Raw genomic sequence first — 115343 nt, forward strand, 5'->3', positions numbered from 1 at the left:
GGCCACCGGGCAGCTGATGAACCAGCTGCGCTGGCGGCCCTGGACCGACCCGCACGCCTGGCAGCCGTACCCCACCGTCTTCCAGCTCGCCGACGCCGCCGGGGTCGCCACCTGCCAGGTGAGCGCCCCCGACTTCGAGCACACGCCCCTGACCAGGATCGCCCTCAGCGGCGGCACCTTCCACGGCCGCCTCTCCGGCGAGGACCGCATGGACTTCGCCGCCGAGCGGCTCGGCGCCGCCGACCGCTCGCTGGTCTACACGTACTACAGCGAGGTGGACGGCAAGGGCCACCGCTTCGGCGTCGACTCCGAGGAGTGGCGCGGCCAGCTGATGTACGTGGACCTGCTCGCCCAGCGCCTGGCCGAGCAGCTGCCGCCGCGCTCCGCGCTGTACGTCACCGCCGACCACGGCATGATCGACATCCCGTTCGACCCGGAGTCGCGCATCGACTTCGACGAGGACTGGGAGCTGCGCGCCGGCGTCGCCCTGCTGGGCGGCGAGGCCCGCGCCCGGCACGTCTACGCAGTGCCCGGCGCCGCCGCCGACGTGCTGGCCGTCTGGCGCGAGGTGCTCGGCGACCGGATGTGGGTCGCCGGCCGCGACGAGGCCATCGAGGCGGGCTGGTTCGGCCCGCCCGGCGCGGGCGTCGACGACCGCGTCCACGCCCGGATCGGCGACGTGGTCGCCGCGGCCCGCGACGACATCGCGATCGTCGCCACCGAGACCGAGCCGAACGAATCGGCGATGGTCGGGCTGCACGGCTCCATGACCCCCGTCGAGCAGCTCGTACCGCTGCTCGAAGTACGCACCTGACGGCGCGCGCCCCCGGGTCCGCGCCGCCCGCCGGCGCCGACCCGCCTCCGTGCGCCCCACCGCCCCGCTGTCCCCGATAACCCACCGATGACTCCCCGATGACGAAAGGCCCCGGCCTCCCCATGCCCGAGCTGGTGTTCTTCTCCGGAACGATGGACTGCGGAAAGAGCACACTGGCTCTGCAGATCGAGCACAACCGCTCGGCCCGCGGCCTGCAAGGGCTCATCTTCAGCCGCAACGACCGCGCCGGCGAGGGCCGGCTCTCCTCCCGGCTGGGCCTGGTCACCGAGTCCATCGAGGCGGGGGAGGGCTTCGACTTCTACGCGCACGTCGTCGGCCACCTCTCGGCCGGCGGCCGCGCCGACTACGTCATATGCGACGAGGCGCAGTTCCTGACGCCCGAGCAGATCGACCAGCTCGCCCGCATCGTCGACGACCTCGAACTCGACGTCTTCGCCTTCGGCATCACCACCGACTTCCGCACCAAGCTCTTCCCCGGCTCCCAGCGCCTGGTCGAACTCGCCGACCGCGTGGAGGTGCTCCAGGTCGAGGCGCTGTGCTGGTGCGGGGCGCGGGCCACGCACAATGCCCGGACGGTCGGCGGCCGCATGGTCGTCGAGGGCGAGCAGGTGGTGGTCGGCGACGTCAACCAGCCGGAGACGGTGGTGGGTTACGAGGTGCTGTGCCGCCGGCACCACCGCAGGCGGCTGACCTCCGCCGCCGCGCGGGCCGCCGCGCTCTCGCCGGACGTGCTGCCGGTCGACCCCGTCGACCAGGACGCGTAACCCCTAGGGCACGGCCCGGACGAGGGAGAACAGCGCGCCCTCGCGGTCCATGACCGTCGTCGCCGGGCCGGCGGCGGTGGGCGCGGCCCCCGCGACGACCCGGCCGCCCAGCTCCTGGACGCGGACCGCCGCCGCCTCGGGGTCGGCCACCGCGAAGTACGGCACCCAGTACGACTGGCGCAGCCCGGCGCCCGCGCCGCGGATGGACGCGACCGGCCGGCCGTCGACGTGCAGCAGCACGGTGTCGGAGTCCACCGCGCCGGTCGTCTTGGCCTCGTAGCCGAACAGCGCCCGGTAGAACTTCAGCACCACCGCGGCCTCGTGGGTGACCAGTTCGTGCCAGACGGCGCTCCCGGGGCCGCCGCCGTACGGCGCGGGGCCCTGCCACACGCCGAAGGACGCGCCTGCCGGGTCGCCGGCCAGCACCATCCGGCCGCCGTCCGCCGCGGCGAGCGGGCCCACCCCGACCGTGCCGCCGGAGCAGTGGATCCACTCGGCGGTGGCGTCGGCGTCGTCGCTCGCCAGATAGGTGGTCCACGCGGCGGGGGATTGACGGTCCGGCGGCAGCCCGGCCAGCCCGGCGACGTCGCGCCCGCCGAGGACGGCCCGGGCGCAGGGGCCCGGCCGGCCCGGCCGTCCGGGCCGGGTGTCGCGGTACGTCCAGCCGAACAGCCCGCCGTAGAAGTCCTTCGCCGCCTCCAGGTCGCGCGCCAGGAGACTGGTCCAGCAGGGAGTGCCCGGCGGCTGCCGCCGGGCGGACTCCTCGGCGCCGTGCGCCCAGGAGGGTTCCCACACCTCGGTCATCGTGAGTCTCTCCTCGGACCATCGTGGTGGCCGCGCGGTCGCGCTCCGGTCGCGCGGGTGTACGGGACGGTGCCCGGCCGGTCTCTGCACGCCGGGCTTCAGGGGGTCCCGCAGGAGAATGCCCCAATTCAACGCCGCCAAGTATCGATCAGCAGGACGCGGTCTGGCCAGGGGGCCATTCGGGGGAAGGTCCGTACGCCAGGATGGTGCGCATGAACGCCATCATCACCGCAGAGGAACTCGCGGACGCGCTGGCCGGTGACCGGCCGCCGGTCCTGCTGGACGTGCGCTACCAGATGGGCGGGCCGCCCGGCCGGCCCGCCTACGAGGCCGGGCACCTGCCCGGCGCGGTCTACGTCGACCTCGAATCGGAGCTGGCGGGCCCGCCCGGCCCGAAGGGCCGTCACCCCCTGCCGGACGTCGCGGTGTTCGGCGCCGCGATGCGCCGGGCCGGGGTGGAGCCCGGGCGCGGGGTCGTCGTGTACGACGGCGGCCAGGGCTGGGCCGCGTCCCGGGCGTGGTGGATGCTGCGCTGGGCCGGGCACGAGGACGTACGGGTGCTGGACGGCGGGCTGCCGGCCTGGACGGGCGCGCTGTCGACGGAGGTCCCGGCGGTGCAGGAGGGCACCTTCGAGCCCCGCCCCGGCGCCCTGCCGGTGCTGGACGCGGACGGCGCGGCGGCGCTGGCGCGCCGGGGCCTGCTGCTGGATGCACGGGCCGGCGAGCGCTACCGCGGCGAGGTGGAGCCCATCGACCCGGTCGCGGGCCACATCCCGGGCGCGGTCAGCGCCCCCACCATGGAGAACGTGCGCCCGGACGGCCGTCTGCTGCCCGCCGCCGAACTGGCGTCCCGTTTCGCGGCGCTGGGCGCGGACGGCACCAAGGAGGTGGGTGTGTACTGCGGTTCGGGCGTGTCGGCCGCTCAGCAGCTGCTGGCGCTCGCGGTGGCCGGCATCCCGGCAGCCCTCTACGTGGGGTCGTGGAGCGAATGGGTGGCCCGGAGCCCGGCCCGCCCCGTGGCGACAGGGCCGCAGCCGGGCTGAGGCCGGGCTGCGGCCCGACGGGAGGCCGGGGCCTACTCCGGTTTCTTGCGCCTCGTCCCGAAGACGATCTCGTCCCAGCTCGGGACCGCCGCGCGGCGGCCCGGGCGGACGCCGTCCGCCTCGGCCTGGCGGTCCGTCGTGCCGATCAGGCGGTCGCGGTGGCCCGCCACCGTGCGGGGCATGAGGACGTCCGCGTACGCCGAGCCCGCGCTGGCCGCGGGGGCCGGCGGCTCGACCTCGGCGGCCTCCACCGGAGGCTCGGGGGGTGCCGTCGTCGTCGCCGTCTCGGGCACCACCATGTCGCCGCGGAAGCTGGGCACCGCCTCCAGGAGGCTGGTCAGGGAGTCGCGCTCCTTGACCGGCTCCTCGGCGGGGGCCTCCGCGGAGATCTCCGCCGGCTCGGCCGCGGCGGACGGCGGCGGCGCCGGCCGCTCCCGCGGCAGGCGGGCGATGCGCGGCACGAACGGGAAGCTCGGCTCGGGCGTCTCGTCCGTCTCGCCGATGAGCGCGCGGGCCTCGTCGTCCAGCGCCTGAACGATCCGGCGCGGCGGGTCGTACGTCCAGCTCGCGGCGCGCGGCTCGCCGGCCGCCCGGTAGACGAGCAGGACCTCCCACGTGCCGTCGTCGCGCCGCCAGGAGTCCCACTGCGCGCTGTCCTTGTCCGCGCCGCGCAGCAGCAGCCGCTCGGCCACGGCCTCGCCCAGCGGCGGCCCGCCCGTGCTCTCGCCGGGGCGGCGCACCGGGGTCTTGCGGGCGCGCTCCGCCATGAAGGCACGCTCGGCCAGGACCGGTCCCTCGAAGCGCCGGACGCGCTCCACGGGGATGCCGGCGAGCTGTGCGACCTCCTCCGCCGAGGCGCCGGCGCGGATGCGCGCCTGGATGTCGCGGGGGCGGAGGTGGCTCTCCACCTCGATCTCGATCTGCCCGAGGCGCGCGCGGTCGTTGCGCACGGCGGCGCGCAGGCGCTCGTCGATGGGCAGCGTGTACTCCGTGCTGTCCGCAGCCTTGAGCACCAGCCGTGTGCCGTCGTTGGAGACTGCCACGACACGCAGTTCGGGCATGGGGACCTCCCGGGTGGTGCCTGCCGACGTCACCTGCGTCGCTGCTTCCGCTAGTCGAGTGTGGCCTGCCCGGGTAGCAGCCTGCCACAACCTTGCCGAGTTGACGGGGCGAGAGCCGCCCGGGCCCCTCCCGCGGTTCCGGCCGGCGGTCACCGGGGCGACGACGACCGGACGGGATATTGGGGCCAGGGCTCGTCACAGTACTCCATTCGGGCCACTGGACGTGGATCGGCGCGCCAGCGAAGTTCACCCGGGTCAAGGGAGTTGGTGCGTGTTCATGCGCACCCCCTGTCCTTCCCCGGGTGGCGAGGTTCACACAATCGCCGGATTCGGAACTGTTCGTTACCCTCGAATGTCTCTTCTGGCTGCAAGAGGGACTGAAAGGACCAACAGGGGCCGGAGATGGACGACAAACCCGAAACCGGGGCAAAGACCAAGGTCAGGCGCCTGGAGCTGAGCATCGCGCAGGTGGCCGGAAGTGCGCTGGCGGCGGTGGTCGCCGCCCTGCTCGCCGGCAAGCTCGGCGTGTACGGCACCGTTCTGGGCGCCGGCGTCGTCAGCGTGGTCGCCACCACGGGGGGAACGGTCTTCCAACACCTGTTCAGGCGTACGGGTGAACAGATCCGCGAGGTGACGGTGCAGGCCCCGCCCCGCCTGCGCCGCGTGCCGGTGCGCGACGCGGGCCGCGCGGTGGGCCGTACCCCCGATTCCGGGGCGTACGCCGGTGCGCGCCCCGGCGCGGAAGGTGATCCGCACTTCGAGGGGTACCCGCACGGCTACTCCGAGGAGTACTCGCCCGCCACCACGCACGGCACCCGGATGCGCGGCTGGAAGCGCCCGCTGATCGGGGCGGCCGCCGTCTTCCTGCTGGCCATGGGCACGGTCACCGCCGTGGAGCTGGTCTCCGGCTCCAGCGCGGACGGCGACAAGGGCGGCACGACCGTCAGCCGGCTCTTCCAGCCGGAGAAGCGCCAGGACCCGCAGGAGGACAACGACCGGTCGCCCGGCCCGGACCACTCCCCGGGCTCCGGCCAGGAGGGCGGCGACCGCGGCGCGACCCCCGGCCCGGACGCCTCGCAGGGCGGCGGTACGGGCAAGCCGTCGCCGGACCCGCACACGTCCCCGTCCTCCGGCGGCGGCAAGCCCTCCCCGGGCCCCACGCCCGCGCCGAGCAGCTCGCCGGACGCCGGCAAGGGCGGCACGGACGGCAAGGCCGACGGCAGCGGCGGCACCACCGGGCAGGGCTCCGGCGGGACCACCGGCCAGTCGGCCCCGCCGGCCGCGGGCCAGAACGTCGCCGCCGGAACGGGCACCGGCCCCACGGCCGGCACCCGTTCCTGAGCGGCCCGACCGGCCGCCCCGCCGCCGGCCCGGCCCTCACTCGCCCAGCACGCGCCGCAGGTAGTCGTTGCCGAAGACGCGGTGCGGGTCCAGCCGGTCCCGCACCGCCGTGAACTCCCCGAACCGCGGATAGACGCCGGCCAGGTACGCCGCGTCACGGCTGTGCAGCTTCCCCCAGTGCGGCCGGCCGCCGTGCGCCGTCATGATCTGCTCGGCGGCCGTGAAGTACTCCCGGTGCGGCGCGCCCCGGTAGACGTGCACCGCGAGGTAGGCCGTGTCCCGTCCGTACGCCGTGGACAGGGGGATACCGTCCGAGGGGGCGGTCCGCACCTCCACCGGGAACGCGATCCGCAGCCGTCTGCGCTCGATCACGGCCCGCAGCTCCCGCAGGGCCGGCAGGGCCGCCTCGCGCGGCAGCGCGTACTCCATCTCCAGGAACCGCACCCGGCGCGGGCTGGTGAAGACGCGGTAGGGCACGTCCGTGTACGTACGGGCCGACAGGGCGCGGCCCGAGAGCCGGGCCAGCGGCGGCACGGTCGCGGGCACGGCACGGCCCAGCGCGCACACCGCGCCGAACACGCCGTTGGACACCAGTTCGTCGGACACCCATGCCTGCGCCGGGTGGAGCGGCGCCGGCGGGCCGGCGCTGCGGTTGTTGCGCTTGGTGAGGCAGGTTTCCGTGTGGGGGAACCAGAAGAACTCGAAGTGTTCGTTCTCCGCCACCAGCGCGTCGAACTCGGCCGTGACCCGGCCGTAGGACATCGGCTCCTCGCGCGCCGTGAGCAGGAACTCCGGCTCCACCGCGAAGGTGATCGCGCTGATCACGCCCAGCGCCCCCAGCCCCACCCGGGCGGCGTCGAAGACCTCCGGGTGCTCGGCGGGCGAGCAGGTCAGCACCGAGCCGTCGGCCGTGACCAGCTCCAGGCCGCGGATCTGGGCGGAGATCGCGGCCGAGTCGCGGCCGGTGCCGTGCGTGCCGGTGCTCACCGCGCCGGAGACGGTCTGCTCCATGACGTCGCCCATGTTCGTCAGCGACAGGCAGCGGGCCGACAGCGCCCGGTTGAGCTGCCGGAGCGTGGTGCCGGCGGCGACGGTGACCGTGCCCGCCGCACGGTCGGCCGAGCGTATGCCGGTCAGCCGCTCCGGCCGTATCAGCAGCCCGTCGGTGGCGGCCGCGGCGGTGAAGGAGTGGCCCGTGCCCACCGCCTTCACCTTCAGCCCGTCGGCGGCCGCCCGGGCCACCAGGGCGGCCAGTTCCTCCGTCGAGGCCGGTGCGGCCGTGGCCGACGGGCGGGCGGTGACGTTCCCCGCCCAGTTACGCCATGCACTGCTCGCCTTCGTCGTCGCTGTCATCGACGGCAACCCCCAACCCCTTGGCCGCCGGCCCGAGCCGGCGGTATCCGAGGAACGCGCCGACGGCCGCGAGCACCCCCGCCGCGCCGGGCACCGTGTACCCCGCCGTGGCCCCGGCCGCGTCCACCACCCATCCGGCGACGGACGAACCGAGCGCCACGCCGACCGCGAGCCCGGTGCTCGTCCAGGTCATGCCCTCGGTCAGCTTCGCGCGCGGTACGTACTGCTCGACGAGGGCCATGGTGGTGACCATCGTCGGCGCGATGGCGAGGCCCGCGACAAAGAGCGCCACGGCCAGGAACGGCAGGTTCCCGACCAGTTGGAGGGGGATCATACTCACGGCCATCGCGCAGACACCGAGAATCCAGCGACGTGCCGGGTCGCCCTTCAGGTGCAGCAGCCCGAAGACGGCGCCCGCCAGACACGAGCCGAGCGCGTACACCGCCAGCACCAGGCTGGCCGCCGCCTTGTGGCCCTGCTCCTCGGCGAACGCCACCGTCACCACCTCCATCGCGCCGAACACGGCACCGGTGGCGACGAAGACCAGCACCAGCACCTGGAGGCCGGGCACCCGCATCGCCGACCCGCCGTCGCCCGCGCCCCGCGGGTGCGGCGCGGGCTCGGTGCCGCGCTGCGCGGTCAGCCACGCCACGCCCGCCAGCAGGAAACAGACGGCCAGAAGCGGCCCCGCCTCGGGGAACCAGGCGGTGGACAGCCCGATCGACAGGATCGGGCCCACGATGAAGACGATCTCGTCGATGACGGACTCGGCCGAGTACGCGGTGTGCAGCTCACGCGGCGAGTCGCCGTAGATGGCCGCCCAGCGGGCCCGCACCATCGAGCCCACGCTCGGTACGCAGCCGGCGCCCGCCGCGCAGACGAACAGCGTCCAGTCGGGCCAGCCCCGGTGCGCACTCAGCAACAGCAGGCCCAGGGCCAGCCCCGACATCACCGTGGCCGGCCGCATCACCCGCCGCTGCCCGTACTGGTCGACCAGCCGGGACACCTGCGGCCCCAGCACGGCCTGCGACACGGCGAGCGTCGCCGCCAGGGCGCCGGCCAGCCCGTACCGGCCGGTCAGTTCGGAGATCATCGTGACGATGCCGATGCCGACCATGGACAGGGGCATCCGGCCGACGAAACCCGCCGCCGAGAAGCCCTTGGTGCCGGGGGCGGCGAATATGGCGCTGTACGGACTGGACACGGACGGCTCCGCCGGGACGAGACGAGGTGGGACGGTGGACCCGCCCAGGGTGACCCCGTGCAGGGTGGGTCCGGCATACACGTAAGGGACGTACGGGGCCGATACAGCTTACGGCGCCGGATCCGTGCCGCGCAGGGCATTTCCGCCCAGGCTGGTTTCGCCGGTGTCCGGGCCGGGTGGCAGGATCGGACCCATGCCGTACCAGCCAGCCCACGCCCCCTACGACGCCCTGCTGTTGCTCTCCTTCGGCGGGCCGGAGGGCCCCGACGACGTCGTTCCGTTCCTGGAGAACGTCACCCGCGGCCGGGGCATCCCGCGCGAGCGGCTGAAAGAGGTCGGGCAGCACTACTTCCTCTTCGGCGGCGTCAGCCCCATCAACGACCAGAACCGTGCACTGCTGGCGGCCCTGCGCGAGGATTTCGCCGCGCACGGCCTGGACCTGCCGGTGTACTGGGGCAACCGCAACTGGGCGCCGTACCTCACCGACACTCTGCGGGAGATGGCCCGCGCCGGGCACCGCCGCGTGCTGACGCTCACCACCAGCGCGTACGCCTCCTACTCCGGCTGCCGCCAGTACCGCGAGAACCTCGCCGACGCGCTCGCCGCCCTCGCGGACGAAGGGCTCCCGCTGCCGCGCGTCGACAAGCTGCGGCACTACTTCAACCACCCCGGCTTCGTCCGGCCCATGGTGGACGCGACGCTGGAGGCCCTCGCCCGGCTGCCCGAGGACGTCCGGGCCGGCGCCCACCTCGCCTTCACCACGCACTCCATCCCCACCGCCGCCGCCGACACCTCCGGCACCCCGCAGGATCACGGCGACGGCGGCGCGTACGTGGCCGAGCACCTGGACGTCGCCCGCACCGTGGCGGACGCGGTGCGCGCGGAGACCGGCGTCGACCACCCCTGGCAGCTCGTCTACCAGTCCCGCAGCGGCGCCCCGCACATCCCCTGGCTGGAGCCCGACATCTGCGACCACCTGGAGGAGCAGCACGGCAAGGGCGTGCCCGCGGTCGTCATGGTGCCCATCGGTTTCGTCTCCGACCACATGGAGGTCAAGTACGACCTCGACACGGAGGCCGCCGCCAAGGCCGCGGAGCTGGGCCTGCCCGTGACCCGCGCCGCCACCGTCGGCGCCGACCCGCGCTTCGCCGCCGCCGTGCGCGAGCTGGTGCTCGAACGCGCCGCCAGCGAACGCGGCGAGCGCCCCGAGCGGTGCGCGCTGGGCGCCCTCGGCCCCAGCCACGACCTCTGCCCGGTCGGCTGCTGCCCCGCCCGGGCCCCCCGGCCCGCGGCGGCCGGCGCCGACAGCCCGTACGCGTAAGGAGAACCGTGACCCACCCCGTGACCGACGCCCTCAAGGCCGAACTGCTGGCCGTCGCCCTGGAGGCCGCGGACCGCGCCGGCACGCTCCTGCGGGAGGGCCGCCCGGCCGCCCTGGGCGTCGCCGCCACCAAGACCAGCCCCATCGACGTCGTCACCGAGATGGACATCGCCGCCGAGAAGCTGATCACCGGCTTCCTGGCCGAGCGCCGCCCGCACGACGGGCTGCTGGGCGAGGAGGGCGCCAGCACGGAGGGCACCAGCGGCATCCGGTGGGTCGTGGACCCCATCGACGGCACCGTGAACTACCTCTACGGCCTGCCCTCCTGGGCCGTCTCCATCGCCGCCGAGGCCGACGGCGAGGCCGTCGTCGGCGTGGTCGCCGCCCCGGCCCGCGGCGAGACCTACCGGGCCGTCCTCGGCCAGGGCGCCTGGCTGGGCGAGCAGCGCCTGTCCGCCCGCCCGGCCCCGCCGCTGTCCCAGGCACTCATCGGCACCGGCTTCGGCTACGTGGCCGCACGGCGCGCCGCACAGGCCGAAGTGCTGCGTACCCTCCTGCCGGAGGTCCGCGACATCCGCCGCGGCGGCGCCGCCGCCATCGACCTCTGCGACGTGGCCTGCGGCCGCCTCGACGGCTACTACGAGCGCGGCCTCAACCCCTGGGACCTGGCCGCCGGCGCCCTCATCGCCCGCGAGGCGGGCGCCCTGACGGGCGGCCGGCCGGGCGAGCCCGCCTCGGGCGAACTGACGATCGCGGCCTCCCCGGGCGTCTTCGAGCCGCTCCAGGCCCGCCTGGAGGACCTGGGCGCCTGGCACGACTGACGGGCCTCCGCCCCCACGGACAGACGACGTGCCCCGGTACCGCAAGGCGGTACCGGGGCACGCGCGGTCCGGGTCAGGCGACCGTCACGCCGTGCTCGGCGGCCAGGCGGTGCAGGTCCTCCAGCTCCGCCTGTTCCACATCGGCGAGGAACTCGTCGCCCGAGCGGCGTGCACGGTCCAGGTCGGACCGGGTGGTCTCTATGCGCTGCAGAATGCCGGCGGTGAACGCGTCCATGGTGCTGCGCCCCCTTCGTCGTGGGTCGGCGGCACGGGGGTGTGCCACGGCGAATCGATCACGTGCGTGGTGTGGTGCGCGTACGCGTCAGGCGTACGGCCAACGTGATCGGGGTGTGCTCAACGTCCTCCCCATCGCCCGCGACGCGGAAACCTTCCCCGGGGGAGTAATCCGGAATGCCTTCCCCGTCCCCGGCGCCCCAACCCCTTACAGCCGGTTTATCGACATCCGAGGCAGGATGGAGGAACCCAGCCACCCACCCCACCCGCCCATCGGGGCCCAGAAGGAAGGACCAGCGCCGTGCGCGTACTCGTCGTCGAGGACGAGCAGCTGCTCGCAGACGCCGTCGCCACCGGACTGCGCCGGGAGGCCATGGCCGTCGACGTCGTGTACGACGGAGCCGCCGCCCTGGAACGCATCGCCGTCAACGACTACGACGTCATCGTCCTGGACCGGGACCTGCCCCTCGTCCACGGCGACGACGTGTGCCGGAAGGTCGTCGAGCTGGGCGTGCCCACCCGCATCCTCATGCTCACCGCCTCCGGCGACGTCAGCGACCGCGTCGCGGGCCTGGAGATCGGCGCGGACGACTACCTGCCCAAGCCGTTCGCCTTCAGCGAGCTGACCGCCCGCGTCCGGGCCCTGGGCCGGCGCACCACCGTGGCGCTGCCGCCCGTCCTGGAGCGGGCCGGCATCAAGCTCGACCCCAACCGCCGCGAGGTCTTCCGCGACGGCCGCGAGGTGCAGCTGGCGCCCAAGGAGTTCGCCGTCCTGGAGGTGCTCATGCGCAGCGAGGGCGCCGTGGTCTCGGCCGAGCAGCTGCTCGAGAAGGCCTGGGACGAGAACACCGACCCGTTCACCAACGTCGTCCGGGTCACCGTCATGACCCTGCGCCGCAAGCTCGGCGAGCCGCCGGTGATCGTCACCGTGCCCGGCTCGGGATACCGGATCTGATCCCCATGGCCCCCGCCCCCACCCACGCCCCCACCCCGCCGGGCGCCCCGCCCAAGCCCATGTGGGACCCGCGGCAACCGGTCGTACGCCCCTTCCCGTGGTTCCGCCCGACCATCCGCATACGGCTCACCCTGCTGTACGGCGGCATGTTCCTGATGGCCGGCGTGCTGCTGCTGACGATCATCTACCTGCTGGCCGCCGACGCCCTGAACGCCGGCAGCCAGCCCATGGTCAGAGTGGTCGAGGGCCAGGTCAGCGTCACCGGTGCGGCCTGCCCGGGCCTCCAGACGCCGGGCCTCACCTCCGGCCAGGCCAACAGCATCCTCGACGCCTGCACCAGCGCGCGCCGTGCCGCCGCCCTCGACGCCCTCCTGCGGCGTTCCCTCCTCGCCCTCCTCGGCCTCGCCGTGATCGCCTTCGCCTTCGGCTACGCCATGGCCGGCCGGGTCCTCTCGCCGCTGGGCAAGATCACGCGTACCGCCCGCCGGGTGGCCGGCACGGACCTGACGCGGCGGATCGAGCTGGGCGGGCCGGACGACGAGCTCAAGGAGCTGTCGGACACCTTCGACGAGATGCTGGACCGGCTGGAGCGGGCCTTCACCGCGCAGCAGCGGTTCGTCGCCAATGCCTCGCACGAGCTGCGGACGCCGCTGGCGATCAACCGGACGCTGCTGGAGGTCAGCCTCTCCGACCCCGGGGCGTCGCCGGAGCTCCAGCAGCTGGGGAAGACGCTGCTGGCCACCAACGAGCGCAGCGAGCAGCTCGTGGAGGGCCTGCTGCTGCTCGCCCGCAGCGAGAACGAGATCGTCGACCGCAAGCCCGTCGACCTCGCCGAGGTGGCCTCCCAGGCGCTGGACCAGACCCGCGCCGAGGCCCAGGCCAAGGGTGTGGAGCTGCGCGGCACGCGCGAGCCGGCCGTGGTGCAGGGCAACGGCGTGCTGCTGGAGCGGATCGCGCTGAACCTGGTGCAGAACGCCGTGCGGTACAACACCGAGGGCGGCTGGGTGGAGGTCACCACGCGTGCCCTGCCGGGGCTGGCCCTGCTGGTCGTGGAGAACACCGGGCCGGTCGTGCCCGCGTACGAGGTGGACAACATCTTCGAGCCGTTCCGCCGGCTGCGGACGGAGCGCACGGGCAGTGACAAGGGCGTGGGCCTGGGCCTGTCCATCGTGCGCTCGGTGGCGCGGGCGCACGGCGGCCGGATCACCGCGGAGCCCCGGGAGGGGGGTGGCCTGGTGATGCGGGTCGTCCTGCCCATGTGAGCGATCATGGACCCGGTGGTGCGGCGTCCGGTATCCGGACCCGGGTGCCGGATCGCCGATGATCTGTGACAATGGCCGCCCGGGGGTTCGCTTTGGGCGGAATCCTCCCGCTCGGGCGGACCGGCGGAGCTGTGGAATCGCTCACATGCACCGACTTCCGGCCATCTACGCAGGGTGACCGGAACCGGCCGTGGGGCGCCGGGAAAATGGGGGTTTCCGGTGGTCCTGATCACGGGAAGTACACGGAATGGCGTTGCCGCGCGCGGCGTTCGTACCGTGTACGGTCCCCTTCGCCACCCGTGCCGATCACCTCTTCAGGTGTGCGGTTGGGTGTCGATTGAGTAACAGACCTTGATGTGAGGCAAAATCTCCGCCTCGGGTCGGGCACAAGTCCGGCCTCCCACGCGTTACGTGCGCTGGAGATACCGCAGACACCCAGAGGGGGAGAGCGACATGGCAACGGACTACGACACCCCACGCAAGACCGACGAGGACGTCGACAGCGACAGCCTGGAAGAGCTGAAGGCCCGGCGGAACGACAAGTCCGCCTCGAGCGTCGACGTCGACGACTTCGAGGCGGCCGAGGGCATGGAGCTGCCCGGCGCGGACCTCTCCAACGAGGAGCTGTCCGTGCGGGTGCTGCCCCGCCAGGCCGACGAGTTCACCTGCATGAGCTGCTTCCTGGTCCACCACCGCAGCCAGCTGGCCGGTGAGAAGAACGGGCAGCCCATCTGCCGCGACTGCGAGTGAGGCGGGGTCTGCGATGGCAGGCTCGACCCCGTTCCGGAAGCGCCGTGCCCGGCGGTCCGGGGTGACCACCGGGCCGGAGGGGCAGGTCTCCGGCGCCCCGTCCGGGGACGCCGGCGGCCCGGCCGCGGACGAGCACGGTCACGCCGCCCCGCCGGCCACCCGTGCCGCCCGCGGCGCGGAGGCCCTGCGCAGGGGCGGCCGGGGCGCGCGGGCGGGCCTGACCGCCATCGCCGACCGCATCATCGCGAACGCCCCGCGCATCCCCGTGCGCGACCTGGCGACGCTGCGCGCCCAGTTCCCCGGCCTGGGGCCCGAGGAACTGGCCGACAAGCTCGTGGCCGGCGCCCTCAACGGCTCGTCCACCGTGGGCGCCGGAGTGGGGGCCACGGCCATGCTGCCGGTGCCGCCCGCCCTGCCGGCCGAGCTGGCGGCGCAGATGATCGGCGTCGCCGCCGTCGAGTTCAAACTGATCGCCGAGCTCCACGAGGTCTACGGCGTACGGGCGAGCGGCACACCGCGCCAGCGGGCCGTCGCCTACCTGGGCGCGTGGGCCGAGGAGCGCGGCATCGACGTGACGGCGCCGTTCACGGTGAACGCCGCCCTCGGCGGCCAGCTGCGGCGCGAGCTGCGCCAGCAGATCCTCCGGCGCTCCATGCGCAAACTTCCCACGCTCGCCCCCTTCATGATCGGCGCGGCCGTGGGCGCGGTCATGAACCGCCGCGACACCCAGCGCCTCGCCGCCAAGGTCCGCAAGGACCTGCGCACCAAACAGGTGCCCTGGGAGGAGCTCCCGGGACCGCCGCCGCCCAAGGCTCTGGACGACGGCCTGGGCCTCGCCTAGGCCCTGCGGGGCCCCTTCGCCCCCTTCCGGCCCTCCGGGCCGCGGCGCCCCGCCACAGGGCCGTGACGCCGCCCGTACGGGGGACCGGCGCCCGCCGGCTCAGGCCCGTACGGCCGACAGCGCCGCCACCAGACGCTCGGGGGAGCGGGTGGACACATAGATATAAGGCGTCGGGTCCGCCGGGTCGGTGACCTCGACCCGCACCGCCGTCGGCACGTACCCCCGCAGCAGCATGAACGCCCGCGGGTCCGCCTTGTGGGTGCGCCAGGCCCGGGCCTCCTCGGCGTCCAGCGCGTACGCCGTGCCGAGCGCCTCCAGGGGGACGCGGGCCTCGCCCGCGATCAGCACGCCGCCGGTGCCGCCGACGACACGAACGCGCACCGAGCCGTACGAGCTCACCGCGACGGCGGCCAGGGCCGTGCCGCCCACCAGACCGGCCAGCAGCGGCAGGGTGCCCAGCGGCAGCAGGATCAGCCCCAGGGCGACCCCGGTGAGGACCGCGACGAACCACCAGGAGCGGGGCGCGGTGAGGCGTTCTTCGTAAGGCTGCATACCCACAAGCTTGGCACGGAGGGGACCCGGCGCCGCCGTCGCGGGTAAGGTCAGCCCCTGTGAGTGGACGAACGACAGCGCTGACACCGCCGGCCGACGCCCGGCCGCCGGTGCGGCACCCCGAGGCACCCGCCCCCGGAGAGACCATCGGGTCGCACTACGAGCACTGCTTCGGCTGTGGCGGCGGGGTGGCCCACGGCCTCCAGCTCCAGACGCGGGCGGGCGAGGGCGTGAGCGTCACCGCCGAGTTCCAGGTCAAGGAGGCCCACCAGGGCGCCCCGGGCCTGGCGCACGGCGGGGTGCTGGCGACGGCCCTGGACGAGACGCTGGGCAGCCTGGGCTGGCTGCTGCGGACGATCGCGGTGACCGGCCGGCTGGAGACCGACTTCGTCCGCCCGGTGCCGGTCGGCACGGTGCTGCACCTCCAGGCCGAGGTCGTGGCGGTGCACGGCCGCAAGATCTACTGCACGGCCACCGGCCGCATCGGCGGCCCGGACGGCCCCGAGGCGGTGCACGCCGACGCGGTGTTCGTCGAGGTCAAGATCGACCACTTCATCGAGAACGGCCGGAAGGAAGAGATCCAGGCCGCGCTCTCCGACCCCGACCAGGTGAAGGTCGCCCGGGCGTTCGAGGTGAACCCCTGATCGTGAGCGTCGAACAAGGAGACAAGGTGCGACAGCCCGTTGACGTCCTGATCCGCCGGGTCGACCCCGACGTGCCGCTGCCCTCGTACGCCCACCCCGGGGACGCCGGCTGCGACCTGGTGACCACCGAGGCCGCCGAGCTGGCCCCGGGCGAGCGGATGGTGCTGCCCACCGGCGTGGCCGTCGCGCTGCCCGACGGGTACGCCGCCTTCGTCCACCCCCGGTCCGGGCTCGCCGCCCGGTGCGGGGTCTCCATGGTCAATGCCCCGGGCACCATCGATGCCGGGTACCGTGGAGAGATCAAGGTGATTGTGGTCAATCTGGACCCGCGCGAGAGCGTGCGGTTCGAGAAGTACGACCGCGTCGCCCAGTTGGTCGTCCAGCAGGTCGAGAAGGTCCGCTTCCACGAGGTGGCGGAGCTTCCCGGGTCGGCCCGGGCCGAAGGCGGCTTCGGGTCCACCGGTGGCCACGCTGCTGTGGGGAATGGATTCGCTTCGGTCGCCTGCGACCGGGAAGGACAGTGACGTGTTCGGTCGTCGCCGCAAGCGCAGCGAGGACGTCGTCGAGCGAGCCGATCGCATCGATGACGTGACCTCCGAGGTTTCGCCCGAGGGCGAGGTGTCGGCGGAGGACGCCGAGGAGACCCGCGTCCGGCTGGAGCCGGGCCCGCGCCCCGACGGGCCGTGGGACGTCTCCGAGGTCCACGACCCGGCGGACGGGCGCGTCGACCTCGGCGGCCTGTTCGTGCCGGGGGTCGACGGGATGGAGCTGCGGGTCGAGGTCGCCGGGGACGCGATCGTGGCCGCCACGGTCGTCCTGCGCGACAGCGCCGTCCAGCTCCAGGCGTTCGCCGCGCCCAAGCGCGAGGGCATCTGGCCCGAGGTGCGCGAGGAGATCGCGTCCGGCATCACCCAGCAGGGCGGTGTCGTGGACGAGGTCGAGGGACCGCTCGGCTGGGAGCTGCGCGCCCAGGTGCCGGTGGCCCTGCCCGACGGCACCAACGGCGTGCAGGTGGTGCGGTTCGTCGGCTGCGACGGCCCGCGCTGGTTCCTGCGTGGTGTGATCTCCGGCCAGGGCGCGGTGCAGCCGCAGACCGCGGGCCTGCTGGAGCAGATCTTCCGCGACACGGTCGTGGTGCGCGGCGAGGGCCCGATGGCCCCGCGCGACCCGATCGTCCTGAAGCTGCCCGACGACGCCCAGATGGTCGCCGAGGGCACGCCGCAGGAGCCCGGTTCGCGCTTCGCGGGCGGTGTGGACCGCCTCCAGCGCGGACCGGAGATCAGCGAGGTCCGCTGACCGCCACCGCGGCCGGAAGATGTCGTTTCGCTGGGCCGGAACCCGTACAACGGGTTCCGGCCCAGCGGCGTTTCCGCAGGTCGGGGGCGGGCGCGTATGAATGCCGTCAAGGGCGCGCCAATGGCCGTAAGGGAGGCGTCAACGCCACCGACGAGGGCGTGCGCGGGAGGTTTCCTCTAGGGGTCCGTTCAACCGAACCTCTCTAGGAGCAACGATGGCCGACGTGGCCTTCGTCGTCACCACTCTCGCGGTCTTCGCGCTGGTGGCTCTCGTCGCCAAGGGGGTGACGAGGCTGTGACCGCCGAGAACATCGTCGGCCTGGTCGTGGCCGTCTCCCTGCTGGGCTACCTGATCCTCGCCCTCGTCTTCCCGGAGAGGTTCTGACCGCCGCCATGAGCCCCGTCCTCTCCGGAATCCTCCAGCTCGTCGCGGTCGTCGCGGCGCTCGCCCTGGTGTACCGCCCGCTCGGCGACCACATGGCGAGGGTCTACGGCTCCCGCAAGCACCTGCGCGCCGAGAAGTGGATCTACCGCCTCATAGGCGCCGACCCCGACGCCGAGATGCGCTGGCCCGCCTATCTGCGCGGCGTCCTCGCGTTCTCCGCCGCCGGCGTGCTCTTCCTGTACCTGCTCCAGCGCGTCCAGGGCGCCCTGCCGAAGTCCCTCTCGCTCGGCTTCACCGCCATCAGCCCCGACCAGGCGTTCAACACCGCCGCCTCGTTCGTCGCCAACACCAACTGGCAGTCGTACTCCGGCGAGCAGGCCATGGGCCACGCCGTGCAGACGCTGGGCCTGGCGGTGCAGAACTTCGTGTCCGCCGCCGTCGGCATGGCCGTCGCCGTCGCCCTGGTCCGCGGCTTCGCCCGGTCCCGCACCGGCGAACTGGGCAACTTCTGGACCGACCTGGTGCGCGGCACCGTCCGCATCCTCCTGCCGCTGTCCGTCGTCGGCGCCCTGGTCCTGGTGGCCTGCGGCGCGATCCAGAACTTCGCCGGCATTCACGACATCGGGCAGCTGGCCGGCGGCACCCAGCAGGTGAACGGCGGCGCGGTGGCCTCGCAGGAGGTCATCAAGGAGCTCGGCACCAACGGCGGCGGCTACTTCAACGCCAACTCCGCCCACCCGTTCGAGAACCCGAACGCCTTCACCAACCTCTTCGAGATCTTCCTGATCCTCGTCATCCCCTTCGCGCTGACCCGCACCTTCGGCCGCATGGTCGGCAACGTCAAGCAGGGCTACGCGATCCTCGCCGCCATGGGCGTCATCTGGCTCGGCTTCACCGCGCTGATGATGTGGACGGAGTACGCGCACCACGGCGCCGCGCTCCAGGCCGCCGGCGGCGCGATGGAGGGCAAGGAGCAGCGCTTCGGCGTGGGTGCCTCGGCCGTCTTCGCCACGACCACGACGCTCACCTCGACCGGCGCGGTGGACTCGTTCCACTCCTCGTACACCGGTCTGGGCGGCGGCCTGACGCTGCTGAGCATGATGCTCGGCGAGATCGCGCCGGGCGGCGTCGGCTCCGGCCTGTACGGCATGCTCGTGATGGCGGTCATCGCCGTCTTCATCGCGGGCCTGATGGTCGGCCGCACGCCCGAGTACCTCGGCAAGAAGATCGGTACCCGCGAGATCAAGCTCGCCGCCTGCTACATCCTCGTCACGCCGACGCTGGTGCTGGGCTTCACCGCCCTGTCCATGGCGCTGTCCGGCCCGCCGCAGTCGATCCTCAACGCCGCCGGCAACTCCGTGCACGACAGCGGCGCCCACGGCTTCTCCGAGGTGCTGTACGCCTTCACCTCCGGCGCCAACAACAACGGCTCCGCGTTCGCCGGACTGAACGCCAATACGCCCTGGTACAACACCACGATCGGCCTGGCCATGCTGCTCGGCCGCTTCCTGCCGATGGTCTTCGTCCTGGCGCTGGCCGGCTCGCTCGCCGAGCAGCAGCCCGTGCCCGGGACCGCGGGCACCCTGCGCACCGAGAAGCCGCTCTTCGCGGGCCTGCTCGTCGGCGCGATCATCGTCATCACCGGCTTGACCTACTTCCCGGCCCTGGCCCTTGGCCCGATGGCGGAGGGACTCTCATGAGCACGACCACCCCTGTCCGTACCGCCTCCGAGGACTCCGGCGACACCGCCGGGCACGGCGGCGGGCACGAGCCCGGCCGGGTCTCCGGCGGCCTGTTCGACCCCGCGCAGCTGGTCAAGTCGCTGCCGGACGCGTTCCGCAAGCTCGACCCGCGGGTGATGGTCAAGTCCCCGGTGATGTTCGTGGTCGAGGTGGGCTCGGTGATCACCACCGGGCTGGCCGTCGCCCACCCCGGCGACTGGTTCGGCTGGGCCATCACGGTGTGGCTGTGGCTGACCGTCGTCTTCGCCAACCTCGCCGAGGCCGTCGCCGAGGGCCGCGGCAAGGCCCAGGCCGACACGCTGCGCAAGGCCAAGACCGACACCGTGGCCCGCCGGCTGACCGGTGACGGCTCCGAGGAGTCCGTGCCCGGCACCGACCTGCGCGTCGGCGACCTCGTCGTGTGCGAGGCCGGTGACGTCATCCCCGGCGACGGCGACGTCGTCGAGGGGGTGGCCTCCGTCGACGAGTCGGCCATCACGGGCGAGTCGGCGCCGGTCATCCGCGAGTCCGGCGGCGACCGCAGCGCCGTCACCGGCGGCACCAAGGTGCTCTCCGACCGCATCGTCATCAAGATCACGACGAAGCCCGGCGAGACCTTCATCGACCGCATGATCAACCTGGTCGAGGGCGCCGCCCGGCAGAAGACGCCCAACGAGATCGCCCTCAACATCCTGCTGGCCTCGCTCACCATCGTCTTCCTGCTGGCCGTCGTCACGCTCCAGCCCTTCGCCGTGTACGCGAAGGCCGAGCAGACGATGATCGTGCTGGCCGCGCTGCTGGTCTGCCTCATCCCGACCACCATCGGCGCGCTGCTGTCCGCGATCGGCATCGCCGGCATGGACCGGCTCGTCCAGCGCAACGTGCTCGCCATGTCGGGCCGCGCGGTCGAGGCCGCCGGCGACGTCTCCACGCTGCTGCTCGACAAGACCGGCACCATCACCTACGGCAACCGCCGCGCCGCCGAGTTCGTGCCCGTCAAGGGCACCACGGCCGCCGAGGTCGCCGACGCCGCCCAGCTCTCCTCGCTCGCCGACGAGACGCCCGAGGGCCGCTCGGTCGTCGTCCTGGCCAAGGAGAAGTACGGCCTGCGCGAGCGCCACCAGGGCGAGCTCGTGGGCGCCGAGTGGGTGCCCTTCACCGCCCAGACCCGCATGTCGGGCGTGGACGTGGACGGGCGCAAGGTCCGCAAGGGCGCGACCGGTTCGGTCGTCGCCTGGGTGCGGGAGCAGGGCGGCACCGTCCCGGACGACGCGCAGCGGCTCACCGACGAGATCTCGCAGGCCGGCGGCACGCCGCTGCTCGTCGCGGTCGAGGACGCGCAGGGCGCCCGGGTCCTGGGCGTCATCCACCTCAAGGACGTCGTCAAGGAGGGCATGCGCGAGCGGTTCGACGAACTGCGCGCCATGGGCATCAAGACCGTCATGATCACGGGTGACAACCCGCTGACGGCCAAGGCCATCGCCGAGGAGGCCGGCGTCGACGACTTCCTCGCCGAGGCCACCCCCGAGGACAAGATGGCCCTCATCAAGCGCGAGCAGGCCGGCGGCAAGCTCGTGGCGATGACGGGCGACGGCACCAACGACGCGCCCGCCCTGGCCCAGGCCGACGTGGGCGTGGCCATGAACACCGGCACCTCCGCCGCCAAGGAGGCCGGGAACATGGTCGACCTGGACTCCGACCCGACCAAGCTCATCGAGATCGTGGAGATCGGCAAGCAGCTGCTCATCACGCGCGGCGCGCTGACGACCTTCTCCATCGCCAACGACGTCGCCAAGTACTTCGCCATCATCCCGGCCATGTTCGCGGTGGCCTACCCGGGCCTGGACAAGCTCAACATCATGGGCCTGGCCTCGCCGCAGTCGGCGATCCTCTCGGCCGTGATCTTCAACGCGCTGATCATCATCGCGCTCGTGCCGCTCGCCCTGAAGGGCGTGCGCTACCGCCCGATGAGCGCCGACGCCATGCTCCGCCGCAACCTCGGCATCTACGGACTCGGCGGCCTGATCGCCCCGTTCATCGGCATCAAGCTCATCGACCTGCTCCTCTCCCTCATCCCTGGCATCGGGTGACGTCACCATGAACAACTCGGCAACCAACACGATCCGCCTGCTGGCGGCCGGGCTCCGCGCCCTGCTCGTCCTCACGGTGGTCTGCGGGGTGGTCTACCCGCTCGTCGTCACCGGCATCGCCCAGGCCGCCTTCCACGACAAGGCCAACGGGTCGGAGCTGACCTCCGGCGGGAAGTCCGTGGGCTCCGCACTGCTGGGCCAGACCTACACGCTGGAGCAGAAGGACAAGGACGGCAACCCGCTGCCCGACCCGGAGTACTTCCAGCCGCGCCCCTCGGCCGCCGGTGCCAACACCGAGAACACGCAGTACAAGCTGCTGGTCTCCGGCGCCTCCAACCTGGCCGCCGACTCCAGGGTGCTGCTGGAGAGCGTGGAGAAGCGGCGCGCGGACGTCGCCGCGTTCAACGGCGTGCCGGCCTCCTCGGTGCCGGTGGACGCCCTCACGGCGTCCGCGTCGGGCGTCGACCCCGACATCTCGCCGGCCTACGCCCGCCTCCAGGCGGACCGCGTCGCCAAGGCCAACGGCCTGCCGCGGGACAAGGTCCGCGCGCTGGTCGAGGACCATGTCGAGGGCCGTCAGCTGGGTTTCATGGGCGAGGAGCACGTCAACGTCCTGAAGCTGAACGTGGCGCTGCGTGAACTGGCGGGCCGCGCCTGACCGTTGTACCCGTACGGGGTGGTGCCGCCGGTGATGCGCCGGCGGGCACCACCCCGTCGGCGTACCGCGGCCCGGCTCAGCTGCCGCCCGGCTCAGGTGCCGTCGGGGGCGAGGGAGCGCCAGATGCGTTCCGGGAGCAGGCGCATCGCCCGGTCCAGGTCGAAGTCGTGCGCGCCGGACAGGTGGCGGCGCGCGGCCTCGGCGACCGGGCCCATGATGAGGGTCTCCACCAGGGAGGCGGGCAGGGGCGCGATCTCGCCGCGCTCGGCGTACTCCCGCAGGCGGCCGGTGAGCGGCGCCAGCTTGTCGAGCTTGGCCGAGTGGACCTGCGCGGCGTGCGCGGCCAGGTAGCCGGAGTACGCGGAGGCGTGCAGGAAGAGTGCGGCGTCCCGGTGCTCCTCGGTGAAGCGCAGATAGGCGCGGACCATGGCCTGCACGCCGGTGCGCGCGGTCCGGGTGCGCCGCACGGCGTCGGCCATCGCGTCGAACAGCCGGTCCATGCAGCGGGTGTAGAGCGCCGCGGCCAGCCCGTCGAAGCTGCCGAAGTGGTGGTAGAGACTGCCGAGACTCACGCCGCCGGCCGCCGTGACGGCGTTGACGGTGAAGCCCTGTTGGCCTGCCGAGGCGTACACCTTCAGCGCGGTCGTGAGGAGGTGTTCGGCCGTCGCCTCGCCGCGCGGTTGTTTGGGAGTCATCGCCGAAAGCGTACTGCCGACAGCGTATCTGGAACTTTTTTCTAGAAAACCGCTCGAGGAAATACGCCGCGTCGTCCACACTCGTGTCCAGCGGCGGGCGTGGGCCGCCAGGACCGGACGGGGGTCGGTCCCGGCCTGCCCGCGCGCCGCCCCTCACGGGCCCGGGACGTCACGGGGGCGTACGTCACCAGACGTCGCCGGGCCGCCAGTCGCAGACGAGCTCGCCGTCGAGGTCCAGGGGCGTGCCGTGCAGCGGGAAGACGTAGAGGAAGCCGTCCTCGTCCGGGGTGCGCTCGATGCCCGTGGGGGCCAGCACGCCGGAGGGGCCGCGCCACAGCCGCCAGCCGCGGCCCTCGTACAGCGGCACCGCCTCGTCCGCGGCGCCGAGCGCGCCGAGTTGGTAGCCGCCGCGGCGCAGCGCGCCCTCCAGGGCGGCCATCACGGCGGAGCCATGGCCCGCGCGGCGCCGGTCCGCCCGTACGGCCACGCCCTCGACGTACCCCGTGCGCAGTGGGTGGCCCCCGTGCAGCAGGCGGCGCTGCACCAGCGAGCCGTGCGCTATGAGCTCGGTGCCGTCGAGGACCAGGGCGTGCAGGCCGCCGATGGTGTGGTCCCAGTCCTCGTCGGTGAACTCGCCGTCGAAGGCGTCGTCGAGGAGGGCGCGCAGGGCGGCCAGTTCGGCGGGGGAGAGGGCGGACGTGTGGGCGAGGCGGAGGTCCGTCATGCGGCCATCCTCGTCCCCGGCCGCCCGGCGCTCAAGGCCGCAGGTCACCGCGTGTGCGGGCAGCGGGGTCCGGACGGGTGCGGGGCGGGGCGCGCACGGCGTCAGAGCTGCGTCAATACCCGCCGTTCACCAGCCCGGTGTCCGTAATGTCCGCATCCTGCGACGTAAGGTCGTGCCGTGCGGCAGTGCGCCCCCTCGGGCCCGGCAGAAACGGTCCGGGCGCGGCCGCGGCAGTGGAAGACAATGGGGCCATGGGACGCGGCAACCTTCGGATCTACCTCGGCGCGGCGCCGGGCGTCGGCAAGACCTACGCCATGCTCTCCGAGGCGCACCGCCGGGCGGAGCGCGGCACGGACGTCGTCGTGGGCTTCGTGGAGCACCACGGCCGGCCGCGCACCGAGGTGATGCTGCACGGCCTGGAGCAGGTGTCCCGGCGCGAGCTCACCTACCGTGACTCCGCCTTCACGGAGATGGACGTCGACGCGGTCCTGGCCCGCCGCCCCGCCGTCGTCTGCGTCGACGAGCTGGCCCACACCAACGTCCCCGGCTCGCGCAACACCAAGCGCTGGCAGGACGTCGAGGAGCTGCTGCAGGCCGGCATCGACGTGATCTCCACCGTCAACATCCAGCACCTGGAGTCGCTGGGCGACGTCGTGGAGTCGATAACGGGCGTCCGGCAGCGCGAGACCGTGCCCGACGAGGTGGTGCGCCGCGCCGGCCAGATCGAGCTGGTCGACATGTCGCCGCAGGCCCTGCGCCGCCGCATGGCGCACGGCAACATCTACCAGCCCGACAAGGTCGACGCGGCCCTCTCCAACTACTTCCGCCCCGGCAACCTCACCGCGCTGCGCGAGCTGGCGCTGCTGTGGACCGCCGACCGGGTCGACGAGTACCTGCGCCAGTACCGCGCCGAGCACGACGTCTCCACCATCTGGCACGCCCGCGAGCGCATCGTCGTCGGCCTCACCGGCGGCCCCGAGGGCCGTACGCTCATCCGCCGCGCCGCCCGGCTGGCCGCCAAGGGCTCCGGCAGCGAGATCCTCGCCGTCTACATCGCCCGCAGCGACGGCCTCACCTCCGCCTCGCCCAAGGAGCTGGCCGTCCAGCGCACCCTGGTCGAGGACCTCGGCGGCACGTTCCACCACGTCATAGGGGACGACATCCCCGCGTCGCTGCTGGAGTTCGCGCGCGGCGTCAACGCCACGCAGATCGTGCTCGGCTCCAGCCGCCGCAAGACCTGGCAGTACGTCTTCGGGCCCGGCGTGGGCGCCACCGTCGCCCGCGACTCCGGGCCCGACCTCGACGTGCACATCGTCACGCACGAGGAGGTCGCCAAGGGCCGCGGGCTGCCCATCGCGCGCGGCGCCCGGCTGGGCCGGGGCCGGCTGCTGGCCGGCTGGCTCACCGGCCTGATCGGCCCCGCACTGATGAGCCTGCTGCTCACGCACATCGGCCCGGACCTCGGCCTGGCCAACGACATGCTGCTGTTCCTGTCGCTGACGGTGGCGGCGGCCCTGATCGGCGGCCTGCTGCCGGCCCTGGCGTCGGCGGCGTTCGGCTCGCTGCTGCTCAACTACTACTTCGTCGAACCGGTCCACCAGTGGACCATCACCGACTCCAAGAACATCATCGCCATCGCGATCTTCGTCTTCGTGGCGGTCTCGGTGGCCTCCGTCGTGGACCTGGCGGCCCGCCGCACCCAGCAGGCGGCCCGGCTGCGGGCCGAGTCGGAGATCCTCTCCTTCCTCGCCGGCAGCGTCCTGCGCGGCGAGGACAGCCTGGAGGCGCTGCTGGAGCGGGTCCGCGAGACCTTCGCCATGGACTCCGTCGCCCTGCTGGAGCGCTCCAGCGACGTCGACCCGTGGACCTGCGCCGGCAGCGTCACCGGCGCCGGCGGCGGGCCGCTGCTGCGGCCCGAGGACGCCGACGTCGACATGCCGGTCGGCGACAACATGGCGCTGGCCCTGTCCGGCCGCGTACTGCCCGCCGAGGACCGCCGCGTGCTCGCCGCGTTCGCCGCACAGGCCGCGGTCGTCGTCGACCGCCAGCGGCTCGTCGGCGAGGCCGAACGGGCCCGCCGCCTCGACGAGGGCAACCGCATCCGCACCGCCCTCCTGGCCGCCGTCAGCCACGACCTGCGCACCCCGCTGGCCGGCATCAAGGCGGCGGTGACCTCCCTGCGCTCGGACGACGTGGCCTGGTCGCCGGAGGACGAGGCCGAGCTGCTGGCCGGCATCGAGGAGGGCGCCGACCGGCTGGACCACCTCGTCGGCAACCTGCTCGACATGTCCCGGCTCCAGACCGGCACCGTCACCCCGCTCATCCGCGAGATCGACCTCGACGAGGTCGTGCCGATGGCCCTGGGCGGCGTGCCCGAGGGCAGCGTCACCCTCGACGTCCCCGAGTCCCTGCCGATGGTCGCCGTCGACCCCGGCCTGCTGGAGCGCTGCGTCGCCAACGTGGTCGAGAACGCCGTGAAGTACAGCCCCGGCGACACGCCCGTCCTCGTCTCCGCCAGCGCCCTGGGCGACCGCGTCGAACTGCGCGTCGCCGACCGCGGCCCCGGCGTGCCCGACAGCGCCAAGGACCGCATCTTCGAACCCTTCCAGCGGTACGGCGACGCGCCGCGCGGCGCCGGCGTCGGCCTGGGCCTGGCCGTCGCCCGCGGCTTCGCCGAGGCCATGGGCGGCACGCTCGCCGCCGAGGACACGCCCGGCGGCGGCATGACCATGGTGCTCACGCTGCGGGCCGCGCCGGGCCGCCCGCCGGTCCGTGCCGACCTGCCGGCGCAGGTCACCTCGTGAGCCGTGCCCCGGCCCGTACCGCCGGTCAGGACCCCGCCGATCAGGACCCCGGGCCCCCAGAGGGGACCCGCACGAACAGCAGAGGTGGTTCAGCATGAACCGGGTGCTCGTGGTGGACGACGAGCCGCAGATCGTCCGCGCCCTCGTGATCAACCTCAAGGCGCGGAAGTACGAGGTGGACGCCGCCCCCGACGGCGCCACCGCGCTCCAGCTCGCCGCCGCCCGCCACCCGGACGTGGTCATCCTCGACCTGGGCCTGCCGGACATGGACGGCGTCGAGGTGATCAAGGGCCTGCGGGGCTGGACCCGGGTGCCCATCCTCGTGCTGTCCGCGCGCCAGACCTCCGACGAGAAGGTCGAGGCGCTGGACGCCGGCGCCGACGACTACGTGACGAAACCGTTCGGCATGGACGAGCTGCTGGCCCGGCTGCGGGCCGCCGTCCGCCGCGCCGAGCCCACCGGCCCCTCCGGCACCGTCGACGACGCCGTCGTCGAGACCGACGCCTTCACCGTCGACCTCGCCGCGAAGAAGGTCAACCGGGGCGGCAAGGACGTCCGCCTCACCCCCACCGAGTGGCACCTCCTGGAGGTCCTGGTCCGCAATACGGGCCGTCTTGTCAGCCAGAAGCAGCTGCTCCAGGAGGTGTGGGGGCCCTCGTACGGCACGGAGACCAACTACCTGCGGGTCTACATGGCCCAGCTGCGCCGCAAGCTCGAACAGGACCCCTCGCACCCCCGGCACTTCATCACCGAGCCGGGGATGGGGTACCGCTTCGAGACCTGAGTTCCCGGGGCTCCGCGGGCCCTCGGGGGCGGCGCCGGAGCGCCCGTACGGCGTGTGCTGCCCCGGTAGGCTGGGGGTATGAGCGCCGTATCCCGTTCCGAGAAGCCGACCGGCAGGTTCCGCCGCATGCTCGACCGGCTGTCCTCCTCCCAGGAGGAGCTGCACTCCGCCGAGCTCCAGCAGGACGCCGAGGCCCGCGGCTGCCAGCGGATATGCGACTGCGGCGACCGGGACGTCGTCAAGGTCACCGGTACGCTCCGGACCGTCACGCTGCGCCCGCGCGCCGGCGTGCCCGCGCTCGAGGCCGAGCTGTTCGACGGTTCGGCCGCGCTCGACGTGGTCTGGCTGGGGCGCCGCTCCATCGCCGGCATAGAGCCCGGCCGTAAGCTGATCGCCACCGGCCGGGTCTCCATGAGCCGCGGCCGGCGGGTGCTGTTCAACCCCCGATACGAACTCCGACCGCTCGGACAGGAGTAGCTCTTGCCGTCCATCGACAAGCCGGCGGAACAGCGACCGGCGGATCACGAGGCGCGCCGTGCGCCCCGGCACGCGGCCCGTGGCGGCGCGCAGGGGACCGCCCCGGAGGGCGCGGATTCCCGGGCGGTCACCGAGGCCGCCCTGTTCGAGGCGTTCGGCGGCGTGCGGGGCATGGTGGAGACCACCGTCCCCGGCCTGGTCTTCGTGGCCTTCTACACCGCCAAGCGCGACATCCACCTCGCCGCGCTGGCGGCCCTGGGCCTCTCCCTGCTCCTGGGCATCGCCCGGCTGGTGCGCCGGGACACCCTCAAGCACGCCTTCAGCGGCGTCTTCGGCGTGGCCATCGGCGCCGTGTTCGCGATGATGTCCGGCGACGCGAAGAACTTCTACCTGCCGGGCATGCTCTACACGCTCGGCCTGGCCGTCGCCTACATCGTCTCGGCGCTCGCGGGTTTCCCGCTGATGGGCCTCATCCTCGGCCCCGTCTTCAAGGAGAACCTCTCCTGGCGGACCCGCAACCCCGGCCGCAAGGTCGCGTACACCAAGGCCAGCTGGGCCTGGGGCCTGATCCTGCTGGCCAAGTCGGCGATCCTGTTCCCCCTCTACTGGTGGGGCGACGTCACGCACCTGGGCTGGGTGAAGGTGGCCCTGGGCATCCCGCCGATGCTGCTGTCGGTCTACCTGACCTGGATCTTCCTGTCGAAGGCGCCGCCGCCGATCGACGTCTTCGCGGAGATGGAGGCCGAGGAGGCCGCGCAGCGCGCGGCGGAGACCGAGGCGAAGGCCACGGCGCGCTGAGCTCTGCATGGCGGAGGGCCCCGGGACGACGTCCCGGGGCCCTCCGCCATATCGGCACCGCCGTCAGCCGGCCGTGTCCTCGCGGCGCACCGACAGCAGGTCCTCCAGCTGCTCCTCGCGCGCCGGCGCGGCCACGAACAGCAGCTCGTCGCCCGCCTCCAGCGCGTCCTCCCGGTTGGGGGTGAGCACCCGGTTGCCACGGATGATCGTGACCAGCGAGGTGTCCTCGGGCCACTCGACGTCACCCACACGGGTGCCGGCCAGGCCGGACTCCGGCGGCAGCGTGAGCTCCACGAGGTTGGCGTCGCCCTGGCTGAAGCGCAGCAGGCGCACCAGGTCGCCGACGCTCACGGCCTCCTCGACCAGCGCCGACATCAGGCGCGGGGTGGAGACGGCGACGTCCACGCCCCAGGACTCGTTGAAGAGCCACTCGTTCTTGGGGTTGTTCACCCGGGCCACGACCCGCGGCACCCCGTACTCGGTCTTGGCCAGCAGCGACACCACCAGGTTGACCTTGTCGTCACCGGTGGCAGCGATGACCACGTTGCAGCGCTGGAGCGCGGCCTCGTCCAGCGAGGTGATCTCGCAGGCGTCCGCCAGCAGCCACTCCGCCAGCGGCACCCGCTCGACGGAGATGGCCGAGGGCGCCTTGTCGATGAGGAGGACCTCGTGCCCGTTCTCCAGCAGCTCGCCCGCGATCGAGCGGCCGACGGCACCGGCACCCGCGATAGCGACCCTCACAGTTCCACTCCGTTCGTCCCGGCCACCACGGCCGTACCGGTCGCCCCGGTCGTCGGCGCGCTCATCAGTGACCCTCCTCGGGGCCCTGGGCGAAGGCCGCCTCGACCTTCTCGACCTCGTCGGTGCGCATCATCACGTGCACCAGGTCGCCCTCCTGGAGGACCGTGGCGGACGTCGGCAGCATGGCCTCGCCCAGACGGGTGAGGAACGCCACCCGCACCCCGGTCTCCTCCTGGAGCTTGCTGATCCTGTGGCCGACCCAGGCCGCCGAGGCGGGCACCTCGGCCAGCTGGACCCCGCCGCTCGGGTCGCGCCACAGCGGCTCGGCGCCGGACGGCAGCAGCCGGCGCAGCATCTGGTCGGCGGTCCAGCGCACCGTGGCGACGGTCGGGATGCCGAGCCGCTGGTAGACCTCGGCACGGCGGGGGTCGTAGATGCGCGCGGCGACGTTCTCGACGCCGAACATCTCGCGGGCCACCCGGGCGGCGATGATGTTGGAGTTGTCACCGCTGCTCACCGCGGCGAAGGCGCCGGCCTCCTCGATGCCCGCCTCGCGCAGGGTGTCCTGATCGAAGCCGACGCCGGTGACGCGGCGGCCGCCGAAGCCGGAGCCCAGGCGGCGGAAGGCCGTGGGGTCCTGGTCGATCACGGCCACCGTGTGGCCTTGCTGCTCCAGGGTCTGTGCGAGGGCCGCGCCCACGCGCCCGCACCCCATGATCACGATGTGCACTACGACCGCCCCAGGCTCCGGAGTACCGCGCTGACCTGCACCATCACCCTGCTCACATCTTCCTTCTTCGGTTCGGCGCCCCCGGGCGAGCGCCCGTGGGTACGACGCGACATGCGCCCATGGGAGCTTTGTCCCCATCGGCGCATGGCACCACCGTATCCGCATCCCCGTGCGGTCCGGGCGGCGGACCGCCGATACCGGCAGCGAGGGGTGATCGTCAAGGGTTGTCCGGGCCACGCCGCGCGTGTCATCGCACACCGTGACGAAGATCGGACACACGGCCTCTTGCGTGGTTAGGATGATCAGCGTATTCCGCTTCTGGACGGGACGTCAGGACGCCGACCTGTCCGGCTGACCGCATGCCCTTTCGTCCAAGAGGAATTGATGTCGCATCACATACCGGAGGTGGTGATCTGGTGCCTGGTAGCAGCGCTGACCGCCGTCGCGGTGCTGCTGGCCCGGCAGCGGACGATCACCACCGGACTGCGCAGGCGCGTCACCCAGCTCGAGGACAGCGTCGGAGCGCGTGACGAGGAGCTCGGCCACCTCGTCGCCGTACGGCTGCCGGCCGTCGGCGACTCGGTGGGCCAGGAGGTGCCGCTGCCGGGCCCGCTGGACGACCGGCTGGCCGGTACGGAGTTCACCCGGCACCTCCAGGCGGTGATGGACCTCTTCACCCAGGCCGTCGACAAGGCGCAGGCCCGCGCCGACCAGTCCGCGAAGGCCGCGCTCAAGGCGTCGATGCGGGCCCTCCAGGGCCTGGCGCACGAGCAGCAGATGGCCATCTCCGAGATGCAGGAGCGGCACGACGACCCCGAGGTGCTGCGCGACCTGCTGGAGATCGACCACACGAACTCGCAGTTCGGGCGGCGTGCCCAGGCCATCGCCGTGCTCTGCGGCTCCTGGCCCGGGCGTCAGCGGGTCGCCTCGCCGCTGATGGACGTGGTGCGCGGCGCGACGTCGCGTATCCGCGACTACCGTCGCGTGCAGGTGCACGACCACTTGGACACCGCCGACATCGCCGTCATCAGCCGCGCCGTGGAGCCGGTGGTGCTGGCCGTCGCCGAGCTCCTCGACAACGCCGCCCGCCACTCGCAGCCCAACACGTCGGTGGAGGTCAGCCTCCAGCCCGTGCACAACGGTGCGTGCGTCGTCGTCGACGACGCGGGCGTGGGCATGGACGCGCAGGAGGTGCAGCGCGCGGCGGCCGTCCTGTCGGGGCGGCGCCCCGTGGACGTCTCGCGGCTCGGCGACCCGCCGCAGTTCGGCTTCCCGGTGATCGGGGTGCTGGCGGCGCGCTACGGCTTCAGCGTGTCGGTCGACACGCGCTCGCCGTACGGCGGTGTGCGCGCGGTCCTGTTCCTGCCGGGCGCGCTGCTCACGCAGCTGGAGCTGGACGGCCCGAGCACGACCCCCCTCACCACCCGCGCCTCCGACCACACCCGCGCCACCCGCCCCCGCCCCAACGGCCCGTCCCGCCGCCACGCCCGCCAGTCCCCCCACGACCACGGCCTGCCCACCCCGCCGGTCACCCCCGAGACACCGCTGATGCGCGGCGTCCCGTACCCGGAGACGCCGGCGGGCGGCACGTACGTGGCGGGGGCGACCCGGGGCGAAGGCCCCGCCCAGCCGGGCCGCCGCCGTGCGCCGGAGCCGCCGTTCGGCGGCGCCCGGACGGAGAACCCCGGCACGCCGGGAGCCCGGTTCGGACGACCGGCCGAGGAGACCGGCACGGGGATGCGGGGTGCACCTGGTGCGCCCGGTCCGTACGCGCCCGGCGCCGATGCGGCCGGTACCGCCGTGCCCGGTGGCGCGCGCGGTGCCGGAACGGCTCCGGCGGGTACGGCCGGCCCGGCCGGTGCGTACGCGCCCGGCGCGGAGGTGCGGGACGGCGCGGCCGGTCCGGCCAGTGCGGCCGGTGCGTTCGCGTCCGGCGCTGAGGCGCCGGAGGGCGCGGCCGGGAACCGGGCGCCGGGTGGTGCGCGTGGCGACGGCTGGGCGCCGGAGGGCTGGGCGGCCGACGCGGCCGGTGCCGCGGCGTCCGGCGGCGCACTCGGCGCCGAAGCGGGCCGGCACGGGCGCCCCGCGCCCGACGCCGCGGACGGCACCGCCGTGCCCGGCATGGCCCGTCCCTACGCTCCCCGCGTCGAGGCGCCGGCCGACGGCCACGGCGCCTCCGGCAGCACCGCGCCCCACGACCCGTCGCCGTTCGGCACGTCCGCCGGGGCCGGCGCCGCGCCGGGCGCCCCGGGCGCGTACCCGGCCGAGCCCCACCCCCCGGCCCCCGCCCCCGGCGGCACGGGCACCGCAGCCGGTGCACCCCCGGCCCCGCCGGGTGCCGGCGGCGACGCCGCCCCCGACGTGCACGGCACCACCGCCGGTGGGCTGCCCAAGCGGCGGCGCCGGCAGCCCGCGCGGGGGTTCGGGCGGCCGCTCGCGCCGCCCGTCGAGACGCCGCCCGAGCGGACCGCCGAGGAGACGGCACGGCGCATGGGCGCGTTCGCGCGCGGCACCCGTGCCGGCCGTACCGACGGCCGTGGGGAGCGGTACCACGGCGACGTACCCGCAGAAGCCGCAGAAGACGAAGGGAACCCGCACGCGTGAACGACCACATGAACAAGGATCTGAGCTGGATGCTGGACGAGGTCGTGAAGGTGCCGGAGGCCCGGCACGCGATCCTCCTCTCCGCCGACGGCATGCTGCGCGCCCACTCCGGCGGCATCGACCGCGACGAGGCCGAGCGGCAGGCCGCCGCCCTGTCCGGGCTCCAGTCCATCAGCCGCTCCACGGCCGAGTTCTGCACCCACCCCACGCACCAGGACACGCCGTGGCGGCAGACGCTGGTGGAGTTCGCCCACGGCTACGTCTTCCTCATCGCCGCCGGCCCCGGCGCGTACCTCGCCGTGTCCACCGGCGAGAACGTCGACATGGAGGCCGTCACCTACCGCATGCAGAAGACGGTCGACCGGCTCGGCAAGGAGCTCGTCACCCCGCCGCGGCAGGGCGTCTGGCCGCAGACGGGCGGCCCGCGGGGCCGGGCGTGACACCCCCGCCGGGCCCGGCCGCGCGGCGCGACAAGGGGCTCGTCCGCCCCTACGTCGTCACCGAGGGTCGCTCGCACCCCACCCGCAACACCTTTGACCTGGTCACCCTGGTCATGGCGCACGACGACCGGCCGCTGACCGGCCTCAGCCCCGAGAAGCGCGCGCTCATGGAACTCTGCCTGGGCGGCGCGCTGTCCGTCGCCGAGATCGCCGGCCACCTGATGCTCCCCGTCAGCGTCACCAAGGTGCTGCTCGGCGATCTCGTCGACAGCGGCCACCTGTCCACCCGGGCGCCCATCCCCTCGGCCGACCTGCCCGAGGCACAGATCCTGCAGGAGGTGCTCGATGGACTCCGCGCTCGCCTCTGACGGAGGCATCGTCCCCCCATCCGTCCCACCCGCCCCCTCCGACGGCGGCGGCCGCTATCTGCGGCAGTCCGTGCGCACCGCCGTGAAGATCCTGGTCGTGGGCCACTTCGCGGTCGGCAAGACCACGTTCGTCGGCTCGCTCTCCGAGATCCGGCCGCTGCGCACCGAGGAGCAGATGACGCAGGCCGGCGCCTACGTCGACGACCTGGCCGGCATCCAGGGCAAGACCACCACCACGGTCGCCATGGACTTCGGCCGCCTGACGCTCAGCGACAGCCTGGTCCTCTACCTCTTCGGCGCCCCCGGCCAGCAGCGCTTCACCCGGCTGTGGCAGGACATGACGCAGGGCGCGCTGGGCGCCCTCGTGCTGGCCGACACCCGGCGGCTGGAGCAGTCGTTCGACGTGATGGGGCTGCTGGAGGAGCACGGCCTGCCGTACGCCGTGGCCGTCAACCACTTCGACGGCGCGCCGGTCCACCCCGACGAGGAGATCCGCGAGGCCCTGGACCTGCTCCCGGAGACGCCGCTGGTGACGTGCGACGCCCGCGACCGGGTCTCCTCGACGCGGGCGCTCATCACCCTCGTGGAATACCTCCAGTCCCTCCAGTCCCTCCGAGCCGGTACCGCCCAGGAGTACGTGTGACCCACCGCCCCGACGCCGGCCCCACTCCGCCGCCGGGCTGCCCCGCACACCAGCCGTACCAGGCCGGCCGGCCGCACCTCGCCGGTCAGCCGTACCCCGCCGGTCAGCCGTACCCCGGCAGCCCGGCCCCGTCGTACGTGCCGCACCAGGAGCCGTTGCCCGTCACCCCCCTCTACGGGCCCGACTTCGCCGCCGACCCGCACACCGTCTACCGGCGGCTGCGCGAGCTCGGCCCCGCCGCGCCGGTGGAACTGGCGCCGCGGGTCCGGGCCACCCTGGTCACCGACTACCGGGCCGCGCTGGACGTGCTGCGCATGCCGGGGACGTTCTCCAAGGACGCCCGCCGCTGGCGGGCCCTGGCGGAGGGCCGCGTCGAGGCGGACAACCCGGTGGTGCCCATGATGGCCTACCGGCCCAACTGCCTGTTCTCCGACGGCGACGAGCACCGCCGCTACCGCCAGGCCGTCGACGACAGCCTCGCCCGCATCGACCCCAACGCGCTGCGCGGCTACGTCGAGCGCAGCGCCGACAGCCTCATCGACCGCTTCACCGCGCTCGGCGAGGCCGACCTGCTCGGTTCGTACGCCAAGGTGCTGCCGCTGCTGGTCTTCCAGCAGCTCTTCGGCTGCCCCACCGAGCTCGGCGACCGGCTCGTCGAGGGCTTCTCCGGCATCTTCGACGGCGTCGACGCCGAACGCGCCGACGCCCTCATCACCAGCAGCCTCACCGAGCTCATCGCCCTCAAACGCCGCACCCCGGGCGCCGACGTCACGTCGTGGCTGATGGCGCACCCGGCGCAGCTCGACGACGAGGAGATGCTCCACCAGCTCGTCGTGCTCATCGGCGCCGGCACCGAGCCCCAGCAGAACCTCATCGCCAACGCGCTGCGGCTGCTGCTCGCCGACGACCGCTTCGCCGGCGACCTGGCCGGCGGCAGCCTGCCCGTCGAGGACGCCCTCGACGAGGTGCTGTGGCTCGACCCGCCGATGGCCAACTACGCCGTCCACTACCCGGTGGAGGACGTGGCCTTCGGCGGCGTACCGGTGCGGGCCGGCGAGCCCGTCGTCGTCAGCTTCGCCGCCGCCAACACCGACCCGGCCCTGCGCTCCGACCGCCGCCTGGGCAACCGCGCCCACCTCGCCTGGAGCGCGGGCCCGCACCACTGCCCCGCCAAGGACTCGGCGCGGCTCATCGCTGCCGCCGCCGTCGAACGCCTGCTGGACCGGCTCCCCGACCTCGAACTCGCCGTACCCGCCGACCGGCTGGTGTGGCGCCCGGGACCGTTCCACCGCGCCCTGACCGCCCTGCCCGTCCGATTCCCCCCGGTGCCCGTGCCCACCCCCGCACCCGCGCCCGTCACGCCGGGCGCGCCGCACCCCCCGGCGGCCGAGCAGCCGCCGGCCCCGACCCCAGGAGAGAGCCGATGGAACGCCAGACCTGCCCCGTCGTCATCGACCCCAGCGGCCGCGACATCCACGGCGAGGCCGCCCGCATCCGGGCCCACGGGCCGGCGGTCCCCGTGGAACTCCCTGGCGGCGTGGTGGCATGGGCAGTGACCTCGCAGGCCCTGCTGAAGCGCCTGCTCACCGACCCCCGCGTCTCCAAGGACCCGCACCGCCACTGGCCCGCCTGGATCAACGGTGAGATCTCGCCGGAGTGGCCGCTGTACACCTGGGTCGCGGTGACGAACATGTTCACCGCGTACGGCAGCGACCACAAGCGGCTGCGCACCCTCGTCGCCAAGGCGTTCACCGCCCGCCGCACCGCCGCCCTTCGTCCCCGCATCGAGCGGATGGCCGCGGACCTCCTCGACGCGCTGGACGCCACCGCGCCGGGCGAGGTCGTCGACCTGCGCGAGGCGTACGCGTACCCCATCCCGATCCAGGTGATCTGCGAGCTGTTCGGCGTCGAGGACGAGGCCACCCGCGAGGGGCTGCGCCGCTGCGTCGACTCGATCTTCCACACCGCCGCCGGCCCGGAGGAGGTCACGGCCACCTACACCGAGCTGTACGGCCTGCTGCGCGGCATCGTCGCCGCCAAGCGCGAGCGGCCCGGCGACGACATGACCAGCGTGCTGATCTCCGCGCGCGACGAGGACGACTCGCGGCTGGGCGAGCAGGAACTCGTCGACACGCTGCTGCTGATGATCGGCGCCGGGCACGAGACGACGGTCAACCTCCTCGACAACGCCATCCACCTGCTCCTCTCCCACCCCGAGCAGCTGGCGCTGGTGCGCGCGGGCAAGGCCGGCTGGCAGGACGTGATCGAGGAGACGCTGCGCGTCCAGGCGCCCGTGGCCAACCTGCCGCTGCGGTACGCGGTCGAGGACATCGAGGTCGGTGGGGGAGTGGTGCTGCGCAAGGGCGACGCGATCCTCGCCGCGTACGCCGCGGCCGGCCGCGACCCGCAGATTCACGACAGGGTCGGCGATGGGGTCGGCGATGGGGATTCGGCCCGTTTCGATGTGATGCGTACCACGAAGGAGCACCTCTCCTTCGGCCACGGCGTCCACTTCTGCCTGGGCGCCCCGCTGGCGCGCCTGGAGGCCGAGATCGCCCTGCCCGCGCTCTTCGCGCGCTACCCGGACATGGAACTGACGGTTCCGGCCGAGGGCCTGGAGCCCGTGGAATCCTTCATCTCCAACGGCCACCGCTCACTTCCCGTGACCCTGCGGCCACGGCGCGCCTGATCTCCGGCGGCGTCCGCGGAACACCCCCGGACGCACCCCGAGCCCCCGCGGCTGCCCGCAGCCGCGGGTCTTAACGACCCCTTAACGCATTTTTGTGCCCCCGCGCAGCCGGGTGGGCGGCAGGCTTGCGGAGCCCTTACGATCCTCTGCGTGTCCAAACTGACCGACCTGCCGAAACGGATCATCATCGGCCGGGCGCTGCACAGCGACAGGCTCGGAGAGACCCTCCTGCCCAAGCGCATCGCCCTCCCCGTCTTCGCCTCCGACCCGCTCTCCTCCGTGGCGTACGCTCCGGGCGAAGTGCTGCTCGTCCTGTCCGTGGCAGGTGTGTCCGCCTACAACTTCAGCCCCTGGATCGCCGTCGCGGTCGTCGTGCTGATGTTCACGGTGGTCGCCTCGTACCGCCAGAACGTCCACGCCTACCCCAGTGGCGGCGGCGACTACGAAGTCGCCAACACCAACCTCGGGCCCAAGGCCGGCCTGACGGTCGCCAGCGCCCTGCTGGTCGACTACGTCCTGACCGTCGCCGTCTCGATCTCCTCCGGCATCGAGAACCTCGGCTCCGCCGTCCCGTTCATCATCGAGCACAAGACCATCTGCGCCATCGCGGTGATCCTGCTGCTCACGCTGATGAACCTGCGCGGCGTGAAGGAGTCCGGCAAGCTCTTCGCCATCCCGACGTACGTGTTCGTCGGCGGCGTCTTCCTCATGATCGCCTGGGGCGCCTTCCGCGGCCTGGTCCTCGGCGACTCGATGCGGGCCCCCACCGCCGACTACACGATCAACGCCGAGCACAAGGGCCTGGCCGGCTTCGCCCTCGTCTTCCTGCTGCTGCGCGCGTTCTCCTCCGGCTGCGCCGCCCTCACGGGCGTCGAGGCGATCAGCAACGGCGTGCCCGCCTTCCGCAAGCCGAAGAGCAGGAACGCCGCCACGACGCTGGCCCTCATGGGCGGCCTGGCCGTCACCATGTTCTGCGGCATCATCGCCCTCGCCATGGTCACGCACGTGCGCATGGCCGAGGACCCGGCCGTCCACCTGCTGAAGAACGGCAGCCCGGTCGGCGACGGCTACACCCAGAACCCGGTGATCTCGCAGGTCGCCGAGGCCGTCTTCGGCAGCGGCTCGTTCCTCTTCGTGGTGCTCGCCGCGGCCACCGCGCTCGTGCTGTTCCTGGCCGCCAACACCGCGTACAACGGCTTCCCGCTGCTGGGCTCGATCCTCGCCCAGGACCGCTACCTGCCGCGCCAGCTGCACACCCGCGGCGACCGCCTGGCGTTCTCCAACGGCATCGTGCTGCTGGCCGCCGCCGCGGCCGTACTGGTCTACCTCTACGGCGCCGACTCCACGAAGCTGATCCAGCTCTACATCGTGGGCGTCTTCGTCTCCTTCACCCTCAGCCAGACCGGCATGGTCCGGCACTGGAACCGCCACCTGCGGACGGAGACCGACCCTGCCGCCCGCCGCCGCATGGTCCGCTCCCGCGCGATCAACACCTTCGGCGCCTTCTTCACCGGCCTGGTGCTGGTCGTCGTGCTGCTGACCAAGTTCACGCACGGCGCCTGGGTCGCCCTGCTCGGCATGGTCGTCTTCTACGTGACGATGACCGCCATCCGCCGCCACTACGACAGCGTGGCCGAGGAGATCGCGGTCGCCGACGACGCCGGCGACGACGTCGTCCGCCCCTCGCGCCTGCACTCCATCGTCCTGGTCTCCAAGGTCCACAAGCCCACGCTGCGGGCCCTGGCCTACGCCAAGCTCATGCGCTCGGACAACCTGGAGGCGCTGAGCATCAGCGTGGACCCGGAGGAGACGAAGACGCTGCGCGAGGAGTGGGAACGGCGCGGCATCGACGTCCCGCTGAAGATCCTCGACTCGCCGTACCGCGAGATAACCCGGCCCGTCATCGACTACGTCAAGAGCCTCCGCAAGGAGAGCCCGCGCGACGCGGTCAGCGTCTTCATCCCCGAGTACGTGGTCGGCCACTGGTACGAGCACCTGCTGCACAACCAGAGCGCACTGCGCCTGAAGGGCCGGCTGCTGTTCACGCCGGGCGTGATGGTGACGTCGGTGCCGTGGCAGCTGGACTCCTCGGAGGCCGCCCGCCGCCGCGCCCGCAAGCGCGCGGAGTGGAACGCGCCGGGGTCCGTGCGCCGGGGCCCCGTGCCGCAGCAGCGCCGCGAGAAGGCGGCGGCGAAGGACTAGCGGGACGGAGCAGGGCGGGACACCGGTCTAAACTGGACGGCTGTCCCGCCTTTCTCTTTTCTTTCATTCTTTCTACGCTCTGGAGCCGACCGAGATGCAGCCCACCCCCGCCACCTCTCTGGTAGGCCAGGAGTACGAGGTCGAGGTGGGCCCGGTGGCGCACGGCGGCCACTGCGTGGCCCGCACGGAGGGCGGCCGGGTGCTGTTCGTACGGCACGCGCTGCCGGGCGAACGCGTGGTGGCGAGGGTCACGGAGGGGGAGGAATCCTCCCGTTTCCTCCGTGCCGACGCGGTCGAGATCCTCACTCCTTCCAAGGACCGGGTGGAGGCCCCCTGCCCGTTCTCCGGCCCGGGGAAGTGCGGCGGCTGTGACTGGCAGCACGCGAAGCCGGGCGCGCAGCGCCGCCTGAAGGGCGAGGTCGTCGCGGAGCAGCTCAAGCGCCTGGCGGGCCTGACGCCGGAGGAGGCCGGCTGGGACGGCACGGTCGTCCCGGCGGAGGGCGACAAGGTCCCGGCGGGCCAGGTCCCGGCGTGGCGCACGCGGGTGCAGTACGCGATCGACGCGGAGGGCCACGCCGGCCTGCGGAAGCACCGCTCGCACGAGGTCCAGGTGATCGACCGCTGCCTGATCGCGGCGGAGGGCGTGTCGGAGCTGGGCGTCGAGAAGCGCACGTGGCCGCAGATGGCCTCGGTGGAGGCGATCGCGGCGAGCGGCTCGAACGACCGCCAGGTGATCCTGACCCCGCGCCCGGGCGGCCGCCTCCCGCTGGTCGACCTGGACAAGCCGGTGTCGGTCCTGCGCGTGGGCGAGAAGGACGGCCAAATCCACCGGGTCCACGGCCGCGCCTTCGTCCGCGAGCGGGCGGCGGACCGCACGTGGCGCGTCTCGGAGGGCGGCTTCTGGCAGGTCCACCCGAAGGCGGCGGACACCCTGGTCCAGGCCGTCATGCAGGGCCTCATGCCGCGCAAGGGCGACATGGCCCTCGACCTCTACTGCGGCGTCGGCCTCTTCGCGGGCGCCCTGGCGGAGCGCGTGGGCGAGAAGGGCGCCGTCCTGGGCATCGAGTCCGGCAAGCGCGCGGTCGAGGACGCCCGCCACAACCTCCGCGACCTGGACCGCGTCCGCATCGAAGAGGGCAAGGTCGACCAGGTCCTCCCCCGCACCGGCATCACGGCAGCCGACATCATCGTCCTCGACCCCCCACGCGCCGGCGCCGGCAAGCAGACGGTCCGCCACCTGGCCTCCCTCACCCCCCGCCGCATCGCCTACGTGGCCTGCGACCCGGCAGCCCTGGCCCGCGACCTGAAGTACTTCGCGGAGGAGGGCTACCGGCCGGTGACGCTGCGGGCGTTCGACTTGTTCCCGATGACGCATCATGTGGAGTGCGTCGCCATCCTCAAGCCTGTCGCGAAGGGCGTGTGACCTGCGGTTTTGTGGGTGCGCGTTATGTGCGGTGTGGGCGTTACGGGAGATATCTTGACGCTGAAATGACGCTCGTGACGCTCATTTGACGCTCGTTCTGATGGAGTGTCAGCCGACTGATCGCGAAGGTCGTGCTGGGTGGGAGGCATGCTCCCGAGGACTGTCTTTGCGGAAACGTGAAGGAAGGCGGCCGGGTTCCGGCGCCGCCGGCTACGGTGGTAGGCGCGCTCCCGCCGTGCCTTGGCGGGCCGGGCGTGGCGGTGCGGATGCCCAGCGTGAACGTCACGCGTGGCTGTGGCGGAGGGCCTGGCTTCCGCCCAGCGGCCGGGGTTGTCCATGTCCGCGCGGGCGGCGTCTTCCCTGTTGCCGTCAGCTCGGTCTCCGCGACCTGCTGCAAGTCAGCCCGTGGCTCGGCCGGGACCTTCAGCCACTGAACTTCGCGCGCAAGCGTTCGTTCTCCTTCTCCAGAGCCTTGACACGTCGTTCGAGTTCGGCTCGTGTCGGCTTCTTCGGCGGCGGAGGAGGAGACGGGGGTTCTGCGGCTTCCGGTGGCTCGCCACGCAGTCCTATGGGTTCGAAGGCCACGATCGTTTGGCGGTCTTCCCCGCACTCCGAGCATCGCTTGTCGTATGACCCGGCGGAGAGGGGGTCGGGGTACGTGCAGTGCGCCTCTGTCTCGATGATGTGGCCGCAGTGCAGCCGGACACGCCACCGCATGATCTCGTGGTCGGCCTTCTTGAAGGACTGCATCAGCTTCGCGACGTTCTCGAACGCGTGGCGGCGACGCTCTGCCCTCTCCGGGTCTGCCCGGCATTTGGCGTTGTCCTCCTCGACCTGACGCCGAGCCCACCGGCTGGTCTTCCCGCTCTCCTTTTGACGGTTGTGGTCCCTGCGGGTGAGTTCATACTCCTCCAACGGAACGCCGCTGCTCCGGTATTTGACTTCGCGCATGACGGGCCAGCGTAGAGGCGGCGCCTACGCAGCCGTGGGGATGAACGGCCTTGGTCAACCAGCTTGCGGATTCTGCCCATGAGTGACCGCCGGGGTGCGTACTGGCACAGGGGGCCGGTCTCCACGAAGCCGCTGATGGTTGACCGGATTCGTGGTCACAGCAGTCAGGCTCCATGCGTTCCGTTCTCCATGACCGCGTGTGGGAGCTTGTGTGGCGACCGCGAAGGCATCCGTAGAACCTGGCGCTGACAACGGGGAGGACGGAGCCTGTCCGACGGCGTCACGGTCGTGCGTCAGACCTTGAGCACGAGGAGGGAGTCAGACCTTCTCGGCGGTCACGCGCGGGTGGTCGGCGGTGAGGATGGCGATGTGCTCGACGTCGGATGTCAGGATCGTGACACGGCCGGGCTGGGCGAGGGCGGTGGCGCAGAGCATGGCGTCGATGGCGTATTTGTGGCCGTGCAGCCCGGTCGTGCGCAGCAGAGCGGCGGCGGACTGGGCGAGGGCCTGGGTGACCGGCTCGACCCGCAGCCGGGACAGCGTCCACTTCAGGGCGGCGTCGTTGATCCGGGGGTGGATCACTTCGACGAGGACCGCGGCCGAGGTGATCACCGGAAGGTCGGCGTCGCGGGCGGCGGTGAGCCATTCATGGACCTCGCGGTCGCGCTGTACGGCTTTGGCCAGGCCCTCGCTGTCCAGGATGAGCGCGCCGCTCACGCGGCTGCCCCGGCATCGGAGGACGTGCCACTGGTGAGCTTGGCGCGCTTGGCGGCCACGGCATCCGGGTCGGCGGGGCCGTGGGTCTGGTCGAAGTCGGCGATCAGCTCGTCCAGGTTGTCGCGCTCGATCTGTCGCTGGGCGGCCCTCTCCAGGTACGCGGACACACCGCGCTTGCCGACCCGCTCACGGATCGCCTGCAGGGTGCCGGCGGTCAGGGAGACGGAGATGCCGCTGGTGGGGCCGTCGCCGGGAGGGAAGTCGGTGCCGTCATCAGCCATGACCCGAGTATGGCATTTCAAATGCCATAAGGCGAGATCTCCGGCGGTGGTGACCTCGGGCCCCCTGGGCCGGCGGGCGTGTGTCGAAAGTGCGCAGGCGGCGCCCATAGCGTCCGCACCGCACATTGATCTTGCACCCGATGTGCGTCATGCACGTCGCTGACCGTGGTGTCAGTGCCGCCCTCTAAGATTTCTCACTGCGGGGGCAGCCTCACGTTCCTGGCCGCGGTGGGAGTCCACGGCAGGCACAGGGGTGCGCAGACAGACAATAGGCGGGGAGTCGCATGCTGGAAGGCCGGTGGAGAGCGGTCACCGAGTCCGGGTACGAGCACGAGCGCCGCGGTCTGGACGCCATCCGCAAGCGCCTGCCGGACGAGGAGCCGTGGCGGGCCTGGTCGAACTTCATGTTCACCGCGAACAGCGGGCATGTCCGTGAGGTTGACCTGCTGGTCACCTCTCCGGCCGGTGTGTTCCTCGTCGAGCTCAAGGACTGGCACGGCTCGGTGAGCGGCGGAGGCAACGACTGGGTACAGACCACGCCTGGCGGGACCCACCGGCGCCACAGCAATCCTCTGCACCTTGCGAACCGGAAGGCCAAGGAGCTTTCCGGTCTGATCAACGACGCCATGGGCCGGAGCGGGGGCCGGCCGAAGGTCTGGGTGGGCGAGGCGGTCTGCTTCACCGACGACAAGCTCCGCCTGCACCTTCCTGCCGCCGACCTGAACGGCGTGTTCACGATCAAGCAGCTCGTGGACATGCTGTCCGAGCCGCCGGGAGACGCGCGGCGCCGTATAACGGCCGAGACGTCCCGCCACGTCGACAGGGCCCTGAAGAAGCTCGGCATGGCACCTGTCCGCCGCCGGCATGAGGTGGGCTCCTACCTCCTGGAGCCGAAGGCGTTCGATTCCGGGCCCACCTGGGCCGACTATCTGGGCCGGCACACTCAGCTGCACGACGTCGCACGGGTGCGGGTCTTCCTCAGTGAGCGTGGCGCCTCCGACGCCGAGCGGCGTTCCGCCGAGCGGGCTGCCGCTCGTGAGGCGCTGGTGCTCAGCCGGTTCCGGCATCCGGGTGCCGTGCAGCTGAAGAGCTACCTGCCGTCCGGGCATCCCGCCGGGCCTGCCATCCTCTTCGCCTATCACCCGGAGACGCTGCGCCTGGACGACTACCTGGTGCAGTACGGCGGCCGGCTGGACCTGCGGCAACGCCTCGCCCTGGTGCGGCAGCTCGCCGAGACGGTGCGCTCTGCTCACTCCCGGCGCGTCCACCACCGCACGCTGTCGGCGCATTCGGTGCACGTCATTCCGCGCGATCGCGGCCCGCGCGGGCGGGAACTCAGTGAGGAGCGGCGGTGGCTGAGCCCGTCGCTGCAGATCGCGGACTGGCAGATTGCCACGGGACAGAGCGCCAGCCGGGGCAGGCCCCTGACCCTGGCTCCCACGAACGTGTCGGGACTCCACGCCTCGGAGCAGGCTGATCCGTATCTGGCACCGGAGCTGGGGATCGCGAAGGCCGATCCGGTGCGACTGGACGTGTACGGGCTCGGTGTTCTCACGTACCTCCTGGTCACCGGGCAGGCGCCCGGCGTGAGCCAGGGCGAGGTCATGGCACGCCTGGAAGCCGGTGAGAGCCTGCGGCCGAGTCTCCTGGCCGACGGGCTCACCCCGGACATCGACGACCTGGTCGAGGCGTCCACGGCGTACAAGCCGGGCCGGCGTCTGTCCACGGTCGACGACTTCCTGGAGATGCTGGAGTACATCGAGCAGGCATTCGCCGAGAAGGACTCCCCCGCCGCGGTCCCGGCCTCCGGCGCGGGCCGGAACGGTGGCGGGCCGCCAGGGGAGACGGACGAGGACCGCGGCGAACCGGAGAAGGATCCCCTGGAGGCCGTCGCCGGGGATGTGCTCGCCGGGCGCTGGGAGGTCGTGCGCCGGCTCGGTACGGGATCGACCTCCCGTGCGTTTCTGGTCCGGGACCTGGCGGGCGAACCGCGGCGCAGCGGTGCTCTGCCGGTGGCGGTGCTTAAGGTCGCGCTGAACGAGGCCAAGCACGGGATCCTGGACAGGGAGGCCGAGGTCCTCGGCCGTATTCACCGGGACTCCAGCATCATCGCGCTGTACGAACGGGAGCCGCTCACGCTCGCGGGCCGCCGGGTACTCGTTCTCGAATACGTCGGCGACAGCCGCGAGCTGAAGGACCAGGACGGCGGCGGGAAGGGCCCGAAGCGGCGTGAGGACACCGTCGCGCGTCAGCTGCGGGACAACGGACGCCTGGGCATGGACCAGCTGGAGGCATACGGGAAGTACCTGTTCGGCGCCGTGGAGCATCTGGAGGCGGAGGGAATCTGGCACCGGGACCTGAAGCCGGACAACATCGCCATCCGTATCCGCCCCAACAGCACCCGGCAGCTGGTGCTGATCGACTTCTCGCTGGCCGGGTACCCGGCGAAGGAGATCGAGGCGGGCACCGAGGGCTACCTCGACCCGTTCCTGGGAATGGTCACGCGCGGCTCGTACGACGGTCACGCCGAGCGGTACGCGCTCGCGGTGACGTTGCACGAGATGGCGTCGAACGAGCTGCCCCGATGGGGCGACGGGTCGGTCACGGCCCGGCAGACCGACTCGAAGGAGTGGCCCTACCCGCAGCTCGCCACTGATGCCTTCGAGCCGGCGATTCGCGACGGCCTGGTGGCCTTCTTCCGCAAGGCCCTGGCCCGGGAGGTGAAGGACCGCTTCCCGGACCTCAAGCCGATGGAGCGCGCCTGGCAGGCAATCTTCCTTGACGCCCAGCGGACGACGGCCCCCAGCTCCGGGCACGGGGCGGCGGACGATGCCGGCGCTGCGCGTGCAGCCGGCCCGTTGATCGGACGGGAGGACGACGACGCCACCGCCGAGCAGATCCGTGACCAGCAGGCGGCGCGGGCCGACCGTACGACACCGCTGTCCGTGGCGGGCCTCACGCTCTCCGCGCAGTCCCAGCTGTTCGCCCTGGGGCTGAACACCGTCGGGGACGTGCTGGAGTACTCGGCGAGGAAGTTCCTCACCGCGCCAGGTATGGGCGCACGCACCCGGGACGAGATCCAGCGCCGGCAGAAGGAGTGGAACCTCCGCCTCGGTAAAGCGGTCCCCTCGCCGCTGAGCGCGGAAGCCCGCAAGGCCGCGAGCCAGGAGATCACGGAGCTGGAACAGGCGGTTGCCGAAGCACTGGCAGCGGAGGGGCGTCACTGCACCGACTCGCCGGTGCTGGGCGCGCTGAGCCTTGACGCGCTTGCCTCCCGCCTCGTGCCCAGACCGTCCGGTGGCAGTGCCCGTTCCAATGCCACGGAACGCGAAGCGATCCGGCTGCTGCTGCGGCTGCCCGACGAGAAGGGCAAGCTGCCCGAGGGGCTGCCCTGGATGCGTCAGAGGGACGTCGCCGACGCGCTGGGCCTGACAGCGGGGCGTATCCCGCAAATCGTGAAGAAAGCTCGCGAACGCTGGCATAACGACCCGGCCCTGGCGCTCCTGCGGGAACAGGTGGTGGAACTTCTCGCCGAACGTGGGCGCGTGGCTTCGTTGATCGAACTCGCTGACGCACTGATCGCCCGACGTGGCACCCTCCAGCGGGTGAAACGGCGTGACCGGCGCGCACTGGCCCTGTCGCTGCTGCGCGCGGTGGTGGAGCGGGAGAGCTACGACAACGAGTCCCCGCAGCTCTTCCGCTACTTCCATGCCCGGATGCCCAAGGGCGCCGACCCGGTACTCGGCCTGCTCGCCCTGGACGTCCGCGAAGGTGCGGACGGCCCGGACACCCCTACGTTGCCCGCCCTGCAGGACTACGCCCTCAACCTCGGCATGCGGGCCGACCGCCTGGCGGCACTCGAATCCCTGCCCACGGCGAACACGGTCCTCACCGAGCTGGACGCGGTGCGACGGCCACCGGGCACCCTGGGCTGGGACGAGAGGCGCACCGCCGAGATCGCGGTCGCCGCCTCCACCCGGGCTGCCCTCACGCCTCGTCTGGAGATCTACCCGCGCGACCTGGACCTGGTGCGCGCACTGCGGATCACGCAGGCCGGTGTGATCGCCGTCCAGCCGGGCGTCGAAGAGGAGCGGCAGCCGGGCCTGACGGTCGACGCCCTGCACAAGCGGGTCACCACCCGCTTCCCCGACCTGGGCACCGATCCACTGGCGCCGCGCGAACTGCCCACCGGCAGCGACCTGGTACGCGCCCTGAAGGGAGCCGGTTTCGAGCTGAAACTGGCCACGCGCTACGACGGTGTGCTCCGTCTCATCCCGGACCGGCCGTCCGGGGACGTCACCGCCGGGCTGACCTCGGCGAGCTGGGGTCCCTCGGCTGCACGCCACTCCACTCCCACGCAGTACGACGCGGATACGACCGTCGCTGCCGCCGTCAAGGCCGAGCAGCGGCTCGTGCACTCGGCGCGGCAGGACGGCTTCCGGGTCCTCACCGTCCCCCCGCGAAGTGTCGAGGAGGCGGTGCGCAGGCTGGCCGGCGAACCGTACCGGGCACGACCCGTGTCGTTGACCGGGATCTTCCTGGAAGAACTGCGGGGCGTGGTCGGTGAGGCGGCCCGTCCGACCTGGGAGACCATCCTCAAGGCGGACGCCGCCGAACCCGGCACTCGGCCGTTCCAGCAGCTGCGCATCCGCACCGACAAGGCGTGGGGGCGCGTGGAGCCTCGACTGCGAGAAGAGCTGGCTCAAGGGCAGGGTCCGCTGCTGCTGACCGACACCGTGGTCCTGGCCCGGTACGACGCGTTCGACCTTCTCGGCCGGCTCGCCGAGGAAGCCCGTCAGGGTGGCAGCCCCCTGTGGCTCCTCGTCGCCCAGTCCGACCCGGCCCGGCCACCACGGCTGGCCGGGCAGAGCGTGCCGTACCAAGCGGGCTTCGACGAGTGGATAGTCGTTACCGATGGCTGGGTCGCACGCAAGCACCTCGCACCGGACGCCTGACCGCTGACCCGCTGCCCTTTGACCTGATTTCCCCCCGTTCTCCACAGGAGCCGTTCCGTGATCGACCGCAAGAGCCTCCTTGCCGACCTGCAGAAGCAGGTCAAGGCGGCAGAGACCGACCTTGAGAAGCAGGTCAAGGCCGTCCCGGAGGTCGGGGCACGGCTGCGCGGCGAGTACGAGCAGGCCCGGAAGCTCGGGCGCACGGCGGCGACCTGGAACGCCTGGCTCGGCGAGCGGGTCACCCAGGTCGCCGTGGCCTGGGTTCTCGGCACGGTCTTCGTCCGCTTCAGCGAGGACAACCATCTCATCGCCCAGCCGTACATCACGTCCCCTGATGTGGCCGGCCGGGAGATCGCGCAGGCACGCTACGAGGAGTACCTCGAGAAGGACGCCGACCCGACGTACCGCGGCTGGCTGGAGACGGCCTTCGCCGAACTGGGCGCAGGCCAGGCCGGACGACTGCTCTTCGACCGTGATCACAACCCGCTTTACCAGATTCCGCTCTCGCACGACGGGGCCGGCGCGCTGCTGGCGTTCTGGCGGGAGCAGCGCACTGCCAATGGCGATGGCGAGGCGGATGGCTCCGTTCTCGTGCACGACTTCACCGATCCGCTGAGCGAGGACGGCACCGAGGGCTGGGACACGCGGTTCCTGGGTGACCTGTATCAGGACCTCAGCGAGGCGGCCCGCAAGACGTACGCGCTGCTGCAGACGCCGGAGTTCGTGGAGGAATTCATCCTCGACCGCACGATGACACCGGCGGTACGCGAGTTCGGCTTCGAAGAGCTGAAGATGATCGACCCCACCTGCGGATCCGGTCACTTCGTCCTCGGCGCGTTCCGGCGGCTGGTGCGGATGTGGGCCGAACAGCGCCCCGAGGTGGGCCCGTACGAACGTGTGCGAGCAGCCCTCGAATCCGTGCACGGGGTGGACCTCAACCCGTTCGCGGTCGCGGTGGCACGCTTCCGGCTTCTGGTCGCGGCGATGGCCGCGAGCGGTATGCGGACGTTTGAGGAGGCCCAGCAGTATGAGTGGCCGATCCAGCTCGCGGTCGGCGACTCCCTGATCAAGGACCGGCAGCTGGAGCTGCAGCTGGGTCTTGGGCTGGGGGACGAGGAGTCGGCGGCTGGAGACCCGCTGGCCGAGTTCTCGTACGCGACGGAGGACGTGCACGAGTACCCCGGGATCCTGCAGGAGGGGCGCTACCACGTGGTGGTGGGCAACCCGCCGTACATCACGGTCAAGGACAAGCAGCTCAACCAGCTGTACCGGGAGCTGTACGACGCATGTGCCGGGACGTACGCGCTGTCCGTGCCCTTCGCCCAGCGATTCTTCGAGCTGGCCAAGCGGGGCGGGGCCGACGGCGAGGGCTACGGCATGGTCGGCCAGATTACGGCGAACTCCTTTATGAAGCAGGGGTTTGGCGTGAAGTTGATCGAAGAATATTTCGCCCACAGGGTCGAATTGACGGAAGTTATCGACACCTCCGGCGCGTTTATTCCAGGCCATGGCACGCCGACGGTCATCCTGGTCGGGACTCCTCGTTCAGGCAGCGGTCGCTCGTTGACTATTCGTACCGTGCGAAGTGTGCAAGGTGAGCCTGGGGCCCCAGACGACGCCGAGCAGGGGCTCGTTTGGCAGGCTATTGTTGCGCAGATCGACCGTCCCGGCTCTGTGGGGCGATGGGTTTCTGTCGACGACCTTAGCCGTGAGCGTCACTTTCAGAAGCAGCCCTGGATCTTGCTCGATGGTGGGCGTGAGTTGCTCGAGGAGATTGAAGGCGCGTCAAGCGGACGGCTTCTTGAGAATGTGGCGGAGATTGGTGCTGGCGCAGTACCCCGCGAGCATGAAGCGTATGAGATTGGCGCAGGCGCCCTCCGGCGGCATCGAATTCCGCCAAAATACCAGCGTCCAATCGTAGCCGGTGCAGACATTCGCGATTATTCGGTCGGTGAGGCCGTGCTGTCGATCTGGCCGTATTCGAGTGAAACGCTTGCTGCCGAATGTTCTGGGGCTGTGGAGCGGGTTTTGTGGCCGAACCGGATCCACCTTCAGAGACGCGTTGCGTTTGGCAAGAGTCAGCTTGACCGAGGGCTTTCATGGTTCGAATACTCGATGTTCTTCGCCGAGCGGTACAGGAATCCGCTCTCTATCTCCTATGTAGTTGTGGCGGCGAATAATCAGTTCCTTCTGGATCGTGGCGGGAAAGTCTTCAAACAGTCGGCGCCGGTGATTAAGCTTCAGGCTGAGGCGTCAATCGAAGAGCATCTTCAGCTCCTCGGGGTTCTCAATAGCTCCACTGCCTGTTTCTGGCTGCAGCAAGTCAGCCACAATAAGGGAGAGGGTGGTGGAGCTCGAGTTGATGCTGGCTACTCTGCGATGGGGAGCGAGGCATGGAAGAATAACTATGAAGTAACCGTCGCTAGGCTGCGAACATTCCCTCTCCCGGCCTCTTATCCCACCCTTCTCGCCGCCGCATTGGATCGCCTCGCCCAACAGCTCTCCAAAACAACCCCGGCCGCCCTCGCCGCCCATTCCGTCCCTGCTGCTCCTGCTCTCCGAGAAGCTCAAACCCGCTACAACTCCATTCGCGCTCGCATGATCGCCCTCCAGGAGGAGCTGGACTGGCAGGTGTATAGCCTCTACGGCCTGCAGTCCGATGATCTGCGCCTGCCCGACGTCACCGCCGTACCCGAACTCGCCCTCGGCCAGCGTGCCTTCGAGATCGTGCTTGCGCGGCGGGTCGAGGCCGGGGAAGCGAGCGGCGAGTGGTTCGCGCGGCACGGGTCCACCCCCATCACGGAGATCCCCGCCCACTGGCCCGCCGACTACCGCGCACTCGTGCAGAAGCGCATCGACGTGATCGAGTCGAACCGTGCCATCGGCATGGTCGAGCGCCCCGAGTACAAGCGGCGCTGGGCCACCGAGGGCTGGGACGCGATGCGGCATAAGGCTCTGCGGTCCTGGCTGCTCGACCGGATCGAGGATCGTGCCCACTGGTTCGACGCCAGCGGAAACCCCACGGTCACCACTCTCTCCCGCCTCGCCGAAAGCCTCTCGGCCGACGAGGACTTCACCTCTGTCGCCGAGCTGTACGCACCCCGGCAGGACCTCGTGAAGACCGTCCGCGACCTGCTCTCCGAGGAGCACGTGCCCTTCGTCTCCGCCCTGCGCTACAAGCCCGCCGGGCTGAAGAAGCGTGCCGACTGGGAGTACGTGTGGGAGCTGCAGCGGGAGGAGGATGCCGCGACCGACGAGCCCGCCAAGCGGAAGGTCCGCGAGCGCACCCCCCTGCCGCCGAAGTACACCTCCGCGGACTTCCTGCGGCCGAGCTACTGGCGTGCGCGCGGCAAGCTCGACGTGCCCAAGGAGCGGTTCGTGTCGTACGGCACGGTCAACGTGCAGTCGCCGGAGCTGTACGGGTGGGCCGGCTGGGACCACCTGGAGCAGGCCCTCGCGCTTGCCTCGTACATTCAGCAGGCCGGCCTCGGTGACGAGGAGATCGTGCCGTACCTGGCCGGGCTGCTGGAGCTCCAGCCCTGGCTGGAGCAGTGGTACGGCGAGTACGACCCCGAGTTCGGGGCGTCGCCGGCCGCCGAGATCCTGGCGTTCCGGCAGCAGAAGCAGGGAGAGCTCGGGCTGACCGACGACGCGCTGAGGGCTTGGCGCCCCGCCGCCACTCGCGGGGGTGCGAAAAAGGCTGCCGCGCCGAAGAAGCGCACCGCCGCGAAGGCCGGCGTCCAGACGTCCGTCATGGACACTGTCACCGGCGCAGAGTCCGACTGAGCAGGGCGAGGAGAAGACACGTCATGGCGTTCATGAGCAGGAACAGCCCTCGTCCCGAGGGCCGGCCGCTGCTGCGCGAGCTGATGCGCATCCCGGAGTCGGTGTCCACGTCCGACTTCGTGCTGAAGCTGAACGAGGCGGTCACCCCGGAGGGCGCCGAGGCGGCGCTGAAGGACTACGTCGTCACCGACCGCCTCCTCGGCAACTTCGACGAGGCCCTCGACCTGATCAAGGCGGCGCTCGACAGTCAGTCGTCCAAGGCGGCCTATCTCCACGGTTCGTTCGGTTCCGGTAAGTCGCACTTCATGGCGGTGCTCTACGCGCTGCTGTCGGGGAACCAGGCGGCCCGTGAGCGCGAGGATCTCGACCCGGTGCGGGCCCGGCACTCGTGGCTGGACGCGGGCGACCGCAAGTTCCTGCTGGTGCCGTACCACATGCTGGGTTCGAAGTCCCTTGAGCAGCGTGTGCTCGGCAAGTACGTGGAGCACGTCCGCAGGCTGCACCCCGAATGCCCGTTGCCGCAGGTCTACCGGACCGACGGGCTTTTCGAGGACTTCGCCGAGCAGCGCCGTCGCAACGGCGATGCGTGGGTGATCGAGCAGCTCGCCGACGCCGGTGGCGGCCAGGAGGACGAGTGGGGAGATGCGTTCGCCTGGACCAGTGAGCTGCTCGACCAGGCGGTGAAGGCGCCGGAGGAGCACGAGAACACCAAGGGCCTGGACCTGGACAGTCCGTCCACGCCGCGGGAGCTGCGGGCTCGTCTCGTCCAGGACCTGACCCAGACGCTGTTCCCGGCCTTCGCGCGCAGCGCCTCGGAGGACTCCGACGGGTTCGTCTCGCTGGACAAGGGGCTTGGCATCATCGCCGCGCACGCCAAGGCTCTCGGCTACGACGGGCTCGTGCTGTTCATGGACGAGCTGATCCTGTGGCTGGCCTCACGCATTCACGACCAGAAGTTCGTCTCGCGCGAGGCCGACAAGATCACGAATTTTGTGGAGGGCGGCGACGAGCGGCGTGCCATCCCGGTGGTGTCGTTCATCGCCCGCCAGCGTGACCTGCGGGAACTGGTGGGTGAGGAGATGTCCGGGGCGGCTGAGGCTGCCGTGCAGGACACTCTGAAGCTCAATGGTGGTCGCTACGACGAAATCGTCCTGGAGGACCGGAACCTTCCGCAGATCGCGCAGGCGCGCCTGCTCAGGCCCCTCCCCGGAGCCGAGGCGAAGATCGATGCGGCGTTCGCCGAAGCCAAGAAGCTCGGGCCGGACGTGTGGGACACCCTGCTCGGCCACGACAAGTCCACCACCGGCGCGGACGAGGACGCCTTCCGGCGGACCTACCCGTTCCCGCCGGCCTTCATGGACACCCTGGTGCATATCTCCGCCGCTCTGCAGCGGTCCCGCACCGGCCTGAAGCTTATGAGCCAGTTGCTCGTGGATCACCGCGACGACTGGCGGCTGGGGCAGCTCGTGCCGCTCGGCGATCTGTACCCGGCGATCGCGGGAGGCGGCGACAAGGCGTTCAGCGGGGAGACGAACGTCCACTTCGAGGCAGCGGACAAGCTGTACCGCGACAAGCTGCGCCCGTACCTGCTGAAGACCAACCAGGTCACCGAGGACGACGTCGAGGCTTACCGGCGCCGGCCCGAGACTCTCGGCGACCCCCAGCTGGTAGCCCGCTGCCGGGACTTCACCGGCGACAGCCGGCTCCTGCAGACCCTGCTGCTGTCCGCGCTGGCGCCCAGCGTGCCGGCGCTCGCCGACCTCACCCTCGCACGGCTGCACGCCCTCAACCACGGATCCATCACCACCCGCATCGCGGGTACCGAGGTAGGCCGGCTCGAACAGAAGGTGAAGGAGTGGGCGGCGACCTTCCCGGAGATCAAGGTCACCGGCACAGGGCCGGGCGCGGTGGTCCGTCTTGAGCTCACCGGCGTCGACCTGGACGCCGTCCTCGCGAACGCCCAGGTCCACAACAACCTGGGCAACCGGCGAACCAAGATGCGAAGCCTGCTCAAGGACGCGCTCGGCGTGGGTGACGGGCCCGGCGGCTTCGACGCGTACGACGTGCTCGATCTGGTGTGGAAGGGCACCGAACGGCAGGTCGAAGTGGTCTTCGGCAACGTGGCCGACATCGACTCCCTGTCGGAGGCGGCCCTGCGGCCCAGCCAGGACGACGCTTGGCGGATCGTCGTCGATTTCCCCTACGACGAGGGCGAGTTCGGGCCGATGGACGACGTTCAGCGGCTTCGTGCCCTGCGGGAGAAGCCGGGCGGTGACTCGCGCACCCTGGCGTGGCTGCCCACTCATCTGACCGATGCCTCCCGTAGCGACTTCGAGCGTCTCGTCGTCATCGACAAGGCTCTCGCCGACGAGGTCCGCTTCGACTCCGACTTCGCGCGCAGCCTCAACGCCGACGACAAGGCACGTGCGAAGGGGATGCTGCAGTCGCAGCGCGACATCCTCACCGAGCGCGTCACCCAGGCGCTGCGGCAGGCGTACGGGCTCGCGCAAAAGCAGGAAGGCGTCGTCGATCTCGGCTTCGACACCCACCTCGTCGCCCTCCAGGACGTACCCGGTCTCCAGCTGCCCCTCGGTGCGCAGTTGAATGCCGCCGCCCGCGACCTGGCCGGCAAGCTGCTCGCCCACCAGTACCCCGCTCACCCGGACCTGGACCCCGACGGCACGGGCAGGCCCGTGAAGCCCGCCGAGATCAAGACCGTCTTCGAGTACGTGCGCAAGGCCGCCGAGGACCGCGACGGGCAGGTCGAGGTCGATGCCAAGGACCGCAAGACCATGGCGCGGATCGCGGGCGGACTCGGCCTCGGCACGATGCGGGAGGCGTACTACCGGCAGTCGACCGCCTGGCCCGACCACTTCACCAGTAGGGCCCGCCGGGAGGGCATCGCCGAACCGACCCTGGTCAAGCTCTCCGACTGGAGCGACCACCCCGAACCGCGCGGACTGCCCGAGCCGCTGCGCCGTCTGCTTGCCGCGGCCTATGCGGAGATGACCGACCGGGTGTGGGTACGCGGCGGATTCCCCATCGAACCCGCGCCCGCACCGCACGAGCTGAAGCGGGACTACGCCCTGCGGGAGCAGCCTCTGCCCAGCGAGGAGGACTGGGTGGAAGCCGGCAAGCGGTACGAGACCATCTTCGGGGACCGCGCGCCGCAACTGCGGCGTGGGCGCATCGTCAACCAGTTCGCCGGCCAGATCAAGCAGGCCGCCGCAGCGCTCGCCCAGGACGCCGGGCGGCTTGTGGCAGAGCTGGAGAAGCACCGTGCTTTTCTCCGTCTCGACGACGACTCGCCCCGTCTCGTGCTCGCCAGGCGGGCGCAGGAGCTGGTGAAGTCCCTGACGGAGCCCGGCACCGAGGCCAAGACCGTCGTCGAGCGCCTCGCGCGCTTCGGCCTCGGCGACTTCACCGCTCACCGCTGCGCCATGTCCCTCAAGAGCGCCGGGAAGGTCGCTGCCGCGCTCCAGAACACCAGCTGGGACCAGCTGGGTCTCGCAGACACCCTGGGTGCGGAGGGCGCGGCCATTCTGGAACGGGTGCGGGATGCCGCTGCCGGTGACCCGGGGGACTACCCCGACCTGCCGGCAGTGCTGCACGCCGGCGGCCGCGAGGTGCTGACCCTGCTGAGGTCCCGGCAGACCACGGCGGAACGCCCCCAGCCGGCTCCGACGCCGCCGACCTCCGACAGCGTGGATCTCAACAGCGGCTCCGCGCACCCACTGGTGCTGCCCGAGCCGCCGGAGCCGGTGGCGCAGCCGGATCCCCGTACGCCGTCGCGGCCCGTGGCCCGTTCCGGCGGCGGGCGGACCACGGCCGCACGGGCTGCCGCCGAGCTGCAGGCGGAGATAGCGGCGCTCGCTGCCGAGAACCCCGACGCCACCGTAGAGGTCGTCTGGAAGGTCGTCGACTGATGTCCGGTACGGTCACCACAGCCGGTCCTGCCCGGGTGCCGGCAGGAACCGTCCGTCAGTACCTCGACGGTCGCAGCCGGCTCGGCGACGGCAGGGTTCGTGTCCTGCTGCTGCGGGCGGCTCCCGCCTGGGACGCGCCCGCCGTGCAGGAGACGGCGGGCGGACTGCAGGTGAGGGTGGCCGTCGCGCCCTCGGTGCTCGCCGTGCACGAGCAGATCCTGGCCCACCTCGACGCGGCAACTCCTCCCGACCCCAAGGTCCTGGTCGTCCTCACCGACCGCGAGGACACCGACATCGACCCCGCCCTGCTCGCCCGGGTCTACGGCGGGCAGATCCGGTCCGTCGACAACTGGCAGGTCGTGCAGGACGCATTCGGTGCGCGCGACATCGACGGGCGGTTGCGCGGCGAGACCTGGGTGGCCGAAGCGCTCCTCGATGTGGCGGCCACCCGCCGCTGGCCGTCGCTCGGCAAGAGCCTGCTCGCCCGCGACGAAGCCCTCATCCGGCTGGCCCGGCGCCGGCTCAGGCTCGGCCGCCACGACACGGACGAGCTGGGCGGAGCCGCCGTGTTTGACGACGGGGACCGGATCGACGCCGCCACCTTGTTCCGGTGGACCCTCACCCCCGGTGGTCCCGGCCTCCTGCGCGACCTGCGTGGACCGGAACGGGCCGGCTTGTCCCGCTTCCTCGCCGAACCCGAACAGGCCGGCTCCGCCGGAAAGATCATCACAGCCCTGGTGGATGCCGGACACGGCACCGACGCCGCCGCGTATGCCGTCGTCTGCGCCGCCCTGTGGGGGCACGCGGAAGCCGACCACGACCTGTACCGGGCGCGGGGGCGTGCGGAGCGGTGGCTCGGAGAGCAGCCGCCCGCTCAGGGCGACGAGCTCGACGCGCTTCTGGCCTCCTTCGGCCACAGCGGTGAGGCGTACGTCCGCGGCCTCGTCGACCGGGGCGAACACCGGCTCGCCGACCCGGTCCTCTCCCGGGCTGCACAGCTCGTCGTCCAGTTCGGGGCTCAGGCCGCCGCCGCTGCCAGCCCGCTGCTCCCGGCCGGTCTCGAGGCACGCTTCACCGCCGCAGGCCATGCTCTCGCCCACGGCGCCGGTGAGGTGGTCACGGATGCCGTCACCGCGCTGGCCGACCACGCGCTGGCCGCCGACAGCGCTACCCAGGCCAGGATCGAACGCGTACGGATGGCGGCGCGGCTGTGCCAGTGGCTCGCCACCGGGCCCGGGACCGATATCGCCTCGGTGGCCGACGGCATTGATCGCCAGATCCGGGAACTCGGCTGGGTGGACCGAGCCCTGGAACACCTGGAAGCGGGTGGCGACCCGGACCCTGTCCTCGCCGACGCGTACAGCCGGATCGGCGCACAGGTACGCGACAAGCGACGGGAGGTGGACCACGCGTTCTCCGAACGACTCGCGGTGTGGACGGCCGACGGTACTGCCCCCGGAGCCATGCTCACCGTGGAAACCTTCCTTAACCGCGTCGTCGCCCCCGTCGTCGCTTGTCCCGGCAGACGTGTCCTGCTCCTGCTCGTCGACGGCATGAGCGCGGCCATAGCAGCCGAGCTCGGCGAGGAACTGCGCCGGCAGTGGGCGGAGTACGACCCGCTCACCGACGCGCCCGGAGCACCCGCCCGGCGCGCCGTGGCCGCGGCCCTGCCCACCCTCACCGCCGTGTCGCGCACCTCGTTGTTCGCGGGCACCCTGATGAAGGGTGACCAGAACGACGAGAAACGGCTCTTCCCTCAGCACCCCTGCTGGAACGGAGCCCCGGCAGCGATCTTCCACAAGGACGACTTGCGCGGACCCGACACCGGCTCGCCCTTCTCCACCGCACTGGCCGAAGCTCTGGCCGACGAACGCACCAACGTCGCCGTGGTCCTCAACACCATCGACGACCGCCTCGCCAAGGAACAGAAACTCGGCGACGGCGCATGGCTGGTCAAGGAGATCGGCGGCCTGGAACCGCTGCTGCGCGCCGCCCGCGCGAACGGCATGGCCGTCCTCCTCACCTCCGACCACGGCCATGTGATCGAACGGCGTGGCACCAGGATCGACGCTGCCGGGGCCGCCGTGGGATCGGCCCGTCACCGCAGCCCCGGGGGGCCGCTCGCCTCCGCCGAGATCGAACTGTCCGGACCCCGCGTCGTCTGGCCGGAACCCGGATCGCGGATCGTCGCGCTGAGAGAACACGACACCCGGTACACCGCGCTCAAGGCGGGCTACCACGGCGGTGCGACCCTCGCCGAGTTCACCATTCCGCTGCTCGCCCTGCTGCCCTTCGGCGCCGAGGCGCCCACGGGATGGCGTGAGCTGGGCGACACCGCACCCTCCTGGTGGTCGGCGGATGCCCAGGCTGCTGCCGCAGCCGAGGCCGGGCCCGGGACCGGAGCCGAGACCAGTGCGATGCCCGATGCCGCCGGCGAACGTTCCCGCCGTAAGCAGTCCAAGAAGGCCGCCCCCGCGGCAACCGAGGGTGCCATCGGCCTGTTTGGTGAGGACGAGGTGACACCCCCCGCACTCCAGGACGCGGCTGGCCCTACCGTTGGGACCGCCCCCGGCCCGGACCGGGCGGAGGACCCTGCCGTCGCCCTGGTCGAGCGCCTCATGGCCACCGATCTCTACCAGGCGCAGCTGGACCTGCTCGCACGCAAGCCACGCGACAAGTCCGTCCTCCCGAAGGCCCTGGCCGCGCTCGTCGAAGCAGGCACCCTGCCCATGACCGCTCTCGCTGAACGAGCCGGCCAGCCCGCTACCCGAGCCCCGGGCTTCGCAGCGACCCTGGCCCAGCTCCTCAACTACGACGGAGCACAGATCCTGGAGATCCTCCCCGACAACCGGACCCTGCGCCTGCACCGCGCCCAGCTGATCGAGCAGTTCGGCCTGTGAGCCGGAGCCTCGCAGCCATGACGGCTGGGCCGGCTCACCGGCCCAGCCGGTCCGTATGCCGGCGGCCCGGTGTCCGTTGGGGTGTCGGGCCAGGTGGGCGCCCGGATGGGAGACTGTCCGGGTGAACACGCTGGGATCTTCAACACCCGGGGCCGCCGCCTCGATCGGCGCCGTACGGCGCCGTGCCGTGGTCGACGCGCTGCGGCGTGGCGCCGTGCCCGAAAGCGGTCTCGACCTGCTCGCCACCGGCCTCGACCGCTTCGAGCGGGCAGTGGACCAGGAGCTGGAGAGCGTCGCCGCCGGCGGCTCGGTGTTCAAGGCCGTGCGCGGCGAATACGGATCGGGCAAGACCTTCTTCACCCGCTGGCTCGGCGAACGCGCCAAACGGCGCACGTTCGCCGTAGCCGAAGTACAGGTGTCGGAGACCGAGACTCCCCTGCACAAGCTGGAGACCGTCTACCGTCGGCTCACCGAGCGCCTGACCACGGCGAGCTTCCCGCCGAGCGCCCTGCGGCCGGTGGCCGACGCCTGGTTCTACGCGCTGGAGGAGGACGCCCTCGCCGACGGCGCGAGCGATAAGGAACTCTCGCAGGCCGTGGAGAGGCTGCTCACCGCCCGCCTCGCCGAGGTGTCCCGGCACGCCCCCGCCTTCGCCACTGCCCTGCGCGGATACAAGCAGTCCCTGGACGCCGGAGACGAGGCCACCGCCGCCGCGGTCATGGCCTGGCTCGGCGGTCAGCCACACGTCGCCGCGACCGCCCGGCGCAGCGCGGGCGTCCGAGGCGACCTCGACCACTTCGGCGCCTTCGGCTTCCTGCAGGGCCTGCTCACCGTGCTCCGGGACGCCGGGCACGCCGGCCTCGTCCTCGTCCTGGACGAAGTCGAGACCTTGCAGCGGGTTCGCTCCGACGCCCGCGACAAGGCGCTCAACGCGCTGCGGCAGCTCATCGACGAGGTCCACTCCGGCCGCTTCCCCGGCCTGTACCTCGTCATCACCGGCACGCCCGCCTTCTACGACGGACAGCAGGGCGTACAGCGCCTCCCGCCGCTGGCTCAGCGCCTCGCCACCGACTTCACCACCGACCCCCGCTTCGACAACCCCCGGGCTGTACAGATCCGACTGCCCGGATTCACCGAGGAATCCCTGACCCGCCTGGGCGCCACCATCCGTGACCTGTACGCGGAAGGCTCCCAGTCCCCGGACCGGATCAAGCAACTCGCCGACGACGCCTACCTCGCCGAACTGGCGCGGGTCGTGGGCGGGGCCCTAGGGGGAAAAGTCGGGGTGGCGCCGCGGCTGTACCTGAAGAAGCTGGTCGGTGACGTCCTCGACCGGATCGACCAGTTCTCCGACTTCGACCCGCGCACGCACTACAAGCTGACCGTGGGCAGCGGTGACCTGACGGCCGTGGAACGGAACTTCGCCGCGGCCATGCCGGCCGCCTCGGCGGACGATCTCGACCTCGAACTCTGAAGGCCCGTCTTCGACGTACCGCCCCTCTGACGGACCCGTGCAGGAGCAGTCACAGACATGCAGGAGCAGTCGCGCGTCACCGACCCGGCAGAACGCCTCGACCCGGTCGTCCTGCACCACATCGTCAACACCCTCGGGTGGCCCGACCTGCGCCCCCTGCAGAAGGCCGGCGTGCATCCGCTGATGGACGGCGAGGACGCGATCCTGCTCGCGCCGACGGCAGGCGGGAAGACCGAGGCCGCCGTCTTCCCTCTGCTGTCCGCCATGCGGGAGAAAAGCTGGACCGGGACCTCCGTCCTCTACCTGGCCCCGCTCAAGGCGCTTCTGAACAACCTGGTACACCGGGTCGACAGCTACGCCCAGTGGGTCGGCCGTCGAGCCGCCCTATGGCACGGCGACACCCCCGAGTCCGTACGCCGCCGCATCCGCACTGAATCACCCGACTTCCTGCTCACCACGCCCGAGTCCCTCGAAGCGATACTCATCAGCGCCAAGAGCGACCACACGCACATGCTGGGGCACGTGCGCGCCGTCGTCGTCGACGAAGTACACGCCTTCGCTGGGGACGACCGCGGCTGGCACCTGCTCGCCGTACTCGAACGCCTGGAACGGCTGGCCCGCCGGCGTATTCAGCGCGTCGGTCTGTCCGCAACCGTCGGTAACCCCGACGCGCTTCTGACCTGGCTCCAGGGCGCGAGCCCCGCCGACCGCCCCGGCCGGGTCGTCGCCCCCGGGGTCACGCTGCCCCGCACCGACTCCGCTGCGACCGTCCCCGCAGACCTCCCGCGCCCCGCAGGGGACGTGGAGCTCGACTACGTCGGATCCCTCGCCAATGCCGCCAAGGTGATTTCCGCCCTGCACCGGGGGGAGAAACGCCTTGTTTTCTGCGACTCCCGCAGGCAGGTCGAAGAACTCGGCGCGGCACTGAGAGCCCGCGACGTCACCGTGTTCCTCTCCCACGCATCCCTCTCCACCGACGAACGTGCACGCTCCGAGCAGGCATTCGCCGAAGCACGCGACTGTGTCATCGTCTCCACCTCCACCCTCGAGCTCGGCATCGACGTCGGTGATCTCGACCGCGTCATCCAGATCGACTCACCCAGCACCGTGGCCTCGTTCCTGCAGCGCATCGGCCGCACCGGACGCCGCCCCGGAACCTCCCGCAACTGCCTGTTCCTCACCACCCGGCCCGACACCCTGCTCCAGGCCGCCGGCCTGCTCACGCTGTGGACCCGTGGGTGGGTCGAGCCCGTCACCCCGCCCCCCTCACCCCGTCACCTCGTCGTACAGCAGCTCCTCGCCATCACTCTGCAGGAACACCGCATCGGCGACCGCCTGTGGCCCGAACAATGGAACGGCCTCGCCCCCTTCGACCGCTCCGCCACCCCCCTCCTGTCCCACCTTGTCGATGGCGGCTTCCTGGACAGTGACGGCGGCATGCTGTTCGTCGGCCCCGAAGCCGAGAAGCACTTCGGCCGCCGGCACTTCATGGAATTGACCGCCTCGTTCACCGCGCCGCCCGAGTTCACCGTGCTCGCCGGACGCACCGAGATCGGCACCACCGATCCCACCGTCCTCACAGAAGAACGACCGGGCCCGCGCCGCCTGCTGCTGGCCGGCCGCAGCTGGCAGGTCACGTTCATCGACTGGGCCCGACGCCGCGCCTTCGTGGAACCCGTCGAGGACGGCGGCATCGCCAAATGGCAGGGCACCGAAGCCCGCGGCCTTTCCTACGTCCTCACCCGAGCCATGCGTGACGTCCTGCTCGGCACCGACCCCGACGTCCGCCTCACCCGCCGCGCCACCGCGACCCTCGCCGAACTCCGCATGGACCGGGCCCCCCACGAAGTACACCCGGCAGGCACCTTGCTGGTCCGCGACGCAGACGCCACCCGCTGGTGGACCTGGGCCGGCTACCGCGCCAACGTCACCATCACCGCCTCCCTCGGCAACCTCGCCGACCCCGTCCAGCGCCCCACCGACACGCACGTCCGCCTGCGCCAGGACCTCAGCCTCGGCGACTGGAAGGCCGCACGCGCAGAACTCCCCGACTCCCTGACCCTGCCGACCGTCGACCCGCGCGCCGTTCGCGGCCTGAAGTTCTCCGCCGCCCTGCCGCCCCGAATCGCCACCGCCACACTCGCTGAACGCCTCGCCGACTTCGACAGTGCGCTGTTGGTTGCGCGCGAGCCTGTGCGCCTGGAGTGGGGTGGTTGAAGCACGGAAGTCCAGGTGGGGTTCTAGTCGCAGCCGCTGTGGGGGACCAATAAGAACTCTCAGTAATCGCCAGATGAATCGGGATGCAGTGGGCCACGACCGTCGCCGGAACGCCGCCGTACGCACAGCAGCCGTTGCTCTCGCCGCCCGCCTCGCCGAGCTGACCGGCATTGCGCCCCGCATCACCGACGAACCCCATGCCGTCCGCATCGAAGTCGACGTCACCGATGCCGCGTTACGCCGCTGGACGGAGCTGCTGGCGATCCTCGAACGCGGCACCGACTACGGCGTCACCAACGTGCCCAGCGGACAAGTCGCCTGGATGCGCATCGAGTCGCCGAGAAGAGGCCCCCGCCCGTGACCACACCGCAGCTCGACGGCCTGCCCTTCGCCAAGGGCCACGGCTGTCAGAACAGCTTCCTGCTCCTTCCCGATCCCGCCGGTTGCCTCGACCTCACCCCCGACGAGATACGCCGGCTGGCCGACACCCACACCGGCGCCGGAGCCGACGGCATACTGCGCGTGGTGCGCTGCACCGCCACCCCCGAGGCCGCCGCGATGGCAGGGGCAGCCGAATGGTTCATGGACTACCGCAACGCCGACGGCAGCCTCGGTGCGATGTGCGGCAATGGGATCCGCCTCTTCGCCCGGTACTTGGTCGATGCCGGCCATTGCGCGCCGGGCACCCTTGCCATTGCCACGCGGGCCGGAGTCCGTCACGTTCGTGTCCCGCCGGAGAGCGATGGCGCACAAGGCCAGGTGAGCGTCGTCATGGGCAGCCCCGCGTTCCCCGGCCCCGACCACATCACGATCGTCGCCGCCGGACGCCGGTGGCCCGCGACCCATGTCGACATGGGCAACCCCCACGCCGTCGTCTTCGTCGACGACCTCGCCGACGCCGGCACCCTGCACGTCCCTCCCACCACAGAACCCGCCGACGCCTACCCTCACGGCTTCACCACGGAATTTGTGGCCGTCCGCGGTCCGGGACACCTGGCCCTGCGTGTCCACGAACGCGGCGTCGGCGAAACCCGCGCCTGCGGCACCGGCGCCTGCGCCGCCGTCGCTGCCCACCGACGCCGTGCCCATGACACCCGGGCCGCCGATTACCGCGTCGATCTCCTGGGTGGGCGGTTGCACGTGGCTGTCGCCGGTGACGGCACCATGACTCTCGCCGGGCCTGCTGTCATCACCGCCCATGGCGTGATCGGCCTTCCGGGCTCGGTGGAGAGCACTGATCCGCTCTGGGAGCTCGAAGGCGTGCGATGAGAGAACGCTATAGAAATAGAAGGCGCAGGACGAGTGCGTCCCGCGTGAGGCTTTGTGGGGTGGTGAAGCCGGCCAGGGCGAGGGTGAGCTTGAACCCGGCGAGGAGGGTGCAGATGACATGCTCCGCTCCGGGTCGGCCTTCGAGGGGCAGGACGTGGACGTAGGGGCGGCCGAGCAGGACCGTGCGTGCGCCGAGCGCGAGGGCCTTGAAGATCGTCGCCGGTGCGGATGCCGCTGTCGCACAGGGCGTCGAGGCGGTCGCCGACAGCATCGGCGATGCCGGGGAGGGCATCCGCCGACCCGACGGCGCCGTTGATCTGACGGCCACAGTGGTGGGAGACGACCACGCCGGTCATGCCCGTGTCCGCCGCGCGCTGGGCGTCGGCCGGGTGCTCAATCCCCTTGAGCACGATCGGCCCATCCCAGTGCTCGCGGATGAAAGAGAGGTCCTCCCAGGTTTTGTGGGGGTCACCGGGCGCGGTGAGGGCCGGCCCGAGCCGGTGGGCTTGCCGGTCAAGTGCGGTGTCGCGGGTTGGTCGCGGTGGCAACGAGCTCGCCGCGGCCTTTTTCTTGGGAGTAGGCGCGCCGGGCCGCGCGGCTGCTGCCTTGAGATTGTGGCCGTCATCCGTCCGCGGTCATGTCCATCGCTGACGCTCGTATGACGCTCTGACCGCTTCCGACGCCCGTCGCTCGACGCGAATACCATGGCTGACCTGCGGCTTCTACCAGCATCCGGGGTGCCGACACCTTTTCGATGACGCATCATGTGGAGTGCGTGGCGATTTTGAAGCGGGCGGCGAAGGACGCCTGACCTGCGCCTTTCGCGATGCGCACTATGGGCGTTACGTGCGGTACAGGCGATGTCGTGGCGCTCATCCTGAGCGTGTGTCAGGGGCCTTGCCGGCAGGCTGCGGGCCCTAGGCCCGGCCGTAGTCGCCTGCTTCAGGGCGCGAGTCCCGATAGCAGGACCCGGATCTCCGCGTGATCACTGCTCTGGTGCGGGTGGGCCGCTGAGGTGGCCGGTGAGCATGCTCCTCGGGTCCTCGGGGGTGAATCCCGGTCGAGTGACTGGATAAATGCGGCCTGAGTGGCGGGAGTTGACCAGAGGAGCCTTGTGGGGTACTTCTAAGGGGCGTCGATCTTCATCGTCGTTTTTGCTCGACACTTGGACCGCCAAATCCGGGTGGCCCCGTGAGGGGCACTGCGATCCTCGGAAGCGTCTGGGCAAGGGGCCCTGGCGGGACCACGGTGAAGGTTCAGCGGCAACGGGATGCGGCAGGCGCCACGGAGCACATCGCTAGCCGTCGGGCTGCGGTCCCCTTCGTGGGCGGACGAGTTATCCATCTTCTGGAGTCGTGCCGCTGAAGCCGGCACAGCACTGGGCTGTGTTCGGTGGTGTCACGATGGGCCCTGAGCCAGTGACTGAAAACATACCTCTCTTCCAGGAACCGCAGATCTTCCAGCCGTCCGTGAGTCTTTCCGCGGCGGCCGCCGAGGATCTCGAGGAGCTCAGCATCACGCGCCGGCCGCAGCCGCTGCCGGATGTGCCGGAGACGTCCGCGCTGCGCAAGGTTGCCGCGAGGCTGGAGAAGAACCCGCGCACCAACCTCAGCGAGGGTGCCCGCAAGGCAGCCGCTGCCCTGCAGGTGGAGCCCGAGCGGGCCGCGCTGCTCGTCACAACGCAGCCCAACGGCGTCTCGCTTCTGAGTGAGGTCTCGGTCCCGGGCGGCTCGCTGTACGTCATTGAGTGCCGGGCCTGGACTCGCATGCTCTTCCCGCTCTACCAGCCGCGCATCGCCGCCCTGTCGCTTGCCGTGCCGCCCCCGAAACTGCTGGACGAGCACGACGCCAACGGCCCGCTGGCGCAGGCCCAGTGCAAGTTCGACAGCCCCAGGCAGCTTGCGGATCTGGTCCGCGAAACCGTCTCCGGCACGCTGCATGTGCCCAAGGCCGACTACTCCGACTCGATCCTGCAGCGCGGGGTGTCCGAGCCCCTGCTCGTCATCCTGGTGCGGGTCACCTTCGCCGACAACTCGCCTGACCGGGTACTGCCGGTCGTCGTCGACGGCATCTCCCGGCTGTCCTCCGCCGCCAAGACCCGCACTGGCAAGAGCATCGCCGGTGCTGCCGATGCAGTTGTTGAGGACCTTCTGCGCGACGCCAACTCCCTGCGCCGTGCCATCCGTGAAGAGGTCGCCCACTACAACTCCGCCTACCAGCGAGGACTGTCGGACCAGGTAGTCCGCGTCGGCCAGGCCGCCACTGTCCCCGTGCGCTTGGTCGTCGGCGCCCGCAACGGCGACACCATGGAGGTCAACCTGTGACCACGCAGACCGCAATGCAGACGTCCGCGATGTCGTTTGTGACGATGGTCGAAAACTTGGTCGCTGGCGAGCACCTGGAGAAGAATCCGTGGACGCCGGACGCGATGTGGCACAACATCGCCAACCAGACCATCGACGCCTTGGTGGCCCGCGGCAAGCTGCGCCGTGAGGAAGCCGATGTCATCACCGGGCAGACCCCGCTGGCGGAACTGCCCACAGTGCTCGGCTGCCCGGATCCTTCGCCCATCTGGCGGTGTATCTACACCGCCTACCGTCTTACCGCAGGTTCGTCCTTCAGCGAGACGAAGGCCGAGATCCGCAACATCATGGCGCGCCGCGCGGTGACCACCAAACAGTTCAGCTTCATGCTGGGTGTCATCGTCGACCGGGACGTCCGGCGCTCCAAGGCGCGCAAGGAGCCCGGGGCACGGCGGCCCGCGTCCCTGCAGAGGGCTCGCAACGCCTTCGGGGACGGTGGCTTCCTCACCGAGGATGTACCGGGCCGGCAGTGGTTCCCGGTGTTCGAGCCGCTGTCGCAGTTGCTGGAACGCGCCCTGGGCGGTGACCGCGACGCCCGGATCACACTCATGATCGGCGGTGGTTTCGCACTGATGATGGACGGCCACCTCACTCGGGACCGTGAGTCGAAACTGTTCGAGGGCAGTGCCCCGTTCCGAGGGTCACCCCCGGCCATCCTCACTGACCTAGCCGGGCATGAACACGGCCTGCGCATGCTCGCCGCCGCATGGCAGCACTGGGACCCGTCCAAGCCGGAGCACGAGTACGACATCCCCGTCGTCAACGCTGACGGCAGCGTGGCCATCGCCGGCGACACCCGCGAGACCCGAAGCCCCGAACGTCTGACCGAGTACCGGCTCTACGAGATCGCCAGCCCGGCGAAGGCTATGGCCGGCTTCCTCAAGCAGCAGGAGGCACGCAAGGCCCGCAACCAGGCCGCAACTCCTGAGGACCGCGACCGGCACAACCGGGAACGCCTCGCCATGGCCCTGGACATCGCCAAGGACGCGGCCACCGCCCTGAAGAACTCCCCTGTCTCCCCGCCGCCGCACCCCTTCGGCATGTACGAGGAGTGGGAACGCACCCGGAACACCGCCCACCAGGTCTACGAGATCCTCGTCAGGGCGGAACCTGATCCCGAAGAGGGCTTCATCTCAAGCACGGATCCCGAAGAGGACGAGGACGCCGAGCACGACAACGCATGACCCGACAGGTGAGGGCCGTCTCTACAGGGGCAGCCCTCACTTGGTGCGAGACTTAGGTGTCGAGTCTTGGAACATCCACATGCTCCTGAAACAACGCCTCGACTGATCAGACGCTGACCTCCCCTTACGAGGAACAGTCGGGCCCGCGTGGCCAGCGACCTTTCTGCTGTGGGCCGTTTCAGCAGGCACCCGGGAACGTGGAACCCGGCTGTCGCCTCAGTGCGGGGGGCTGACAGCTCCCCGCCATGCGGGCTCACGCTCGTTTGACGCTCTGGGCGTACGGCAGATCGCGCAGGATCTAGTCATGTGCCCTTTGGTCTGCGGTTCCTTTTGTTCCTCCCCTCACGGCGTGGTTCGGATGACGCATCACGTGGAGTGCGTGGCAATCCTCAAGCCTGTCGCGAAGGGTGTGTGACCTGCGCCCTTCTCAGTGCGCATGATCGCCCCTAGGTACCGGGCCCCACGAGTCGGCACGGGCCGGCTCCTCCACCCCTAGGCCGATGCTTTGGCCGTAAACCTTTGCCGAAGCTAAGGTATGCGGCCGTACTCGGCGGATCGCTCCCGTGGAGAGGGTGGGGATGGGGCTCATGGATGCGGACCACGCGGAGCTGGTCGTCGCGGCGCAGGCCGGTGACGACCGGGCGCGGGAGAAGCTGATCGCCGCATACCTGCCGTTGCTCTACAACATCGTCGGGCGAGCGCTGAGCGGGCATGCCGATGTCGACGACGTCGTCCAGGAAACGCTGCTGCGCGTGGTGCGCGACCTTCCCGGTCTGCGGGCCCCGGAAAGCTTCCGGTCCTGGCTGGTGTCGATCACGCTCCGCCAGATCAACACCTACTGGCAGCGGCAGCGCGCTCTCGCCGGCCGGACCACGGTCATCGACGAGGCACTCCGGACACCGCACGCCGGCACCGCGCTCGAGGACGCGACGATCCTGCGTCTGCACATATCGGACGAGCGCCGTCAGGTGGTCGAAGCCGGCCGGTGGCTCGATCCGGACCATCGCGTGCTGTTGTCGCTGTGGTGGCAGGAATGCGCCGGTCTGCTGAGCCGTCACGACATCGCCGACGCGATGGGGCTCAGCGTTGCCCACGCCGGAGTACGCCTGCAGCGCATGCGCGAGCAACTGGACCTGAGCCGGACGATCGTCGCCGCGCTGGCGGCGGACCCGCGCTGTCCGCAGCTGGACGAGACCGTCGCCGGCTGGGACGGTCTCCGTACCTCCGTGTGGCGCAAGCGGATCGCGCGGCACACCCGCGACTGCCCCGTCTGCACGGCGACGACGACAGAGCGGGTTCCGGCCGAACTGCTGCTTCTCCACCTCACGCCGCTGGCCGTCCCGGCCGCACTCATCGCGACGCTGGCCGCCAAGGGCCTGCTGTCCGGTACCGCCGCGAGCGCCGCCGGTCTGGCCACGGCACACGCCACCGTCGGCACGGCGTCGGCGTCGGCGGGAGGCGGTCTGCACGGCTCGCTGATGGGCAAACTGTCCGCGGTGACCGCTCATCCGATGGTGAGCCTCGCCACCGGCGCCGTGCTCGTCGCCGGGGCCGCCACCTACGCGGCCTGGCCCGAACCGGCGCCTCGAGTGCCCGACGTCATCGCCGCTCCCACGCCGGTCCCGTCGCGTACCACCACGTCGGCCACACCGTCGCCCTCGGTGAGTCCGTCCGCCGTCGCAGGCACTGTTCCGCTGGGCGCGCAGGCGCTGGAGTCCGTGGACCAGCCCGGCCTGTTCGTCACGTACGCCGGCGACTTCGCGACGATCGGCGGCGCGCAGGCACGGGAACGGGTCACCTTCACGGTCGTCGGGGGGCTGGCCGACACACGGTGCGTCACCTTCCGTGCCGCGGACGGCCGGTACCTTCGCCATCACTACCTGCGGCTCCGTCTGAGCGCCAACGACGGCAGCGAACTGTTCCGTGAAGACGCCACCTTCTGTCCGCGTCCCGGGGCGGTCGCCGGGTCGGTGACTCTGCACTCCCACAACTATCCCGGGTCGGTCCTCCGCCACCGCGACGGTGGCATCTGGCTCGACGGCTCCGACGGCACCCGGGCCTTCGCCGGCCAGGCCTCCTTCATCGTGCGCGGGGCCCGGGCCTGACAACCGCTGCTGCGCGCCCTGCCCACGGGGACGGCCAGGTCACGGGGCCCGGCATAACGCTTTCCGCCTGCGAGATGCATCACTGAGCAATCGTGCGGGCGGCGCGACTTTTTTCGTTACGGGAACGCGCGTTCGCAAGCCTCCACTTCAGGGGGGCTCCCGGCTTCCCCGTTGACGAATCCCCTGAAGAAAGCTGCTCACATGACGCGACACGCCCACGAACCCATCGTGACGGGCCTGCACCGGCTCCGCCGGCGTCGCCGGACACTGACGACAGGACTGGCGGCCGCGGCGGTGGTGGCCGGTGCCGTGACGCTCCTCCCCGGCTCCGCCGGAGCCGCAACCCTGGGTGCCCAGGCGGCCCCCTCGGGCCGGTACTTCGGCACGGCCGTGGCTGCCGGGAGGCTCGGCGACTCGACGTACTCCACGATTCTCGACCGGGAGTTCAGCATGATCACCCCGGAGAACGAGATGAAGTGGGACGCCACCGAGCCCTCCCGCGGCACCTTCACCTTCGGCCCGGCCGACCGGATCGCCGGCCACGCCACCGCGCACGGGCAGCGGATGCGCGGCCACACTCTCGTGTGGCACAAGCAGCTGCCCGGCTGGGTCAAGTCCATCACCGACGCCAACGCCCTGCGCAGCGCGATGAAGAACCACATCACCACCGAGATGACCCACTACAAGGGCAGGATCTACGCCTGGGACGTGGTCAACGAAGCCTTCGCCGACGGCTCCTCCCGGCACCGCGACGACTCGGTGTTCCAGACCGTGCTGGGCGACGGCTTCATCGAGGAAGCGTTCCGCACCGCCCGTGCGGCCGACCCCTCGGCCAAGCTCTGCTACAACGACTACAACATCGAGAACTGGTCGGACGCCAAGACCCAGGGTGTCCACCGCATGGTCAAGGACTTCAAGTCCCGTGGCGTGCCCATCGACTGCGTCGGTTTCCAGAGCCACTTCGGAGCGGGCGGCCCGCCGGCGAGCTTCAAGACCACCTTGGCCGCCTTCGCCGCCCTGGGCGTCGACGTCCAGATCACCGAGCTGGACATCGCCCAGGCGTCACCCACCCACTACGCGAACACGGTCAGCACCTGCCTGTCCGTGGCCCGGTGCACCGGCATCACGGTGTGGGGCATTCGGGACGGCGACTCCTGGCGCAGCGGCGAAAGCCCCCTGCTGTTCGACAGCAACGGCAGGCCCAAGCCCGCGTACACCGCCGTCATGAAGGCTCTCCATTCCGGTCGTGCCGGCGGTACCCCGGCCGAGCCGGCCGGCGGCACGTGTGCTCTTCCCTCCACGTACAAGTGGAGGTCGACGGGTGCCCTCGCACAGCCGTCGAACGGGTGGGCCGCGGTGAAGGACTTCACCCACGTGGTGCACAACGGCAAGCACCTGGTCTACGCGTCGAGCGCGTCGGGGACCTCGTACGGCTCGATGGCGTTCCGCCCCTTCACGAACTGGCCGGACATGGCGTCGGCCGGCCAGACCGGCATGAAGGAGAACGCGGTGGCGCCCACACTGTTCTACTTCGCACCCAAGAACGTCTGGGTGCTGGCGTACCAGTGGGGTCGGTGGCCCTTCGCCTACCGTACGTCGAGCGACCCCACCAACCCCAACGGCTGGTCCGCGCCCCAGCCGCTGTTCACCGGCAGCATCCCCCGCACCGCCTCCCCCACCGGCCCGATCGACCAGACCCTGATCGGCGACGGCCGGAACATGTACCTGTTCTTCGCCGGTGACAACGGCAAGATCTACCGGGCGAGCATGCCGATCGGGAACTTCCCGGGCAACTTCGGATCCTCGTACACGACGGTCATGAGCGACACGCCGGACAAGCTGTTCGAGGCGCCGCAGGTCTACAAGGTTCAGGGCCGGGACCAGTACCTCATGATCGTCGAGGCGAAGGGTGCGCACCAGGTGCGCTACTTCCGTTCGTTCACGGCCTCCAGCCTGAGCGGTTCGTGGACCCCGCAGGCCGGCAGTGAAAGCAACCCCTTCGCGGGCAAGGCCAACAGCGGTGCCACGTGGACCGACGACATCAGCCACGGTGACCTGGTCCGCGAGAACCCCGACCAGACCATGACCATCGACCCCTGCAACCTGCAGTTCCTCTACCAGGGCAAGTCCCCTGACGCGCGCGGCCCCTACGACCGGCTGCCGTACCGGCCGGGTGTCCTCACCCTGCAGCGCTGACCCGCCCGATCCACGGTGATATGCAAGGAGAACACCTCCCCATGAAGAATCCCACGGACGCAGGGCGCCGCGGGCGTCACCGCCGCCGCAGGACTGCGACCGGCCTGCTGCTCGGTGTGCCGGCCGCCGTCGTGCCGTACCTCCTGTTCACCCAGGAGGACTCCCAGGCCGCGACGATCGACGGCAGCACCTACTACCGGCTGGTCTCCGTGCGCAGCGGCAAGGCGATGGACGTCAACGCCTTCTCCACCGCCGACGGCACCCGTATCCAGCAGTGGACCGACCAGAACACCGCCAACCAGCAGTGGAGACTGAGGCCCACCGGGGACGGCTACTACGAGCTCGTGAACCGCAACAGCGGCAAGGTGCTGGGCATAGCGGGCGGCTCGACCGCCCCGTCGGCTGCCGCCGAACAGCAGACCGACAGCTCCTCCGCCTCCCAGGAGTGGCGGATCGACGACGTGAGCGGTTCCGGCGCCGTCACCTTCACTTCCCGCAGGAGCGGCCAGGCCCTGGACGTCTCCGGAGGCTCCACGGCCCAGGGCGCGGCGATCATCCAGTATCCCGGCACGGGCAGCACCAACCAGCAGTGGAAGCTGGTGAAGGTGACCGACGGCCAGGCGGCTGCGGCCGGACCGTACAGGTGGAGGAACGCCCAGGTGGTCGGCGGCGGTTACGTCACCGGACTGGTGTTCAACCCACGGGAGAAGGGGCTGCTGTACGCGCGCACCGACATGGGCGGCGCCTACCGCTGGGACACCGCGGCCGAGCAGTGGATCCCGCTCACCGACTGGCTCGGCGAGAAGGACTGGAACCTGCTGGGCATCGACGCGCTGGCCACCGACCCCGTCGACCCCAGCAGGCTCTACCTCGCGACGGGCACCTACACCAACAACTGGGCCGGCAACGGCGCGATCCTGCGCTCCACCGACCGGGGCCGCACCTTCCAGCGCACCGAGCTGCCGTTCAAGCTGGGCGGCAACGAGGACGGCCGCGGGGCCGGCGAACGGCTCGCGATCGACCCCTCGGACAACCGCACCCTGCTGCTGGGTACCCGTAAGAACGGCCTGTGGCGCAGCACCGACCACGGGGAGACATGGCGGCAGGTCTCCTCGTTCCCGGTCAAGGACGGGGCGGGCAGCGGAGCGGGCATCTCCTTCGTGACGTACGGCCCGGCCGGCAGCAACACCGTGTACGCCGGCGTCGCCGACAGGTCGGCCTCCCTCTACCGCTCCACCGACGGCGGCACCACCTGGCAGGCCGTCCCCGGGCAGCCCACCGGCCAGATGCCGCAGCACGGCGTGCTCTCCGGTGACGGTTCGCTGTACCTGACGTACACCGACAACCTCGGACCCAACGGCGTGACGACGGGCTTGGTGTGGAAGTACACCCCGGCAGGCGGAGCGTGGAAGAACATCTCCCCGTCCCAGGGCCCCTACGGTTTCTCCGGCCTGGCCGTCGACCCGCGCAATCCGACCACGGTGATGGTCACCACCCTGGACCGCTGGTGGCCCGAGGACGAGATCTACCGCAGCACCGACGGCGGCACGACCTGGAAGGCGCTGGCCGGGAAATCGGTACGGAACGCCTCCGCCGCTCCGTACATCGGCACCCACACCGGGCACTGGATGACCGCCCTGGCCATCGACCCCTTCGACTCGGGGCACGTGCTGTACGGCACCGGCAACGGCATCTGGCGCAGCAAGGACGCCAACGCCACCGACAGCGGCGGCACCAGCCACTGGACCGTGGGCGCGCGCGGCCTGGAGGAGACCGCGCTGATGGACGCGATCGCCCCGCCCGGCGGTGCCACCGTCATCACCGCCATGGGGGACCAGGGCGGCTTCCGTCACGACGACCTGACCAAGGTGCCCGCCGGGCGGCTGGACAACCCGGTGATGACCAACAGCACCGACATCGACTTCGCTCAGGCCAACCCCTCGACGATGGTCCGTGTCGGCCGCGGCGCACAGGACGGCGCCTACTCCACCGACGGCGGCAACAGCTGGCACGGCTTCGCGTCGGAGCCGGTGGCCGGCGCCCGGGACGGCCGTGTCGCGCTCGCGGCGGACGGCTCCGCCATCGTCTGGACCCAATCCGGCCAGGTCCCGTACCGCTCCACCGACAAGGGCGCCACCTGGTCGAAAGTCCGCGGCCTGGGCACCGACGCCGTGGTCGTCGCCGACCGCTCCTCGGCCACGACGTTCTACTCGCTCACCGGCGGCACGCTGTACGCCAGCACCGATGGCGGAGCGTCCTTCACCGCCCGCGCCACCGGCCTGCCGGCCGGCGGCCGGCTCATGGCCGTCCCCGGCGTCGCCGGGGACCTGTGGATCTCCGGCGGTCATCAGGGGCTGCTGCACTCCACCGACGGCGGGCGCACCTTCACCCGGCTCACCACGGTCGGGTCCGCCTCCGCCCTCGGCTTCGGCAAGGCCGCACCGGGCGCCTCCTACCAGGCCCTGTACATGATCGGCACCGTCAAGGACGTCAGCGGGGTGTTCCGCTCCACCGACAAGGGCGCCACGTGGCTCCGCGTCAACGACGACGCCCACCAGTGGGGCGGCATCGGCAGCGTCGGCGTCATCACCGGCGACCCCGACACCTTCGGCCGCGTCTACATCGGCACCAACGGACGCGGCCTCCAGTACGGCGACCCGTCCTGACCGCGGCACCGGACCGGACGCCCGTCCGGCGCCTGAGCTGACGCATTCTCAATACCAGGAAGACCGTCCCTCCGGCCGATGCGACATTTCGGCCGGAGGCCGGCCTACCCCAGCACCGCCTCCCCCAACAACGTCAGGCTGTGCAATGCCAGGTTGTTCTTCCGTTCCGTCGTCACCAGGCCCGATCGGCGGAGGACTCCTATGTGTTTGCTGGCCGAGGGGTTGGAGATGTGGAGGCGGCGGGAGATTTCGCCGGTGGAGCTGGGGATGCGGACGCATTCCAGGACGCTGGCTCTGGTGTGGCCGAGGAGTTCGCCCAGGGCTGCGCCCGGTTCTTCGGTGTGCCAGAGGGTGGCGGCGGCTTCCGGGGTGAGGTTGTAGACGAGGGTGGGGAGGCCCTGCCAGCCGGAGTCGGGTGGGAGGAGGAAGGGGTGCGGGGCGAAGAGGGACGGGGCCAGGACCAGGCCTGCGCCGGTCAGTTCGAGGTCGCGTGTGTCCTGTGCCGTGTCCACCCTCAGGTGCGGGGCCTCCCAGGTGATGGCCGGGTGGAGGTTGTTCAGGACGCTCTCCACGCCGCCCGACAGGACCGTTCTTCCCCACGTCTCCCGTTCCAGTTCCAGGAGGTTCCGGATTCTGTTCCAGAAGGGTGCTATCGCCAGCGCGTGGAAGTCCTCCCGGGGCGTTGCGCGGCGGCTGCGGCGTTTCACCTTGCGGCGCCACTCCGTGAACGCGTCCTGATGCTGTTCCGCGAAGCGGATCTCCGCGAAGCGCGTCTCGAATTCCTCGCCCAGCGTGCTGATGAAACGGACGCGGGACAGGTCCGCCACCGTCAGGCGCAGGCACACCACAGAAAGTCCTCCCTCAGCGCCAGTCCATCGACACGGCGAGGCTGCTGTACCCCTGGATGAGGTTCGATCGCATCCACGCGGGGTCGCCCTCCAGGCTCACCGAGCGCACGTCGGAGGCCAGCCGGGACAGGAGGCTGCGCAGCTCGATGCGGGCCAGGGCGGCCCCCAGGCAGTGGTGCGGGCCGGTACCGAATCCTAGGTGGCGGTTCGGCCGGCGATCAGTGCGGAAATGGCCAGGATCGGCGAAAACCCGCTCGTCGCGGTTGGCCGCCGACAGCCAGGCCACCACGGGTTCCCCCGCCCGCACCAGCTGCTCGCCCAGCAACACGTCCTCCTGCGCCACCCGGAGGACGTGCATCGCGGGTGATGTCCAGCGGACCGCCTCCTCCACCGCCGCGTCCAACCGGTCCGGGTCGTCGCGGAGCTCGTCCAGCAGCTCCGGGAATCGCGCCATGATGTGGAAGACGCCCGTGATCGAGTGGCGCGTCGTCTCGTTCCCGCCGATCAGCACGTTGTCGCAGTTGATCACCACGTCGTCCACGCTCAGCCGCCCGTCGGCCAGCAGCGCGCTCACCAGGTCGTCCCCGGGCTTCTCCTGCCGTTCCGCCACCAGCTCGTGGAAGTAGAACAGGATCTCCGAGTGCGCCTCGGCCGGCGTCATCTTGTCGAACGAGCTCTCCTCGCCGCCGAACGCGTGGTTCGTCAGCTCGATGAGGTTCTCCCGGTCGCCGATCGGCACCCCGATCACCTCGCAGACGATCGCCGCCGGCAGCCGGGGCCCCACCTCCCGGGCCACGTCCGTCACCCGCGCCGACCGCATCCGCTCGGCGATCTCCTTCACCTCGCGCTCCAGCACCGACTGGAGCTCCGGCGCCCGCAGCCGCGACAGGAACGGGCCCACGAGCCGCTTCAGCGCCGTGTGCCACTCCCCGTCCGACACCACCAGCATCCGGCCGCCCGAGCTGTCCGGGTGCTCCTTGTCGAAGCCGATCATCATCCCGTACTCGGACGTGAACGGTGCCTTCGGGGACAGGACCGTTCCCACGTCCTTGTGCGAGAACACCGACCAGAATCCGCCGGGCGACAGGCCCGGTTCGCTCCACACCTTCGCGTCGGTCTCCGTGTACCCCCGCCACATCGCGAAGCGGTCCTCGGTCGTGTAGAGGTCCGGGTTTGCCAAGTCCATCGATAGCGTCCTTACAGGTCGGCGGTCATCAGTGTCGGTTCGGGCTCCGGGACCTCCGGCGGGTTGCGCATCACCGTGCTCAGCACCGCCGACACGGTCACCGCCACCAGCACCGCCGCGCACCCCAGCAGCGTCGCCGTCCGGCCGCACACCTCGTACGCCAGGCCGCCCGCCAGCGGGGCCAGCGCCCCGCCGCCCGCGCTGCAGATGTTGGCCACGCTCATCACGCGGCCCCGGTGCGAGTCGGGTGTGAGCAGCAGCTCGTACGTGGTGAAGTAGGCGTTGGCCGTGGGCGCCACGAGGGCGGTGGTGCCGAGCAGGATGCCCGGGGTGAAGCTGCCGGGCAGCAGCGCCATGGCCGCCGTGAGCACGCCGAACAGGCCCAGCACCACGACGATCGGGCGGGAGCCGGTCAGGACGCGCTGGAGCACCGGCGCCGCCAGCGCGCCGAGCAGGCCGCCGACGCCCACCAGCGCCGCCATCAGCCCCACCGCGCCCGACGTCATGCCGCCGGTCTTCGCCGCGGCGATGACGACGAAATAGACGGCGCCGTAGAAGAAGTTGGTGACCGTGGCGTAGAACAGGCCGAGGCGGAGAAAAGGCACCCCGGCTATCCAGCGGATGCCCTCCAGGAGTTCGCGCGGCGACCAGCGGTCGGCCGCGGGGTCGCGCGGCGCCGCCGGCTGCTTCCGCAGGAACAGCAGCAGGCCCAGGCTGACGGCGTGCGCCACGGCGCCCAGGGCGAACGGCAGCGCGTTCCGCATCGCCTGGAGGAAGCCGCCCGCCGACGTGCCGACGAGCTGGCCGGCGTACGTACGCGCCGAGTTCATGGCCACGGCGCCGGCCAGCTTCTCCTCGGGGACCAGCGCGGGAACCATCGCCTCGCCCGTCACCAGCATGACGGCGGTGGCCACCCCGTTGACCAGCGCGAGCAGCACCAGCGCCGGCAGCGAGGCCGTCCCGGCCCACAGCGCCACCGCCGCGATGCCGAAGACGGCGACCAGGGCCGCCTCGCACCACAGCAGCACGGACCGCCGGTCGAACCGGTCGGCGACCGCACCGGCCGGCAGGCCGGCCACCAGCATCGCGGCGGCGTCCACGAAGCCGATGACACCGGCCTGCGACGGCGACCCGGTCAGCGTCAGGACGAGCAGCGGCAGCGCGATGAGCGAGGTGCTGTACGCGAACTCGCTCACCGCCTGGCTCACCCAGAGGAGGGTGAAGTCCCGGCCGGCACGCCGTGGCGCAGCGGCTCCTTCGGCAGTTCCCACGTCGGCGGTCCCCTCAGCCCAGCACGCGCGAGCGCGAGCGGGTGTGCACGTACGTACGGCGGATGTCGCGCACCATGCTCGTGCGCTTCAGCCAGCGGTCGGTGCCGTCGTAGCGGGGCGTGAAGAGATCCCGGCCGTGGACGACGCGGTAGTTGTCGAGGAAGGCGACCTCGCCGGGTTCGAGCACCACGCGCCGTGCCCCGGCGGCCAGCAGGTCCGCGCAGTCGCGCAGCGCCGCCGCGGCCTCCTCGTCGCCCGGCAGCGGGCTGGTGAAGTCCGCGTCGATCCGCAGGTACGGGTGGTCGCGCGGGCCGAAGAGGACGGACGACCGCTCGTGCTCCCGTTCCTCCAGCGAGGTCAGCGGGGCGTCCGCGCCGTGCTCGGGCAGGACGACGTGCGAGTCGTCCGGGTAGAAGAGGAAACGGTCCTGCTGGAGCACCTCACGGGTGGCCTCCGGCAGCGCGATGTCGTCGAGCGAGGCCACGGTGGTGCCGACCCCGTCGGGGTTGCGCAGGCACAGCAGCGCCACGTAGTCGCCCCGGCAGGTGTGGAAGACGTCCTCCGTGTGCAGGGTCAGCTGCGTCTGGCTGCTGGCGCTGGTCAGCGACGTCTCCTGGCCCCGGGACGGGCACACGTCGTGCACCAGCCGGCCGTTCTGCTGGCTGGCCCAGCCGAACGGGTCGCCGAGGACGGAGGCGACCAGGAGCAGCACGAGCTCCTCCCGGATCGCGGCGCCGTCCTTCTCGGCGGCCTGCCAGCTGGCCGGCGTGGGCACCAGGTCCGCGTCCACCGGAAGGCCCGCCACCTGGATGACGGGCTCCTCGGCGGCGCGGGAGGAGACGAGGAACTGCCGTACGCCGACGGGCAGCCGCTCGGACTCCGCGCGGATCGCGTCGACGTGCCGGAACGGGTCCCAGCCCGGGGTGCGGGCGAGGAACCGGTCCGCCAGGTCCGCGACGGCCGCGGTGTCGGACGGGTCCAAGACGTAACGAGCCACAAGAAAAACCTTTCAGTCGGCTTTCGGTCCGCTTCGGTCCACTGCGGGTTCCGCTCCGGTCGGCCGCCGCCCTACGCGACGATCTCCTGCAGACCCCGCAGGAACTGCTGCGCGAGGCGCTCGACGGTGGCGGTGCGGTGGATGCCGGGGGAGTGGAACCAGTCGATCCGCAGCTCGCCGTCGATCACGGCCGCCACGATGTCGATCAGGTGCGGACGGGACTCCCCGGGTGCCTGGTCCTGTCCCAGACCGTCCAGCTGGCCCCGGATCAGCCCTTCCTGGCTGACGGAGAGGTCCCACTGGCCCATGTAGTTGAAGCTCACGCGCGGCTGCTCCTGGCCGGCCAGCACACTGCCCGAGGCGTCCGGCGCGGACAGGTGGCGCAGTGCGCCGTACCCGATGCCGCGGCCCGGCACCTTGCGCAGCTGCCGCTTGACGGCCTTCAGCGCCGGGCCCCAGGGGCCGGCCGGCACGTCGAGCGTCACCGGGTAGATGGTGGTGAACCAGCCGACGGTGCGGGAGAGGTCGACGTCGTCGAAGATCTCCTCGCGGCCGTGGCCCTCCAGGGCGACGGTGACCGGCGCGCCGGCCCAGTCGCCCAGGACCCGCCCGAGCACGGCCAGCAGCACGTCGTTGATCTGCGTGCGGTGGATGCCCGGCACCCGCTTGAGCAGGGCCTCCGTCTCCTCCCGGCCCAGCGTCACGGTCGTGGTGACCGTGCTGCCGAAGGTGTTGGGGGCCTCGCCGTCCCGCGGGATGTCCGGCGACGCGGCCGCGGCCTCCCAGTGGGCGACCTCGTCGTCGAAGCCGCCCGCCCGCACGTGGTCGAGGAGGCGCTGCGCCCACTGCTGGTAGCTGCTGGTACGGGCCCCCAGGCCGGGTTCGGCGCCGGCGGCCAGCTGCCCGTAGGCGGTGGCCAGGTCCTCCAGCACCACGCGCCAGGACACGCCGTCCATGACGAGGTGGTGCACCACCAGGAACAGCTGCGGCAGCCGCCCCTCGCCCAGCCGGAACAGCACGCCCCGCACCAGCGGCCCCGTGGCCAGGCGCAGCGCCCGCTGCGCGGCCAGCGCCGCCTCCTCCTGGGCCCGCTCCCGCTCGGCCTCGCCCACGCCCGCCAGGTCCACCTCGGTGAGCAGCCCGAGCAGTTCCTCGGGCGTGGCGGTCCCGTACTCCTGGGTCCAGCCGTCCGGGCCGTGGGTGAAGCGCATCCGCAGCGCGTCGTGCTGCGCGACGACGGCCTCCAGCGCGCGGGTCAGCAGCGCGGTATCGGTGCCGGGGGCCAGCTCGACCTGCACCGACATCGCGTAGTGGTCGGGGGCCACGGTGTGCTCGGCGAAGAACCACCGCTGGATCGGGGTCAGTTCCACCGCGCCGGCCGCAACGTCCTGACCGGCCCCGCCCTGCCGCTCCGCCTCCCCGACGACCTCGGCGAGCGCCGCGACCGTCTGGTGCAGGAAGAGCATCTTGGACGTGAGGTGCAGGCCCGCCTGCCGGGCGCGGGAGACGACCTGGATGGAGAGGATCGAGTCGCCGCCCAGGGCGAAGAAGTTGTCGTGCACGCCGACGCGTTCCACGCCCAGCACCTCGGCCCAGACGGCGGCGAGCGCCTCCTCGGTGGCGTCGCGCGGGGCGACGTGCTCCTCGCCGAGCAGCTCGGCCCGGACCTCGGGCGCCGGCAGGGCACGGCGGTCCACCTTGCCGGTGGGCGACAGCGGCAGCGCGTCCAGCGTCACGAACACCGCCGGGACCATGTAGTCGGGCAGCGTACGGGCCAGGTGGTCGCGGAGTTCGGCGGTGGTCAGGTCCCGGCCGGCCACGACGTACGCGACGAGGCGGCGGTGGCCGCCCGCGTCCTGGTGGGCGACGACGACGGCCTCGCGCACCGCCTCGTGCCGCACCAGCGTCGTCTCGATCTCGCCGAGCTCGATGCGGAACCCGCGGATCTTCACCTGGTCGTCGGCGCGCCCCAGGTGCTCCAGCGTGCCGTCGGCCCGCCACCGGGCGACGTCGCCCGAGCGGTACATGCGCTCGCCCGGGGCGCCGTACGGGTTGAGGGGGAAGCGTTCGGCGGTCAGCTCCGGCCGGTTCAGGTAGCCGCGGGCCAGGCCGCCGCCGGCGACGTGGATCTCGCCGGGCACGCCCACGGGCACGGGGGCGCCCGACGGGTCGAGCAGCAGCACCCGGTAGCCGGGCAGCGGGCGGCCGGCCGGGATGCGGCCGCCGGCCACCACGTGCTCGGCGCACACCTCCTGGAACGTGACGTGCACAGTCGTCTCCGTGATGCCGTACATGTTCACCAGCCGCGCCCCGCAGGCGCCGTAGCGGTCGAACCAGGTCATCAGGTGCTTGGGCTCCAGCGCCTCGCCGCCGAAGACGATCCAGCGCAGCGCCGTGGGCGCTGCCGCGCCGCTCTCCGCCGCGGCGGTCACCAGCTCACGGAACATCGACGGCGTCTGGCTCAGCACCGTCACGCCCTCCGTGCGCAGCAGCTCCCACATCGCCTCGGGCGAGCGCGCCACGTCGTGCGGCACGATCACCGCGCGCCCGCCGGTGGCCAGGCAGCCCCACAGCTCCCACACCGAGAAGTCGAACGCGTACGAGTGGAAGACGGTCCACACGTCGCGGTCGTGGAAGCCGTACGCCGGGCCGCAGTTGGCCAGCAGGTGCAGCACCGAGTGGTGCTCGACGGCCACGCCCTTGGGACGCCCGGTGGAGCCGGAGGTGTAGATGACGTACGCCAGGTCCCGGCCGGTGACCTCCACCTCGGGCGCGGTGGCGGGGTACGCGCCGAGCAGCGCCGCGTCGTCGAGGTCCACCACGACCGCGTCGGTCGCGGGCAGCCGGTCGTGCAGGCCGCCGTGGGTGACGAGGATGCGGGCACCCGAGTCGCGGACCATGTGCTCCAGGCGGTCCGCCGGGTACGCCGGGTCGAGCGGCACGTACGCCGCGCCGGCCTTGAGGATGCCGAGCAGGCCGGTCACCATGCCCACGCCCCGCTCGGCGGCGAGGCCGACGAGCCGGTCCGGGCCCGCGCCCAGGGACCGCAGGTGGTGGGCGAGCCGGTTGGCGCGCTCGTCCAGCTCCCGGTACGTGAGGGACTCGCCGCCGCAGGTCACGGCAACGGCGTCCGGGGTCGCGGCGGCCCGCGCGGCGACGTGCTCGTGGATCGTGCCGGCCGGGGCGGGCACCCCGCCGGTCTCGTTCCACTCGCGCACCACGAGGTCCGTCTCGCGGCCGGTCATCAGCGGCAGCGCGGCCACGGTCCGCGACGGGTCGGCCGCGACGGCCTCCAGGACGACGCCCACGTGCTCGGCGAACCGGGCCACCGTCGCCTCGTCGAAGAGGTCGGTGCTGTACTCGACCAGGGCCCGGACGCCGCCCTCGTGCTCCTCGAACTCCAGCGTCAGGTCGTACAGCGCGGTCTCCCGGACCGGCTCCAGGCCGGACGTCGTGACGCCCGGCAGCCGCAGCCCGTCGTCCGGGGTGTTCTGCAGCACGACCATGACCTGGAACAGCGGGGTGCGGCTGGTGTCCCGCTCCTTCTGCACGGCCTCCACCACGCGCTCGAACGGCACGTCCTCGTGCGCGAACGCGTCCAGGACCGTCTCCCTGACCCGCCCCAGCAGGTCGCCGAACGACAGCTCCGGGTCCACGTCGGAGCGCAGCACCACCGTGTTCACCAGGAACCCGACGAGCTGCTCCAGGCCCGTGTGCCCGCGGCCCGCCGACACCGTGCCGACGGCGACGTCCCGCTGCCCGGAGTACCGGGCGAAGACCACCTTCAGCGCGGCCGTCAGCGCCATGAACAGGGTGGCGCCCCGCTGCCGCGCGGCCTCCTTCACCGCCGCCACGACCGGCGCCGGCACCTCGAAGCCGTACACCGCGCCGGCCGAGGACCGCACCGCGGGCCGGGGCCGGTCCGTGGGCAGCTCCAGCGGCGCGACGCCGTCCAGCCGCTCCTGCCACCAGGCCAGCTGCCGCTCCAGCAGGCCGCCCTCCTCCAGGCGGCCACGCTGCCAGGCGGCGAAGTCGGGGTACTGCACGGGCACCGCGGGCAGCTCCGCCGGGGTGCCTCTCAGCCGGGCCGCGTACAGCTCGCCCAGCTCCCGGGCCACGATGCCCGTCGACCAGCCGTCGGTGACGATGTGGTGCATGCCGAGCACGAGCACGTGCTCGTCCGCGGCCAGGCGCACCAGCAGCACCCGCAGCAGCGGGCCGCGCGCCAGGTCGTACGGCCGGCCGGCCTCGGCCCGCACCAGCTCCCGCATCCGGTCCTCGCGTTCGCCGGCGGGCACCGCCGACAGGTCCTCGACCCGCCAGGACGGCTCCAGGTGCGCGTGGACGTGCTGCACGCCCCGGCCCCCGGCCACGCCGAAGGTGGTGCGCAGCGCCTCGTGCCGCCCGGCGAGGTCGCCGAGGGCGGCGCGCAGCGCCTCCGCGTCCACCTCGCCGCCGGTCAGCCGTACGCCCAGCGTCGAGTGGTACTCGGTGCTGTCCTGGTTGAAGTCCTGGAGGAACCACAGGCGCTGCTGGCCGAACGACATCGGCAGGTCGCCGTCGCGCGGCACCACCGGGATCACGTCCCCGCCTGCCGTCTCCCCGGGGGCCTCCGTCAGGGCGGCGGCCAGCTCCGCGACCGTCGGCGCGTCGAACAGCACGCGCGGCGACAGCTGCGTGCCGAACGCCCGGTGCACGCGGGAGACGACGAGGATGGACAGGATCGAGTCGCCGCCCAGGCCGAAGAAGTTGTCGTGCACGCCGACCCGGTCGACGCCGAGGACCTCGGCCCAGATCGCGGCGAGCGTCTCCTCGGCCGCGTCGCGCGGCGCCACGTACTCCATGCCGGTCCGGTCGTCGCGGCCCTCGGGCCGGGGCAGCGCCCGCATGTCGGTCTTGCCGTTGGGGGTCAGCGGCAACGCGTCGAGCAGGACGAACGCGGACGGCACCATGTGACCGGGCAGGGACCCGGCGAGGGCGGCCCGCAGGGCGTCCGGCGTCAGCGGGCGGCCCGGCACCACGTACGCGACGAGCCGCCGGTCACCGGGCGTGTCCTCGCGGACCGTCACCACGGCCTGGCGGACGCCGTCCACCCGGCCCAGCGCCTCCTCGACCTCGCCGGTCTCGATGCGGAAGCCGCGGACCTTCACCTGTCCGTCGGCGCGGCCGGCGAACTCCAGCTGCCCGTCGGCGGTCCAGCGCACCAGGTCGCCGGTGCGGTACATGCGGCTGCCGGGCGCACCGAACGGGCAGGCCACGAAGCGTTCCGCGGTCAGGCCGGGGCGGCCCAGATAGCCGTGGGCGACGACGGGCCCGGCCGCGTACAGCTCGCCGGTCACGCCGACGGGCACCGGCCGCAGCTCCGGGTCCAGCACGTACAGCGCGGCGTTGGCGATCGGCCGGCCGATCGGGACGGTGTCGTCCGCCGCGCCGGCGACGTCGGTGGCGGTGATCTGGATGGTCGTCTCGGTGGGCCCGTACAGGTTGCCCAGCCGGACGCCCCACCGGTCGCGGAGGGCGTCGGCCAGCGCCTTGGGCAGGGCCTCGCCGCCGGACAGCAGCAGCCGCAGGGCGCGCGGCCGCCGGTCGAGGGGGAGCGCGCCGAGCAGCGACGGCACGAAGTCCGCGACGGTGATGCCCTCCCGGTCCATGAACTCCGCCAGCCGCAGCGGGTCGCCGGCCAGCTCGGCGGAGACCACGTGGGCGGTCGCGCCGGACAGCACCGACAGCATCAGCTCCCACACGGAGACGTCGAAGCTGATCGAGGCCCGCATCAGCACCTGGTCGCCGGGGCCGGTCGGGTAGGCGGAGTCCAGCCACGGCAGGTGGTTGGCCAGGTTGGCGTGCGTCACGCCGACGCCCTTGGGACGGCCCGTGGAGCCCGACGTGTACAGCACGTACGCCAGGTGGTCGCCGGAGAGCGTCACCTCGGGCGCGGTCGCCGGGTGGGCGGCGATCGCCGCCGCGTCGGCGTCGAGGTCCACGACCACCGCGGCCCCCGCCTCCGGCAGCCGGTCGCGCAGCGCCGCCTGCGTCACCAGGATCTCGGTGCCGGAGTCGCCGAGCATGTGTGCGAGCCGGTCGGCGGGGTACGCCGGGTCGAGCGGCACGTACGCCGCGCCGGACTTGAGCACGCCCAGCATGCCGACGAGCATCCGCACCCCGCGCTCGACCGCCAGGGCCACGCGCCGGTCCGGTCCGGCGCCGAGGGACCGCAGGTGGTGGGCGAGCCGGTTGGCCTGCTCGTCCAGCTCCCGGAAGGTGAGCGCGTCGTCGCCGCACCGGACCGCCACCGCCTCCGGCGTCCGGGCCGCCCAGCGCACGAACCGCTCGTGGGCGAGCTCACCGGCGACGTCCACGGCACCTGCCGCGTTGAAGTCGTGCAGCAGCACGCTTTCTTCGGCGGACGACAGCATCGGCAGCTCTCCGACGAGGCGCCGGGGGTCGGCGGCCATGCCGGTGAGCAGCGCCTCGAAGTGCCGGGACAGCCGGGCGACGGTGTCGTCGGTGAACAGGTCGGCGTCGTAGGACAGCTCGTAGGCCAGGGCGTCACCCGCGTAGGCGACCAGGTTCAGCGGGAAGTTCGTCGCCTCCACGCCTTCCAGGCCGGACAGGCGCAGGCTGCCGCCGTCCGCCGGGCGGCCGGCCGCGGCCCGGTCGTTCATCGGGTAGTTCTCGAAGACCACGAGGCTGTCGAAGAGGTTGGTGCCGCGCCCGACGCCGCTCCAGTTCTGGATCTGCGTCAGCGGCACGTACTCGTACTGCCGCGCCTCCACCTGCGCCCGCTGCACCCCCGCCAGCCACTCGGCGACCGGCGCCCGGCCGTCGACGGCGGCGCGCACCGGCAGCGTGTTGATCATCATGCCGACGATGGAGTCGACACCCGGCAGGTCGGCGGGCCGGCCCGAGACGGTGGCGCCGAAGACGACGTCGCGCTCGCCGGAGTACCGCGACAGCAGCAGCGCCCAGGCGCCCTGCACCACGGCGTTCACCGTCAGCCGGTGCTGCCGCGCGAAGGCGAACAGCTTCTCGGAGACCTCGCGGGACAGCTCCCGCGCGAGGCTGCCGGCGGGCCGGGCCCGGTGGCTCGCGGCCGGGCGCCGGTCGTACGGCAGCGGCGTGGGCTCCTCGACGCCGGCGAGCAGCGCGCGCCAGTACGTCTCGGCCTGCGCCAGGTCCTGCTGCTCCAGCCACTCCACGTACGCCCGGAACGGCCGCCGCTGCGGCAGCGCCGGCTGCTCGCCGGCGGCCAGCGCCTCGTACGCCGCCGACAGGTCGGCGAGCATCTGGAAGGTGCTCCAGCCGTCCAGCAGGACGTGGTGGGAGGTGCGGACGACACGGACGCGGCTGTCGGTGACGCGGATCAGCGTGAGCCGGGTCAGCGGTGCGACCGACAGGTCCATGCGCTGCTCGCGGTCCTCGGCGAGGAGGCGCTCCAGCGCCGCCTGCTGCTCCGCCTCGTCCAGGCCGCGCCAGTCCAGGGTGCGGACGGGCAGTTCGGCGTGGCGGCGGACGACCATCAGCGGCCGGTCCACGCGGTCCCACACCAGCGAGCCGCGCAGGATCTCCAGGTGGTCGTTGACGTGCTGCCAGGCGCGGGCGAGCACGCCGGCGTCCGTGACGCCGTCGAAGACGAACGACATCTGCTCGGAGTACGCCTGCCCGGTGGGGTCGGCCAGCGTGTGGAAGAGCATGCCGGCCTGCATCGGCGTGAGCGGGTAGATGTCCTCCACGTCGCGGCCGTCACCGGCGATGCGGTCCACGGCCGCCTGGTCGAGGCGGGCGAGGGGGAAGTCGGACGGGGTGGCGCCGCCGCTGCCCTCGGTGAGGCAGTGCGCGACGGCCTCGCGCAGCGCGGCGAGGAAGTCCCCGGCGACGCGCTCCACGGTGGCCGGGTCGAAGACCTGGTCGGAGAACGTCCAGTTGACCGCGAGCCGGCCGTTCTCGACCAGGCCGATGACGTCCAGCAGGTACGGGCGCGGCTCCTCCGGCGCGTGGTCGAGGCCCAGCGCCGGCAGCCGGTCCCGTACGAGGCCGTCGCCGCTGGTGGTGCCCTGCCACTGGCCGAGGTAGTTGAAGCTGATGCCGGGCAGCGGGTCGTCGCGCAGCGCGTGCCCGGGGGTGCCGGGGAGGGAGAGGAAGCGCAGGGCGTCGTAGCCCAGGCCGCGGCCGGGCACGGCCCGCAGCTGCTCCTTCACCGCCTTGATCGTCGCGCCCCACCCGGGCCCGCCGTCCTGCTGTGCGGGCAGGGTCAGCGCGACGGGGAAGTGGGACGTGAACCAGCCCACGGTGCGGGAGAGGTCGACGTCGTCGAAGAGCTCCTCGCGGCCGTGGCCCTCCAGGCCGAGGACGACGCGGTCCTGCCCGGTCCACCGGGCCAGGGCCCGGCCCAGGGCGGACACCAGCAGGTCGTTGATCTGCGTGCGGTAGACGGACGGCACCTGGTGCAGCAGGGCCCGGGTCTCGTCCTTGTCCAGGCGGACCTCGACGGTGTGCTCGTGCGCGGTGACGTTGGCGCCGTCGCGGTCGCGGGGCAGCGGCGGCGCGGCGGCGGGGGCCACGGCGGCCCAGTGCGCGACCTCGTGGTCGAGGCCGCCGGCGCGCACGTGCTCGGCGAGGCGGCCGGCCCACTGCTGGTAGCTGCTGGTGCGCGGGCCGAGGTCGACGTCCTTGCCGGCGGCCAGCTGCTCGTACGCGGTGCTCAGGTCGGCCAGCAGGACGCGCCACGACACGCCGTCGACCACGAGGTGGTGCACGGCGAGGAACAGCCGCGGCGGCAGGCCCCCGCCCGGCAGCACGACGACGGCCTTCACCAGGCGGCCCGCGGCGAGGTCGTGCGACCGCTGCGCGGCCAGCGCCGCGTCCTGCACGGCCTGCTCCCGCGCCTCCTCCGGCACGGCCGCCAGGTCGAGGACGTCCAGCAGCCCGCCGGGCACGGCGTCGCCGTACTCCTGCACCCACTCCCCGGACCCGTCGCGGACGTACCGCATCCGCAGCGCGTCGTGGTGCGCGACGACGGCCTCCAGCGCGCGCGGCAGCAGCGCCGTGTCGGTGCCGGGGGCCAGTTCCACCTGCACCGACATCGCGTAGTGGTCGGGGTCGACCGTGTGCTCGGCGAAGAACCAGCGCTGGATGGGGGTGAGTTCGGCGCGTCCGGTGGGTGCGTCCGCGGCGGCGGCCGGCAGGGCGGCGGCGTCGTGCTCGACCACGGCGGCCAGCGCCGCGACCGTCTGGTGCAGGAACAGCAGCTTCGACGTGAGCCGCAGCCCCGCCCGGCGGGCCCGGGAGACCACCTGGATGGAGAGGATGGAGTCGCCGCCCAGGTCGAAGAAGTTGTCGTGCACGCCGACGCGCTCCACGCCCAGCACCTCGGCCCACGCCGCGGCCAGCACCTCCTCGGTGGCGTCACGTGGTGCCACGTAGTCGGTGCCGGCCCGGTCCGCGTCGGCGGCCGGCGCCGGCAGGGCACGCCGGTCCACCTTGCCGCTGGGGGTGAGCGGCAGCGCGTCGAGCGTCACGAACGCCGCGGGCACCATGTAGTCCGGCAGCAGGCCCGACAGGTGGGCGCGCAGCTCGGGGGTGCCCAGGGGGCGGGCGGTGACGACGTAGGCGACCAGGCGCCGCCGCCCGGAGTCCTCCTGCCGCGCCACGACGACGGCGTCCCGCACCTCGGGGTGGGCCAGGACGGCGGTCTCGACCTCGCCCAGCTCGATGCGGAAGCCGCGGATCTTCACCTGGTCGTCGGCGCGGCCCAGGAACTCCAGGGCGCCGCCCGGCAGCCGGCGGGCCCGGTCGCCGGTGCGGTAGAGGCGGCCGGTGCCGGTGAACGGGTCGGGCACGAACCGTTCGGCGGTCAGGTCGTCCCGGCCGTGGTAGCCGCGGCCCACGCCCTCGCCGCCGATCCAGATCTCACCGGGCACACCCACCGGCACGACCTGCATGGCGGCGTCGAGGACGTACACGCGGGTGTTGGGCAGCGGGTGGCCGACGGGTACGTACACGCCGTCCCGCAGCGTCTCCTCCGTGGGCAGGAAGACGGTGGAGTCGACGGTGGCCTCGGTGCCGCCGTACGCGTTGACGACGACCGTGCCGGGACGGACCTGGCGGAGCAGCTCGCGGCAGTCCTCGACGCGCCAGCCCTCGGAGCCCACGGAGATCAGGCGCAGCGGCGGGAAGCCGTCGCCGCGCCGGTCCACCTCCTGGAGGACGGCGTTGAGCAGCGACGGCACGATCTCCAGGCCGGTGGCGCCGGTCTCGGCGATCAGGTCGAGGAGCGCGGGCGGTTCGGTGGTGACGTCCTTCGACGCGATGATCAGCGCGCCGCCGAACGGCAGCGAGCGGATGAGGTCGGCGAAGAACAGGTCGACGGAGAGGCTGGAGACGGACAGGAAGCGCAGCTTCAGCTCCGTCAGGTCGTACTGCTCGTCCCATGCGGCGCAGATGTGCCGGACGTTGCGGTGCTCGACGGCGACGCCCTTGGGGTTGCCGGTGGAGCCGGAGGTGTAGATGACGTACGCGAGGTCGCCGGGGGCCACGGCCACGTCGGGCGCGGTGGACGGCTGCGCGGCGAGGGCGGCGTGGTCCGCGTCCAGGTCCACCAGGGTGGCGCCGGTCTCCGGCAGCCGGTCGCGGGCGTCGCCCTGGGTGACGACGAGCCGGGCGCCGCTGTCGGCCAGCATGTACGTCAGCCGGTCGGCGGGGAAGGACGGGTCGAGGGGGACGTAGGCCGCGCCGGCCTTGAGGATGCCGAGCAGGCCCACGGCCATGCCGGTGCCCCGGCCCACGCACAGGCCGACCAGCGACTCGGGGCCGGCGCCCAGGGCCCGCAGGTGGTGGGCGAGCCGGTTGGCGCGCTCGTCCAGCTCGCGGTGGGTGAGCGTGCCGTCCTCGGCGACGACGGCGACGGCGTCGGGGGTGCGCGCGGCCTGCTCGGCGAGCCGCTCGTGGATGAGCGCGGCCGACTCCAGGGGCCGGTCGGTGGCGTTCCACTCCGTCACCAGCTGTCGCCGCTCGGCGTCGGTGAGCAGGGGCAGTTCGGCCACCGGCCGGCCGGGGTCGGCGACGGCCCCGCCGAGCAGCGTGACCAGGTGCCCCGCCAGCCGTTCGACGGTCGCGGCGTCGAACAGCTCGGTGCTGTACTCGATCAGTCCGGCCAGCGCGCCGTCGCGCTCCTCGAACTCCAGGGTGAGGTCGCACAGGGCCGCGTCGCGGTCCAGGGGGTACTCCACCGCCGTGACGCCGGGGAACGCCACCGCGTCGGCGGGCGCGTTCTGCAGCACGACCATCGCCTGCACCAGCGGGGTGCGGCTGGTGTCCCGCTCGGGCGCCAGCGCCTCCACCAGCCGGTCGAACGGCACGTCCTCGTGCGCGAACGCGTCGAGCACCGTGTCCTTGACCTGGTCCAGCAGCGCGGTGAACGACATGCCCGGGTCGACGTGCGCGCGCAGCACGACGGTGTTCACCAGGAACCCGACCAGTTGCTCCAGCTCCTCGCGGCGCCGCCCGGACGAGGAGGTGCCCAGCGCGATGTCCTCCTGGCCCGACCAGCGGGACAGGACCACGTCGGCCGCGGCGGTCAGCGCCATGAACAGCGTCGCGCCGCGCTCCCGCGCCAGCTCCTTCACGCCGGTGACGACGTCCGCCGGCACCTCGAACATCAGGGCCGCGCCGGCCGAGGACCGCACCGCCGGCCGCGGCCGGTCGGTGGGCAGCTCCAGCGGCTCCAGGCCCGCCAGCCGCCCCCGCCACCACTCCAGCTGCTTCTCCAGCAGGTCGCCGCTCTCCAGCCGCTGCCGCTGCCAGGCCGCGAAGTCGGGGTACTGGAGCGGCACGGCGGGCAACCGCGCCGCGCGGCCCTCGGCGCGCGCCGCGTACAGCTCGCCCCACTCGCGGGCCACGATGCCCAGCGACCAGCCGTCGGTGACGATGTGGTGCATGCCCAGCACGCACACGTGCTCCGTGGCCGACAGCCGCACCAGCAGCACCCGCACGAGCGGCCCGGTGCGCAGGTCGTACGGGCGGCCCATCTCGGCCCGCACCAGCACCCGCACCCGCGCCTCGCGCTCCTCCGCCGCGACGTCCGACACGTCGGCCGCCGACCACTCCGGCGCCAGGTCCGGGCGCAGCACCTGCACGCCCCGGCCGTCGGCCGGGTCGAAGGCGGTGTGCAGGGCCTCGTGCCGCGCCACCAGGTCGGTGGCGGCGCCGCGCAGCGCCTCCGCGTCGAGGGGGCCGGTCAGCCGCAGCGCCAGCGCCAGGTGGTAGTCGGCGCCGCCCGGCGCGAAGTCCTCCATGAACCAGATGCGTTGCTGCCCGAACGACATGGGCAGCGGCTCGTCGCGCGACACCACGGGGATGCCGGCCCGTGCGGCGCCGGCCCGGCCGGCCAGGCGCTGGGCGAGCGCCTCTCGCAGGTGCGCGGGGAGCGCGGCGATCCGGCCCTCGCGGGAAGACGGCGTGGTCATGAGAACCCCCAGGAGACGTGGGCGCCTCCTGGCGAGGCGGACCCAGCGGTGGTGCGCGGAACACGGTGGAACGGGACGGGCGTACGGGATGGTGTACGGGTGCGGGCGCCGGCGGCGCGGCGGGTCAGCGGCCGGCCAGGCTCCGGGGCCGCAGGTCGGTCCAGTGGGCCTCCACGTACGCGAGGCACTCCTCGCGCGGCCGGCCGTCGAGGACGACGGCCCAGCCCGCCGGGACGTCGGTGCCGGCGGGCCACAGCGAGTGCTGGCCCTCGTCGTTGACGAGCACGTGGTACGGACGGTCCGCCTGCTCGAAGGGGTTGGACATGCCGGTGTTTCCTTTCAGCTCAGCAAATGTGGTGGGTGTCGGGGGTCTCGTCAGGCGTCGGCGGCGCCCGCCTCCAGTTCGGCGAGGATGCGCTCCTCGACCTCCAGGGCGGTCCCGGCGATCGTCGGCCGCTCGAACAGCGCGCGGGGCGACAGGTCGGTGCCGAACGCCGCGTTGATCCGCGACGCCAGCCGCACGGCCAGCAGCGAGTCGCCGCCCGCCTCGAAGAAGTTGTCGTGGACGCCGATGCGTTCGGTGCCCAGCAGCTCCTGCCAGATCTCGGCCAGCACCTCCTCCGTGACGGAGGACGGCGCCGCATAGGAGGCCGTGGTCTCCACGCGCTCGTGCGGCGCGGGCAGCGCCCGCCGGTCGACCTTGCCGCTGGGCGTCAGCGGCAGCGCGTCCAGGGTGACGAACAGCGCCGGCACCATGAACTCCGGCAGCGTCGCGGCGAGGTGCTCGCGCAGGTCCGCCGCGGCCGGCGCGCCGTCGCCGGCCGGCACGACGTGCCCGACCAGGACCGTGCGGTCGCCGTCCGCGTGCGCCACCACGGCGGCGTCGGCGACCCGCGGGTGCGTGACGAGCGCGGCCTCGATCTCGCCGGTCTCGATGCGGTAGCCGCGGATCTTCACCTGCCCGTCGCCGCGCCCGAGGTACACGAGCGTGCCGTCGGCCCGCCACCGCGCCAGGTCGCCCGAGCGGTACATCCGCTCGCCGGGGCCGCCGAAGGGGTTCGCCGGGAAGCGCTCCTCCGTCAGCTCCGGCCGGCCCAGGTACGCGCGGGCCAGGCCGGCGCCGGCCACGTACAGCTCGCCGGTGACGCCGACCGGGACGGGCGCCCCCGACTCGTCGAGGACCAGCACCCGGTAGCCCGGCAGCGGCCGCCCGATGGGCAGCGGCCCGCCGGCCGCGACGTCCTCGGCGGTGATCTCCTGCCGGGTGACGTAGACCGTCGCCTCCGTCGGCCCGTACTGGTTGACCACCCGGGCCGCGCCGCCGCCGTACCGGCCGAACCACGTCGTCAGGTGCTTGGGCTCCAGGGCCTCGCCGGCCAGCACCACCCAGCGCAGGGCGGGCAGCGGGCCCGCGTCCGCCGCGGCGGCGCTCTCCACCAGCGCGCGGAACATCGACGGCGTCTGGCACAGCACCGTCACGCCCTCCGCGCGCAGCAGCTCCCACGTGGCCGCGGGCCGCTGCGCCCAGTCCCCGTCGACGACCACCAGCCGGCCGCCCGAGGTCAGGCAGCCCCACATCTCCCACACCGACACGTCGAACGCGTACGAGTGGAACGCCGTCCACACGTCGTCCGCGCCGAAGCCGTACGCGGGACGGGAGTTGACCAGCAGGTTGAGGACCGAGCGGTGCTCGACCGCCACGCCCTTCGGCCGGCCCGTCGACCCCGACGTGTAGATGACGTACGCCAGGTCGCCGCCGGTCACGGCCGTCTCCGGTGCGGAGGACGGCCGCGCGTCGATGGCGGCGCGGTCGCCCTCCAGGTCCACGACCGTCACGCCGTCGGCCCGCGGGCCGTCCGGCCCGGTGCCGTGCGTCAGCAGGATGCGGGCGCCCGCGTCCTGGAGCATGAACGCCAGCCGGTCCGCGGGGTACGCCGGGTCCAGCGGCAGGTAGGCCGCGCCCGCCTTCATGATGCCCAGCAGCCCCGCCACCAGCTCCGCGCCGCGCTCCGCCGACAGGCCGACGACCTGCCCCGGGCCGGCGCCCAGCGCCACGAGGTGGTGCGCGATGCGGTTGGCGCGCTCGTCCAGCTCCCGGTACGTCCACGTGGTGCCGCCCGACGTCACCGCGGGCGCGTCCGGCGCCGCCGCGGCCCGCTCGGCGACCCGCTCGTGCAGGGTGCCGGGCTGCGCCGGGGCGTCCTCGGCGGTGTTCCAGGTGTGCACGACCCGCTCGAACTCGCCGTCGGCGAGCATCGGCACGGCCGCCACCGCCCGCTGCGGGTCCGCGACGACGCCGCGCAGCAGCGCCGTGAAGTGCCCGGCGATCCGCTCCACCGTGGCGTGGTCGAACAGCTCGGCGTCGTAGGCCAGCGTGCAGGCGAACGTGTCGTCGGCGTACGCGAGCAGGTTGAGCGGGAAGCTGGTGACGTCCATGCCCTCCAGGCCGCGCAGCCGCAGGCCGCGCTCGCCCGCCGGCTGGTCGTCCTTGGGGTAGTTCTCGAACACCACGAGGCTGTCGAAGAGGGGCGTGCCCGCCCCGGCGTCGCTCCAGCCCTGGATCCGCGGCAGCGGCACGTACTCGTACTGCCGCGCCTCCACCTGGTCCTGCTGCACCCGGGCCAGCCACTCGGCCACCGGCGCCGCGCCGTCCACGGCGACCCGTACCGGCAACGTGTTGATGAGCATGCCCGCGATCGAGCCGGCCCCCGCGAGGTCCGCGGGGCGGCCCGAGACGGTGGCGCCGAAGACGACATCGCGCTCCCCGGCGTACCGGGCCAGCAGCAGCGCCCAGACACCCTGGACCAGCGTGTTCACCGTGATCCGGTGGGAACGGGCGAACGCGAACAGCTCCTGCGACGCGGCCTCGGACAGCCGGGTCTCCAGGCGGCTGGTCGACCGCGCCTGGTGGCCGGCCGCGGGCCGCCGGTCGTACGGCAGCGGCGTCGGCGCACCAAACCCGGCGAGCAGCCCCCGCCAGTACGTCTCGGCCTGCGCCAGGTCCTGCTGCTCCAGCCACTCCACATACGACCGGAACGGCCTGCGCACCGGGTGGGCGGGCTCCTCGCCCGCCGCCAGCGCCTCGTAGACGGAGTGCACCTGCGTGAGGACGCTGAAGGTGCTCCAGCCGTCGAGCAGCAGGTGGTGGAACGAGCCCACCGTGCGCACCGACGTCTCGCCGACGCGGATCAGCGCCAGGCGCAGCAGGGGCGCCGCGGACAGGTCGAGGCCGCGGGCGCGGGCCTCCGCGAGGTGGCGCTCCAGCGCCGCCTGCTGCCCGGCCTCGTCCAGGCCGGTCCAGTCCAGCCGTTCGACGGGCAGCGGGGCGTGCCGGTGCACGACCATCAGGGGCCGTTCGACGCCCTCCCAGACGACGGAGCTGCGCAGCACCTCCAGCCGGTCGGCCACCTGCTGCCAGGCGCGGGCCAGCAGGTCGATGTCGGTGACGCCGTCGAGGACGTACGTCATCTGCTCGAAGTAGGTCGGCGAGGCGGGGTCGGCGAGCGTGTGGAAGAGCATGCCGGCCTGCATCGGCGTGAGCGGATGGATGTCCTCCACGTCGCGGCCGTCGCCGGCGATGCGGTCCACGGCGGCCTGGTCGAGGCGGGCGAGGGGGAAGTCGGACGGGGTGGCGCCGCCGCTGCCCTCGGTGAGGCAGTGCGCGATCGTCTCCCGCAGGGCCGTGAGGAACTCCCCGGCCAGCCGCTCGACGGTGGTGGTGGCGTGGATGCCGGGCGTGTGGATCCAGTCGATGCGGAGCTCGCCGTCGCCGACGGCCGCCACGATGTCGACGAGGTGCGGGCGCGGCAGCTCCGGCGCCTGGTCGCGGCCGAGGCCGTCCAGGCGGCGCCGGATCAGGCCGTCACCGCTGGTGGTGCCGTCCCACTGGCCCAGGTAGTTGAAGCTGATCCACGGCCCCTCGCCGGCGGCCGGCGCCCCACCGGACAGGTAGCGGACGGCGTCGTGGCCGATGCCGCGCCGGGGCACGGCCCGCAGGTGCTCCTTGACGGCCTTCAGCGCGGTGCCCCAGTCGCCGTCCGGCACGTCCAGGCACACCGGGTGGGTGGTGGTGAACCAGCCGACGGTACGGGAGAGGTCGACGTCGTCGAAGAGGTCCTCGCGGCCGTGGCCCTCCAGCGCCACCGTCACCGGCCGGCCCGCCCACCGGGCCAGCACCCGGCCCAGCGCGGCGAGCAGCACGTCGTTGATCTGCGTGCGGTAGACGGCCGGCACCTGCTGGAGCAGCGCCTTCGTCTCCTCGCGGCCCAGCCGCACCGACGCGACCGCCGACGCCCCGAAGGTGTTCGGCGCGTCACCGTCGCGCGGCGCCTCGCCGGCCGCGGGCACGGCCGCCCAGTACGGCAGTTCGTCGTCGAAGCCGCCGTCCCGCACGTGCCCGGCCAGACGGCCGGCCCACTGCTGGTAGCTGCTGGCCCGGGCGAGCGGCCCGGCCGGGCGGCCCTCGGCCAGCCGCGCGTACGCCGTGGCCAGGTCCTCCAGCAGCACCCGCCACGACACGCCGTCCATGACGAGGTGGTGCGCGGTGAGGAACAGCCGCGGCAGCCGGCCCGCGCCCAGGCGGAAGAAGACGCCCTTCAGCAGCTCCCCGGAGGACAGGGCGAGCGAGCGCTGCGCCGCCTCCGCCGCCTCGTGCAGGGCCGCCTCGCGGGCCTCGGCGTCCAGGCCGGACAGGTCGCGCACCGTGAGCGGCAGCGCGGCCGGGGCCTCGGCGTACTCCTGCACCCACACGCCGTCCTTGCGGAAGAACCGCAGCCGCAGCGCGTCGTGGTGGGCGACCACGGCGGACAGGGCGCGCTCCAGCAGCGCGGTGTCCGTGCCGGGCGCCAGCTCGACCTGCACCGACATGGCGTAGTGGCCCGGCCCCTCGGGGTGGTCCGCGAAGAACCGCCGCTGGATGGGCGTGAGCTCCACCCGGCCGGAGACCGGCCCGCCGTCGCCGGCCGCGGCCTCCGCGCCCGTCGCGTCGTCGGCGAGGGTGCCGACGGCCGGGGCGAGCGTGGCCACGGTCTGGTGGACGAACAGCAGCTTGGAGGTGAGCCGCAGGCCGGCCTGGCGGGCCCGCGAGACGACCTGGAGCGACAGGATGGAGTCGCCGCCCAGGTCGAAGAAGTTGTCGTGCACGCCGACCTGCCCGACGCCCAGCACCTCGGCCCACACCGACGCCAGGGCCGCCTCCGTCGCGTCGCGCGGGGCGACGTACTCGGGGCCCTGCCGGCCGCCGGCCTCGCCGGGCTCCGGCAGGGCGCGCAGGTCGACCTTGCCGTTGGCGGTCAGCGGCATGCGCTCCAGCGGCACGAACACCGACGGCGTCATGTGGTCCGGCAGCGACCGGGCCAGGTGGTCCCGCAGCTCGCCGGGCGCCAGGTCGCGGGACGGCACGACGTACGCGACCAGACGCCGGTGGCCGGAGGTGCCCTCGTGGGCCACCACGACCGCGTCCACCACGGCCGGGTGCTGCTTGACGGCGCCCTCCACCTCGCCCAGCTCGATGCGGAAGCCGCGGATCTTCACCTGCCCGTCGGAGCGGCCCAGGAACTCCAGCGTCCCGTCGTTCCGCCGGCGCGCCAGGTCGCCCGAGCGGTACATCCGCGTGCCCGGCTCCCCGTACGGGTCGGCCACGAACCGCTCGGCCGTCAGGCCCGGCCGGCCCAGGTAGCCGCGGGCCAGGCCGGGACCGGCGAGGTACAGCTCGCCCGGCACGCCCACCGGCGCAGGCTCCAGCTCCGGGGTCAGCACGTACGCGCGGGTGTTGCCGATGGGCGTGCCCAGCGGCACCGGCGCGGCCGGGTCGAGGTCCGCCGGGACGTCGTACGTGGTGCTCAGCGACGTCGCCTCGGTGGGCCCGTAGCCGTTGGCGAGCCGCACCTGCGGGTGGGCCGCCAGGAGGCGGGCGCAGTGCTCCGGCGACACCTTGTCGCCGCCGGCCACGATCTGGCGCAGCCCGCCGAGCGCGGCCACGTCGTCGTCGACGACCTGGTGGAACAGGCCCGCCGTGATGGCCAGGTGGGTGACGCCCCGGCCGCGCAGGAACGCGCCCAGCGCCTCGCCGCCGGAGGCGTCCGGCGGCCGCACCGCCAGCCGTGCGCCGTGCAGCAGCGCCGCCCAGATCTCCAGCGTCGACGCGTCGAACGACACGGACGCGAACTGCGCCACGACGTCACCGGGCCCCACGTGCAGGAACCCCGAGTCGTGCACCAGGCGCACCACGGCCCGGTGCGAGGTCATCACGCCCTTGGGGGCGCCGGTGGACCCGGAGGTGTAGATCACGTACGCCAGGTGGCCGGGGGAGAGGGCGACCTCCGGCGGCGTGGCCGGGTACAGCGACGTGTCCTCGTCCACGTCGACCACGACGGCACCTGTGGCGGGCAGCCGGTCGCGCAGGTCCTTGCGCGTCACCACCAGCCGGGCCCCGGCGTCCTTCAGCATGTACGCGAGCCGGTCGGCCGGGTAGTCGGGGTCCAGCGGCACGTACGCCGCGCCGGCCTTGAGGACGGCGAGCAGCGCCACGACCGTCCGCGCGCCGCGGCCCAGGCACAGTCCGACGAGGTCCTCGGGGCCCGCGCCCGCGGCGGCCAGCCGGTGCGCGAGCCGGTTGGCGCGCTCGTCCAGCTCCCGGTACGTCAGCTCCTCGTCGTCGTCGACGAGGGCCACGGCGTCGGGGCGGGCGGCCACCTGCGCGGCGAACAGCTCCGGCAGCGACGCCTCCGGCAGCGGCCGGGCCGTGTCGTTCCACTCGTGCAGGACGCGGTGCCGCTCCGCCCCGGAGAGCATCGGCAGGGCCGCGACGGGACGTCCGGGCTCCTGCGCCGCCGACCCGAGCAGCACGGTGAGGTGCTCGGCGAGCCGGGCCACGGTCGCCTCGTCGAACAGGGCGGTGCTGTAGATGACGCGGGCCGTCAGGCCCTCCCCGGCCTCGGAGAACTCCAGGGTGAGGTCGAAGGGCGCGCCCTCGTGCTCCAGGTGGTGGGGCCGCACCCGGACGCCGGGCAGCCGCAGGTCCTCCTGCGGGGCGTTCTGCAGCACCACCATGGTCTGGACGAGGGGGGTGCGGCTGGTGTCGCGCTCCTGCTGCACCACCTCCACGAGCCGCTCGAACGGCACCTCCTCGTGGGCGAACGCCTCCAGCACGGTCTCCTTGACCTGGTCGAGGAGCGTGCCGAAGGAGGCGTCGCGGTCCACGCGCGAGCGCAGCACCACGGTGTTGACGAGGAACCCGACGAGCTGCTCCAGCTCCTTGGCGCCGCGACCGGAGGACGCCGTGCCGACCGCGATGTCGTCCTGCCCGGACCAGCGGGCGAAGACGGCCTTGACCGCGGCGGTGAGCACCATGAACAGGGTGGCGCCCCGCTCGCCGGCCAGGGCGCGGGCCCCGGCGACGGTGGCGGCGGGCACCTCGAAGACGTACTCGGCGCCCGCGGTCGACCGCACCGCCGGCCGCGGCCGGTCCGTGGGCAGCTCCAGCGGGGCCACGCCGGCCAGCCGCTCCCGCCACCAGTCCAGCTGCCGGCCCAGCAGCGCGCTGTCGTCCAGCCGGCCGCGCTGCCAGGCGGCGAAGTCGGCGTACTGCACCCCGGGCTTCGGCAGGCGCGCGGCGCGGCCCTCGACGCGGGCCGCGTACAGCTCGCCCAGCTCGCGGGAGACCACGCCCATCGACCAGCCGTCGGTGACGATGTGGTGCATGCCCAGCACGAGCACGTGCTCGCCCTCCGTGAGGGCGGCCAGCAGGACGCGGACCAGCGGGCCGGCCTGGAGGTCGTAGGGGCGGGCCAGTTCGGCGCGCAGCAGCGCGCGCAGCCGGTCCTCGCGCTGCTCCGCCGCGACGCCGGTCAGGTCGAGCTCCGTCCAGCGGGGCTCCAGCGCCGGGTGGACGACCTGGACGCCCCGGCCGGCGACGACGCCGAAGGTGGTGCGCAGCGACTCGTGCCGGGCCACCAGGTCGCCGACGGCGCCGCGCAGCGCCGCCGCGTCCAGGTCACCGGTCAGCCGCAGCCCGACGGCGGTGTGGTAGCCGGCGTTGCCCGGGTCGAAGTCCTCCAGGAACCACAGCCGCTGCTGCCCGTACGACATGGGCAGTTCGCCGTCGCGGGGCACCACCGGGATGGACGTCTCGCCGGCCTGCTCGACGGAGGAGACCGACGCGGCCAGCTCGGCGACGGTGGGCGCGTCGAACAGGGCGCGCGGGGACAGCTTCAGGCCCAGCGCCTTGCGCAGCCGCGACACGGCGCGCACGGAGAGGATGGAGTTGCCGCCGAGCGCGAAGAAGTCGTCGTGCACGCCGATCCGTTCGGCGCCGAGAACCTCGGCGAAGACGCCGGCGATGGTCTCCTCCACGGCGTCGCGCGGCGCGACGTGCGACGAGGTGTCCGCACCGGCGGTCTCCTGCGCGCTGCCGGGCGCGGGCAGCGCGCGCCGGTCGACCTTGCCGTTCGGGGTGAGCGGCAGGGCGTCGAGGACCACGACCGCCGCCGGGACCATGTACTCGGGCAGCGCGGCGGCCAGGTGCTCGCGCAGCGCGGCGGGCGTGGGCCGGGCGGTGCCGGCGGGCGACACATACGCCAGCAGGTTGGTGTTGTGCGGGACCACCACGGCCTGGGCGACGTCCGGGTGCGCGTCGAGCGCGGCCTCGATCTCGCCCAGCTCGATGCGGAAGCCGCGCACCTTGACCTGGTCGTCGGCGCGGCCCAGGTACTCCAGCGTGCCGTCGGCGTTCCAGCGGGCCACGTCGCCCGTGCGGTACATGCGGCTGCCCGGCCGGCCGAAGGGGTCGGCCACGAACCGCTCGGCGGTCAGCCCGGCCCGGCCGTGGTAGCCGCGGGCCAGGCCGGCGCCGGCGACGTACAGCTCGCCGCGGACCCCGGCCGGCACCGGGCGCAGGGCGCCGTCCAGCACGTACACCCGGGTGTTGGCGATGGGCGTGCCGATGGGCGGCACGGCGGCGCTGCTCAGCGGGGCGCTCATGGTGGCGCAGACGGTGGTCTCCGTCGGGCCGTACGCGTTGACCATGCGGCGCCCGGCGGACCAGCGCGCCACCAGGTCGCCGGTGCTGGCCTCGCCGGCCACGACGAGCGTGGCGCCGGCGGGCAGCCCGCGGCCCTCGGGCAGGACGGCGACGGTGGCGGGGGTGAGCGTGGCGTGGGTGACGCCGTGCCGCTCGGCGTAGGCGGCCAGCGGCTCGCCGGGGAGCATGACCTCCTTCGAGCCCATCACCAGCGTGGCGCCGGTGAGGAGGCCCATGCAGATCTCCCAGAACGCCGCGTCGAAGCTGGCGGAGGCGAACTGCAGCACGCGGCTGCCGGGCCCGGCGCCGAACGCCTCGGCCTGGACGGCGGCCAGGTTGCCGATGCCGGCGTGCGACACGAGCACGCCCTTGGGGCGGCCGGTGGAGCCCGAGGTGTAGATCGCGTATGCCAGGTCCTCGGGCACCACGGCCACCTCGGGGGCGGTGCCGGGCAGGGCGTCCAGCTCCGCGCGGTCCCGGTCCAGGTCCACCAGCGTGGCGCCGGTGTCCGGCAGCCGGCCGCGCAGGGCCTCCTGCGTCACGACCAGCCGGGCCCCGGAGTCCTGGAGCATGTACGCGAGCCGGTCGGCGGGGTAGCCCGGGTCCAGCGGCAGGTAGGCCGCGCCGGCCTTCATGATGCCGAGCAGGCCGGCGATCATCGGTGCGCCGCGCTCCACGCACAGGCCGACCAGGACGTCGCGGCCGGCGCCGAGCTCCCGCAGCCGGTGGGCGATGCGGTTGGCCTGCGCGTCCAGCTCCGCGTACGTGACCTCGGCGTGCTCGTCGACGACGGCGACGGCGCCGGGGCGGGCCGCGACGTGTGCGGCGAACAGTTCGGGGAAGGTGCCGGTGGGCACGTCGCGGGCGGTGGCGTTCCACTCCCGTACGACGCGGTCGTACTCGGCGTCGGTGAGCATCGGCAGCGCGGCCACCGGGGCGCCGGGGCCGGCCGCGGCGCCGGCCAGCAGGACGGTGAGGTGGCCGGCGAGCCGGGCGACGGTGTCCGCGTCGAAGAGGGCGGTGCTGTAGCGGACGAGGGCGGTGAGGCCGGTGCCGGTTTCGGTGAACTCGACCGAGAGGTCCAGCGGGTCGAATTCGGCCTGCGGCCCGTCCTGTTCCCGCAGCACCACCATGGTCTGCACGAACGGCGTGATGCTGGTGTCCTGCTGCGGCGCCAGCGCCTCGGTCAGCTCGGCGAAGGACAGCCCGTCGTGGGCGAAGGCGTCGCGCACGGTGCCCGCGAGCCCGTCGACCAGCTCCCCGAAGGGCGCCTGCACGTCGACGTGGCCGCGCAGCACCACGGTGTGGCCGGTGCGCGGCGACACCGTGCCGACGGCGATGTCGTCCTGGCCGGAGTAGCGGGCCAGCAGCGCCTGCACGGCGGCCGTCAGCACCTCCAGCAGGCCGGTGCCCCGCGCGTCGGCGAGCGCGCGCACGGCCCGGGCCGTCGCGGCGGGGACGTCGAACGTGTGGCCGGCGGTCTCCGTGGAGCGGACCACCGGGCGGCGGCGGTCCAGGGGCAGTTCGACGGGGACGACGCCCGTCAGCCGTTCCCGCCAGAACTCCACGTGCGGGGAGGGCTCCCGGCCAACCGACGCTGCGGCGCGAGTCACGCTGTGCCTCCATGATGGACGGACCTCCCCGCGGCACGCCGCGGCCCGGGGTGCGGGCGCGCGGCGGCCGGGAGAAAGTCGGGGGCGGAACAAGGGAAGGGGCCGGGCCGAGCCCGGGAACGCTGGAAGGGCGGCACGCCGCCCCGGTGGGCCTGCCTACGCGGCGGGGGGCAGCCGTCGGGCGGAACGCCCGGCCAGCCGCAGGAGGGTGACCTCGCCCGTGTCGCCGTCCGGCAGGAACCGGCCCGCGTAGGGCGCCTGCCCGGCGTCGACGCGCCGGGCGGTGAAGTACAGGCCGTCGTGGAGTGTGACGTCGGCGACGAGGCCGGTGCGGTCGCTGAGGCGGACGCCGCCCTCGTGCCGGCGCACGGAGAAGACCGTGTCGCCGTTGGCGTAGTCGCCCAGGACCGGTGCGGGGTCCGGCGCGGTGGCGCCGGTGGCGGGGCCCGGGGGCAGGCCGGGGTCGTGGTCGGCGACGTCCAGGCCGAGGGAGCGCAGCTCCTCGACGACGTCGAGCCACAGGCTGGAGCCGGTGGTGGCGTTGGTGGTGAGGGCCACGGCCGCGCCGGTGCCCGGGTGGAAGCGGAGGTTGCAGGTGCCGCCGTCGACCGTGCCGTCGTGGCCCAGCCAGCGGTTGTCCGGGCCGCCGTAGCAGCCCAGGCCCGGGGCCCAGCCGTCGGCCATGCCGAAGGAGTCGGCCGCCGGGTCGGGGGTGTGCATCAGGGCGCGGTGCTCGTCGTCCAGCAGCGTGTCCGCCTCCGGGTGCCGCCCGGTGTGCAGGCGGGCGAAGACCAGCAGGTCCTCGGCGCTGGCGGACAGGCCGCTGGCGGGCGCCCACGTGGCGGGCAGGAGCTGGTCGACGGGGTGGGCGCCGGGCGTGCCCGGCCGCACCGCGTGGCCGTGGGCGAGCACCCGGCCGGACGGCTCCGTGGCGGTGGTGTGCGGGAGGACCGGGTCGAGGCCGAGCGGGCGCAGCAGGAAGTCGCGGAGCGCCTCGTGCCACTTGAGGCCCGTGACCTCCTCGACGACGCGGCCCAGCACGTTGTAGCCGGTGTTGGCGTACGAGAAGCCCCGGCCGGGGCGGTCCAGCAGCGGCAGGGCGGCGACGCTCGTGGTGTAGCGGAGCAGCGAGCGCTCGGCGGGGTCGTCGAGTTCGTGGTCGGCGATCAGGCCGCCGGTGTGGGTGAGCAGGTGGCGGGCGGTGACCTCCGCGAGGGACGCGTCGGCGGCGCGGCGTAACTCCGGGAGGAGCTCCGCCACCGGCTCGTCCAGGTCCACGTCGCCGTCGGAGGCCAGCTGCACCAGCAGGGTGGCGGTGAACGCCTTCGTCACCGACCCCAGGGCGAAGGCGGTGGAGGTGTCCACCGGCTCCGGCCGCCCGGCGTGCGTGACGCCCGTGGCGACCGACACGGTCTCCGTGCCGGTGTGCACGACCAGCTGGGCCCCTGGGACCGCGTTCTTCTCCGCCAGCGCGCGCAGCCGGTCCGCAACGACTCGAGTATCCACAGACAGTCTCCCCCATACCGACCCCGTGAGTACGGTTACCCGCACCCGAAGGGGTGCGGCTAGCCGTACCCCCTCATCCTTGATCGAACGCACGGTCGGGGGCAAGGTGTTTCCGTGGGAGGAAAACCCGCACGTCACAAGGGTGTTGACGGAGGGTGGCCGGGCGGTCCGGCCGCGGGGGCCGCGGCCTGCGGCCCGTAGGGTGACCGCCATGTCGGCAACCCGGTACACGTATCTCGGCCCCGAGGGCACCTTCACCGAGGCGGCCCTGCGCACTCTCCCGGAAGCGGCCACCCGGGAGCTCGTCCCCATGGTGTCGGTGCGCGCCGCCCTCGACGCCGTGCGCGGCGGCGGGGCCGCGGCCGCCCTGGTCCCCATCGAGAACTCCGTCGAGGGCGGCGTCACCGCCACGCTCGACGAACTCGCCCACGGCGAGCCCCTGATGATCTACCGCGAGGTGCTGCTGCCCATCGCGTTCGCCCTGCTGGTGCGGCCCGGCACCCGCCTGGAGGACATCAAGACGGTGACCGGCCACCCGGTGGCACAGCCGCAGGTGCGGAACTGGCTGCGCGCCCACCTGCCGGACGCGGTGTGGGAGTCGGCGGCCTCCAACGCCGACGGCGCCCGGCTGGTGCAGGAGGGCCGCTACGACGCGGCGTTCGCCGGCGAGTTCGCGGCCGCCACGTACGGGCTGGAGCCCCTGGTCGCGCAGATCCACGACGCGGAGAACGCCGAGACCCGCTTCGTGCTGGTGGGCCGCTCCGGCCGGCCCGCGGCGCCCACCGGCGCGGACCGCACGTCCGTCGTCGTCCGGATGGGCACCGACCGGCCCGGTGCGCTGCTGGAGCTCCTCCAGGAGTTCGCGGTGCGCGGCGTCAACCTGATGCTGATCCAGTCGCGCCCGACCGGCACCGGCATCGGCGACTACTGCTTCGCCATGGACGCCGAGGGGCACGTGGCCGAACGGCGCGTGGCCGAGGCGCTGATGGGACTGCGGCGGATCGCGCCCATGGTGCGCTTCCTCGGCTCGTACCCGCGCGCCGGCGTCCGGCCGGGCGACGTGCCGGCGCCGCGGCCCGGCACGACCGACGCGGAGTTCGTGGCCGCCGCGGACTGGCTGGCCCGCGTCCAGGACGGCCGGGCCTGAGCCCCTCCGTCAGGACGCCTCGCGCCGCAGGTAGGCGAGGACGGCGAGCACCCGCCGGTTGCCCTCCGCGGGGTCGAGGTCCAGCTTCATGAAGATGTTGCCGGCGTGCTTCACCACCGACGCCTCGGTGACGCTCAGCCGCTGCGCGATCGCCTGGTTGGTGAGGCCCTCCGCCATCAGCGCCAGGACCTCCCGCTCCCGCGGCGTGAGCCGGCCCATCGGCCGGCCCGCGTCCTGCTGCGCCAGCAGCACCCGTACGACCTCCGGGTCGAGCACCGTCTGCCCGGCGGCGACCCGGCGCAGCGCGTCGAGGAACTCCGAGACCTCGCCCACCCGGTCCTTCAGCAGGTAGCCCAGCCCGGCCGCGCCGGCGCCGCCACCGCTCAGCAGCTGCGTGGCGTAGGCCGTGGCCACGTACTGGGACAGCACCAGCACCGGCAGGCGGTCGTGGCGGGCCCGCAGCTCCAGCGCCGCCTTCAGCCCCTCGTCCCGGAAGTCCGGCGGCATCCGCACGTCGGTGATGACGACGTCGGGCCGCTCCTCGTCCACCGCGCGGGCCAGCGCCTCCGCGTCACCGACGGCGGCGGCCACCTCGTGGCCGCCGCGCGTGAGCAGTTCGACGAGTCCTGCGCGGAGCAGGACGGCGTCCTCGGCGAGTACTACGCGGAGCACGGGACCTCCACTCGGAGCCGGGTCGGGCCGCCGACGGGGCTGGACACCACCAGCCGGCCCCGCAGGATCGCCAGGCGGTCCGCGAGGCCCGCCAGGCCCGTCCCCGCCGAGGGGTCGGCCCCGCCCTGCCCGTCATCGGTGATCACCAGGATAAGCCGGTCGTCCTCCAGCCTGCCCTCGACCGTGACCCCCGACGCGCCGCTGTACTTGTTGGCGTTGGTCAGCGCCTCGGTCACCGCGAAGTACCCCATCGTCTCGACCGGGCCCGGCAGCCGGTGCGGCAGGTCCACGTCCACCGTGACCGGCAGCGGGTTGTGCAGCGCCACCTCCGTCACCGCGGCGGCCAGCCCGTGGTCGGTCAGCACCTGCGGGTGGATGCCCCGCACCAGGTCGCGCAGTTGCTCCAGGGCGCGCCGGGCCTCGGCGCGCGCCCGCGTGACGAGTTCCGCCGCGGCCGGGTTCTGCTCGCCCAGCTCCATCTGCGCCAGCCCCAGCGTCATGGTGAGCGCGACCAGTTGCTGCTGCGCGCCGTCGTGCAGGTCGCGCTCGATCCGGCGCCGCTCGGCCTCGAACGCGTCCGCCAGCCGCGCCCGCGAGCGCGTGAGCTCCATGACGCGCGGGCTGAACTCCTCGTCCCGCGACGACAACAGGAACCACGCCGTCCGCACCTGCGCGCCCGCCAGCAGACCCGCGAGGTACGCGCACAGCACCAGCCCCAGCAGCCCCACGGCACTGAACGGCAGCCCCGCCAGGGGCCCCGGCACCGCACGGCCCGGAATGATCATCACCGGGCCGGAGTTCAGCGCCACGATGCCGGGCGTCGCGAGCAGGATCAGGGAGAACCCCAGCAGCGCCGTCACCCCCAGCCCCGCCACGGCGAACACCACGCCCAGCAGCACCGCGTAGCCCAGCTCCCGCCACGTGGCCCGCTCCCGCATCCGGGTGCGCAGCCACGTGCGCGCCCCGGCGCCCGGCAGCGAGGCGTGCGGGTCCGGCAGCGGCACCGGGTCGACCAGGCGCAGCCGCCGCCGCTCCACCCGCGCCACGGGCAGCCCCGCCACCGCGGTGGCCGCCAGCACCAGCAGGCCCACGCCCACCACCGACAGCACCACACCCAGCGCCACCAGCGCCACCAGGGACGCCAGCACCACCAGACCGAACAAGGAGCCGCTGAACAGGTACGCCCAGCAGCGCACCGGCCAGGCCGAGAGCAGGAAGCGCCGGGGGCGCCGTAACGCCTCCCACACGGCGACGGGCTGGACGCCGTCCCCGGACGGCCGTGCTGACATCGTGGAGCCTCCCGCCGGACCACGCCCCGCGCTCCCGCGGCCGTGGTCCTCCGTACCGTGTGACCCCCGGACTCTAACCGTGCCGCCCCACCCGCGTCGGTAGGGAAAACCCACCCCGAAAGGTTCGCGTCAGCTCCACTGCGCCCCCGCGGCCCGCCGTGCTGGACTGGATACGATCCCGCCCGCCCCGCAAAGGACCACGGCATGTCACTGCTCAGCGCAGCCACCACAGCCACCGCACAGGACGTACCGGCCACCCGCCTCGTCTCGGTCTCCAAGACGTACCCGGGCGCCGCCGGCACCGTGCTCCACGGGGTCTCCGTCCACTTCCCGCAGCGCGCGCTCACCGCCGTCATGGGCCCCTCCGGCTCCGGCAAGACCACGCTGCTGCACTGCGCCGCCGGACTCGACCGGCCCACCGAGGGACAGGTGCTGCTCGGCGACACCGACCTCGCCACCTGCGACGAGCGGCAGCTCACCCTCATCCGGCGCGGCCGCGTCGGCTTCGTCTTCCAGCAGTTCAACCTCCTCCCCATGCTCACCGCCTACGAGAACGTCGCGCTGCCGCTGCGCCTCGACGGCCGCCGGCCCGACCGGGCCCGCATCCTGGAGGCCCTGCGCCAGGTCGGCCTGGAGAAGCAGGCCGGCCGCCGCCCCGCCCAGCTCTCCGGCGGGCAGCAGCAGCGCGTCGCCATCGCCCGCACCCTCGTCGCCGAGCCCGGGATCGTGTACGCCGACGAGCCCACCGGCTCCCTGGACCGGGCCACCGGCCGCCAGGTCATGGGCCTGCTGCGGGACCTCGTCGACCGCGCCGGGCGCACCGTCGTCATGGTCACCCACGACCCGGCCGCCGCCGCCCGCGCCGACCGCGTCGTCTACCTCGTCGACGGCCACGTCGTCGGCACCGACCCCGCCCCCACCGTCGAGCGCATCAACGCCCGCCTCACCGCGTGGGAGAACTGACATGTGGCGCCTGTCCCTGCGCTCCGTGCGCCACCACGCCCCCCTGTTCGCCGGCACGTTCGTCGCCCTGACCCTCGGCGTCACCCTGATCGCCGTCTCCGCCGCCGCCCTCGCCGCCACCTGGTCGGTGCCCACCCCCTCCGGCGCCGGACTGCCGTCGGTGACCCTCACCGACGGCGAGGGCACCCGCCACACCCTCGTCACCGGCGCCCCCGACCTCGGCGGCATCCAGACCGTGCTCGTCATGGCCGGCGTCGTCGCCGCCTTCGTCACCGTCTTCGTCATCGCCGGCACCTGCGCCCTCGGTGTCGCCCTGCGCCGCCAGGACATGGGTCTGCTGCGCCTGATCGGGGCCGGCGGCCCCCAGGTGCGGCGCATGGTCGTGGGGGAGTGCCTGGCCGTGGCCGTGCCGGCCGCCGCCCTGGGCTGCCTCCTGGCCGCCGCGGCCACCCCGTGGGCCGTCGACGCCCTCAACGGCACCGGCCTCGCCCCCGTCGACCTGCACCCCGGCCCCCTCGGCGGCCCCCTGCTGTTCGCCGCCGGCGGCGGCCTGGCCATCGCCGTGCTGGGCGCCCTCGCCGCCTCCCGGCGCGCCTCCCGCGTCCGCCCCACCGAGGCCCTGCGCGAGGCCGCCCTGGACTCCGCCGGAATCACCGGGGGCCGCGCCGCCCTGGGCGTCCTGATGCTCCTCGCCGGCACCGCCATGGTCGCGCTCGCCCCCGGCGCCGGCGCCGAAGGCGCCGTCCCCCTCGCGCTGTTCGGCTCCCTGGCGCTCACGCTGGCCGCCTCCGCCCTCGGCCCCCTCTACCTGCCGCGGCTGGCCCGCCTGGTCGCCGCACCCCTGAAGCGCACCCGCACCGTTTCCGGGCGGCTGGCCCTGGAGGCCGTCGGCAGCGCCCGGCTGCGCACGGCGTCCCTGGTGGGCCCGGTGCTCTCCATCGTCGCCGTGGTCGGCGTGTTCACCTCCGTCATGGCCACCACCGGCAGCACCGTCGAGGCCGACGACCGGGCCCGCACCACCGGCCAGCTCGTCGTCGAACCCGCCTCCGGCGCCGGCGACACCCTGGACGCGGGCGTCCTCGCCCGGCTCCGGCAGGCCCCCGGCGTCCGCGCCGTGTCGGCACCCGCCCCCGTCGACCTCGCGGTGGCCGGACCGTACTCCGCGTGGCAGGACGAGGGCGCCGTGGCCGACCTGCCGGCCCTCACCCGCACCCACCGCGTCGACGTCGTCGAGGGCACCGTGCGCGCCCTCGGCCCCGGAACGGTCGCCGTCTCCAAGGAGTTCGCCGACTGGTACGGCTACCACGCCGGCGGCCGCCTCACGTACGGCCTCTACGGCGGCCGGCCCGCCTCCGCCCGGATCGTCGCCGTCCTCGACGGCGGGTCCGCCGTGCCGCACGTCGTCCTCCCGCCGTCGGTCACCGGCGCCGCCGCGCCGGAGCGGGCGACCGTGCTGCTCGGCGCGGTGCCGGACGGCGGCACCGCGGCGGCCGCCCGGGAGCTGGCGCGGTACCTCGGCACGGACCGGGTGACGGTCACCCCCACCGGCGACTGGTTCGCCCACCACGCGAGCTCCCAGGACCGGCTCAACCGCCTCGTCCTGCTGGTCCTCGCCGGCCCCGCGTCCGCGTACGCGCTCATCGCCGTGGCGAGCACGTCGGTGATGTCCTACAGCCGCCGCGGCCGCGAGGTCGCCGGCATGCGCCTGGTGGGCGTCAGCCGCGAACAGGTGCGGCGGATGGCGCTGTGGGAGGCGGGCATCACCACCGCCCTCGCCGCGGCCCTGGCCGCCGTCCCGGTCGCGGTGGGCCTCGTCGCGTACCGGTCGGCGCTGGCCGCCACGTACGGCACCGTCGCCGTCAGCGTGCCGTGGGGCGTGCTGGCCGGGCTGGTCGCCGCGTGCCTGGCCGTGGCCGGCGGCACCGGTCTGATCGCCGCGCAACGACTCCTGGCACAACGGGAAGTGGCCGCCGTCACGGCCCGCCAGTGACGCCGCCGCGGATGCGGGAAGACGGCGGCAATGCGCCGGGGGTTTCGTCCGGAAAAGCAGGCTGCGCGGCGTAGCGTCATTCCCCGGACGGCCCCTATGCTGAGCAAACCCCAACCGGAAACCGATATCGACGACCTGGACAGGCGGGAGCCGCTGTGCGTGTCCTGATTGCCGAAGACTCCACGCTCCTGCGCATGGGAATGGTGCGGTTGCTGGCGGACGAGGGGATCGAGGTGGTCGCCGAGCTGGGCGAGGTGACCGATATTGTCCGGGTCGTAAGGGAAACCGCTCCGGATGTCGCCATCATGGACGTCCGGATGCCGCCCACCTTCACCGACGAGGGCATCAGGGCCGCCCGCGCCATTCAGGACTCATGTCCTGGAACCGCCGTTCTGGTGCTTTCCCAGTACGTCGAGTACGCCTACGCCAGGGAACTGGTGGACAACGCCCGCGGCGGGGCGGGTTACCTGTTGAAACAGCGGGTCGGAGAGCTGGAGGACTTCCTCTCCGCACTGGGCCGGGTGGCCCGCGGCGAGACCTTTCTGGACTCCGAGATCTACCGGCAATTCATGGGCGGGCCACGGGAGAAATACGCCGCAGGTCTTCTCACCAGCCGGGAACGGCAAGTTCTCGAGCTGGTCGCGACCGGGCTCACCAACTGCGGCATCAAAAACCGTCTCAACATTTCCGAGCGGGCCGTGGAGAAGCATGTGACCTCCATCCTCAGCAAGCTGCGGATCCCCAGCTCCGGCGAGGACCACCGCCGGGTGCTCGCCGTCCTCGACTATGTGCGCGGCACCGGCCGCGACACCGTCGCCGGAGCGGCGGCGGAGTGACGCCGGACGAGCGGCGGCCCCTGGCCGCCCTGCGCCTCCACGACGCCCACGTCCGGCGGATCGAACGCGACCTGCACGACGGGGCGCAGGCCCGGCTGGCCGTGCTGCTGATGCGGATCTCGCACGTCACCCGGCGGGCCGGGGACGACGCCGCCGCCCTGCGGGAACTGCTGGAGGAGGCCCGGCACGAGATCGCCCGCGCCCTGGACGACATCCGCGGCCTGCTGCGCGGCATCCGGCCGCCCCTCCTCGCCGACCGCGGCCTGGCCGCCGCCGTCGCCGAACTCACCGCCGCCTGCAGCCTCCCCGTGTCCGTGGACTGCCGGCTGGACGGGCGCCCCGGCGCCGACGCCGAGACCGCGGCCTACTTCATCGTCGCCGAGTCCCTCACCAACGCCGTCAAACACGCCGCGCCCACCCGCATCCGCGTCCACCTGGCGCGGTGCGGCGACCGGCTCGTGGTCGAGGTCACCGACGACGGCACGGGCGGTGCCGCGCCCGGCAGCGGCAGCGGGCTGCGCGGCCTCGCCGACCGGGCCGCCGTCCTCGGCGGCACCTTCCGGCTCACCAGCCCGCCCGGCGGGCCCACCACCGTCCGTGCCGTCCTGCCGTGGGCCGCGGAGGACAGCGCCTGAGACCCGGGCAGCAGCAAGGGCCGTGGGCCGGGAACGCACGCCCCGGGCCCACGGCCCCACCATCGAACGGCCCGGCCACCGGACGGCTCAGCCACCGGACGGCTCAGACCAGCACCTTCGCCAGCCGCCGCACGCCCTCCTCGATGACGTCCGGCGGATGCCCGGCGAACGACATCCGCAGCGTGGCCGCATCACCGGCACCGGCGAAGAACGGCTCGCCCGGCACGTACGCCACGTCGTGGGCCACCGCCTCCGGCAGCAGCGCCGTCGCGTCCCGCCCCTCCGGCAGCCGCACCCACACGAACATCCCGCCGTCCGGCCGGCTGACCGTGCTGCCCTGCGGCAGCACCCCCTCCAGCGCGCCCAGCATCGCCGCGCACCGCTCCCGGTACAGCGCCCGCGCCGGCACCAGCCGTGCGTCCAGGTCGTGTTCGGCCAGATACCGCGCCGCCACCGCCTGGTCGACGGTCGAACTGTGCAGGTCCAGCGCCTGCTTGGCGAGCACACAGGCCCGCCGCACCGCCGCCGGCGCGTGCAGCCAGCCCAGCCGCAGACCCGGCGCCAGCACCTTCGACAGGCTGCCCAGCAGCACCGTACGGTCGGCGGCCTCCTCCAGCGCCGCGATGCGCGGCAGGTGCTCGCCGCGGAACCGCAGCTCCCCGTACGGGTCGTCCTCGGCGATCCAGAAGCCGTGCTCCGCCGCCAGCCGGGCCACGGCCCGGCGGCGCTCCAACGGCAGCGTCTGCCCGGTCGGGTTCTGGAACGTGGGCACCAGGTACAGCAGCCGCGGCCGCTCCCGCTCCACGGCCTCCGCCAGCGCCGCCACGTCCACGCCGTGCCCGTCGGTGGGCACCGGCACCACCCGCGCGCCCGCCTGCCCGAAGCACTGGAGGGCCGCCAGGTACGTGGGCTGCTCCACCAGCACGGTGTCGCCGGGCTCCAGCAGCACCGCCGTCAGCAGCGTCAGCGCCTGCTGCGCCCCCGTGGTGATCAGCAGCCGGTCCGGGTGGGCGGCGAGGCCCTGCCCGGCCAGCCGTGCCGCGATCGCCTCGCGCAGCCGGGGGTCGCCGTCGGTGACCGAGTACTGGAGCGCGCGGTACGGCTCGTCGGTGAGCACCTGGTCGTACATGGCGCGGATGCCGGTCACGTCGATGAGCTCCGACGCCGGCAGCCCGCCCGCGAAGGAGATCACCTCGGGCCGGGCCGTCAGCGCCAGGGCCTCCCGGATCACCGAGCTGCCGGCCGCCGCGGTCCGCCCGGCGAGCGCCGGCGGCGGCACCCGCACGCCGTCAGTCATCGTTCCCCCTGGCCGCGACGCCGCGCTCCAGCAGCGCCAGCACCGCGTCCATGAACGACCGGGTGGTGCCCTTGCCGCCGAGGTCCGGCGTGGCCGCCTCGCCGCGCGCCGCCTCGTCCAGGCAGCGGCGCAGCAGGGCCGCCGGTGCGCCGTGCCCGGCGTGCTCCAGCAGCATGGCCAGCGACATCACCGTGGCGTACGGGTTGGCGATGCCCCGGCCCGCGATGTCGGGCGCGCTGCCGTGCACCGGCTCGAACAGGCCGATGCCCGTCTCGGGGCAGATGCTGGCGCTCGCCGCGAGGCCCAGGCCGCCCATCAGGGCGGCGCCGATGTCGCTGACGATGTCGCCGAACAGGTTCGACGCCAGCACGCCCTGGTACGGCGACGGGTCGCGGACCAGGTGGTAGCAGAACGCGTCGACGTACTCCTCCGAGCCCTCCAGGCCGGGGAAGTCCTCCAGCTCGCGGCGGAACACCTCCTGCCACAGCCGGCCGGTGTTCGGCACCGCGTTGGCCTTGTGGACCAGCGTCACCTTCGTCCGGCCCGTGTCGCGCAGCCGGCCCAGGCAGTAGCGGACGAACTTCTCGACCGTCTCCCGCGTGTACACGCACTCGTCGATCGCGACGCCGGTCCGGCCGCCCTGCGGCACCGTGCCGCCGACGCCCACGTACAGGCCCTGGGTGTTCTCGCGGAAGATGTCGATCACGCCGGTGGGCAGCGTCACGGGGCGGTGGTTGACGTACAGGTCGAGGCCGCGGCGCATGCCGAGCAGGATCTCGCGGCCGTGCGCCATGTCGGGGATGCGCGGGTCGCCCAGCGCCCCCAGGAGCACGGCGCCGTACTCCTTCGTCAGGCGCTCGATCGCCCCCTCGGGCAGGCCGACGCCGGTGCGCAGCCAGGTGTCCGCGCCCCAGTCGAGGACGTCGTGGGTGATGCCGAGGCCGTACGCCTCGTCGAGCAGCGTCAGGACGGGAAGGGCGGCGGGGACGACCTCCTGGCCGATGCCGTCGCCGGGAACGACTGCGATCCTCATGCCTGCACCCGCGTCCCGAAGACGTCCTCGACGGAGGCGAGCCGGCCCGCGATGGCGGTGGCGGCCACCACGTAGGGCGAGGCCAGGTACACCCGGCCCGGGCCCGAACGACCGGGGAAATTGCGGTTCTGCGCGCTCACCGTGACCTCGTCGGGGCGCTCGGAGACGCCCGGGCCCGCGTTGATGCACGCCCCGCAGGACGGCGGCAGGACGGTCACGCCGACCTCGCCGAACAGGTCCAGGTAGCCGCGGTCCGCCGCGTACGCCATCACGTCCTCGCTGCCGACCTGGATGTACGCCTGCACGCCGGCGGGCACCTTCAGGCCCCGGTCGCGGGCGAGCGCGAACACGCTCGCGTACATGTCCATGTCGTACGCCTTGCCGCCGGTGCAGGAGCCGCCGTAGACCTTGTCGACCGTCACCTCCTCGCGCACCGTGGCCAGCGGCACGGAGTTGCGGGGGTCGCCGGGCAGGGCCACCATCGGCTCGATGCCGCCGAGTTCGAGGTCGACGACCGCGGCGTACGTGGCGCCCTCGTCGGAGCGGACGGCGGTGCCGGTGGACGCGCCGGGGCCGCGGCGGGCCAGGTGGGCGTACGTGACCTCGTCCGGCTCGAACAGGGCGGTCATGCCGCCCGCCTCCACCGCCATGTTGCACAGGGTGGCGCGCTCGTCGAGGTTGAGGCCGGCGCTGCCGGGCCCGGTGAACAGGAGCACCTTGCCGAGGGTGCGGCTGCCCTGGATCTCCGGGTGCGCCAGCAGCGTCAGCATGACGTCCTTGGCGCACACGCCCTGCCGCAGCCCGCCCAGCAGGTTGACCTGGATGACGCCGGGCACCTTCACCAGGATCTCCCGGTTGTACCAGGCGTTGGCGATGTCGGTGGCGCCCACGCCGAAGGCGAACGCGCCGACGGCACCGGCGGTGCAGGTGTGGCTGTCGGTGCCGATGATGACGTCGCCGGGCCGGGCGACGTGCTCGACGATGTGGTTGTGGCAGATGGCGCGGCTGCCGCCGGTCTCGGCGGGGCCGACGAAGTTGCCGCCGCTCAGGGCCGCGAACTCCTGCTGCCGCCGGCCCAGCCCGTCGACGCGCGCGATCAGCTCGGGGCCGTTCGGGCGCCGCTCCAGCACCGAGGAGGCCAGCGACAGGTGGTCCTGGAAGAACCAGCACGTCTCGGGCCGGGCGAGGGTGGCGTCGGTCCCGAACTGCTGGGTGAACATGCCCGCGGCCATGGGCGTCACGTACTCGTGCGAGAAGCGGACGTCGGTCTCGACGAAGTACGACTCGCCGACGCGGACGCTGCCGTCCTCCGGGCGCGGGTTGCGGGCCGACAGCCGGCTCTGGACGATCTTCTCGACGGCGTTCAGCGGGCGCACCGCGTCGAACCGGGGCCGGATCGCCGAGCCCGCACGGTTGAAGCCGAACAGCCCGCCGCAGTCGATGATCGCGCGCTCGATGTCGTTGGCGCGCCGCGTGAACGCCTCCAGCGGCAGCTCCTCGCCGGCCAGCAGGGCGTCCAGGAGCGTGAAGTCGTCGCAGGTGACGATGCCGACGTTGCGGCAGTTCTGCTCGTAGATCCGCTCGAAGGAGCGGGCGAAGACCACCTCGACGCCGGCGTACTTCTCGGCGTACACGGCGTGCTCGCGGGAGGAGCCGCAGCCCTTGGCCTCGCCGCTGACGATGATCTGCGGGGCGAACGCCTTGAGGGCGCCCTCGCCGACCGTCTTGCCGCGCAGCCCGAGGTAGGCGTAGTCGCCCAGCTTCTCGTCGTACCAGTAGCAGCACCAGCCGGGGATGATCTCGTCGGTGGAGATGTTGTTCATCAGCGGCTCGTGGAGCAGCTCCGCCGGGCCGCGGGTGCCGCTGCCGTCCAGCTGCGCGGCGAGCAGGTCCGCGTCGTCCGTGACGACCAGGACGTTGCCCCGCAGCCGGATGGTGCGTCCGCCGCCCCCGTCCGTCCCCGTCGCCCGGCCCGGCTCGCTCTGCTCACTCAGCTGTCGCAATGATCTGCCTTATCTGTTCGTCGGTGAGGGGGCCACGGCTCGCCTTCGCCCTCGCCAGGACCTTCTTGAGGTACGTGGGGTTCTCGCTGTCGTAACCGTGCACCGTCAGCCAGTACTTGACGTTGTTGGTGCCGGACGCCTCGTCGACGAGCACTTCCTGCTCCCGGCCGAGCAGCCCGGCCGGGACGGCGGAGTACACCATGTCCTTCACGAGGGCGTTGCCCTTGCGGTGGGCCTTGAGGATCGCCGAGGCGTGCACGCCGGCGCTGGTCTTGAAGACGTCCCGGCCCAGCGCCGGGTAGTTCTGCGGGATGCCGACGCCGAGGACGTCCGACGCGTACGCGGCGTAGGCGCGCAGCGCGTCGAGGTCGTACCGGCCGTGCCCGTCCAGGTGGCTGTTGACGATCAGCTGGTCCAGGGAGGCGTTGCCGGCGCGCTCACCGATGCCGAGGATCGTGCCGTGCACCCGCTCGCAGCCCTCCGCGAGCGCGGTGAGCGAGTTGGCCAGGGCCAGGCCCCGGTCGTTGTGGCCGTGCCACTCGAAGCCCACCGGGTGCCCGCGGTCGGCGAAGTACGCCCGGGACCAGCGCAGGAGGGCCCGCGTGCCGGCCGGGACGGCCGCGCCCACGGTGTCGCACAGCGTCAGCCGTGCGGCGCCCGCCTCGATCGCCGCGTCGTAGACCCGGCCCAGCACCTCGGGGGTGCAGCGCACCGCGTCCTCCAGGACGAGCACGAACTCCGCGCCCTCGTGCCGGCAGGTGAGCGCCGCCTCGCGGACGTGCCGCTGGATGGTGGCGATGTCCCAGTCCTCGACGTACTGCCGGATGGGGCTGACGCCGATGAAGACGTACGCCTCCACGGGGACCTGGGCGCGCTGGGCGATCTCGCCGATGGCGTGGATGTCGGCGGGGTGGGTGCGGCCGGCGTAGCCGAGGGCCAGCGGATGGCCCTGTGCGGCGACGTGCCGGGCCACTTCCACGCACTCCTGCACGGCGGCCGGGTCGGAGCCGGGGAAGCCGAGGTCGGCGGAGCGGACGCCGGCCCGGACCATGTGGTCGACCAGCGCGAGCTTCTCGTCGAGCGAGGGATTGCGGACGTTGGGGGCCTGGAGCCCGTCCCGTAACGTCTCGTCGAAGAAGACCCCGGTGAGAGCCCCTGGGCGGGCCGGGTGGGCCGGCACGTCCGGCGCCGGGCCGGCCGGGTCCGTGGCGGCCCCGGCGGTGTTCCAGTTGAACCAGATGTCGGCACCGATGTCGTCGTGCTGGCCGGTGGTGTCGTGCACTCGACCTCCCCGTCAGGTGTCCGGCGGCGGGAAACCGCCGCCGGAGGCACGCAGAACCTTCAGACGTACGGCTACCCGCACCACGAAGGTGCGGGTAGCCGTACTCCTTCATCCTTGATCGGACACCCGGCCGTGGGCAAGGAGTTTCCCAGGGAGGAAAAAGACCAGCTCAGCAGCGCTCAGGGGGAGTTGGGGGCTCAGTCGGGGGTGCCGGTCGAGCCGGGGGTGAGCATCGCGCGCAGCCGC

Annotated in this window: 75 protein-coding genes and 1 pseudogene (2 of these 76 running past the window's edge); 47 read left to right on the top strand and 29 right to left on the bottom strand. The window is 72.7% G+C overall.

Going from position 1 to position 115343, the window contains the following annotated elements:
• Positions 1 to 814, top strand: partial view of an alkaline phosphatase family protein gene (locus IE305_RS00430; RefSeq protein WP_190127306.1) — the 3' portion only. It extends 407 nt beyond the left edge of the window; only the last 814 of its 1221 coding nucleotides appear in the window; its start codon lies off the left edge, out of view; the stop codon is at positions 812 to 814.
• Positions 815 to 936: 122 nt separating this feature from the next.
• Positions 937 to 1599, top strand: coding sequence for a thymidine kinase (locus IE305_RS00435; RefSeq protein WP_190128142.1), 663 nt, complete (start codon positions 937 to 939; stop codon positions 1597 to 1599).
• A gap of 3 nt (positions 1600 to 1602) precedes the next feature.
• On the opposite strand, the gene IE305_RS00440 is transcribed toward IE305_RS00435, so the two are convergent.
• Positions 1603 to 2403 (bottom strand): VOC family protein, encoded by an 801-nt coding sequence (locus tag IE305_RS00440; protein WP_190127307.1) that lies wholly within the window; start codon positions 2401 to 2403, stop codon positions 1603 to 1605.
• A gap of 212 nt (positions 2404 to 2615) precedes the next feature.
• Between IE305_RS00440 and IE305_RS00445 the strand changes: the two genes are divergently transcribed.
• Complete coding sequence (locus IE305_RS00445) at positions 2616 to 3446, top strand: sulfurtransferase (RefSeq protein WP_190127308.1); 831 nt, start codon at positions 2616 to 2618, stop codon at positions 3444 to 3446.
• Between the two features lie 32 nt (positions 3447 to 3478).
• Here IE305_RS00445 and sepH read toward each other — a convergent pair whose 3' ends face one another.
• Positions 3479 to 4540 carry a septation protein SepH gene (sepH, locus tag IE305_RS00450; protein WP_190127309.1) on the bottom strand — a complete coding sequence of 354 codons (1062 nt, stop codon included), beginning with the start codon at positions 4538 to 4540 and terminating at the stop codon, positions 3479 to 3481.
• A gap of 369 nt (positions 4541 to 4909) precedes the next feature.
• On the opposite strand from sepH, the gene IE305_RS00455 reads away from it, so the two are divergent.
• Positions 4910 to 5848 carry a hypothetical protein gene (locus IE305_RS00455; protein WP_190127310.1) on the top strand — a complete coding sequence of 313 codons (939 nt, stop codon included), beginning with the start codon at positions 4910 to 4912 and terminating at the stop codon, positions 5846 to 5848.
• A gap of 36 nt (positions 5849 to 5884) precedes the next feature.
• Here the strand turns inward: IE305_RS00455 and IE305_RS00460 are convergent, their stop codons facing one another.
• A complete protein-coding gene (locus IE305_RS00460; protein ID WP_190127311.1) occupies positions 5885 to 7201 on the bottom strand; it encodes a D-arabinono-1,4-lactone oxidase in 1317 nt (438 codons plus the stop codon).
• Positions 7164 to 8405, bottom strand: a complete 1242-nt coding sequence (locus tag IE305_RS00465; RefSeq protein WP_190127312.1) for an MFS transporter — start codon at positions 8403 to 8405, stop codon at positions 7164 to 7166. The genes IE305_RS00460 and IE305_RS00465 overlap by 38 nt, the downstream gene beginning before the upstream one ends.
• Before the next feature lie 193 nt (positions 8406 to 8598).
• Between IE305_RS00465 and IE305_RS00470 the strand changes: the two genes are divergently transcribed.
• Complete coding sequence (locus IE305_RS00470; protein WP_190127313.1) at positions 8599 to 9726, top strand: ferrochelatase; 1128 nt, start codon at positions 8599 to 8601, stop codon at positions 9724 to 9726.
• A 20-nt stretch (positions 9727 to 9746) separates the two neighbouring features.
• The gene (locus IE305_RS00475) at positions 9747 to 10547 is read left to right on the top strand and encodes an inositol monophosphatase family protein (protein ID WP_190128143.1); all 801 of its coding nucleotides are present in this window, start codon (positions 9747 to 9749) and stop codon (positions 10545 to 10547) included.
• 73 nt (positions 10548 to 10620) lie between these two features.
• On the opposite strand, the gene IE305_RS00480 is transcribed toward IE305_RS00475, so the two are convergent.
• Positions 10621 to 10782 (bottom strand): hypothetical protein, encoded by a 162-nt coding sequence (locus tag IE305_RS00480; RefSeq protein WP_190127314.1) that lies wholly within the window; start codon positions 10780 to 10782, stop codon positions 10621 to 10623.
• 300 nt (positions 10783 to 11082) lie between these two features.
• Between IE305_RS00480 and IE305_RS00485 the strand changes: the two genes are divergently transcribed.
• From IE305_RS00485 to IE305_RS00500, 4 genes are all read left to right on the top strand, one after another.
• Entirely contained in the window at positions 11083 to 11736 is a 654-nt protein-coding gene (locus tag IE305_RS00485) for a response regulator transcription factor (RefSeq protein WP_190127315.1), read from the top strand.
• A 5-nt stretch (positions 11737 to 11741) separates the two neighbouring features.
• Positions 11742 to 12998 carry a sensor histidine kinase gene (locus IE305_RS00490; protein WP_190127316.1) on the top strand — a complete coding sequence of 419 codons (1257 nt, stop codon included), beginning with the start codon at positions 11742 to 11744 and terminating at the stop codon, positions 12996 to 12998.
• 453 nt (positions 12999 to 13451) lie between these two features.
• On the top strand, positions 13452 to 13748 hold the full coding sequence (locus tag IE305_RS00495) for a DUF4193 domain-containing protein (protein WP_190127317.1): 297 nt from the start codon (positions 13452 to 13454) through the stop codon (positions 13746 to 13748).
• Between the two features lie 13 nt (positions 13749 to 13761).
• On the top strand, positions 13762 to 14589 hold the full coding sequence (locus tag IE305_RS00500; protein WP_190127318.1) for a hypothetical protein: 828 nt from the start codon (positions 13762 to 13764) through the stop codon (positions 14587 to 14589).
• Positions 14590 to 14688: 99 nt separating this feature from the next.
• On the opposite strand, the gene IE305_RS00505 is transcribed toward IE305_RS00500, so the two are convergent.
• Positions 14689 to 15141 (bottom strand): DUF3093 domain-containing protein, encoded by a 453-nt coding sequence (locus tag IE305_RS00505; RefSeq protein WP_190127319.1) that lies wholly within the window; start codon positions 15139 to 15141, stop codon positions 14689 to 14691.
• Between the two features lie 59 nt (positions 15142 to 15200).
• Between IE305_RS00505 and IE305_RS00510 the strand changes: the two genes are divergently transcribed.
• From IE305_RS00510 to kdpC, 7 genes are all read left to right on the top strand, one after another.
• Positions 15201 to 15785 (top strand): PaaI family thioesterase, encoded by a 585-nt coding sequence (locus IE305_RS00510; RefSeq protein WP_190127320.1) that lies wholly within the window; start codon positions 15201 to 15203, stop codon positions 15783 to 15785.
• Between the two features lie 26 nt (positions 15786 to 15811).
• Positions 15812 to 16309 carry a dUTP diphosphatase gene (gene dut, locus IE305_RS00515; protein ID WP_190127321.1) on the top strand — a complete coding sequence of 166 codons (498 nt, stop codon included), beginning with the start codon at positions 15812 to 15814 and terminating at the stop codon, positions 16307 to 16309.
• A 1-nt stretch (position 16310) separates the two neighbouring features.
• Complete coding sequence (locus IE305_RS00520) at positions 16311 to 17081, top strand: DUF3710 domain-containing protein (RefSeq protein ID WP_190127322.1); 771 nt, start codon at positions 16311 to 16313, stop codon at positions 17079 to 17081.
• A gap of 294 nt (positions 17082 to 17375) precedes the next feature.
• Positions 17376 to 17465 carry a K(+)-transporting ATPase subunit F gene (kdpF, locus tag IE305_RS00525; protein ID WP_190127323.1) on the top strand — a complete coding sequence of 30 codons (90 nt, stop codon included), beginning with the start codon at positions 17376 to 17378 and terminating at the stop codon, positions 17463 to 17465.
• Between the two features lie 8 nt (positions 17466 to 17473).
• Positions 17474 to 19165: a potassium-transporting ATPase subunit KdpA gene (gene kdpA / locus IE305_RS00530; protein WP_190127324.1), complete on the top strand. Its 1692-nt coding sequence runs from the start codon at positions 17474 to 17476 to the stop codon at positions 19163 to 19165.
• Entirely contained in the window at positions 19162 to 21276 is a 2115-nt protein-coding gene (kdpB, locus tag IE305_RS00535; protein ID WP_190127325.1) for a potassium-transporting ATPase subunit KdpB, read from the top strand. The genes kdpA and kdpB overlap by 4 nt, the downstream gene beginning before the upstream one ends.
• Positions 21277 to 21283: 7 nt before the next feature.
• On the top strand, positions 21284 to 21934 hold the full coding sequence (gene kdpC, locus IE305_RS00540) for a potassium-transporting ATPase subunit KdpC (protein ID WP_190127326.1): 651 nt from the start codon (positions 21284 to 21286) through the stop codon (positions 21932 to 21934).
• A 92-nt stretch (positions 21935 to 22026) separates the two neighbouring features.
• Here the strand turns inward: kdpC and IE305_RS00545 are convergent, their stop codons facing one another.
• Both IE305_RS00545 and IE305_RS00550 read right to left on the bottom strand, forming a co-directional pair.
• A complete protein-coding gene (locus IE305_RS00545; RefSeq protein ID WP_190127327.1) occupies positions 22027 to 22629 on the bottom strand; it encodes a TetR/AcrR family transcriptional regulator in 603 nt (200 codons plus the stop codon).
• A 184-nt stretch (positions 22630 to 22813) separates the two neighbouring features.
• A complete protein-coding gene (locus tag IE305_RS00550) occupies positions 22814 to 23353 on the bottom strand; it encodes a GNAT family N-acetyltransferase (protein WP_190127328.1) in 540 nt (179 codons plus the stop codon).
• Positions 23354 to 23604: 251 nt separating this feature from the next.
• Between IE305_RS00550 and IE305_RS00555 the strand changes: the two genes are divergently transcribed.
• The 4 genes from IE305_RS00555 (at position 23605) to IE305_RS00570 (ending at position 28216) form a co-directional block, all read left to right on the top strand.
• Complete coding sequence (locus IE305_RS00555) at positions 23605 to 26157, top strand: ATP-binding protein (protein WP_190127329.1); 2553 nt, start codon at positions 23605 to 23607, stop codon at positions 26155 to 26157.
• Positions 26158 to 26251: 94 nt separating this feature from the next.
• Complete coding sequence (locus IE305_RS00560; RefSeq protein WP_190127330.1) at positions 26252 to 26941, top strand: response regulator; 690 nt, start codon at positions 26252 to 26254, stop codon at positions 26939 to 26941.
• 78 nt (positions 26942 to 27019) lie between these two features.
• Positions 27020 to 27418, top strand: a complete 399-nt coding sequence (locus tag IE305_RS00565; protein ID WP_190127331.1) for an OB-fold nucleic acid binding domain-containing protein — start codon at positions 27020 to 27022, stop codon at positions 27416 to 27418.
• A gap of 3 nt (positions 27419 to 27421) precedes the next feature.
• Positions 27422 to 28216, top strand: a complete 795-nt coding sequence (locus IE305_RS00570) for a DUF3159 domain-containing protein (RefSeq protein WP_190127332.1) — start codon at positions 27422 to 27424, stop codon at positions 28214 to 28216.
• 63 nt (positions 28217 to 28279) lie between these two features.
• Here the strand turns inward: IE305_RS00570 and IE305_RS00575 are convergent, their stop codons facing one another.
• Complete coding sequence (locus IE305_RS00575; RefSeq protein WP_190127333.1) at positions 28280 to 28957, bottom strand: potassium channel family protein; 678 nt, start codon at positions 28955 to 28957, stop codon at positions 28280 to 28282.
• A gap of 64 nt (positions 28958 to 29021) precedes the next feature.
• Positions 29022 to 29687, bottom strand: coding sequence for a potassium channel family protein (locus tag IE305_RS00580; RefSeq protein WP_190127334.1), 666 nt, complete (start codon positions 29685 to 29687; stop codon positions 29022 to 29024).
• A 384-nt stretch (positions 29688 to 30071) separates the two neighbouring features.
• Here IE305_RS00580 and IE305_RS33715 point away from each other — a divergent pair, with 384 nt between their 5' ends.
• The 8 genes from IE305_RS33715 to IE305_RS00620 all read left to right on the top strand — a co-directional run bounded on the left by IE305_RS33715 (position 30072) and on the right by IE305_RS00620 (position 40056).
• Entirely contained in the window at positions 30072 to 32291 is a 2220-nt protein-coding gene (locus IE305_RS33715; RefSeq protein WP_373311482.1) for an ATP-binding protein, read from the top strand.
• Positions 32288 to 32731 carry a roadblock/LC7 domain-containing protein gene (locus tag IE305_RS00590; protein WP_229890386.1) on the top strand — a complete coding sequence of 148 codons (444 nt, stop codon included), beginning with the start codon at positions 32288 to 32290 and terminating at the stop codon, positions 32729 to 32731. Before IE305_RS33715 ends, IE305_RS00590 begins: the two co-directional genes overlap by 4 nt.
• The gene (locus IE305_RS00595; protein WP_190127335.1) at positions 32728 to 33099 is read left to right on the top strand and encodes a DUF742 domain-containing protein; all 372 of its coding nucleotides are present in this window, start codon (positions 32728 to 32730) and stop codon (positions 33097 to 33099) included. The genes IE305_RS00590 and IE305_RS00595 overlap by 4 nt, the downstream gene beginning before the upstream one ends.
• The gene (locus IE305_RS00600) at positions 33077 to 33742 is read left to right on the top strand and encodes a GTP-binding protein (RefSeq protein ID WP_190127336.1); all 666 of its coding nucleotides are present in this window, start codon (positions 33077 to 33079) and stop codon (positions 33740 to 33742) included. Before IE305_RS00595 ends, IE305_RS00600 begins: the two co-directional genes overlap by 23 nt.
• Entirely contained in the window at positions 33739 to 35298 is a 1560-nt protein-coding gene (locus tag IE305_RS00605) for a cytochrome P450 (protein ID WP_373311483.1), read from the top strand. The genes IE305_RS00600 and IE305_RS00605 overlap by 4 nt, the downstream gene beginning before the upstream one ends.
• Positions 35280 to 36431: a cytochrome P450 family protein gene (locus tag IE305_RS00610; protein WP_229890560.1), complete on the top strand. Its 1152-nt coding sequence runs from the start codon at positions 35280 to 35282 to the stop codon at positions 36429 to 36431. The genes IE305_RS00605 and IE305_RS00610 overlap by 19 nt, the downstream gene beginning before the upstream one ends.
• A gap of 150 nt (positions 36432 to 36581) precedes the next feature.
• Positions 36582 to 38633: an APC family permease gene (locus tag IE305_RS00615; protein ID WP_190127338.1), complete on the top strand. Its 2052-nt coding sequence runs from the start codon at positions 36582 to 36584 to the stop codon at positions 38631 to 38633.
• A gap of 94 nt (positions 38634 to 38727) precedes the next feature.
• Positions 38728 to 40056, top strand: coding sequence for a class I SAM-dependent RNA methyltransferase (locus IE305_RS00620; RefSeq protein WP_190127339.1), 1329 nt, complete (start codon positions 38728 to 38730; stop codon positions 40054 to 40056).
• Between the two features lie 423 nt (positions 40057 to 40479).
• On the opposite strand, the gene IE305_RS00625 is transcribed toward IE305_RS00620, so the two are convergent.
• From IE305_RS00625 to IE305_RS00635, 3 genes are all read right to left on the bottom strand, one after another.
• Positions 40480 to 41007 (bottom strand): hypothetical protein, encoded by a 528-nt coding sequence (locus tag IE305_RS00625; protein WP_190127340.1) that lies wholly within the window; start codon positions 41005 to 41007, stop codon positions 40480 to 40482.
• A 318-nt stretch (positions 41008 to 41325) separates the two neighbouring features.
• The gene (locus IE305_RS00630) at positions 41326 to 41724 is read right to left on the bottom strand and encodes a PIN domain-containing protein (protein WP_190127341.1); all 399 of its coding nucleotides are present in this window, start codon (positions 41722 to 41724) and stop codon (positions 41326 to 41328) included.
• The gene (locus IE305_RS00635) at positions 41721 to 42005 is read right to left on the bottom strand and encodes a hypothetical protein (RefSeq protein ID WP_190127342.1); all 285 of its coding nucleotides are present in this window, start codon (positions 42003 to 42005) and stop codon (positions 41721 to 41723) included. Before IE305_RS00635 ends, IE305_RS00630 begins: the two co-directional genes overlap by 4 nt.
• A gap of 284 nt (positions 42006 to 42289) precedes the next feature.
• Here IE305_RS00635 and pglW point away from each other — a divergent pair, with 284 nt between their 5' ends.
• The 8 genes from pglW (at position 42290) to dapF (ending at position 62532) form a co-directional block, all read left to right on the top strand.
• Positions 42290 to 46960 (top strand): BREX system serine/threonine kinase PglW, encoded by a 4671-nt coding sequence (gene pglW / locus IE305_RS00640; RefSeq protein WP_190127343.1) that lies wholly within the window; start codon positions 42290 to 42292, stop codon positions 46958 to 46960.
• Positions 46961 to 47017: 57 nt separating this feature from the next.
• A complete protein-coding gene (pglX, locus tag IE305_RS00645; RefSeq protein ID WP_190127344.1) occupies positions 47018 to 50746 on the top strand; it encodes a BREX-2 system adenine-specific DNA-methyltransferase PglX in 3729 nt (1242 codons plus the stop codon).
• 23 nt (positions 50747 to 50769) lie between these two features.
• Positions 50770 to 54672 carry a BREX-2 system ATPase PglY gene (gene pglY / locus IE305_RS00650; protein WP_190127345.1) on the top strand — a complete coding sequence of 1301 codons (3903 nt, stop codon included), beginning with the start codon at positions 50770 to 50772 and terminating at the stop codon, positions 54670 to 54672.
• The gene (gene pglZ / locus IE305_RS00655) at positions 54672 to 57572 is read left to right on the top strand and encodes a BREX-2 system phosphatase PglZ (RefSeq protein WP_190127346.1); all 2901 of its coding nucleotides are present in this window, start codon (positions 54672 to 54674) and stop codon (positions 57570 to 57572) included. Before pglY ends, pglZ begins: the two co-directional genes overlap by 1 nt.
• Positions 57573 to 57693: 121 nt before the next feature.
• Positions 57694 to 59046 (top strand): BREX system ATP-binding protein BrxD, encoded by a 1353-nt coding sequence (brxD, locus tag IE305_RS00660; protein ID WP_190127347.1) that lies wholly within the window; start codon positions 57694 to 57696, stop codon positions 59044 to 59046.
• A 57-nt stretch (positions 59047 to 59103) separates the two neighbouring features.
• Entirely contained in the window at positions 59104 to 61263 is a 2160-nt protein-coding gene (locus tag IE305_RS00665) for a DEAD/DEAH box helicase (RefSeq protein WP_190127348.1), read from the top strand.
• Positions 61264 to 61336: 73 nt separating this feature from the next.
• Entirely contained in the window at positions 61337 to 61624 is a 288-nt protein-coding gene (locus tag IE305_RS00670; RefSeq protein ID WP_190127349.1) for a hypothetical protein, read from the top strand.
• Positions 61621 to 62532, top strand: a complete 912-nt coding sequence (dapF, locus tag IE305_RS00675) for a diaminopimelate epimerase (RefSeq protein WP_190127350.1) — start codon at positions 61621 to 61623, stop codon at positions 62530 to 62532. Before IE305_RS00670 ends, dapF begins: the two co-directional genes overlap by 4 nt.
• A 7-nt stretch (positions 62533 to 62539) precedes the next feature.
• On the opposite strand, the pseudogene IE305_RS00680 reads toward dapF, so the two are convergent.
• Positions 62540 to 63080, bottom strand: a pseudogene (locus IE305_RS00680) (alpha-hydroxy-acid oxidizing protein).
• Positions 63081 to 63887: 807 nt separating this feature from the next.
• Here IE305_RS00680 and IE305_RS00685 point away from each other — a divergent pair.
• The 5 genes from IE305_RS00685 (at position 63888) to IE305_RS00705 (ending at position 73046) form a co-directional block, all read left to right on the top strand.
• Positions 63888 to 64856, top strand: coding sequence for a hypothetical protein (locus tag IE305_RS00685; RefSeq protein ID WP_190127351.1), 969 nt, complete (start codon positions 63888 to 63890; stop codon positions 64854 to 64856).
• Entirely contained in the window at positions 64853 to 66079 is a 1227-nt protein-coding gene (locus IE305_RS00690) for a hypothetical protein (protein ID WP_190127352.1), read from the top strand. The genes IE305_RS00685 and IE305_RS00690 overlap by 4 nt, the downstream gene beginning before the upstream one ends.
• A 587-nt stretch (positions 66080 to 66666) precedes the next feature.
• Complete coding sequence (locus IE305_RS00695; protein ID WP_190127353.1) at positions 66667 to 68184, top strand: sigma-70 family RNA polymerase sigma factor; 1518 nt, start codon at positions 66667 to 66669, stop codon at positions 68182 to 68184.
• A gap of 201 nt (positions 68185 to 68385) precedes the next feature.
• Complete coding sequence (locus tag IE305_RS00700) at positions 68386 to 70380, top strand: non-reducing end alpha-L-arabinofuranosidase family hydrolase (protein ID WP_190127354.1); 1995 nt, start codon at positions 68386 to 68388, stop codon at positions 70378 to 70380.
• 41 nt (positions 70381 to 70421) lie between these two features.
• Positions 70422 to 73046: an RICIN domain-containing protein gene (locus IE305_RS00705; protein WP_190127355.1), complete on the top strand. Its 2625-nt coding sequence runs from the start codon at positions 70422 to 70424 to the stop codon at positions 73044 to 73046.
• A 104-nt stretch (positions 73047 to 73150) separates the two neighbouring features.
• Here IE305_RS00705 and IE305_RS00710 read toward each other — a convergent pair whose 3' ends face one another.
• From IE305_RS00710 to IE305_RS00745, 8 genes are all read right to left on the bottom strand, one after another.
• The gene (locus tag IE305_RS00710; protein WP_229890388.1) at positions 73151 to 73894 is read right to left on the bottom strand and encodes an ArsR/SmtB family transcription factor; all 744 of its coding nucleotides are present in this window, start codon (positions 73892 to 73894) and stop codon (positions 73151 to 73153) included.
• A gap of 13 nt (positions 73895 to 73907) precedes the next feature.
• Positions 73908 to 75080 (bottom strand): cytochrome P450, encoded by a 1173-nt coding sequence (locus tag IE305_RS00715; protein ID WP_190127356.1) that lies wholly within the window; start codon positions 75078 to 75080, stop codon positions 73908 to 73910.
• Positions 75081 to 75091: 11 nt separating this feature from the next.
• Positions 75092 to 76288: an MFS transporter gene (locus IE305_RS00720; RefSeq protein ID WP_229890390.1), complete on the bottom strand. Its 1197-nt coding sequence runs from the start codon at positions 76286 to 76288 to the stop codon at positions 75092 to 75094.
• Between the two features lie 76 nt (positions 76289 to 76364).
• Complete coding sequence (locus IE305_RS00725) at positions 76365 to 77348, bottom strand: TauD/TfdA family dioxygenase (RefSeq protein WP_190127358.1); 984 nt, start codon at positions 77346 to 77348, stop codon at positions 76365 to 76367.
• Positions 77349 to 77419: 71 nt separating this feature from the next.
• Positions 77420 to 89812, bottom strand: a complete 12393-nt coding sequence (locus IE305_RS00730; protein WP_190127359.1) for a non-ribosomal peptide synthetase — start codon at positions 89810 to 89812, stop codon at positions 77420 to 77422.
• A gap of 124 nt (positions 89813 to 89936) precedes the next feature.
• Positions 89937 to 90137: an MbtH family protein gene (locus IE305_RS00735; protein ID WP_190127360.1), complete on the bottom strand. Its 201-nt coding sequence runs from the start codon at positions 90135 to 90137 to the stop codon at positions 89937 to 89939.
• A 50-nt stretch (positions 90138 to 90187) separates the two neighbouring features.
• On the bottom strand, positions 90188 to 100444 hold the full coding sequence (locus IE305_RS00740) for a non-ribosomal peptide synthetase (RefSeq protein WP_190127361.1): 10257 nt from the start codon (positions 100442 to 100444) through the stop codon (positions 90188 to 90190).
• Positions 100445 to 100600: 156 nt separating this feature from the next.
• Positions 100601 to 101950 (bottom strand): serine hydrolase domain-containing protein, encoded by a 1350-nt coding sequence (locus IE305_RS00745; protein ID WP_229890392.1) that lies wholly within the window; start codon positions 101948 to 101950, stop codon positions 100601 to 100603.
• 211 nt (positions 101951 to 102161) lie between these two features.
• Between IE305_RS00745 and pheA the strand changes: the two genes are divergently transcribed.
• Complete coding sequence (gene pheA / locus IE305_RS00750; RefSeq protein WP_190127363.1) at positions 102162 to 103097, top strand: prephenate dehydratase; 936 nt, start codon at positions 102162 to 102164, stop codon at positions 103095 to 103097.
• A gap of 9 nt (positions 103098 to 103106) precedes the next feature.
• Here pheA and IE305_RS00755 read toward each other — a convergent pair whose 3' ends face one another.
• On the bottom strand, positions 103107 to 103769 hold the full coding sequence (locus tag IE305_RS00755; RefSeq protein ID WP_190127364.1) for a response regulator transcription factor: 663 nt from the start codon (positions 103767 to 103769) through the stop codon (positions 103107 to 103109).
• On the bottom strand, positions 103757 to 105058 hold the full coding sequence (locus tag IE305_RS00760) for a sensor histidine kinase (RefSeq protein WP_190127365.1): 1302 nt from the start codon (positions 105056 to 105058) through the stop codon (positions 103757 to 103759). Before IE305_RS00760 ends, IE305_RS00755 begins: the two co-directional genes overlap by 13 nt.
• A 204-nt stretch (positions 105059 to 105262) precedes the next feature.
• Between IE305_RS00760 and IE305_RS00765 the strand changes: the two genes are divergently transcribed.
• The 4 genes from IE305_RS00765 to IE305_RS00780 all read left to right on the top strand — a co-directional run bounded on the left by IE305_RS00765 (position 105263) and on the right by IE305_RS00780 (position 109482).
• Positions 105263 to 106021 (top strand): ABC transporter ATP-binding protein, encoded by a 759-nt coding sequence (locus IE305_RS00765; RefSeq protein WP_190127366.1) that lies wholly within the window; start codon positions 105263 to 105265, stop codon positions 106019 to 106021.
• Between the two features lies 1 nt (position 106022).
• On the top strand, positions 106023 to 108011 hold the full coding sequence (locus IE305_RS00770; RefSeq protein WP_190127367.1) for an FtsX-like permease family protein: 1989 nt from the start codon (positions 106023 to 106025) through the stop codon (positions 108009 to 108011).
• Between the two features lie 155 nt (positions 108012 to 108166).
• The gene (locus tag IE305_RS00775) at positions 108167 to 108847 is read left to right on the top strand and encodes a response regulator transcription factor (protein WP_190127368.1); all 681 of its coding nucleotides are present in this window, start codon (positions 108167 to 108169) and stop codon (positions 108845 to 108847) included.
• Positions 108844 to 109482, top strand: a complete 639-nt coding sequence (locus IE305_RS00780) for a sensor histidine kinase (protein ID WP_190127369.1) — start codon at positions 108844 to 108846, stop codon at positions 109480 to 109482. Before IE305_RS00775 ends, IE305_RS00780 begins: the two co-directional genes overlap by 4 nt.
• A 103-nt stretch (positions 109483 to 109585) precedes the next feature.
• On the opposite strand, the gene IE305_RS00785 is transcribed toward IE305_RS00780, so the two are convergent.
• From IE305_RS00785 to IE305_RS00805, 5 genes are all read right to left on the bottom strand, one after another.
• A complete protein-coding gene (locus IE305_RS00785; protein ID WP_190127370.1) occupies positions 109586 to 110779 on the bottom strand; it encodes an aminotransferase-like domain-containing protein in 1194 nt (397 codons plus the stop codon).
• Positions 110772 to 111812 carry an isocitrate/isopropylmalate dehydrogenase family protein gene (locus IE305_RS00790; RefSeq protein WP_190127371.1) on the bottom strand — a complete coding sequence of 347 codons (1041 nt, stop codon included), beginning with the start codon at positions 111810 to 111812 and terminating at the stop codon, positions 110772 to 110774. The genes IE305_RS00785 and IE305_RS00790 overlap by 8 nt, the downstream gene beginning before the upstream one ends.
• Positions 111809 to 113815, bottom strand: a complete 2007-nt coding sequence (locus tag IE305_RS00795; protein ID WP_229890394.1) for an aconitase family protein — start codon at positions 113813 to 113815, stop codon at positions 111809 to 111811. The genes IE305_RS00790 and IE305_RS00795 overlap by 4 nt, the downstream gene beginning before the upstream one ends.
• Positions 113799 to 115097, bottom strand: a complete 1299-nt coding sequence (locus tag IE305_RS00800; protein ID WP_190127372.1) for a LeuA family protein — start codon at positions 115095 to 115097, stop codon at positions 113799 to 113801. Before IE305_RS00800 ends, IE305_RS00795 begins: the two co-directional genes overlap by 17 nt.
• A gap of 197 nt (positions 115098 to 115294) precedes the next feature.
• Positions 115295 to 115343 carry the final stretch of a glycosyltransferase family 4 protein gene (locus IE305_RS00805; RefSeq protein WP_190127373.1) on the bottom strand. Its footprint extends 1088 nt past the window's final position, so the window shows 49 of its 1137 coding nt (coding positions 1089-1137); its start codon lies beyond the right edge, outside the window; the stop codon is at positions 115295 to 115297.

Origin of the sequence: Streptomyces mashuensis (assembly GCF_014654785.1) — a bacterium.
GTDB classification, from domain to species: Bacteria; Actinomycetota; Actinomycetes; order Streptomycetales; family Streptomycetaceae; genus Streptomyces; species Streptomyces mashuensis.

Excerpts from the sequence above, each read along its gene's own strand:
- IE305_RS00765 (WP_190127366.1), top strand. The coding sequence starts at position 105,263 with ATGTCACTGCTCAGCGCAGCCACCACAGCCACCGCACAGGACGTACCG.
- IE305_RS00760 (WP_190127365.1), bottom strand. The coding sequence starts at position 105,058 with ATGTCAGCACGGCCGTCCGGGGACGGCGTCCAGCCCGTCGCCGTGTGG.
- IE305_RS00495 (WP_190127317.1), top strand. The coding sequence starts at position 13,452 with ATGGCAACGGACTACGACACCCCACGCAAGACCGACGAGGACGTCGAC.
- IE305_RS00480 (WP_190127314.1), bottom strand. The coding sequence starts at position 10,782 with ATGGACGCGTTCACCGCCGGCATTCTGCAGCGCATAGAGACCACCCGG.
- IE305_RS00635 (WP_190127342.1), bottom strand. The coding sequence starts at position 42,005 with ATGGCTGATGACGGCACCGACTTCCCTCCCGGCGACGGCCCCACCAGC.
- IE305_RS00435 (WP_190128142.1), top strand. The coding sequence starts at position 937 with ATGCCCGAGCTGGTGTTCTTCTCCGGAACGATGGACTGCGGAAAGAGC.
- IE305_RS00550 (WP_190127328.1), bottom strand. The coding sequence starts at position 23,353 with ATGACGGACCTCCGCCTCGCCCACACGTCCGCCCTCTCCCCCGCCGAA.
- IE305_RS00670 (WP_190127349.1), top strand. The coding sequence starts at position 61,337 with ATGAATCGGGATGCAGTGGGCCACGACCGTCGCCGGAACGCCGCCGTA.
- IE305_RS00600 (WP_190127336.1), top strand. The coding sequence starts at position 33,077 with ATGGACTCCGCGCTCGCCTCTGACGGAGGCATCGTCCCCCCATCCGTC.
- kdpA (WP_190127324.1), top strand. The coding sequence starts at position 17,474 with ATGAGCCCCGTCCTCTCCGGAATCCTCCAGCTCGTCGCGGTCGTCGCG.
- IE305_RS00490 (WP_190127316.1), top strand. The coding sequence starts at position 11,742 with ATGGCCCCCGCCCCCACCCACGCCCCCACCCCGCCGGGCGCCCCGCCC.
- IE305_RS00445 (WP_190127308.1), top strand. The coding sequence starts at position 2,616 with ATGAACGCCATCATCACCGCAGAGGAACTCGCGGACGCGCTGGCCGGT.
- IE305_RS00440 (WP_190127307.1), bottom strand. The coding sequence starts at position 2,403 with ATGACCGAGGTGTGGGAACCCTCCTGGGCGCACGGCGCCGAGGAGTCC.
- IE305_RS33715 (WP_373311482.1), top strand. The coding sequence starts at position 30,072 with ATGTCGCATCACATACCGGAGGTGGTGATCTGGTGCCTGGTAGCAGCG.
- IE305_RS00695 (WP_190127353.1), top strand. The coding sequence starts at position 66,667 with ATGGATGCGGACCACGCGGAGCTGGTCGTCGCGGCGCAGGCCGGTGAC.
- IE305_RS00470 (WP_190127313.1), top strand. The coding sequence starts at position 8,599 with ATGCCGTACCAGCCAGCCCACGCCCCCTACGACGCCCTGCTGTTGCTC.
- IE305_RS00625 (WP_190127340.1), bottom strand. The coding sequence starts at position 41,007 with ATGCGCGAAGTCAAATACCGGAGCAGCGGCGTTCCGTTGGAGGAGTAT.
- IE305_RS00565 (WP_190127331.1), top strand. The coding sequence starts at position 27,020 with ATGAGCGCCGTATCCCGTTCCGAGAAGCCGACCGGCAGGTTCCGCCGC.
- IE305_RS00505 (WP_190127319.1), bottom strand. The coding sequence starts at position 15,141 with ATGCAGCCTTACGAAGAACGCCTCACCGCGCCCCGCTCCTGGTGGTTC.
- IE305_RS00785 (WP_190127370.1), bottom strand. The coding sequence starts at position 110,779 with ATGACTGACGGCGTGCGGGTGCCGCCGCCGGCGCTCGCCGGGCGGACC.
- IE305_RS00500 (WP_190127318.1), top strand. The coding sequence starts at position 13,762 with ATGGCAGGCTCGACCCCGTTCCGGAAGCGCCGTGCCCGGCGGTCCGGG.
- IE305_RS00715 (WP_190127356.1), bottom strand. The coding sequence starts at position 75,080 with ATGGACTTGGCAAACCCGGACCTCTACACGACCGAGGACCGCTTCGCG.
- IE305_RS00560 (WP_190127330.1), top strand. The coding sequence starts at position 26,252 with ATGAACCGGGTGCTCGTGGTGGACGACGAGCCGCAGATCGTCCGCGCC.
- kdpB (WP_190127325.1), top strand. The coding sequence starts at position 19,162 with ATGAGCACGACCACCCCTGTCCGTACCGCCTCCGAGGACTCCGGCGAC.
- IE305_RS00460 (WP_190127311.1), bottom strand. The coding sequence starts at position 7,201 with ATGACAGCGACGACGAAGGCGAGCAGTGCATGGCGTAACTGGGCGGGG.
- IE305_RS00735 (WP_190127360.1), bottom strand. The coding sequence starts at position 90,137 with ATGTCCAACCCCTTCGAGCAGGCGGACCGTCCGTACCACGTGCTCGTC.
- IE305_RS00620 (WP_190127339.1), top strand. The coding sequence starts at position 38,728 with ATGCAGCCCACCCCCGCCACCTCTCTGGTAGGCCAGGAGTACGAGGTC.
- IE305_RS00790 (WP_190127371.1), bottom strand. The coding sequence starts at position 111,812 with ATGAGGATCGCAGTCGTTCCCGGCGACGGCATCGGCCAGGAGGTCGTC.
- pheA (WP_190127363.1), top strand. The coding sequence starts at position 102,162 with ATGTCGGCAACCCGGTACACGTATCTCGGCCCCGAGGGCACCTTCACC.
- IE305_RS00455 (WP_190127310.1), top strand. The coding sequence starts at position 4,910 with ATGGACGACAAACCCGAAACCGGGGCAAAGACCAAGGTCAGGCGCCTG.
- IE305_RS00665 (WP_190127348.1), top strand. The coding sequence starts at position 59,104 with ATGCAGGAGCAGTCGCGCGTCACCGACCCGGCAGAACGCCTCGACCCG.
- pglY (WP_190127345.1), top strand. The coding sequence starts at position 50,770 with ATGGCGTTCATGAGCAGGAACAGCCCTCGTCCCGAGGGCCGGCCGCTG.
- IE305_RS00700 (WP_190127354.1), top strand. The coding sequence starts at position 68,386 with ATGACGCGACACGCCCACGAACCCATCGTGACGGGCCTGCACCGGCTC.
- IE305_RS00770 (WP_190127367.1), top strand. The coding sequence starts at position 106,023 with ATGTGGCGCCTGTCCCTGCGCTCCGTGCGCCACCACGCCCCCCTGTTC.
- pglZ (WP_190127346.1), top strand. The coding sequence starts at position 54,672 with ATGTCCGGTACGGTCACCACAGCCGGTCCTGCCCGGGTGCCGGCAGGA.
- IE305_RS00705 (WP_190127355.1), top strand. The coding sequence starts at position 70,422 with ATGAAGAATCCCACGGACGCAGGGCGCCGCGGGCGTCACCGCCGCCGC.
- IE305_RS00545 (WP_190127327.1), bottom strand. The coding sequence starts at position 22,629 with ATGACTCCCAAACAACCGCGCGGCGAGGCGACGGCCGAACACCTCCTC.
- IE305_RS00555 (WP_190127329.1), top strand. The coding sequence starts at position 23,605 with ATGGGACGCGGCAACCTTCGGATCTACCTCGGCGCGGCGCCGGGCGTC.
- IE305_RS00730 (WP_190127359.1), bottom strand. The coding sequence starts at position 89,812 with ATGACCACGCCGTCTTCCCGCGAGGGCCGGATCGCCGCGCTCCCCGCG.
- kdpC (WP_190127326.1), top strand. The coding sequence starts at position 21,284 with ATGAACAACTCGGCAACCAACACGATCCGCCTGCTGGCGGCCGGGCTC.
- pglW (WP_190127343.1), top strand. The coding sequence starts at position 42,290 with ATGCTGGAAGGCCGGTGGAGAGCGGTCACCGAGTCCGGGTACGAGCAC.